The following is a 110,398-nucleotide window of genomic DNA, read 5'->3' as shown; positions in this document are numbered from 1 at the left end:
CTCGATCTGCTCCGCCGTAGATTACCACATGGTTATGGAACCGCAAGGTTATCGATCGTGAGAACTGGAACTCGTGAGAAACGGCTCGGATGATGGAACGGAAAGGCGGGCGACCGTGACACAGGATCTGCTCGATGTCACCTTCGCGGCACTCGCCGACCCCACCCGCCGCGCGATCCTCGCGCGGCTCGCGCGCGGCGAGGCCACGGTGACGGAGCTGGCCGAACCCTTCGCGATGAGCCAGCCCGCCATCTCCAAGCACCTGAAGGTGCTGGAGCGGGCGGGGCTGGTGGCAAGGGGGCGTGACGCCCAGCGCCGCCCCTGCCGGCTGGTGGCCCAGCCGCTGAAGAACGCGAACGAATGGCTCGGCGGCTACCGCCGCCACTGGGACGCGGCCTTCACGGAGCTGGATCTCGTCCTCGACGAGGAGATGCGGCACCCGGAACGCCGGCACGAGACCGATTGACCACCGCACGAGCGGAAAGGAACAGCACGATGGGACGAACTCTCAGCGTGACGAAATCCGGCGATCTCGAGATCGTCATGACGAGGTCCTTCGACGCGCCGAGGGCATTGGTGTTCGACGCGTGGACCAAACCGGAGCTGGTGCGCCGCTGGTTCGGCCCGCGCGGCTGCGAGGTCGTCGAATGCGAGATCGACCTGCGGGTCGGTGGCAGATGGCGGTATCGGCTGCGCCACGGCGGTGGAATGGAGATGCTGCTGCAGGGCGTCTACCAGGAGATCGACCGCCCGGAACGGCTCGTCTCCCTCGAGACGAACGAGGATTGTGAGGCGTCGGAAGGCCAGGCCTTGTCGACGCTGACCTTGGTCGAACATGAAGGGGTCACCGCACTGACCCAGGTGGTGCGGTACGGCTCGAAGCGGATCCGGGACGCCGTGCTCGAATCCGGGATGGAGCGGGGCGTCGGCGAGGGCTTCGACAAGCTGGCCGAGTTCCTGACAGCTCCGGTGGGGGCGTGAACACGATGACCGCCATCGCGGACCGATATCGCGTCCGGGCCGACGCTTTCGAGAGCAAGGTCGCCGCCGTCCGGGCCGGGCAGTGGGAGAGCGGATCTCCGTGTGAAGAGTGGAACGCCAGGGATGTCGTCGGGCACATCGTCGACATGCACGGCGCGATGCTGCGCCCCTTCGGGCGTGACCTCGGGCCGGCGCCGTCGCTCCTGGACGACCCGCTGGGCGCCTTCCGCGCCGCGCGGGCCGATGTCGAAGCCGTCCTCGCCGATCCCGTGCTCGCGGCCACGGAACACGAGACACCGATGGGGAAGATGACCGCGGAGCAGCACATCGACCAGGTCGTCAGTGCCGACATGGTGATCCACGGCTGGGACCTGGCCCGGGCCACCGGGCAGGACGACACGATCGATCCGGAGGAGGTCGCCCGGATGTGGCCTGCGGCGCAGGCGATCCCCGATCAGATGAGGATCCCCGGAGCGTTCGGGCCCGGCATCGTCGTCTTCGGTCCCGAAGTGAAAGTGCCCGAAGACGCGCCCCTGCAGGACAGGCTGCTCGGGCTGATGGGCCGGGACCCGAACGCCTGACATCGGTCAGACGTGGATCCCGCGGTGTCGCCGGACGGGCCGGGAAGGAACCGGGACCTCGGCGGTATCGGTTCCCTTGGCCGCTGCCAGGACACGTTCCAGAACCGACAGAGAGGTGGTGAGCAAAGAGATCTGGTTCTGGATCCGAGTCTTGGCGATCTCCAGTTCGCCGGCCATCTCCGGCGAGGGCACCAAATGCGTGTGGTCCCCGGAAACACTGGGAAGGAGTTCCGCGATTTTGCCGCTGCACAGCCCGGCCGAATAGAAGAGCTGGATCTGCAGGACCCGCGCGATGTCGTCTTCGGTGAAGGTCCGGTAGCCGTTGCCGCAGCGAGCGGGAGTCAGCAGGCCTTCCGTTTCGTAGTACCGCAACGAGCGGACACTCACCCCGGTTCGCTTCGCCAGTTCACCGATCCGCATGGGTCCACAGTAGCCGCGGGAACCGAGGTTGACCGTGACGTCGGTGTCAGGGTTTAGCTTCGCGTTCATGAGGTTGCTCGAAGCATTCAGCGGTACCGCGCTCCAGTTGCCGAACCGGATGGCGATGGCCCCGATGACCAGGGGACGCGCGGACGATGTCACCGGCGTGCCGCATCCACGGACGGCCGAGTATTACGCGCAACGCGCGAGCGCCGGTTTGATCGTGAGTGAAGGCGTCTGGGTGAACCGGACCGGCAAAAGCGGCCCGGGTATTCCAGGGTTGGCGACGGAGCAGCAGGCCGAGGCATGGCGCGCGGTGACGGCGGCCGTGCATGAGGAAGGCGGTCGCATCTTCGCGCAGCTCTGGCACGCGGGCCGGGTCTCCCATCCCGGTGTGATGGGCCGGACGCCGGTGGCGCCGTCGGCGGTCCGGCAGGCCGGTCGGATCTTCTCGGCCGCAGGCTGGACGGATACGGTCGAGCCTCGTGCGCTCGGCGAGAACGAGATCGGCGAGGTCGTCCAGGACTTCGCCGCGGCGGCCCGGCGGGCCATCGCGGCGGGGTTCGACGGTGTGGAGCTCCACGGTGCAAACGGCTATCTCATCCAGGAGTTCCTCGCCCGCAACACCAACCGGAGAGAGGACCGATACGGCGGTTCGGTCGCCGCCCGGCTCCGCTTCCCGCTCGAGGTGGTGGCGGCCGTGGTCCGGCAGATCGGTGCCGCCAGGGTCGGCTTGCGGATCTCGCCCGGAAACCCGGAGAACGACATCTCGGAAGACGATTGGAAGGAGGTGTACCCACAACTGATCGCGGAACTACGCCGGTACGAGCTCGCATACCTGCACGTCATCGACACTCCCGACGCCGAGGTGCTGTCGTACCTGCGGCCGTTGTGGCCGGGGACGCTCATCGCGAACCTGCGGTCCGAGGAGCCGACCACCCAGGACGAGGGTGAGTCCTTGATCGAGTCCGGGCTGGCCGACGTGGTCGCCTTCGGCAGGTTGTTCATCGCGAACCCGGATCTGCCCGCCCGTTTCGCTCTCGGTGCCCCGCTGGCTCGGGCGCACCGTGACGTCTACTACGGCGCCAGGCTCGACGGCTACACCGACTTCCCGGCGTTCGAAGCAGACCCGGCGAAGTTCGCCTGTTCGGCGCGCAGCTGATCTTCGCCGCCCGCTCTACAGTGCTGGGATGGTCAAGACGGCAGTGGAGATCGCGGCGGCTGTGCGTGCCAAGGAACTCGATCCGGTGCAGGTGACGCGTGAGGCACTGGCCAGGATCGCGGCGGCGGACGGGGTGGTCGGCGCGTTCCGCCGGGTGAGGACCGAGGAGGCGCTCGCCGAGGCGGCCGCCGTCGCCGAACGTCCGGACCTGGCGGACCTGCCCTTGGCCGGGGTGCCGGTCGCGGTCAAGGACGTCGCGCCGGTCCAGGGTGAGTACGCCTCGTGGGGGTCGCGTGCGGGTTCGTCGACTCTGTCCACAGAGGACGGTGAGATAGCCCGGCGGTTGCGCGCGGCCGGAGCGGTGATCGTCGGTCTGACCCGGGTGCCGGAGTTGTGCATCTGGCCGTCGAGTGACGATCCGGACGGGACAGCGCGCAACCCGCGAAATCCGTCCTATGCCGCCGGCGGTTCGTCGGGCGGGAGCGCCGCCGCGGTCGCGGCCGGGCTGGTGCCCATCGCGCACGGCACGGACGGGCTGGGGTCGATCCGGCTGCCGTCCGCGATGTGCGGGATCGTCGGTCTCAAACCGGGTAAGGGCGTGGTCCGGGTACCGGGGGAGGACGGCTGGTTCGGCCTGTCCACGCACGGTCCGATGACGACCACCGTGGCCGACGCCGCCGCGCTGATGTCGGTCCTCGCCGAGGAGCCAGGGCTGGCGGATCTCGCCGTCCCAAAGCCGTCCCGCATCGCCCTGTCGACTCAGGTCCCGTTGACGAGGGCACCGCTGCCGCGCGCGTTCAGCCGGGCCGTCACGCGAGCCGGAGAGCTGTTCCGCGCGGCTGGGCACACCGTCGCGCCGGGTACGCCCCGATACAGCGCCGGAGCGATCGGCGGGCTCCTGGCGCGCTGGGTCGCGGGCCCGGCCGAGCAGGCGGCCGAGTTCGATCTCGCCGCGCTCCAGCCCCGGACACGGACCCACGTGCGGCTTGGGCGACTGATGGCCGAACGCGTCCGGGAGAGCACCCGGGAGCGCTGGCTGGAGCGTGCCGAAGAGTTCTTCGCCGACCACGATGTCCTGGTCACGCCCATGATCGCGACACTCCCGCTCAAGGCCCGCATTTGGCATGAAAGCCGTTGGATCGCCAACGTGCTGCCGTCCGTGCGAGTGGCGGGTTTCGCGGGACTGTGGAACCTCGCGGGCTATCCGGCGATGTCCGTGCCGGTCGGCGTGCATCCTTCGGGCATTCCGGCCTGCGTCCAGCTCGTCGCCGCGCCCGGTGGGGAAGCCCTCCTCCTGGGGCTCGCCGCTCAGCTCGAAGCGGCCAACCCATGGCCGCGCACCACCGCCTCCTGACAGCTCCCGGAAGAGAGCAAGGGACCTTTGCTGTCACTCTCCAAAAGAGAGCGATAGCAAAGGTCCCTTGCTACTTCGCGCTGGTCAGGAGCCGGTTTTTGCCGGTGAAGGCTTCTGGCCGTTCGCCTTCGGGCCGTTCTGCTCGCCCTGTCCGTTCTTCGGCGCAGCGGCGGCAGGCGCCGGAGAAGCGGGCTTGGCGGGAGAAGGTTTGGCGGCGGCCGGAGCGGCGGCCTTCGAGGCGGGCGGCTCGGCGGGCTTGCCCGCGGGCTTCTTCTCCTCGGCCTTGCTGTCGCCGCCGACGAGCTTCGAAGCGTGCGGGATCACCGACTCCTCGGGCAGCGCCGCGAGCATCGCCTCGCTGCCCTTCAGGACCTCGTCGGCCTGCATGAGGCTCTTGCGGGCCTGCTCGCGGATCTCCGCCAGGCGCTCGACCTTCCGTTGGGCGGCGGTCGTGCGCTGGGCGGCGGTCGTCGTGGCCTCGTCGAGCCGGCGCTTGGCTTCGGCCGTCGCCTCGTCGATGCGGCGCTTCGCCTCGGCGGTGGCCTCGGCGATCCGGCGCTCGGCCTGGTTCTTGCTGGCCGTCTGCTGGTCGGCGATGTGCTTCTCGTGCGCGGCGCGCTGAGCCGCGATCGTCTGATCGAATTCGCGCTCGATCTTCCGGCGCTTGCGCTCGGCCTCGTTGTCCAGCAGTTCCCGGCGCTGGGCGGCCTCGACGGTCAGCCGCTGGACCTCGGCCCGCGTCTCGGCGAGCGCGGACTCGTGCTCCGAGTGCAGCGCGTCCGCCTGCTTGTCCAGCTCGGCGACGAGCCGCGTGTAGCGCTCACGGAGCTTCTTCGAGGCCTCGCTCGACGACGCCCAATGCTTCTCGGCGGCGACCTCGGCACGTTTCGTGATCTCTTCCGCACGCGCCTGCGCGAGCGTGACGGTGCGCTGCATCCGCTCGTCGAGGTCTTCGAGCCGCTCCGGCGGTTTCTTCAGCTCCTCGATCCTGGCGTTCAGCTTCGCCACCTCGTGGCGGACGGTTTCGAGTTCGCGCGTGGCCGAGGTCGCCTGCGCGATCGCGGCGTCGCGGTCGGTGATCACGCGATGCAGCTGGGCTTCGAGATGATCCAGATACTGGCGCACTTCGTTCCGGTCGAAGCCGTGCCAGGCCTGGGTGTACTCGCGCCGCAGGGGCAACAGGCCGTTGTCTCGCTCGGGAACCATGGCCACGACGGTACCTGCGTACCCGGTGTCGCCGTTGTCAGGCTTCGTGATTCACCGACGTGTGTCGGCTCTCAGCTGCGATCCCTCACCTGAACGGCCGCCACCCGTGTGCGCAGTGTCACCAATGGAAGCCGCGGCTGAGCCGGGCGAGCGCCATCGCCGCCCGGGACAGATGCTGCTCGCCCTTCCCGATCTTGAGCCCGCCTTCGCCGCCCGCGGCCGCGGAATCCGGGAACACCCGGAATCCTTGGTAGGCCACGGCATCCGTGAGTCCCGGCGTCAGCGTGTACGCGAGCCCGATCGCCTGCCCGGCGGGCGTGCCGATGTGCTTCGGGCGCTCCCGCAGCGCCTTCATCACCATGTCCGCGGCCTGATCCGGGGATTTGGTCGGAAACGCGTCGTAGATCTTCGTCGGCCGGATCATCGGCGTGCGCACGAGTGGCATGTGGATGGTCGTGAAGGTGATTCCGTCGCCGTGGGTCTCGGTCGCCGCGATCCGGGAGAAATAGTCCAAAGCGGCCTTGGACGCCGCGTATGCCGAAAAGCGCGGCGCGATTCCCTGAACGCCGATCGACGAGACGTTGACGATATGCCCGAACTTCCGCTCGGACATATGCGGCAGCACCGCGAGGATCAGCCGCACCGCGCCGAAGTAGTTGATCGCCATCGCGCGTTCGTAGTCGTGGAACCGGTCGTACGACAGTTTGATCGACCGCCGGATCGACCGGCCGGCGTTGTTCACGAGCATGTCGATCCGGCCGTGCTCGGCGAGCATCGCGTCGACGGCCTTGTGCACCGATTCCTCGTCGGTCAGGTCGGCCGGGTACACCGACGCCGTGCCGCCCGCGGCGATGATCTCGTCCCGCACCTCTTCGAGCTCGTGCTGCCGCCGCGCCACGAGCAGCGGCACCCCGCCCGCGGCCGCGACCTTGATCGCGGTCGCGCGGCCGATACCCGAGGACGCGCCGGTGATGATTACGCGGCGGCCGTCCAGTTCGCCGCGAGGCCCGTGCTTGCGGGCGCGGAACGGGTCCAGGTGCTCCCGCCAGTAGCGCCACAGGGTGGGCGCGTAGTCCTCGATCCGGGGCACCTCGACGCCCGAACCGATGAGTGCCTTGCGCGTCGACGCCGACGAGAAGACCGACGGGAAAGCCATGGTCTCCAGCAGCACCGGCGGGATCCCGAGCCGCTCCAGCACGGCGTCGCGCGCGATCGTGAAGCCGGGGATGTGCTCGCTCAGTTTCACCAGGTTGACGATGCCCTTGGACAAGCGGTCGTTGAGCTGCACGGAGATCGTCGGCGCGCCCGCCGCCTTCGCGAAGGCGTTGTAGACCGAGACGACCGGCTGCGGTTCTGGATTGACCAGGTGGAACGCGCGCCCGTCGAGCCCCTTCGTGGTGATCAGGGCGTTCAGCGACTCGGCGACGTAGTCGACCGGGACGACGTTGGTGTCGCCGAGGTCGGGGCCGACGATCGGCACGTCGGGCAGTCCGGCGAGCCTGCTGATCGCGGGGAACAGGTAGTACGGGCCGTCGATCTTGTCCATTTCGCCGGTCTCGGAGTTCCCGACGACGACCGAAGGCCGGTACACGCGCCACGGCACGTCCTGCTGTTCGCGCACGAGGCGCTCCGCTTCGAACTTCGTGCGGTGGTACGGCGTGATGAGCCGCTGGCCGACGTCGAACATCTCCTCGGTGAACATGCCCTCGTGGTCACCGGCGACGGCGACCGAGGACACATGGTGCAGGCAGCCCGCGTTCAGCTCGGCGGCGAGCGCGATCACCTGCGCGGTGCCTTCGACGTTGGCCTTGATGCTGGCTTCGTCGTCGGCGGTGAGGTCGTACAGGGCGGCGAGGTGTACGACGTGGTCGACGCCGCGAAGCCGCTCTCGGTCTTCCTGGCCGACGCCGAGCAGCGGCTCGCCGAGGTCACCGGTGACGAGGGTGACGCGTTCCGGATGCGGCCAGGCGTTCACGAGTTTCGCGAGTTTGTCCCGGGAGGACGCCCGGACGACGAGCGCGACCTTGTCGACGTCGTCCCGGGTGAGCAGCAGCCGGGTGAACTGGCGTCCGATCAGTCCGGTCGCCCCGGTCACCAGAAAAGTCGCCATCAGTCTCACCCTTCACCGTGCTCGCCCGCGTCCCCCGGCATTCTGCTGCATGAGGACGGCGAGGACCACCACGGCGCCGGTGAAGTTACTCACGGGTAACTAGGCGGGGTCGGCGATGACGACCCGGTTCTCGGCGTATCCGGTCTCCCCGCCGACCCACCGGCCGCCGCAGGTGACCAGGACTACCCGATGTGGACCGGACTGGCCGAACAGCTCGTCCGCGCGCTGTGGCAGTTCGTTCTTCTTCAGCGTGATCAGCTGGGAGACCTTGTACTGCCAGGACTTCCCGGCCTTGTCGACCACGGTGACGGTGCCGCCGATCCGCTCGGTCCACAGCTCCGCGAACGGACCCGTCGCGCCCTTCCAGTTCACGTGGCCGGCGAACACGCTGGCGCCGGTCGCCGCGCTCAGTTCGGCGCCCCACCAGGTCACCTCACCGAGGTTCTCCGGCACGGGAAGCTCCGCCCCCGGCCCGAGTTCCTTGCGCACGAGTTTCGCCGCACCGCCCGCGGGCAGCCGGATCGTCCCCGGGCCCTGTGGTTTCGGTGCTTCGGGCGCTTTCGACGACGACGGCGGCGGTGGGGCGGCCGTCGGAGTCGTGGGGACGATGTCCGGCGGGGGCGGGGTCTCCTGCTGCGCGGGAGCGGCGGGCGCGCCGCCCGCGACCGAGACGGAGACGGCCTGAGCCGTCCCCGTCACCACTGTCGTCGGCGGCCAGATGAGCAGGGCCGCGACGAGGTCCGCGCACAGGACCGTGACGGCTCCCAGCGCGAACCCGCGTCGTACTGACATTCCAGAACCTCTTAGCGTCGCGAAGACCGCCGCGCGGCCACGCCCACCATCAGCGAACCGAGCAGCGCGAGCGCGCCGACGCCGAGAATGCCGGCGGTCGACGCCGAGTTCTCGACGGTGCCCTGCATCATCGCCACCGGCCGGTCGCCGGCGGGGATGGTGCGCGGTACCTCGTTGGGCGTGTTGGCGACCTTGAGCGCCAGCGTCTCACCCGGCTTGATCTCGCCGCAGGCGGACGGCGGATTCTTCGGGTCGAACGCGTTGGTGTAGCCCGGCGGCGCGCTGACCTCGACCACACAGATCTCCTGCGGGGCACGCAGGTTCTCCACGGTGACGGTGCCGTTCTCGCCTTCGGTGGTGACGACGGCGGGTTTGCCGTCGGCGCCGTTGAGGGGTTTGCCGTCGTGGCCGACCGCGGCCGTCGTCTTGTCCTTCGCGGTGATCCGCAGCGCGGCGCCCGCGACGCCCTTGTCGGTCTTCGCGTCGACCTTGGTCACCTGGACCTTGCCCGGCTTCGAAACGACCGCGACACCCTGGGCCTTCAGTTCCTTCTCGCCACCGGTCGAGACGACCTTCTGCACACCGGTGTCGACCGGGAACTGCACGTACGGCCGATCCGCCGGGGCGGAGAGCGAACTGGACAACTTCGGCTGGTCACCGGTCGGTGTGACCTTGACCGTGACGGTGCCGTCCTCGCCGGTCTTCACCGTGGTGGCCTTCTCGGCCTTGGTGTTCGAGGTCGACGCGGGCTTGGTGCTCTCACCGCTGTCGACGGTCGCGTTCGACGGCGTGAGCTGCACGGGAACGCCCGAGATGCCCTTGCCCTTGGCGTTCTTGACGCTGATCGTCCACTCGCCCGCGGTGCCGATGTGCTGGTCTTCCTTCGGCGGGGTGATCGAGGTGGTCCACGGGCCGCGGTTGGCTTCGGCGTCCTTGGTCAGCTTCTCGACGGCCGCGGCGGCGTCGGGTTTCTTCTCCTTCAGCTTGTCGAGGTGGAACCCGATGTTGTAGCCGAGCGCCTCCGGGTCGAGCTCCGGCTTGAGGTCGGCTTCGGAACGCGGCTTCGAGGTCCACGAGTGCAGCAGGTGCGCGAGCGCGGCGGCCTCGGCGTTGTCCTTGGTGCCGCCGTAGCGGAGCAGCAGGTAGGAGATGTTGGCCGCGATGTCGTCGGGGAGCTTCTCGCCCCACTTGTCGCGGAGTTCGTCGCCAGGTTTGTATTCCTCGTCCGTGCCCGGCGCTTTGAGCTGGAACGAGACGCAGAACACGTGCTTGCCGTTGACGACATAGGAACCGAGCCAGTCTCTGCCGGTCGCGGCTTTGTGAGGCTGGCCAGGTGTGACTTCGTAGCCGACACCTTCTTGCTTCGGCGCGGCCGAAGCCGGTGTCACCGCGACGGTGGCGGACAAGGCGCCGAGCAGGCACGTCGCGATCAGGCTGGTCAAGGCGCGCGAACGCACGCTCGGGCGTGTGGTCCACCCCATGGTGTGTTGACTCCTTTGGCCGTGCTCTGCCCCGGCGCATTTACGTCGGCGCAGGTCACACGATCGATAGGTTCCCCGACACGCCTTCGGTGATTATCCGAACACGCAACGTGGAGAGTGGCGGGTGATCAGCGGTTTTGGCAATACGGCATCAGGTGGGGTATCGGTGAACGGTCGGTGATCTGCGCCGCATACGGTGTGGGGGATGGGCGTCGCGCCGATTGTGAGTAAAGTCGTCTTTACTTCGACGGGAACCGGGCGGCCCACGCGGTCGTTGAACCCGATGCAGGTGCCAGTAGATCCAGGAGGATCAGGTGCGATCCAGTAGCAACCCGGCGTTCCGGAACCTGCCGCGTGGCGCGGCGCAGTACGGACCCAACGTAGGCTTCAACCAACCCCAGGGCGGCGTGCCCGGCTACGGCCCCCCGCAGACCTCCGCCGGCGCCGACGACCGTCCGATGACCGTCGACGACGTCGTCATCAAGACGGCGCTGAGCCTCGGCACCGCGCTGGTGACCGGTGTGCTCACCGCGATCTGGGCGATCAGCCAGCTGCCCGTGGACGCCGCGGGCCGGATCACCGGTATCAGCGGCGGCGTGATCGGCGCGCTCGTCGGCGGCATGATCGTCGGCCTCGTCATCTCGCTGGTGATCATCTTCAAGCAGAAGCCGAGCGGCCCGCTCACGCTGGCGTACTCGGCCGCCGAGGGTGTCTTCCTCGGTGCGATCAGCGGTCTTTTCGAAGCGCTGTACCCCGGTATCGCGCTGCAGGCGATCATCGGCACCGCGGGTGTCTTCGTCGCGATGCTGGTCGTCTACAAGACCGGCGCGGTCAAGGTCACGCCGAAGCTGACCAAGTGGATCATCGGCGCCGTCGTCGGTGTCGCGATCCTGATGCTGGTCAACCTCATCACCAGCTTCTTCGGCTTCAACCCGCTGCGTGACGGCGGGCCGATCGCGATCATCTTCAGCCTCGTGGTGATCGGTGTCGCGGCGTTCAGCTTCCTGCTCGACTTCGACCAGGCCGACCGGATGATCCGCGAAGGCATGCCGTCGAAGTGGGCGTGGTTCGCCGCCTTCGGCCTCATGACCACCCTGGTCTGGCTGTACCTCGAGATCCTGCGGCTGCTGTCGTACTTCCAAAACGACTGACCCGGGCTTTCGCGAAAGGGCGCTCCGAGCGATCGGGGCGCCCTTTTCCGTTGCCGCGAATACGCTGACCCCATGACCGAGCACAGTGCCGAACCCGCCAGGCCGAAGCGTTCCAAGTGGTTCTGGGTCGGCCTCTTGGTACCGGTCGCGATCGTGGTGCTGAGCGCGTCGTCGTGGATCGTCGGCTACCTCTCGAACACCGACGACGTCCGGGTGGGGGACTGCTACGCGGTCACCACTTTCGGTGACGTCGGCGACGATCCGGTCAAGGCGGACTGCGGCTCGGCCGAGGCCAACGCGAAGGCCGGCGCGAAGACCGACGCGGGCGGCGCCTGCCCCACGGGTGAGTACGACCAGCTCACCGTCGACAAGACCTTCGCCTCGTACAAGCTCTGCATGATGATCAACGCCAAGCAAGGCGACTGTCTCGAGAACTTCCTGGCCGACAGCGTGGCGTATCAGAAGGTCCCCTGCTCGGATCCCGCGCGGGACGCGGAGGTCCTGAAGGTGGTCGACAGCGTCGCGACCTGCGACGACACGGACGCGACCCACCTCAAGAGCTACTCGACACCGCCGTCGACGGTCTGCGTGAAGAGCACCAGGTAGCAAGGGACCTTTGCTACCGCCGCCATCCGGCCGTGCGCGCGCCGCCGTTCGTCGCACAGTGTGGGACAGGCTGCGTCCGGGCGGTCACCGGTCATAACGTTGCTCGTCCCCCACCCCGCCGATCGACCTGGAGTCCTGGTGGCGACGACCGAAACCCAAGCCGGTGAGAAGAAACTCCTCGACTTCCCGACCTCCTGCGCCGCCCCGGTCCCGCAACCGGAAGAGCCGGTCAAGGTGGTGCCGCTGGCGGTCGCGGGCGCCCTCGCGGTCGGACTGACCTGGTACGTCTGGGCCGCGCACGGGGCGAAGTTCGGTGTCCTGCTCATCCTCGGCCTGCTGCTCGGCGTCGCGCTCTTCCACTCCCGCTTCGGGTTCACTTCGGCCTGGCGCCAGCTGATCGCGGTCGGGAACGGCCAAGGGCTTCGGGCGCACACGCTGCTGCTCGGAACGGCCGCGACGTTGATCGCGCTGATCGTGGGCACCGGATCCGGGCTCTTCGGCAGCACGCCGAATCCGACCGCGGGCGGGCTGGGGCTCGCGCTGTTCGTCGGCGCGACGATCTTCGCGATCGGCATGCAGCTGGGGGGCGCTTGCGCTTCGGGGACGCTGTTCGCGGTCGGCTCCGGGCAGTCGACGATCGTGCTGACCCTCGGCGGCTTCATCACCGGTTCGGTCCTCTACACGTGGGCGTATCCGCTGCTGTCGGGCTGGCCCGAGTTCAAGGGAATCCTGCTCGCCGACCATGTCGGCTGGTTCGGTTCGTGGGCGATCACCATCGCCGTCCTCGCCGCGATCGTGCTGGGGACCCGGTTCGTGCAGAAGCGCCGCAACCCGCCGCCGGTCGACGTCGTGCCGACCGCGCGCGGTTTCGCCCGGATCTACCGTGGCTCGTGGCCGATCCTCGTCGGCGCCGTCGTGCTCGGGGTGCTGGCGGGCGCGGTCTTCCTGGTCTCCGGCGGGATCTGGGGCGTGACGAGCGCGTTCAGCCTCTGGGGCGCCAAGATCCTGCAGGTCTTCGGCCTGCACCCCGAAACCTGGGAGTTCTGGCGGATCAAGGCGAACGCGGCGTCGCTGGCGGGGCCGATCTGGAAGGACAAGAACAGCCTCACCGACATCGGCATCATGATCGGCGCGGGGGTCGCGGCCGCGGCGGCGGGCGCGTGGAAGATCCACAGCTCGATCCCGTGGCGGACCGCCGTCGCCGCGGTGCTCGGCGGGATCCTGATGGGTGTCGGCGCGCGGATGGCGGGCGGCTGCAACATCGGCGCCTACCTCGGCGGCATCTCGGTCGGCAGCCTGCACGGCTGGCTGTGGGGCGTGTTCGCGCTCGGCGGCACCTGGATCGGGCTCAAGCTGCGACCGCTGTTCGGGCTCGGCAACCCGGCGCCGACCGACAGCGTCTGCTGACACTCCGTACACAGGTCTGCCCATTAGGTCCGTCTACGGGGAAAAAGTTGGCAGGTAAAACCTGTGTTCGGCTACCCTCGGCTACGTACTGAGCTTGCGCATTAATGCACAAGCTCGTTTGGGGAGGCCCGGCGCGAGGCCGGGCGTCGATTCCGTAGTCGCGACCACGGGGGTTGTCGCGTCCCGGGGGACACTGAGCATCAGGGACGGATTTTTCATGTCAACGCAAAGCCCGGCCGCACCGGGCGGCGACAAACTCGACGCGGGCGTGCTCAAGATCGCTGGCGTCGTCATCCTCGGCGCGATCATGGCGATCCTCGACACGACGGTCGTCAACGTCGCGCTCCAGAAACTGACCATCGAGTTCCAGACCTCGTTCGACACCATCCAGTGGATCGCGACCGGCTACATGCTCGCGCTGGCGACGGTCATCCCGATCACCGGCTGGGCTTCGGACCGGTTCGGCACCAAACGGCTCTACATGACCGCGATCGGGCTGTTCCTGATCGGGTCGATGCTCGCCGGCATGGCCTGGGACGTCGAATCGCTGATCGTCTTCCGGGTCCTGCAGGGCTTCGGCGGCGGCATGCTGATGCCCGCCGGCATGACGATCCTGACCAGGGCCGCCGGGCCGCACCGGATCGGGCGCGTGATGGGCGTGCTCGGGGTGCCGATGCTGCTCGGGCCGATCGGCGGCCCGATCCTCGGCGGCTGGCTGGTCGACGCGGTGAGCTGGCGCTGGATCTTCTACATCAACGTGCCGATCGGCCTGATCACCATGGCCATGGCCTGGCGCCTGCTGCCGAAGGACCGGCCGGAGCCCAGCGAGCGGTTCGACTTCCTCGGCATGCTGATGGTCTCGCCCGGGCTGGCGGCGCTGATCTTCGGCGTTTCGAACATCCCGGCGGCGGGCGGTGTCGGCGCGGTGGACGTCTGGCTGCCCGCACTGGCCGGGATCGCGTTGCTGGTGGCATTCGTGTTCCGGGCGAACCGGGTCACGAACCCGCTGCTCGACCTGAAACTGTTCAAGAACCGGTCGTTCTCCGTCGCCATGGTGACGATGACCTTCTTCTGCGTCGCGTTCTTCGGCGCGATGCTGCTCCTGCCGACGTATTTCGTGCTGGCGCGCGGCGAATCGGCGATGAACGCCGGTCTGCTGCTCGCCCCGCAGGGTGTCGGCGCGATGCTGACCATGCCGATCGCGGGCCGCTTCGCGGACAAGATCGGCGCGCGGAAGATCGTCCTGCCGGGTCTCGTACTGATGCTCGCCGGCCTGATCGCCTTCACCCAGATCACCGCGGCGACGCCGTACTGGCTGCTGCTTTCGGCGCTGTTCGTGATGGGGCTCGGCATGGGCGCGACGATGATGCCGATCACCTCGGCCGCCTTGCAGACGCTCAAGTCGGAGGACATGGCGAAGGCGTCGACGGCGACGAACATCCTGCAGCAGACCGCCGGGGCGATCGGTTCAGCGGTGCTGTCGATCATCCTGGCGGCGCTGCTCGCCGGGAAGTTCGGCGTGCCGACGGCGCAGGGACAGCTGGCCGCGACGGCCGCGGTGATGAACCCGGCGACACGCGAAGCAGCTTCGGGGCTGACGGCGGACGCGTTCTCGACGACGTTCCTGTGGTCGATGATCCTGCTCGCGCTGTGCCTGATCCCGGCGGCGTTCCTGCCGAAGACCAAGCCCGCGCTGCCCGAGGGCGCGGACGGTGAGGTCGCCCCGGCCCCGCCGATCATGACCCACTAGGCGCCGGAAGAGAGCAAGGGACCTTTGCTATCACTCGCTTAGCCAGGCTAAGTAAGCGGTAGCAAAGGTCCCTTGCTCTCTTTTCGCAGGTCAGCGGGTCAGGAGAGGCGCTCCAGCACCATCGCCATGCCCTGGCCCCCGCCGACGCACATCGTCTCGAGGCCGAACTGCTTGTCGTGGTGCTGAAGCGAGTTGATCAGCGTCGAGGTGATCCGCGCGCCGGTCATGCCGAACGGGTGGCCGACGGCGATCGCGCCGCCGTTGACGTTCAGCTTGTCGAGGTCGATCCCGAGGTCCTTGTACGACGGGATGACCTGCGCGGCGAACGCCTCGTTGATCTCGACGAGGTCGATGTCGCCGATCGACATCCCGGCGCGGGCGAGCGCCTGCTTCGACGCTTCGACCGGGCCGTAGCCCATGATCTCCGGCGACAGCCCGGAAACACCGGTGGAGACGACGCGGGCGAGCGGCGTCAGCCCCAGTTCGCGAGCCTTGGTGTCGGACATGACGATCACCGCGGCCGCGCCGTCGTTGAGCGGGCAGCAGTTGCCCGCAGTGATCCGGCCGTCGGGGCGGAAGACCGGCTTGAGACCGGAGACGCCTTCGAGGGTGACGCCGGCGCGCGGGCCGTCGTCCTTCGAGACCACGGTGCCGTCCGGCAGGGTGACCGGCGTGATGTCCTTCGCCCAGAAGCCGTCCGCGATGGCCTTCTCGGCGAGGTTCTGCGAGCGGACGCCGAACTCGTCCATCTCCTCCCGCGACACGTTCTTCAGCCGCGCCAGGTTCTCGGCGGTCTGGCCCATCGCGATGTAGACGTCCGGCAGGGCGCCGTTCTCGCGCGGGTCGGTCCAGCTGTCGGCGCCTTCGGCCGCCACCTGCGCCGTGCGGGCCTCGGCGTCGGCGAACAGCGGGTTGTGCGTGTTCGGCCACGAGTCCGAGCTTCCGTTGGCGAAACGCGACACCGTCTCGACACCGGCGGAGATGAACACGTCGCCTTCGCCCGCCTTGATCGCGTGCAGCGCCATGCGGGTGGTCTGGAGGCTGGAGGAGCAGTACCGCGTGATCGTGCAGCCGGGCAGGTGGTCGTAGCCGAGTTCGACGGCGACCGCGCGGCCCATGTTGAAGCCCTGCTCGCCGCCGGGGAGACCGCAGCCCAGCATGAGGTCTTCGATCTGCGTCGGGTCCAGTTCGGGGACCTTGTCGAGCGCGGCGCGGACCATCTGCGCGGCGAGGTCGTCCGGGCGGATGCTCACCAGCGATCCCTTGCCGGCGCGGCCGATCGGGGATCGGGCGGTGGAGACGATGACGGCTTCGGGCATGGAACGACACTCCCTTGTTCTCGATCCAGACACGCGCTAAGCGGTTGCTCACCTCGCATCCTCCACCGGAGTGAGGTGCGGGTCAAAGGCGAACGCGATCCACGCCACTCTTTTCCGGGGACACATCGTCGTGCGGAGTTGAGTGGGCACATCGCGACCTGCGGCGTTTAGGCTGTGGGAGTGGAATACGTCGAGCACATCGTGGACCTCGTGGGCAACACCCCTCTGGTCAAGCTGAACGCACTGGCCGAGGGGCTCCAGCCGCTCATCCTGGCCAAGGTCGAGTACGTCAACCCCGGCGGCAGCGTCAAGGACCGCATCGCGCTGCGGATGATCGAAGCCGCGGAGCGTTCCGGCGAGCTGAAGCCCGGCGGCACCATCGTCGAGCCGACCTCCGGCAACACCGGCGTCGGGCTGGCCATGGTGGCGCAGCGCAAGGGGTACAAGTGCGTGTTCGTCTGCCCGGACAAGGTCAGTGAGGACAAGCGCAACGTGCTCAAGGCCTACGGCGCCCGCGTCGTGGTCTGCCCGACCGCGGTGGCGCCGGAGCACCCGGACTCCTACTACAACGTCTCCGACCGCCTCGTGCGCGAGATCGAGGGCGCCTGGAAGCCGAACCAGTACGCCAACCCGGAGAACCCCGCCAGCCACTACCACTCGACCGGCCCGGAACTCTGGCGCCAGACCGAAGGCAAGATCACGCACTTCGTCGCGGGCGTCGGCACCGGCGGGACGATCTCGGGCACCGGCAAGTACCTCAAGGAGGTCAGCGACGGCCGTGTCCAGGTCATCGGCGCGGACCCCGAAGGCTCGGTGTACTCCGGCGGGACCGGGCGGCCGTACCTCGTCGAGGGCGTCGGCGAGGACTTCTGGCCGGACACCTACGACCGGGACATCGCCGACCGGATCATCGCGGTGTCGGACGCGGACTCGTTCGACATCACCCGCCGCCTCGCGCTCGAAGAGGGGCTGCTCGTCGGCGGTTCGTGCGGCATGGCCGTCGCCGCGGCGCTCAAGCTCGCCGAGGGCCTCGGCCCGGACGACGTCGTCGTCGTGCTCCTGCCCGACGGCGGCCGCGGCTACCTCACCAAGGTGTTCAACGACAGCTGGATGTCCTCCTACGGCTTCCTGCCGCCGGATTCCAGCGGCAGGACCGTCGGCGACGTCCTGACGAAGAAGAGCGGCTCGCTGCCCAGCCTGGTGCACAGTCACCCGAACGAGACCGTCGCCGAAGCGGTGGCGATCCTGTCCGAGTTCGGCGTCAGCCAGATGCCCGTGGTCAGCGCGGAACCGCCGGTCATGGCGGCCGAAGTCGTCGGCGCGGTCAACGAACGCGACCTCCTCGAGGCGCTCTTCACCGGCAAGGCCCAGCTGGCCGACCGGCTCGAGCAGCACATGTCGCCGCCGCTGCCGACCATCGGCGCCGGTGAACAGGTGAGTGTGGCGATGAACGCGCTCTCGGGCGCGGACGGCGCGCTGGTCCTGGTCGACGGCAAGCCGGCGGGTGTCGTCACCCGGCACGACCTGCTCGCGTTTCTCGCGGGACGGTAAAGAGGCATTTCATCGGATGGTCGGGCCGGGGCGTTACGAGCGGCCCGACCGGCTATCCGATAGCGTGTCGGGTGAGTTGAACTTTTATGTCCTCGTCAAGGGGGTTCAAGACCCAAATGAGTGCTCCGCAGCCACCGAATCAGCCTTGGGGTGGCGCCCAGCCACCGCAGGGACCCCCGAGTGGCCCCCAGCCGCAGCAAGACAACCCGTTCGGTTCCCCGGAACCGACCCAGGTGGTGCAGCCCGGCCAGCCGGCTCAGCCCGACTACGGGCAACCGCAGTACGGGCAGCAGCCCTCCTATGAGCAGCAGCCCCAGGGAGGCGGGTTCGGCGACACGCCGGAGCCCACGCAGGTCGTGCAGCCGGTCCAGCAGGGTTCCGGTGACGCGAACGCGACCCAGGTCGTGCAGCCGGTGAGCGGCGGCGGGGAAAGCCCCACCGCCGAGTCCACCCAGCTCGTGCCGCCGGGTTCGCAGCCGCCCGCCATCCCGTACGCCCCGCCGCCGAGCGCGGCCGACAACCCGGCCGCCGGTGCCTACGGCGCCCAGGGTGGCGGCTTCGGTCAGCAGCAGGGCTTCGGCCAGCCCCAGCAGGGCGGCTTCGACCCGTCGCAGGGTCAGCAGCAGCCTGGTTTCGGCCAGCCGCAGCAGGGCTTCGGCGGGCCGCCCCAGGGCGGCTTCGGCCAGCAGCCCGGTTTCGGCGGACCGCCGCAGGGCTACAGCCCCGCCGCCTCGGGCGGTGGCGGCGGGAACCCGATGTTCGGGTTCATCGCCGGTGGCGTCGTGGCGTTGCTCGGCCTGATCGCCTTGATCGTGTCGTTCGTCTACTTCGGTGACGCCAGCGACTATTCGAAGGTCTTCGACGGCGCTCCGAACCAGGAGCAGATCGAAAAGTTCCTGGACGAGGCCGGTGTGGTCGGTCCGGGGGCGACCTGGTTCTACGTGATCATGCTTCTGGTCGGGTCGCTCGTCTCCCTCGCCGGTGGCGTGGGGCTGGCCCTCGCGGGCAAGCTCCCCGGCACGGTGAAGAAGATCGCGCCGATCGTCGTCGCCGCCGGTGGTGCGCTGCTGGTGCTGTTCGGCGTCCTCCTGCTCAGCGGTTCGACCCCGTCGTCGGACTTCCTGGACAAGCTGCCGCCGTCCGCCAGGGAAGGCGCCGGTATCGGCGGTGGCCTGCTGCACCTGCTCCTCGGCATCGTGATCCTGATCGTGGGTGTGCTGGGCCTGATCCCGGCGACCGCGCAGTTCGTGGGTCTCGGTGGCGGCGGTTCGGTGCTGGGCGCCCCGCAGAGCGGCCAGCCCGGTGGTTTCGGCGGCCCGCCGCAGGGTGGCTTCGGCCAGCCGGGCCAGCCCGGTCAGTACGGCGGCCAGCCGCAGGGTGGCTTCGGTCAGCCCGGTCAGCCGTCTTCGGGTGGTTTCCCGCAGCAGGGACAGCAGCCCGGTGGATTCGGGCAGCAGCCCGGCCAGCAGGGTCCGCCCAGCGGTGGCTTCGCCCAGCCGGGCCAGCAGCAGGGTGGCTTCGGCCAGGCTCCGCAGCAGCCCGGTGGTTTCGGGCAGCAGCCGGGTCAGCAGGGTCCGCCCAGCGGCGGTTTCGGCCAGCCGGGCCAGCAGCCCGGTCAGCCCCCGCAGCAGTGGTGATTCGCCGCCACTGAACGGTTTCACTCGGAGCACCCCCGGCCCGCGGCCGGGGGTGTTTCGTTTTCGCCGGGGTATCCCCGATTCGCCTGCCACGGCAAGGTTCCGGCGGCTAGGGTGAGCGCCGTCAACCCACACCTGGCCGACGGGAGCGACGTGACCGGTCCGTACGGATATCCCGCACAGCAGCCCGGACCGGCTTACGGGTATCCCGCGCCGCAGGCCCGGCCATCCGGGGCGACGGCGATCATCGCCGCGGTGCTCGGCCTCGTCGGTGCCCTCGCGTCGGGCTTCATCCCGATCCGCTACTTCATCGAGCTCCCGTCGGGGTTCAGCCTTTCGAATCTGCCGGGCTTCGCGCTCGTCGAGCTGGTGCTGTACCTGCTCGCCGCGTTGTTCCTGCTGATGGGCGCGTTGACGACGTTCTTCCGCTCGTTGGTCGGCGCCATCCTGCTGATCCTCGGTTCGCTGCTCGCCATCGTGGCCGTCGTGCTGGAACCGATCGCCTTCCGCGTGCCGTACCGGATCCACCTCGACATCCTGCTCCGGTTCGCGACCTTCGACGGCGTCCTCCGCCTGGCAATGGTCGTGTTCGGACTGCTCGCGCTGCTGCTGGCGGTCCTCCCGCCGACTTTCCGGTATCTGCGCTGGCGGCCCGCGCCGGTGCAGCCGTACCGGCCGCAGAACCAGTCCCCCCAGCAGGGCGGATGGTGAGATCCGGAGTACTTCTCGGGCAAGGAATTCGACAGGGGGAGACATGACCTACCAGCAATACCCGCCGCAGGGATACCCGGCACCGGGTGCCTATCCGCCGGGGCCGATGCGGCAGCCGAGCGGCGCGACCGCGATCATCGCCGGGATCCTCGCGATCCTCGGCGGGCTCTGGTTCCTCGCCGGGCTGGCGTCCCACATCATCGAGCTGTCCCACTACTTCATTTCGTTCCTGCTGATCGGGGCGGTGCTGGACCTCGTCAGCGCCGCCTTGCTCTTGGGCGGCGGGATCATGTTGCTTCTGCGCAAGCGGGCCGGACGGGTGCTCACCGTGATCGGAGCCGCGTCCGCGATCGGGTTCGTGGCGCTGACCTTCCTGCTCCGGGCGTTCGACGCGCATTTCCACTTCTCGTACGGCGGGGTGACCCTGTTCTTCGGCTTCGGCTGGCTCCTCTTCGTGGTCCTCATCCCGGCGATCGCGACCCTCGTGCTGGCGCTGGTCCCGCCGACGGCGCGCTGGCTGGCGGCCAAGCCGCAGGCCGGCTCCGCGCAGCCGCCGAACTTCGGATATCCGCCGCCACAGCCCGGATACCCGCCGGCCCCCGGTGCCCAGCAGCAGGGACAGCCGCCCGGGCAGTGGTGAGTTCGATCCCAGACGATGGGATCGCGCAGGGGTGGTCGTACCCTTGACGGTATGGCCGACGATTACTCTCTGCTGGGCTTCGAGACGCGCGCGATCCACGCCGGGCAGACCCCTGATCCCCGGACCGGCGCGGTCATCGTGCCGATCTACCAGACCTCGACTTACGCGCAGGACGGCGTCGGCGGCACGCGCGAAGGCGACTACGAGTACTCCCGCACCGCGAACCCCACGCGCACCGCGCTGGAGGTCGCGCTGGCGGCGCTCGAAGGCGCTCGGCACGGTCTGGCGTACGCGTCGGGGATGGCGGCCAGTGACGTCCTGCTGCGGGCGACCCTGCGGCCCGGAGACCACCTCGTGCTCGGCAACGACGCGTACGGCGGCACGTTCCGCCTGATCGACAAGGTGCTGAGCCTGTGGGGCGTCGAGCACACGGTCGCCGACCTGGGGAACATCGACGAGGTCCGCGCGGCGATCCGGCCGGAGACGAAGTTGATCTGGTGCGAGTCGCCGACGAACCCCATGCTGGGAATCGCCGACATCGCCGCACTCGCCGAGGTCGCGCACGGCGCCGGCGCCCGCCTGGTCGTCGACAACACCTTCGCCACCCCGTACCTGCAGAACCCGCTTTCGCTGGGTGCCGACGTCGTCCTGCACTCGACGACCAAGTACCTCGGCGGGCACTCCGACGTCGTCGGCGGCGCGATCCTGACGAACGAGGACGAGCTGCGCGAGCAGCTGTTCTACCTGCGTAACGCGGCGGGCGCGGTGCCCGGCCCGTTCGACGCGTGGCTGACCCTGCGCGGGATCAAGACGCTCGCGCTGCGGATGGAGCGGCACAGCGACAACGCCGAACTGATCGCCCGGATGCTGCTGAAGCACCCGAAGGTCGAGCGCGTCTACTACCCGGGCCTGCCGGAGCACCCCGGCCACGAGGTCGCCTCGAAGCAGATGCGGCGCTTCGGCGGGATGATCTCGTTCACGCATATCGACGGAGAGCAGGCCGCGCTCGACGTCGCGTCGAAGACGAAGCTCTTCATCCTCGCCGAGTCGCTGGGCGGGATCGAATCGCTCATCGAGCACCCCGGCAAGATGACCCACGCGAGCACCGCCGGGTCCACCCTGGAGGTGCCGGACAACCTGCTGCGCCTGTCCGTCGGCATCGAGGACGGCAGCGACCTGGTCGACGATCTGGCCAAGGCCCTGGGCTGACCGCCGCCGAGCCCAGGGAGTGAGCAAGGGACCTTTGCTACCACTCGCTTAGCCGAGCTAAGTAAGTGGGAGCAAAGGTCCCTTGCTCTTTTCGCGCTGGTCAGCGCGGTGTGGTGGGAGGAAGCGCCCGGTTAGGGGCGGTAGTTGCTGGGCGTGACGCCGCTCTTCGCGTCCGCTTCGTGCGAAGTCCCCTTCGGCACGGCTGGCAGCTCGGAGCCGTCGACGCAGCCGCCGACGAGTTCGATGTGGTTGTCGTGCCGGATGTACTGGCCCGGATCCACGCAACCGGCGCGGTCGACCGTGTAGACGGCGGCGCCGGTCAGCAGCGCGGCCGAGGTGAGTGCCAGCACGACCGGGAGCATCCCGGCGGAACGGGTCGCCCGGACCCTGCCGATGTTCCCCCGTGCCATGTGCGCTCCCTGCTCGCCTTCGTCGCTGCCGTCAAGAGTACCCGGACCGTGAACTTGTCACGTGACGTATCCGTCAGGTGGCATCATCCGGCCGCGAAATCTCCCGGTCCTAAGTGGACGGTTGACCGGTGATCGCGGCGACCGCGAGTTCGCGTTCGGGCTCTCCGACGTCGGGCAGGGTGAACCGCAGCGCCCTGATGTGGCCGAGCAGTTCGGGGTCGGGCGCCACGTCGTGCTCGCGCAGGTAATAGGCGACCGCACCCGGCCAGTACCACCGGCCGTCCGTGCGGAAGTTCAACGGCACCAGCGGTTCCCTGTCGGGATCGAAGGCGTCGGCGTCGTAGCTCCGCGACGCAAGCACGACCGGCGCGGCGTCGAGATACGCCAGCACGCGTTCCCGCTCGGCCGGGGAAAGCGGCTCACGGTTCACCATCGGGCGCCCGGACTCGTCGAGACCGTCGTAGACCCGCGGCGACTTCAAGGATTCCGGCGTTTCCGCGGGCGGGGTGGCCACCGGCGCCGGCTCGGCCACCGCGGGCTCGGCCACCGGTGCGGCGTCGAGCCCGGCCCGCTGGCGCAGCCACGGCGGGATGTTCTGTTCGGCGCGAGGGAAGAACCGCAGTTCGTCCTGGAAGCCGATCGGCGGTGGCGCCTGCCGCCACGGCGGCTCCACGTCCGCGAGGAAGTCCGTGCTGAGCACGGTCGCCGAACCGTAGACCAGGATCGCGCTCAGCCAGGTCCCGCGGCCGGGCTGGTACATGCCCGCCCGCAGGTTCCCGAGCAGCTGGACGGCTTCCGGGCTCGGCTGCACCGGCCGCGGCAGACCGTCCTGACCGGTGACGAGCAGGTCGACCTCGACGTGCCTGCCCGCCGCCCGGTACTCGACGCGCATCTGCTGCCAGCCGGGCGGCAGCGGCATCGCGAGGGCATGGCCGATCTGCCAGACGAGCTGCTGTTGCTGCTGCTGGTTCAACGGCACCGGTTGCTGGGTCATCTTCCCTCTTTCAGGCTTCCGGTCGCTGGTCAGGAGCCGTCGCCGGATTCGCCGGCCCGCAGCCGCAGCCAGTCCGGGATGTTCTCGGCCGCGCGCGGGAAGCGTCGAAGTTCGTCCGAGAAGGCCTCGGGGGGCGGCGGGTTCCGGAACTCCGGCTCCGCCGTGCCGTTGAAGTTGACCCTGAACGAACCCGGATGCCGCATTTCGAACACGGCGCCAAGCCAGGTGCCCCCGACGGGGTTCGCGGCTCTTTCCCGCAGCTCGGCGAACAGGTCCGAGATCACCTCCGGCGGGGTCCACGGGGTGAGGGTTTCCGCCACCGATTGCACGATGGCGGCCGTCTCCCGGTGTTCGCCGATGGCGTTGTACTTGATCTGGACGTAGTCCCAGCCCGGAGGGAGCAGGAACTTCAGCTGATCGGCGATCTCGGTCAGGATCCGTTCCTGGTCGGCGTCACCGAACTTGGCCGGAATCGTCACGCCTGCTCAGCTCCTTCCTGCTGCTCTTCGAGCCGTGCCCGGTACCAGGCCGGAATGTTCTCCTCGTCGCGCGGGAACGCCTCGAGGTCGCGTTGGTAGACCACCGCCGGGACAGGAGGATCCCACAGCGGATCGAAGGTGAAGTTGTAATGGACGGCGAAGGAGCCGGGAGGGTCGAGAATGAGCCGCATGGCCAGCCAGGTGCCCTTCCCCGGTTCGTATAGGGCCTGACGCGATTCCTGGAGGGCCGCCCGGATGTCGGGCGGCTGCATCTGTGCGCTGCTGCCGTCCTCCATGATCACGGTGATCGCCAGCTCCTCGACCATCGTGGCCATGGTGGCTTTGAGGTCGATCCGCCGCCACCCCGCCGGCGCCTCCCGCAGCACGGCCGCGCCGATCTGCTGGACCAGCTGATCGGCCCGCTCCTGGTCAGACATTTGCCGGGGGCTCTGGCCGGAGGGGGGTGTGGGGGGCGACGGGGGCGGGGTTGGGGACATTCACGAAGCTCCTGAAGTTGTAGGTGCGGGTTCCGTCCGGTGCGATTCTCTCGGACATGGTGTGCCACCGGTCCGGGGTCTCCCCGACGGACGGTTCTTCGAGCCAGGTCCGCACCCTGCCGTGGTCACCACCGCGGGCTTCGGCCGTCCGGCGGTCGGTTTCCGAGTACGCCCAGTTGTGCTCGTCGCTCCCGCTGGTGTGGTTGTTCTGCGTATGCGCCTGGGGAGCGCCGGCCAGACGGCCGCCACCCGCGCCGGAGGCGTGGTCCCCGGTGTGGCCGCCTCGTGCGGGCAGGCCCGTGTCCGCGACGCCGATCGCGCCGATCCGGGTCATGACGCTCGTGTTCCCGCGTGGTCCCGCCTTGGTGGAGTAGTCGGGCTCGAACGAGACGGGGCTGTTGCCGTACTGGTCGGCGTGGTAGTTGAAATCGCCGATCTTGTACTTGACGCCCTTGAGCGGAAGGCCGTCGGGCCTGCCTGCCTGCGCGTCGTGCATCGTCTGCTTGTCGCCGGTCTCGGGGTTGATCCAGCGATTCTTGGGATCGTCCGGCCGGGTCTCGATATGGGTGAAGCGCGGCGGCACTTCGTTGTTGGTGTAGAAGGTCCCGTGCAGCACCTTGTTGCCGTTGGCGTCCGTCGAGAACACCTTGTACGCGGTGTTGGGATCGAGTTCCGACCGGGGCTTGTTGCTGAACGGGCCGTCGCCGTTCGCACTCGGATCCCAGCCCAGCACGGTTTCCGGCCTGGCGTTGGCGGGGGGATCGAAGTCATCCAGGTCCAGCATCGGTTTGCCGTTGCCGTCGGTACTGAACTCGAACCGGCCCTCGCCGGTGTGCACCCGGTAGTCGACGTCGGGGAGCAGGTGGTCCGTGTCCGGGTTCGCCAGCGAGTTGGTCGGATCGGACCCGATCCTGGTGTTCGGGACGTCGGCGTCGACATGCGTGATCTTGGGCGGCACGGAGTCGTCGGTGTAGATGGTCGACCGCCGGCCGGAGCTGTCGGTGACCTCGTACTTCGTGTTCGGGTCCAGCGGCCTCGGATTGCTGGGATCGTAGAACCGCTCGCCCGGCTGCAGGGTGACGTCCCGGCGAGGCGGGGTGTAGTCCGGCTCCTTCCAGCCGCCTTCGATCTCGTGCTGTGACGGGAAGTCCCGGCCGCGATCGCGGGCGCTGTCGGCGTCCACGTCCTGCTTGTCCGCGTGCGACGTGTCCGGGGTGAAGCCGTCGTCGCTCGCCCGGCGGGCGGTGCCGTCGGGGCTGTGGACGTCCCATTCGCCGTTCGGCGGGATCTTGGGCCGGGGGCGGCCGTCGGGGCCGATCTCGTAGTCGGACGAGAAGACGCGCCCGTTCGAGTCGGTCCACGCCGGCTTGCTCGGCGCCATCACCTCGGTGTCGAGCTCCCGCGACAGACGGCGCGCGAAATCGTTCGAGCCGGCGTCGCAGCCGATCAGGCGGATCGGGCGGCCGTCGTAATCCCCGTTGCGCCGCAGGATGTCCGCGAACTCTTCCGGGGTGTAGGTGCGGTTGCCGATCCGGGCGTGCCCGTCCGGCGTCACGTGCACGTCGACGGTGTAGCGGCCGTCCGGATCCGGCTGGACGCGGTGCGGCAGGTCGCCCATGTCCGAGTCGCCGCGGTGGTACGAGCTGCCCGCGGGGGTGCTCTCGGAATGCCGCTGGTTGACCTCGTCCGGTGTCAGCGGGCGATCCGGCTCGCCGTCGGGGCCGCGGTCGTGCGGCGTGCCGTCGGGGTTCCCGTTCGGGTCTTGGCGCGGTCCGTGCCCGTCGGGGCCGTGACCGTCCGGCGAACGCGGCGGCCCGGAGTGACCATCGGGGCCGCGGCCGCCCGGGCCGGTGTTGCCGGGGCCCGTGCCGCCGGGCCGGTTGCCCGGGCCGTGCGTGCCCGGTGAGCCGGTGTGCGGCTGGGCGCCGGGACCGAACTCGTTGCCCCGGGCGACCGGCTGCGGCTGATGCGGCTGGTTCGGCCGTCCGCCGGGGCCGGTCTGGCCGGGGCCGCGGCTGGGGCCGGTGTGGGTGTCCGGGGTGCGCGGGGCGTTCGTGTCCGGGGTGCGCGGCGAACCGGGCGTCCCCGTCCAGCCGCCGCCCTGCGGCCTGCCGCCGGGCGAACCGGGGGTGCCGCCGGGCGTGCCACCCGGAGCGCCTTGCGGCGGCATACCGCCGGCGATCGGCTGGCCCTGCGGCGGGACACCGTGCGAAGCGTCGCCACCGGGTCCGCTGCGCTGCGAAGGCATGTGTGACGGGCCGGCGTCGCCGAGGCGCGGTGCCGTGGGGGCGGTGCCGCTGGTCGTCGTTCCGCTGTCGGTCGGCCGGGTGGGGCTGCCGCCGTCGTTGCCGCCGTGGTGGCCGGGTGACGGGTCGGACCGAGGGGTGGGCGAGCCGCCGCCGTCGCCGCCGTGCGGCCGGGGCGAACCGCCGCCGTCGCCGGTGTGGCTCGGGGAGCCACCCGTGTCGGCGCGGGTGTGCGGAGCCGGGGAGCCGCTGTCGGGGGTGTGGCTGGGTGAGCCGCCGGTGTCGGCGCGCGTGTGCGGTGCGGGAGACCCGCTGTCCGGGGTGTGGCTCGGGGAGCCGCCGGTGTCCGCTCGTGTGTGCGGTGCGGGAGAGCCACTGTCGGGGGTGTGGCTCGGGGAGCTGCCGCTGTCGGCGCGGGTGTGTGGTGTGGGGGAGCCGGTGTCGGGGGTGTGGCTCGGGGAGCTGCCGGTGTCGGCGCGGGTGTGCGGCGTGGGAGACCCGCTGTCCGGGGTGTGGCTAGGGGAGCCGCCGGTGTCCGCTCGTGTGTGCGGCGTGGGGGAGCCGCCGGTGTCCGCGCGGTTCGGGCTGGGCGAGCCGCCATCGGACGTGCGGTTCGGGGTGGCGGAATCGCCGGGGGAACCACCGTCGGAACGGGCGGTGCTGGGGGAACCATCGCCGCCGGCGGAGTTTCCGTCCGAAGTGGACGGTCCGTCGCCGGCGCGGTTGGGGGAGCCGCCGTCGGAACGGGTGGACGAGCCGCCACCGTCACCACCGCGGGTGGTGTTGGACGGGGTGTCTCCGCTGGAACCGCCGTTCGAGCCGGAATCGGCCGAACCGCCGGTGTCGCCGGAGTTGCCGCCGGAGCCGTCGTTCGGGCCGCTGTTGGTGTCGCCGGAGTTGCCGCCGGAACCGTCGTTCGGACCGCTGTTGGTGTCGCCCGAGTTGCCCCCGGAGTTGTCACCGTTGGAGCCGCTGCCCGAACCCGAACCGTCGCCGGAGCCACTGCCGGAACCGTCGCCGGAGCCGCTACCGGAACCCGAACCGTCGCCGTCCGGCCCGTCGCCGGAGCCTGAGCCCGAGCCGCCGCCGGTCCCACCGGATCCGCCGCCGCTGCCGCCGCGCTGGATGAACCCGCCCGTTTTGATGTTCTTGGTGTTGATCACGTCCAGGCCGGTGACCTTGCCCGCGATCTTGCCGAAGATCTTGATGATCTTCTCGAAGACGTCGACCAGCTTGCCCAGCAGCGGCGAGACCCGCCGCATCGCGTCGCAGAGTTCCTTGAGCTTGTCGGCGATCTTCGCGGCCCACTTGGCGATCGCGGTGACGGCCTGCGCGACCACCACGGGCGTGCCGAAGCCGAGGGAGAACACCGTCTCCATGACCCACGCGATGAGCTTGCCGACCGCGTCCGCGATGAGCTGGCGGATGAACTCGCGGACGAACGCGACGATCTCGCCGAAGATCATCACGACGGTGCTGATCCCGCCGGCGACCGTCGCCGCCCCGCTGATCGCCTCCGCCTGCTCCGCGGCCTGCTTGCGGTACTGGTCGGCCGCGTCGCCCGTCCAGCCGGACGTGCCGTTCTTGACCGCGTTCGAGAATTCGACCTGGGTGTCTTCCAGTTTCTTGGCGACGTTGCCCCAGGTCTCGGAGTACGACTGGATGACCGGCGGATCACCGGCGACCGCGTCCAGCATGTCCTTCAGCGGCTGCATGTGTTCCATCAGGAACGACGCCACCGACGACATCAGGTAGCCGAACGGGTCGATCGCGGCGCTGGCCATCTCGCCGGCGAGGCTCAGGACGCCGAGCCCACCGCCGATCCAGTCGCCGTTCGAGATGCCGTTGAAGGCGTCCATGGCCGACTCGGCGACACCGATGCCCGCCGCGTAGCCGTACTCGCTGTTCCCGGCCGTCAGCGGTCCGGGGCCGTCGCCATCGGTCGGTGCGTTCGCGACGAGCGGGTTCCCCTCGGGCATCAGTCAGGCACCTGCACGTTCTTGAACTCGGCGGCGAAGTTCTCGTCCTGCGTCTGGTAGGCGTTCGACGCGGACCGCACGTTGTTCGCCACCGTCGTCGCGGCCTCGACGGCCTTGTTCAGCGCGTTGATGCCGAACTCCTCCACCGGGTCCAGCATCATCCGGAACGGCTGGCAGATGATGCCGTACGCGTCGGTCGGCATGCTCACCTGTTGCGCGGCGTCGACCGCCGTGCGCAGGCCGTCGGCGATGCCGTCGATCTGCTTGGCGTGCGCGTCGAGGTCGGCGCCGAGCTCATAACCCTTGCCTGCCATGGTTTCTCCCCTCTACCAGGCCGGATGGACGTCTACGAAAGGATGCTGCCGCCGAATTCGTCGTCATCGTCGTCCTGCGTGCGGCGGCGGCGCGGGATCGGCTTCGGCTGAGGTGGGTTCTGGGGTGGGTTCGCCTGCGTGGACGGCGGCGGGGGCTCTTCCTCTTCCGGGCCGAAGCGGTGGTGCCGCTCGGGTTCCGGGGGTGCGGGGTTCTCCTCCGGCGGGGCCTCCGGGAAGGTGCTCTGCGCCTCCGCGATCACCCGGTTCGCCGTCTCGTCGGTGGTCCCGACCGTCTCGGCCATCGCCGTCTGCAGCAGCTCCGGGATCCGGGACTGCGCGAGCTGGACGAGGCGCATGACCTGCGACGAGACCTCCGCCATCCGCTTGCCGCTCGCGGCTTCGGAGATGACGAGGTTCTTGAGCAGGCCCTTCGAGTCGATCGTGACCTCGATGGTGTTGTCCTTCGACCGCTCGGTGACGGTCTGGCCCTGCATGCGTGCGGCCATCGCCTGATAGCGCTCGGCGGTCTCCTGGATCTGCTTCGTCCAGTTGTCCACCATGCGTTCGCTGGCGTCGACGTTGTCCGGCATCGGGACCCTTCCAAAAGCTGCATGCTGACGTCTTCACACTGACGGTCCGAAGGAGCCTTCGGTTCCGGAGTGGTCGAAGTTTAGTTCCCGTCCGGTGTACCACCCCGCGCCGACAAAGTCGGCCCCGTCACGCAGCGAAAGGGCCCCTCACCGCACGAAGTGCGATGAAGAGCCCTTTCACGCCCTGCGAACTGCCGGGGTCAGAGGTTGCCTCGGCGCTCCTGCTCACGCTCGATGGCCTCGAACAGGGCCTTGAAGTTGCCCTTGCCGAAACCGAGCGAACCGTGCCGCTCGATGAGCTCGTAGAACACCGTCGGGCGGTCGCCGATCGGCTTGGTGAAGATCTGCAGCAGGTAGCCGTCCTCGTCGCGGTCGACCAGGATGCGGTGCTCCTTGAGCTTCTCGATCGGCACCCGGACCTCGCCGATCCGCGCACGCAGCTCCGGGTCGTCGTAGTAGGAGTCCGGGGTGTCGAGGAACTCGACGCCCGCGGCGCGCATCGCCTTCACCGTCGCGACGATGTCGTTGGTGGCCAGCGCGATGTGCTGGCAGCCCGCGCCGCCGTAGAACTCGAGGTACTCGTCGATCTGCGACTTCTTCTTCGCGATCGCCGGCTCGTTGAGCGGGAACTTGACGCGGTGGTTGCCGTTGGAGACCACCTTGCTCATCAGCGCCGAGTACTCGGTCGCGATGTCGTCGCCGACGAACTCCGCCATGTTCACGAAGCCCATGACGCGGTGGTACCAGTCGACCCAGTAGTCCATCTTGCCGAGTTCGACGTTGCCGACGCAGTGGTCGACGGCCTGGAACAGCCGCTTCGGCGCGCCTTCCGGACGGACGACGCTGCTCTCGCGCGGCTCGTAACCGGGCAGGTAGACGCCGGTGTACTTCGACCGGTCGATCAGCGTGTGGCGGGTTTCGCCGTAGGTCGCGATCGCGGCGATGCGCACGGTGCCGTGCTCGTCGGAGACGTCGTGCGGCTCCTCGAGGACGGTGGCGCCCTGCGAACGGGCGTGCTCGATGCACCGGTCGACATCGGCGACCTCGAGCGCGAGGTCGATCACGCCGTCGCCGTGACGGCGGTGGTGGTCGAGCAGCGGGGAGTCGGGCTTGACGCCGCCGGTGATCACGAAGCGGGCCGAGCCCGACTTCAGCACGAACGACTTGCGCTCGAAGTTCCCGGTCTCGGGGCCGGAGTACGCGACGAGCCGCATGCCGAAAGCGACCTGGTAGAACCACGCGGTCTGCGTGGCGTTGCCCGCGATGAACACCACCGCGTCCATCGACTTCACCGGGAAGGGGTCGGTCGAAGAGTCGTGATCGACGAGGCCGACGAGCTGACGCAGCTGGTCGTAGCTCACGTCGTCAAGAGCACCCTGGGGTTCCACTGTGTGCGTCATGCCCTGAAGCATCCGAGCGCGTGACAAAATGCGCAACGGTCAAAGATTTCACTGCGCACTATGTCCAGTCGAGGGCCGGGTGACGCAGTCAAAGTGGACAACCTGTGTAGGAGGTAGGCCCGATGTCGGAAGCGCTCGACGCGCTGGACGCGCGGCTGCTGTTGTTGCTCACCGACTCGCCCCGGCTCGGTGTGCTCGAATGCGCCCGCCGTCTCGGCGTCGCGCGGGGCACCGTGCAGGCCAGGCTGGACCGGCTGACCGAACGCGGGATCCTCGGCGGGTTCCCGCCCGAACTCGACCTCGCGGCGATGGGATACGGCCTCACCGCGTTCGCCGTCCTGGAGATCGCGCAGGGCCGCCGGGCCGAGGTGGCGGAGGCGCTGGCCGCGATCGACGAGGTGTGCGAGGTCTACGCGACGACCGGTCAGGGCGACCTCTTCGTGCGCATGGTCGCGCGCAACAACGACGACCTGCAGCGGGTGGTGGACGAGGTGGTCGGCGCGCCGTACGTGCGGCGGACGTCGACGTCGATCGCGTTGTCGACGCCGGTTCCGCCGCGCGTACGGCCGCTGCTGGAACGGCTGGCGCGGAGCTAGCCGACGGGGCGCAGGCGGCTGACGTCGCGAAAGCCACTTTCGCGACGTCAGATGTCCCGAAAGTGGCTTTCGCGACACCGACGGAGTCGGTCGTGAGCGCCCCGGCCGGCGCGGAGCTAGCCCACCTGGCTCAGGTACCGCTTCGCCGACCGCTGGACCGCCTCGTGCCCGTCGGTCCGGATGATCGCGTCCCACCAGGCGCCGTAGATCGCCTCGAACTCGTACGGGTCGAGCATCTCGGCGGCGCGGCGGACGACCTCGGGACGTTCCGGGATCAGGTTCGGGTAGCTGTACATCATGCCGACGAAGCGGCGGTCGGGGATGACCTGCAGGATGTCGCCCGAGAGCACCGCGCCGCGGCCGTTCTCCCCGCCCGGCCAGTGCAGCACGGTCCCGCCGGCGAAATGCACGCCGAGGTTGATCAGCCGCAGGCCGGGGGCGACGTCGAGGGTCGAGCCGCTCCACAGCTTGATCGCCGGATCCGGCCTGCCGATCCACTGCCGGTCGCCCTCGTGCAGGTAGATGGGCGCGTCGAAGGCGTGGGCCCACTCGACCATGGTGGTGTAGTAGTGCGGGTGGCTGATCGCGATACCGGTGATCCCGCCGAGTTCGCGGACCTTCGCGACCAGATCGTCGTCGATGAAGCCCGCGCAGTCCCACAGGAAGTTGCCGGATTCGGCCTTGACCAGCAGCGCCCGCTCGCCGATGGCGAAGTTGGGCGTGGATCCGACCCCGATGAGGCCGGGTCCCTGCTCCTCGATACGAGCCGTGTACGTCCCGCTCGCGCGGACGGTGTTCAGATCGGTCCATCGTTGCCCGGCCTGCGGGACGTACTGACGTTCGTCCTCGCAGATCGGGCAATCGGACCTGGGTTCCGCGTACTGCATGCCGCAGGCGACGCAGATCGGTAGCTCGCTCATCGTTCCCTCCAGAATTCTCCGGAGGTCACGCTAACGGCTCGTATGCGCGCCCGGCCATATCGGGGCCGGGCGCGCGGAGTGGCTCACTTGCCGGTGTACGGCACGGCCTTGACGAGGGTCACCTTCTGGATGCTGCCGTTGGGCAGCTCGTACTCGCGGGTCTCGCCCTCTTTGGCGCCGAGCAGCGCCTTGCCGAGGGGGGACTCCGGCGAGTAGACGTCGAGGTCGCCCTCGGTGCCCTCTTCGCGGGTCGCCAGGAGGAAGTTCTCGTCCTCGTCGTCACCGTCGTAACGCACGGTGAGGACCTTGCCCGGTCCGGCGCTGCCGTCGTTGGCGGGCGGCTCGCCCACCTTGGCCGAGCGGAGGAGCTCCTGGAGGTGGCGGATGCGGGCCTCGTGCTGGCCCTGCTCCTCGCGGGCGGCGTGGTAGCCGCCGTTCTCCTTGAGGTCGCCCTCTTCCCGGCTGTCGTTGATCTTCGCAGCGATGACCGGGCGGAGCTCGATGTAATGGTCGAGTTCCTGCTTGAGCCTGTCGTAGGCATCCTGGGTCAGCCAGGTCACCTTTGTGTCGCTCACGGTCACCATCTCCTAGTAGGGCCTGCCAGGCTTGGGTGTACAAGCCGGCCACCGGACCGGCATGGCGCGCCGGCCTGGCTGAGATAAAGGAAAAACACGGCCCGTCTTGGGCCGTGCCGGTAGATCAGAGTAACACGGCGCGAGGCATCGCCGCCGGTGGAATTCGGTCGCGCCTCGGCGTTGGGCGCCCGTTTCACCCCGTTGGCCGCTATGGCCTTGACAGGTACCGTGGTACGTCGTATGAGCACCCGAAGATATCAGCCGTGACCGGCCTTCCGATGCTCTTGATGGTGGTCGTCACCCTGCTGTTCTTCGAACCAGGCTGAATCAGGACCTCTTTACGGCCGCTTTCGGCCCCCGCCTTGTCCCGGACCCGGACGACGCAGACGCCGGGGCGGTTCACATCGTCCCTGGTCACGTTGATCGTGATCTCCATCGCGTCGCCCGGCTTCTCGTCGAACGAGACGCGTTCGCCCTCGATGGGCGCACTGCCGAAATTCGTGTACGCGACATAGGCGATCCCGCCGCTGACCAGCAGCGCCACCACGGCGAACACCAGGCGCCGCCAGCGGGCGGGCTTCGCGGCGCGGGTCTTGCCGTAGCGGTCCTCGGGCACGTCCGTCCGGGTGCTTTCCGCGCTGGGAGCGTCCTGTCCCGTGCTCAACCCGGGCCTCCCGGTGGGTCTCGTCGTACTCGCAGGGACAATGGGGGTCGTATGCGAGTGGTTCCCCTCGAGTATCCGCGCCCGGCCGGGCGGGCCGTCAGGCAGGGTCGCAGGGGAATAGGGAACGAGAAGGGGACGTTCGGAGCATGGTGCCAGCCAATGAACCGCCGAAGTCACGCCTCCGCCTGATGGCGGTGCACGCGCACCCCGACGACGAGTCGAGCAAGGGTGCGGCCACGATGGCCAGGTACGCCGCCGAAGGGCACGAGGTCATGGTCGTGACCTGCACCGGCGGCGAAGCGGGCAGTGTGCTGAACCCGGCCATGGACCGTCCCGAGGTCGTGGCCAACATGACCGAGATCCGCCGGGAGGAGATGGCCCGCGCGGCCAAGATCCTCGGCGTGAGCCACACCTGGCTCGGGTTCATCGACTCGGGGCTGCCCGAGGGCGATCCGCTGCCCCCGGTCCCGGAGGGCTCGTTCGCGGTCATCCCGCTGGAGGAGTCCACCGGTGCGCTGGTGAAGGTCATCCGCGAGTTCCGCCCGCACGTGATCGTCACCTACGACGAGAACGGCGGGTACCCGCACCCCGACCATATCCGCACGCACGAGATCTCGGTCGCGGCCTTCGACGCCGCTGGCGAGGCGGAGCGCTACCCGGACGCGGGCGAGCCGTGGCAGCCGATGAAGCTGTACTACGTGCACGGGTTCTCGCGCGCCAGGATGACCGTGTTCCACGAGGCCCTGCTCGAACGCGGCCTGGAGTCGCCGTACGAGGAGTGGCTCAAGTCGTGGGATCCGGAGAAGGCCGACGTCATGGAGCGGGTGACCACCCGCGTCGAATGCGGCGACTACTTCGAGCAGCGTGACGAGGCGCTCAAGGCGCACGCCACCCAGATCGACCCGAACAGCCGCTGGTTCGCCGTCCCGCGCGACCTGCAGCGCGAGGTCTGGCCGACCGAGGAGTACGAGCTGGTCCGCTCACTGGTGGACAGCACCCTGCCGGAGGATGATCTGTTCGCCGGCTTGAAGGAGGGCTAATGAGTTTCGTGGTGCCGGCGTTCGCCGTCATTCCGGTGACGGAGGCGTCGCAGTTCCTGGCGCAGCAGCCCGGCAACGGCGACAACGGCGGCCAAGGTGAGGACTTCGGCAAGTCGTCGCCGGTGGGTTTCCTGATCCTGATCCTGTTCCTGATCGCCGTCGCGCTGCTGGTGCGGTCGATGACCAAGCACCTGAAGCGAGTGCCGGAGAGCTTCGACGAGCCCGCCGCCGCTCCGGAGGCCGCTGAAGAGAAGGCGGACGCCGAGGAGCCGGTCGCGAAGACGGAGAAACCGAGCGCCAAGTCCGACTGACGCTCGTGAGTGGTAAGGACGGTTAGAACCGTCTTTGCCACTCACGAGCCGAAGCGCGTCAGAGGCGCGGGTCGACCGGATCCGACTCCAGCGCCAGCACGGCGAACACGCACTCGTGCACCCGCCACAGCGGCTCCCCGCGCGCCAGCCGCTCCAGCGCCTCCAGCCCCAGCGCGTATTCGCGCAGCGCCAGCGCCCGCTTCCGGTTGAGACCCCGCTTGCGAAGGCGCGAGAGGTTCTCCGGCAGCGTGTAGTCCGGTCCGTAGATGATCCGCAGGTACTCGCGCCCGCGCACCTTCACCCCCGGCTGCACCAGCCCGCGCGCGCCGCGCGTCAGGTTCGCCGCCGGTTTGACGACCATGCCCTCGCCGCCCGCGCCGGTCAGGTCCAGCCACCAGTCGACGCCGCGCGCCACCGACGCGGGATCCGTCGTGTCGACGGCCAGCGTCCGCGTGCGTGTGAACAGGTCACCGGTGAGCCGGTCCAGCAGCGAAAGATGCCACTCGTGCGGCCGGTCGTGGTACGCGTGTCCCTCCGACGCCAGGATCTGGAACGGCGCCAGCCGGACACCGTCGAGGCCGTCGGTCGGCCAGCAGTAACGCCGGTACGCCTGCCGGTACGCGTCCACAGTGGACTCACGAGTCCGGGTGCGGGCCAAGAGCTCCGACACGTCGACCCCGCGAGCCGCGGCCGCGTCCAGCGCGCCGGCGGCGGCGGGCAGCACGGCTTGGGCCGCCGCGCCGACGGCCGCGTACTGCCCGGAGATCAGCGACCCCGCCTTCGCGCTCCACGGCAGCAACTCCGTGTCCAGCAGCAGCCAGCCGGTGTCCAGTTCCCCGAACAGATCCGACGCCGCTTCCCGCACCCCGGCGATCAGCCGTGCGTTCTGCTCCGGAGTGAAGAACGGCCGCCCGGTGCGGGTGTACACCGCGCCCGGCCCCTGGATCCCGAACCGGGCGGGAGCGACGTCGTCGTCACGGCACACGAGCACGACGGCGCGCGAGCCCATGTGCTTCTCTTCGCACAGGACGTGGTCGACACCCGCGGCGCGGAACTCGGCGAAAGCCTCCTCGGGGTGTTCGAGGTAGCCGTCCGCCTCGGACGTCGAACACGGCGCCATCGTCGGCGGCAGGTACGGCAGCCAGCGCGGATCGACGGCGAAGCGGCTCATCACCTCGAGCGCCGCCGCCGACTGTTCGGCGGAGACACCGACCCGGCCGTGATGCCGCGTCTCGACGATCCGCTTCCCGGTGACGTCGCCCAGCTCCAGCACCGCCGGCTCGCGCCCGCCCAGCGGCCGCGCCGGTTCGAGCGGGCGTGACGGCTCGTACCAGACCTTCTTCGCCTTCACCGAGACGACTTCCCGCTCCGGGTAACGCAACGCGGTCAGCTTGCCGCCGAAGACACAGCCCGTGTCGAGGCACATGGTCCCGTTGATCCACTCCGGTTCCAGTGTCGGCGTGTGTCCATAAAGGACCATCGCCTTGCCGCGGTAGTCGCGTGCCCACGGCAGCCGCACCGGCAGGCTGTATTCGTCGGTCTCGCCGGTGGTGTCGCCGTACAGCGCGGTGCTGCGCACCCGGCCGGACGCGCGCCCGTGGAACTTCTCGGGCAGGCCGGCGTGCGCCACGACGAGCTTGCCGCCGTCGAGGACGTAGTGCGCGATGAGTCCTTCGCAGAAGGCGTGCGCCTTCGCGCGGAAGCCCTCGTCCTGCGCGGAAAGCTGCTCCAGCGACTCCGCGAGGCCGTGCGCCACCTTGACCTTGCGCCCGTTCAGCGCGCGGACCAGTTTCTGCTCGTGGTTCCCGCAGACGACCAGCGCGCTGCCCGCCTCGGCCATCGCCATCACCCGGCGCAGCACGCCCGGTGTGTCGGGGCCGCGGTCGACGAGGTCGCCGACGAACACCGCGGTCCGGCCCTCCGGGTGCACACCGTCGACGTAACCCAGTTCGGTGAGCAGTTCGTCCAGTTCCTCGCGGCAGCCGTGGACGTCGCCGATCACGTCGAACGGCCCGGTCAGCTCGCGGCGGTCGTTGCGCAGCGGCTCGACGACGATCTCCGCTTCGGCGACCTCGACCTCACTCCGCAGCACATGTACACGGCGGAAACCCTCGCGCTCCAACGACTTCAGCGAGCGGTGCAGCTCGCCGCGCTGACGCCGGACGACGTGTTCGCCGAAGTCGCGGTCGGGCCTGGCCTCGTTGCGTTCGTGGCAGACCTTCACGGGCAGATCGAGCACGATCGCCGTCGGAAGGACGTCGTACTCCTTCGCGAGCTTCAACAGGCTCGCCCGCGACGCGCGCTGCACGTTCGTCGCGTCGATCACCGTGATCCGGCCCGCTTCGAGCCGCTTCGCCGCGACGTAGTGGAGCACGTCGAACGCCGCGGCCGACGCGCTCTGGTCGTTCTCGTCGTCGGCCACCAGGCCGCGGAAGTAGTCGCTGGACAGTACTTGGGTCGGCGCGAAATGTGTCCGCGCGAAGGTCGACTTGCCGGAGCCGGAGGCTCCGACGAGCACGACGAGGGACATGTCGGGAATGGTCAGTTTCATGCCACGGCCTCCTTCCGAGACGTGAAGACCGCCATTTGGGTCGGCGGTCCTGATTCCTGGGACTCCGGTCCCACCGGCAGGTGCCGGACGTCGTAGCCCTGTCGTGCCGCGACGCCGTCGGCCCACGAGCGGAACTGCTCGCGGGTCCACTCGAAACGGTGGTCCGCGTGCCGGAACCGGCCTTCTTCGAGGAACTCGAAGTGCCGGTTGTACTCGGCGTTCGGCGTCGTGACGAGCACGGTCCGCGGCGCGGCGACACCGAAGACGGCGTGCTCCAGCGCGGGCAGGCGCTCCTCGTCGACGTGCTCGATCACCTCCATCAGCACGGCCGCGTCGTAACCGGCCAGCGACGGATCCGCGTAGGTCAGCGCGGACTGCTTCAGGGTGATCCGCGACTTGTCCTTGAGTCGCTTCTCGGCGATGTCGAGCGCGCTCGCGGACACGTCGACACCGACGATCTCGGTGAACGACGGCTCCTTCTCGAGCACGCGCAGCAGCGCGCCACCGCCACAGCCGAGGTCGAGCACGCGTCGCGCGCCCGCCGCCCGGAGCGCCGCGAGCACACTGCCCTGACGCTGGACGGCCAGCGGTTCGGGCCGGTCCGGCAGCTCGGTGACACGCGCTTCGGCCTCGGCGGGCACGTCGTCCGCCTCGGCAAGCCGGGCGAGCGCGTACGAGACGATCGGGCGGCGTCGTTCGAGATACCGGTTGGTGATCAGGTCCCGTTCCGGATGCTCCGCGAGCCAGCCCTCGCCGGCGCGCAGCAATTTGTCGGCCTCGTCCTGGCCGATCCAGTAGTGCTTGTCGCCGTCGAGGGCGGGCAGCAGGACGTACAGGTGCCGCAACGCGTCGACGACCCGCTGGGTCCCGGTCAGCCGGAGATCGACGTAGCGGGAATCACCCCACTGCGGGAACTCGGGGTCGAGCGGGATCGCCTTCGCTTCGACGTGCCAGCCGAGCGGCTCGAACAGCTTGTGGACGACCTCCGCGCCACCGCGCGCGGTCAACGACGGGACGCGGATCTCCAACGGGAACCGTTCGTCGACCAGCTCCGGCCGGTTCGCGCACCGGCCCGCGAGCGCCGTGGTGAACACCGCCCGCAGCGCCACCGCCAGATACGAGCCGCCCGCGTACGGCCGGTCGTTGACGTACTGGGTCAGCGACGTGCCACCGCCGCGCACGAGCTCGACCGGGTCGAGCTCGACCAGCAGCGCGACGGCGCAGCGCTCGCCGGACGCCTCGGGGTAGAAGACGTGCGCCGTCCCGGCCGAGAGCGTGAAGGACTGCGCCTTCTCCGGATGCTTGTGCAGGAGAAAGCCGAGGTCGGTGGCCGGGTTCCGGGTGGTCGTCATGGTCAGGAGCACCGGAGGAGTGTCGCGCAGACGGCCGTTCTGCGCGCCCGCTTTTCCGCGTGCGACCCTGGTGACATGTCGAACCGCCTGAAGGCCGCGACCAGTCCGTACCTGCTGCAGCACGCCGACAACCCGGTGGACTGGTGGCCGTGGGGTGAGGAAGCGCTGGCCGAGGCGAAACGGCGGAACGTGCCGATCCTCCTTTCGGTCGGCTACGCGGCCTGCCACTGGTGTCACGTCATGGCGCACGAGTCCTTCGAGGACGAGGCCACCGCCACGCTGATGAACGCGAATTTCGTCAGCATCAAGGTGGACCGCGAGGAGCGCCCGGACATCGACTCGGTGTACATGGCGGCCACCCAGGCGATGACGGGTCAGGGCGGCTGGCCGATGACGTGTTTCCTGACCCCGGACGGTGAACCGTTCCATTGCGGTACTTACTATCCGCCGTCACCGCGACCGGGGATGCCGTCGTTCTCCCAGCTGCTCGTCGCCGTCGCCGAAGCCTGGGGTGAGCGGCCGGACGAGTTGCGCTCCGGTGCGCGGCAGATCATCGCCCACCTCACCGAGAAGAGCGGACCGCTGCCGGAGTCCGTTGTGGACGGTGCCGCGCTGGAGTCCGCGGTCGCCACGCTGCGCAAGGAGTACGACACCGGCAACGGCGGCTTCGGGGGAGCGCCGAAGTTCCCGCCCACGATGGCGTTGAACTTCCTGCTGCGCCATCACGAGCGCACCGGCTCCGGCCTCGACCTGGTCGAGCACACGGCCGCGGCCATGGCGCTGGGCGGCCTGAACGATCAGCTCGCGGGTGGCTTCGCGCGCTACTCGGTCGACGCGCGCTGGGAAGTGCCACACTTCGAGAAGATGTTGTACGACAACGGTTTGCTGTTGCGGTTCTACGCGCAGTTCCACGGTGTGACCGGTTACGAGTACGCGCGGCGGACGGTCGAGGAGACCGCGGAGTTCCTGCTCCGCGACCTCGGCACGGCCGAAGGCGGTTTCGCCGCGTCGCTCGACGCGGACACCGAGGGCGTCGAGGGGCTGACCTACGTTTGGACTCCCGCGCAGCTGGCCGAAGTGCTCGGCGAGGAGGACGGCGCCTGGGCGGCCGGGCTGTTCCAGGTGACCAAACGGGGGAACTTCGAGCACGGCGCGTCGACCCTGCGGCTGCGTGAGCCGCATCCAGAGGACGAACCGCGTTACGAGCGCGTCCGTCGTGCGCTGCTGACGGCGCGAAACGAACGTCCGCAGCCCGCCCGTGACGACAAGGTCATCGCCGCGTGGAACGGGCTCGCCATCGGCGCGCTCGCCAAAGCGGGCGCGCGACTCGACCGTCCACAGTGGATCGAAGCGGCGGCCCGCGCGGCGGCTTTCCTGATGGACACCCATTTCGTCGGCGGACGGTTGCGCCGGACTTCACGCGGCGGCGTCGTCGGCACGACGGCCGGGGTGCTGGAGGACTACGCGTGCCTCGCCGAGGGTCTGCTCGAACTCCACCAGGCGACCGGCGAACCGCGCTGGCTCGCCGACGCGCTCACCTTGCTGGACCTCGCCTTGGCCCACTTCGGCATCCCGGAAGCGACGGGGGCCTACTACGACACCGCCGACGACGCGGAAGTCCTGGTGCAGCGGCCTTCCGACCCGACCGACAACGCGAGCCCTTCGGGGGCTTCGGCGCTGGCGAACGCGTTGCTGACGGCGTCCGTGCTGGCCGGGCACGACCGGGTCGGCCGCTATCGCGAGGCGGCCGAGCAGGCCCTGGCGCGGGCGGGACGGCTCGCCGCCCACGCGCCGCGGTTCGCCGGGCACTGGCTCACCGTCGCCGAGGCGGCCGCCGCCGGTCCGGTGCAGGTTGCGGTCGTCGGCCCGGACGCCGCTTCGCGCGCGGAGCTGCTGGCCGCCGCCCTCAGGTCGCTGCCGGACGGCGCCGTCGTCGTCAGCGGCATGCCGGACGCGGACGGAGTGCCGCTGCTGGCCGATCGGCCGCTGGTCGACGGTGCCGCCGCGGCGTACGTGTGCCGTGGGTACGTGTGCGAGCGGCCCGTCACCAGCGCGGAGGAACTGCGCGCTCAGCTCACCAGTCCCACGCCATAGGGGCGTGACCACCGCCGGTCTGCGGAGCTCCGACCGGCTTCACCGCGACCTGCGGCGCCTTCGGCTTCGGTTTGGTCGTGGTGGTCGTAGTGGTCTTGGTCGGCTTCGGCGGTTTCGTGGATGTCGGCGGCGTTCCGATGATGGTGAAGGCGCGTGAGGTCTTCGTGCCGTCCAAGCAGGTGAACGTCGCCGTGTACTTGCCCGGCGTCTTGCCTGCCTTGCCGTAGCCGGCGGACTTCCCCCAGTTGCCGCCGATCGTCCACTGGAGCGGCGCCGCGAACCCCGGCGACGTCACCGGGGTCGCCGGTCCGCAGCCGCCCATCGCGGCCTTCGTCTCGGCGTAGATCTGCCCGCCGGGTTCGACTTCGGTCGGACTCAAGAACCAGGACACGTCCTTGGCTTCCGCCGCCGCCGGCGCGACCACCGCCAGCTGGGCCGCTCCGAGCACGAGAGCGCCGATCATGGCCTTCTTCAGCATGAGGTTCCCCTTCCTCGTCGACTGCTGGTGGGAACACGTCCGCGCAGGTCATCAGGTTGCCCTGGGTTTCGCCGGGGGAGAACAAGCGTGATAAGCGGTTATTGCAGGCGTAGCGTCGGTAGCGTTGTAATCATGTAATCGCGGAGGCGAGCATGCACACCTACTTCAGGGCGGCGAGGCGGATGGGACGCGGAGGCTGGAAGGGCCGGGGCGGCTGGCAGCAGGCGGACATCCCGCCGGCGGACGACGCGGCCGCGTGGTTCGGCGGACGGCTCCCGGAGGGCTGGTTCACGGGAGATCCCGAGGTCACGGTGGATCGCGAGGAGATAGTCGTCGTCGGCGAGCTCCCGCCGCTCACCGGTGAGTACGCCGACGACGCCGCCCGTGCGGCGGCCGAGGACGGCCGGATCAGCCGGTTCCGCGAGGAGACCCGCGACGAGCGGATCGAGATCGCGCGCCAGGCGGAGCACCGGTATCAGCGCAAGGTCGCCTGGGGCGCGAGCCTCGGTGGCACGAGGCAGCTGTTCACCACGCATTCGGCGCCGGTGATGACCAGGCTGCGGCAACCCGAACGCCTGGTCCTCGACACTCTCGTCGACGCGGGCGTCGCGCGGTCGCGGTCGGAGGCGCTCGCCTGGGCGGTCCGGCTGGTCGGGGAGCACGCGGACGCCTGGCTCGCCGAGCTGCGGGAGGCGATGACGAAGGTCGACGATCTCCGCTCACAGGGACCGGACCTTTCCTGAGCCCGGGGTCCGCCCTTAGAGTCGGGATTCCGCCGTCTTCACCGAAGTCCTCTTGCGAAAGATGGCGTCATGGACGGCAGAATCTCCCGGCGTTGGCTGATCAAGGGCGGTCTCGTGGTGGCCGCGAGCCCGCTGCTCGCGCCCACCGCCTCGGCGGCCCCCGCTCTCCCCTGGCCCGCGGCCAACGGCATCGTCGCGCGGACGAAACGGCCGGTCTTCCCGGACCGGACGTTCTCGGTCCTCGGGTTCGGTGCCAAGGGTGATGGCAAGACCGACAACACCGCCGCGATCAAGAAGGCGATCGAGACGGCCAACGCGCGCGGCGGCGGGCACGTCGTCGTGCCGGAAGGCACCTTCGTCACCGGCGCCGTGTATCTCAAGAGCAACGTGGACCTGCACCTCGCGGCGGGTGCCGTGCTCGCCTTCGGTTCCGACGCCTCGAAGTTCCCGAACGTGCTCACCCGCTACGAGGGCATCGAGTGCGTCAACCGGTCGCCGATGATCTACGCGTACAAGGAATCCAACATCGCGGTGACCGGGAAGGGCACGCTCGACGCGGCGGGCACGGCGTCCTGGAACAAGGGCAAGGACCGTGAGTACCTGGAATCGCTGGTGGCGGCCGGCGTCCCGCCGGAGAAGCGGATCGTTCCCGGCTCCGGGCACGCGATGCGGTCCACGTTCGTCGAGCCGTACTCGTGCGACACCGTGCTCATCGAGGGCGTCACGCTGAAGAACCCGATGTTCTGGCAGCTGCATCCCACGCTTTGCCGGAACGTCACGATCGACGGCGTCCGCACGGACGCGAGCACCGCGCGCTCCAACACCGACGCCTGCGATCCGGAGTCCTGCGACCACGTGGTGATCGTGAACTCCCACCTCGGGGCGCACGACGACAACGTCGCGCTCAAAGCGGGCCGGGACGACGACGGGCGCCGCGTCGGCGTGCCGTGCCGGAACATCGTCGTCGCGAACTGCGTGATGGACGGCAACTGGGGCGCGATCACCTGCGGCAGCGAGCAGACCGGCGGCATCCGCGACGTCTACGCGTACGACCTCACCGTCACCGGCGAAACGAAATACGGGCTGTACGTCAAGTCGAACACCCTGCGCGGCGGGTTCACCGAGAACGTCAACCTCCACGGTGTCTCCGGCACGTTCGCCCGCTCGGTCGCGTACGTCCTGCCGGATTACAACGGACAGACCGGCGCGCACGTCCCGCGGTTCGGGCCGTTCACCATCAGCGACTCCGCGAGCACGAGCTGCGGGCAAGCGGCGTTCAACGTCCGAGGGTTGCCCAACTCACACGTTCGGGGGCTGCGGGTGAGCGATTGCCGCTTCGACGGCGTCGCGAACACGGCAAACGTCCTGAAACACGTCGATGACCTGCGGTTCGAGAACACGACGATCAACGGGCGGCCGGTCTGATTCGGGCTGCGCCCCCCGATGCGGTGCGGCAGGCTGAACGCAGACCGCACCGCATCGGAGGAATCGTGGACACACCAGGACTTCCCGCGAAGATCGACCCGGACGCGCTGACCACCGTCCTCGATGGACGGTGGGCCGAACTCCGCCGCGCGGTGCGCGCGCAGATGGCGGCGGAGGATTTCAAGGATCCCGTCGACCTCGACGTCGAAGCGCACCGTGTCCAGGTGCTCGAATGGCTGCGGCTGCTCGCCCGCACCGATCGGCCGGGGCTCGGCTTCGACCCGGCGTACGGCGGTGGCGGTGACGTCGGCGGCTCGGTGATGTCGTTCGAGATGCTGGGCTTCGGCGATCTTTCGCTGATGGTGAAGGCCGGCGTCCAATGGGGCCTGTTCGGCGGCGCGGTGCAGTTGCTCGGCACGGAACGCCACCACGAGCGCTACCTGCGCAAGATCAAGGATCTGGAACTGCTGGGCTGTTTCGCGATGACCGAGCACGGCCATGGCTCGGACGTCCAGCACCTCCGCACCACCGCGACCTACGACCCGGCGACGCGCGAGTTCGTCGTGCACACGCCGGACCGGGGCGCGATGAAGGAGTACATCGGCAACGCCGCCCGCGACGGCGAACTCGCGGTGGTGTTCGCGCAGCTGATCACCGGTGGTGAGTCGCGCGGCGTGCACGCGTTCCTGGTGCCGATCCGCGGCGACGGCGCGAGCGGCGTCGAGATCGAGGACTGCGGCCGCAAGGCGGGCCTCAACGGCGTCGACAACGGGCGGCTCACTTTCACTCAGGTGAGGGTTCCGCGGGAGGCACTGCTCAACCGGTTCGGTGACGTCGCCGAGGACGGCACGTACACGAGCCCGATCGAGAGCGACGGCCGCCGGTTCTTCACGATGCTCGGCACGCTCATCCGGGGCCGGGTCAGTGTCGCGGGCAGCGCCGGCAGCGCGACGAAACGCGCGCTCGCCCTGGCCGTCCGGTACGGCGAGCAGCGGCGGCAGTTCGCGCGGCCCGACGGCGAGGAGGTCGTGATCCTCGACTACCGCGCCCACCAGCGGAAACTGCTGCCCGCGCTGGCGACGTCGTACGCGCTGCACTTCGCGCAGGAAGCGCTCGTCTCGAAGCTGAACGACATCGCCGAGGACGCGCCGGAAGAGGAGCAGCGCGAGCTGGAATCACGCGCCGCGGGCATCAAGGCCGTCTCGACCTGGCACGCGACCGCGACCATCCAGGCCGCCCGCGAGGCGTGCGGCGGCTCCGGCTATCTCTCGGAGAACCTGCTCGCCGGGCTGAAAGCCGACACGGACGTCTTCACCACCTTCGAGGGTGACAACACCGTGCTGCTGCAACTGGTCGCGAAGGGCCTGCTGACCAGCTACAAGGATCATTTCGAGGACCTCAGCCCGCTCGCGACCGCACGGTTCGTGGCGGAGCAGTTCGTCGAGGCCGTGATCGAACGGACGTCCGCGCGCAAGGTCGTCGAGCGGCTCACCGAAGCCGACGACGGCGATGTCCTCTACTCGCGCGAATGGCACCTGAAGCTGTTCGAAGACCGCGAAGAGCACGTACTCGGCGGTGTCGCGCAGCGTCTGCGTAAGGCGGCCTCGAACCCCTTCGGCGTCTTCAACGACGCGCAGGACCACGTGCTGCGCGCCGGACGCGTACACGTCGACCGCGTCGTGCTCGAAGCGTTCATCGACGCCATCGAACGCTGCGCCGACGGCGAAGCCCGCGAGCTGCTGGAGCGGGTCTGCGACCTCTACGCGCTCGCGAACATCGAGGCGGACCGGGGCTGGTTCCTCGAACACGGGCGCCTGACCTCGGGGCGTTCGAAGGCCGTCACCGCCGCGGTGAACGCGTTGTGCGCCGACCTGCGCCCGCACGCGCGGACCCTCGTGGACGCGTTCGCCATCCCCGAGCAGTACCTGGCGGCTCCGATGCTGCGGGACTGACCGCGTCAAGCGATGTCGAGGGCCGTTCCATAGAGTCTGTCGGCTTTGAGGGTGATGTAGAGCCTTCGCTCCGCGGCGATGGTCTCCAGGAACTCGGCCTCGTCTTCCGGCTTCTGCCGCTGTGCGGCGAGATACTCGAGGCCCGCCGCGTCGCCCGGTGTTCGCGTGACTTCGGAAAGTTCGGCCTTCCCTTCCACGACGGCGAATTTCCAGTGGTCGGCGCTGGAGACGTAGAGCGATGCGGTCGGGTTGTTGCGGATCTGCTTGACCTTGAGCCGGTCTTCGGTCGTGCTCACCCGGACCTCGCGGCTCTCGGGATCCCAGGTGTAGACGACGGTGGAGAGATGCGGGCGGCCGTCGCGCTTGAGGGTCGCGAGGGCGCCGAAGGTGTGCTGCGCGAGGAAGTCGCTGAGGGCCGCGTCGTCGAGGCGGCGGGGCGGTGCGTTCTTGGCCATGGAGCGATCATGGCGCTCCGGTCGAGGCGCCGGAAGAAGGCACTTTCTTGTGCCAGAGGGAACACGCGTGTGTCCGTCCTGGTCACGCTGGTGCCGCACTCGTGATCAGAGACGTAACTCGCGTGATTGAAGACGTAACTCGCGTGTTCAGGCGCGCCACACGTGAGTTACGCATCCAATCACGCGAGTTACGCGCCTGATCACGCGAGTTACGCGTACATCGCCAGCCAGATCGCGATGTAGTGCGAGACCGCGGCGAGAACCGTGCAGGCGTGGAAGTACTCGTGGTACCCGAAGGTGTCCGGGAAGTGGTTCGGCCACTTCACCGCGTAGAACACCGCGCCCAGCGTGTAGAACAGGCCACCGACGCAGAGCAGGACGAGCGCCGCGACGCCGGCGTGCGTGGCCAGCTCCGGCAGGACGAAGACGGCGACCCAGCCCAGCGCGATGTAGATCGGCACGCCGAGCCAGCGTGGCGCGTTCGGCCACAGCATCTTCAGGGTGACGCCGCCGATCGCGCCGCCCCACACGATCGCGAGCACGATGTACCCGGTCGGCTGGGACATGGCCAGAAGGGTGAACGGCGTGTAGGTGCCGGCGATGAACAGGAAGATCATCGAATGGTCGGCGCGCTTCATCCATTCGTATGCTCGTGGGCTCCACAAGCGACGGTGGTACAGCGCGCTGACGCCGAAGACGCCGAGGACGGTCAATCCGTAGACCGAAGTGGACAAAGCGGCGATACCGGACACTGTGGACGCCGCGAGGCTGATGAGGGTCGCCGCTCCGGCGACAGCGCCGAAGAAGGACCAGAAGTGGATGTGCCCACGCAACCGAGGACGCGTGTCCACCACGGGCGTGGGGCCGGACGGCTGGGGTTCGGTCACTACGCTCACTCACCCAGGTTACGGCACCGTAGGTTTTTCGCCAGTGTCCGTGGCGCGTCCCACTGAGGCTCGCGAGGTGACTAGTCTCCACTGGCGTGAGTCTTCGGTCCTTCTTGTCAGACGTCGTGTACAGCGCCTACGGCAGGCGCCTGATCCAGCAGGCCAAGGGGCGCCATCCACGCCATATCGCCATCATGCTGGACGGCAACCGCCGCTGGGCGCGCGAAGCGGGCTTCACCGACGTCGCCGACGGGCACCGCGCGGGCGCCAAGAAGATCGCCGACTTCCTGAGCTGGTGCAACGAGGCCGACGTCGAGGTCGTCACCATGTGGCTGCTTTCGACGGACAACCTCGGCCGCGCGGCCGAGGAACTGAGCCCGCTGCTCAAGATCATCACCGACGTCACCGACGAGCTCGCGGCCCCGCACACGCCGTGGCGGCTCCGCATCGTGGGAGCGCTCGACCTGCTGCCCCCGGAGGTCGCGAAGGCGCTCAGCGCGGCCGCGGAGCGCACCGAGGGGCGCACCGGGATGGAGGTCAACGTCGCGGTCGGTTACGGAGGGCGTCAGGAGATCGCCGACGCGGTCCGCAAACTCCTGCTCCAGCACGCCGACGAAGGCACCTCGATCCGCGAGCTCGCGAAGATATTGGACGTCGACCACATATCCGAACACATGTACACCTCGGGCCAGCCGGATCCGGATCTGATTATCCGCACCTCGGGTGAGCAGCGGCTTTCCGGATTTCTGCTCTGGCAATCGGCGCATTCGGAATTCTGGTTCACCGAAGCTTATTGGCCCGCGTTCCGCCGAGTCGATTTCCTGCGGGCGATGCGCGATTACGCGTGGCGGCACCGGCGCTTCGGTTCCTGACCCCGGACATGACGAAGGCCCCGGCGTGCACTCCGGGGCCTTCGACGTCTCACACCGGGATCAGTGGTGGTGGTGCTCCAGCGAGTGGGCCAGCAGGGCCGGGGTCAGGACGACGCCCGTGTAGGCGCCGGCGACCAGGGAAGCGGCGCCGTAGCCCAGCGCGCCGCCGCCCTCGATGAACGTGTTGTAGGCGTCGCCGAACGTGGGGTCCGGGGTGCCCGAGGTCTCACCGGTGGCGGCGAACGCGGTCCCGCCGACCATCATGATGCCCGCGGCGACGGCGGAAACGAAACCAGCCTTCTTCAGCACTTCGCACTCCTAAGTAGAGATGTTCAGGGATCGGGGGCACCGAATCCGGTGGGGGTGTCCCGCAGTGAGAAAATTACTCGCTATTCAGGATTTGTGACCGTCTCGTAAGCCCATTGTGTGAGCCGGAAAAGGCGCGTTTCACTCGGTCCGGTTCTCTGTCTCGGGCACAAAATGCGTCCTGCGACGATGCGTGGTAGAACCCGCCGTCTCATCAGGTGAACGCCCTGCGTCGCGTTAATCCATCCGGGTCACGTCGTCGAGCGTCCCTGAATGGAGATCATCACTACACACCGTGATGGTGACCAGGCGTTGATGTCATGCGACCGACAGTGAGATGACGGTTTGGCGAATCACCGTGGTGGCTGCCTGCGCGATCGGCCGGACGCAGGTACCTTCCGGAAGTGAGGGTTCGCGTCCCATGCGGACTCTCGCGGGAGGCCCTGGTCGTGGCGGTTGTCGACAGGGCGGCACAGCCGCCCAGTGGATGCACGAGGGGGCCGGCACCCGGCCCTCGCGGCCGTGCCGACTGACGTCGCAAGACGTCGGAAGGAACGGTCAGCCAGGGAGGTGCCCGGCCCAGCGAGTGCGGGCGTGGTGCCACGCCCACGAGGGAGATGCCGTCGTGACTGCGCAGCGTTCACCCCGCAAGGCCTCTGGCCGTTCTTCGACCGGTGCCTCTGGCCCGGAGAAAGCCTCGATCTCGCCCGAATCCCAGCGGTCCACTTACGTGCTCGACACGTCGGTCCTGCTCTCTGACCCCTGGTCGGTGACTCGTTTCGCCGAACACGCGGTCGTGCTCCCGCTGGTCGTCATCAGTGAACTGGAGGCGAAACGTCACCATCCCGAACTGGGGTGGTTCGCGCGCGAAGCGCTCCGCATGCTCGACGACCTGCGTCGTCAGCACGGCAGGCTCGACGCGCCGATCCCGATCGGTGAGCACGGCGGCACCCTGCAGGTGGAGTTGAACCACTCCGACCCCACGGTGCTCCCGGTCGGCTTCCGCACCGACTCCAACGACCACCGCATCCTCGCCTGCGCGCTCAACCTGGCGGCGGAACGCGCGTCGGTCACGCTGGTGACCAAGGACATCCCCCTGCGCGTCAAGGCGGGCGCCGTCGGCCTCGAAGCCGACGAGTACCGCGCGCAGGAGGTGACGCCCTCGGGCTGGACGGGTATGGCGGACGTGGACGTCCCGCAGACCCTGGTCGACGCGCTGTTCAGCGGGTCTTCCGTGGATCCGGCGGAATTCGGGATGCCGGAGGTCGGGGAACTGCCCTGTCACACCGGTTTGCGGCTGCTCGCGGGCAGTTCGAGCGCACTGGGGCGGGTCACCGCGGACAAGCGGATCCGGCTCGTCCGGGGTGACAAGGAGGCGTTCGGGTTGCACGGCCGGTCGGCCGAGCAGCGGGTGGCGCTGGATCTCCTGCTGGACTCCGACGTCGGCATCGTCTCGCTGGGCGGACGAGCGGGCACGGGCAAGTCGGCGCTCGCGCTCTGCGCGGGGCTGGAGTCGGTGATGGAACGCCGCCAGCACCGCAAGGTCGTCGTGTTCCGGCCGGTGTACGCGGTCGGCGGCCAGGATCTGGGTTACCTGCCCGGTTCCGAGAGCGAGAAGATGCAGCCGTGGGCGCAGGCGGTGTTCGACACCCTCGGCGGGCTGGTCAGCCAGGACGTCCTCGACGAGGTCTTCGACCGTGGCATGCTCGAAGTGCTTCCGCTGACCCATATCCGCGGCCGCTCGCTGCACGACACGTTCGTCATCGTCGACGAGGCGCAGTCCTTGGAGCGCAACGTGCTCCTGACCGTGCTCTCACGGCTCGGCACGGCTTCGCGGGTCGTGCTCACGCATGACGTCGCGCAGCGCGACAACCTGCGGGTCGGGCGGCACGACGGCGTTTCGGCGGTGATCGAGAAACTCAAGGGTCACCCGCTGTTCGCGCATGTCACGCTGACCCGCTCCGAGCGCTCGCCGATCGCGGCGCTCGTCACGGAAATGCTGGAGGATCACGGATAACCGGGGCTGGGGAGTCCTCTTGGGACAGTCCCAAGAGGACTCCCTCCGGGTCTCACCAGCCCGAGGGCAGCGGACGTCCTTCCGCGAAACCGGCGGCGGACTGGATGCCGAGCAGCGCGCGCTCGTGGAACTCCTCCAGCGTGCGCGCGCCCGCGTACGTGCAGGCGGAGCGGACACCGGAGCCGATGGAGTCGAGCAGGTCTTCGACGCCGGGGCGAGCCGGGTCCAGCGCCATCCGCGACGCCGAGATGCCCTCTTCGAACAGGCCCTTCTTGGCGCGCTCGAAGACATTGTCCGTACGCGTGCGGGCGCCGACGGCGCGCTTCGACGCCATGCCGAACGACTCCTTGTACGGCTTGCCCTGCTCGTCGTAGCGCAGGTCGCCGGGGGATTCGTGGGTGCCGGCGAACCAGGAGCCGACCATCGCCGCCGACGCGCCCGCGGCAAGCGCGAGCGCGACGTCGCGCGGATGCCGCACGCCGCCGTCCGCCCACACGTGTTTGCCCAGCTCACGCGCCGCGGCCGCGCATTCGGCGACGGCGGAGAACTGCGGGCGCCCGACGCCGGTCATCATCCGGGTCGTGCACATGGCGCCGGGGCCGACGCCGACCTTGACGACGTCCGCGCCCGCGTGGATCAGGTCGCGCGTGCCCTCGGCGGTGACCACGTTCCCGGCGACGACCGGGACCCGCGGGTTCACCGACCGGACGGCCTTCAGCGCGGAGATCATCTTCTCCTGGTGGCCGTGCGCGGTGTCGACGACCAGCACGTCGACGCCCGCCGCGAGGACGGCCTCGGCCTTCGCCGCGACGTCGCCGTTCACGCCGATCGCCGCGGCGACGCGCAGGTTGCCGCCGTCGTCGACGGCCGGGGTGTAGATCTCCGCGCGCAGCGCCGCGATCTCGGTCAGGACGCCGGCGAGCCTGCCGTTTTCGTCGATGCCGAGCGCGAGACGGCCGCCGTGGTCGTGCAGGCGCTCGAACACCTCGCGCGGCGGCGTGTCCAGGGGAACCGTGACGACCGCGGGCTCCGCGACGTCGGCGAGGCGCGCGAAGCGGTCTACGCCGGCGCAAGCCGCTTCGTCGACGACGCCGACGGGCTTGCCGTCCTCGTCCACGACGACGACGGCGCCGTGGGCACGTTTGCCGACCAGGTTCAGCGCGTCGGCCACCGCGTCTCCGCCGGTCAGCACGAGCGGGGTGTCCCAGACGGTGTGACGGCTCTTGACCCAGGTGACGATGTCGGCGACCGCGGCCACGTCGACATCCTGGGGGAGGACGACGAGCCCACCGCGCCGGGCGACCGTTTCGGCCATCCGGCGGCCCGCGACGGCGGTCATGTTGGCCACCACGATCGGGATCGTCGCGCCGGTACCGTCCACAGTGGACAGGTCGACGTCGAAACGGGACTCCACGTCCGACCGGTTCGGCAGGAGGAACACGTCGTCGTAGGTCAGGTCGTGAGCGGGTCGGTGCCCGTCGAGAAAGCGCACGAGAGCCCAGGATACCCGCGTGGGACAATGACGGCATGACCGACCGGGACCGTGACGAAGCCGGACGAGCCCGTAACGCGCGCCCGCGGGACGGTCTCGGCAGGCCGCTCCCGTACGGCGCCGACGGTGTCGAACGGCAGCCCGAGGGCATCGAACGCAGCCCCGAGGACACCGTTTCCGAGGCGCAGCGCCTGCTCGACGCGGGCCGTCCGTTCCACGCGCACGAGGTGTTCGAGGACGCGTGGAAATCCACCGACGGCCCGGAGCGGGAGCTGTGGCGCGGGCTCGCGCAGCTCGCCGTGGGCCTGACCCACGCGGCCAGGGGGAACGGGAACGGAGCGGCGTCGCTGCTGGAGCGCGGCGCCGAGAACATCGAGCCGTTCCGCGAAGCCCGGCCGCATGGGATCGACATCCCGGGCTTGCAGGCCTGGGCGCGGAAGATGGCCGAAGAGGCGAAGGCGCGCGTGCGGGTGGAGCCGGTCGCGCCGCGCTTACTCGGCCAGTAGCGCCGAACCCGAGCGGTACAGCTCGATCAGCAGCGGCCGCAGTTCCAGGCCGGCCGGGGTGAGTCGATAGCTGGTCCGGCTCGGGAAGCCCGGCAGCTCCTCGCGGACGGCGAGGCGTCGCGCGGTCAGGTCACCGAGGCGTTCTGTCAGCACCTTCGCGGACAGGGCGGGTAATGCCGCGCGTAGGTCGCTGAAGGATCGAGGACCGCCCATCAGCTCCCGAAGGACCAGTGTCGTCCAGCGGCCCGAGATCGCGGCGAGCGCGACCTCGACGGGACAGTCCGGCTCCGGCCGCCGCGTGCGGCCGCGCGCGTCGGGGACGAGTTCGCGGTCGAAGGTTTCCGTTTGGTGACCTGCTTCGCGGTCGGTTTCGCTGTCCGCATGACGCATTCGTCCAGTGTGCCGCTGACCGCCGACGCCGCCGAACATCCCTTCGTCTTCCAAGCCGCCTTCAACACCGGATCCGCCGAAATCCTCGACACGGTCTACGAGCCCGACGCCGTGTTCGTCCGCCGGGACGGCGTGCGGGTGAGCGGCGCGGAACGCCGGGCCGCGAACGGCGGGATCCTCGCGCTCGGGCAGCCCATCAAGGTCACTCCGCGTCAGGTGCACGTGGCCGGTGACCTGGCGTTACTGATCGTCGACTGGGTCATCGAGGGCCACCTCGCCGCGACGGCCACCGACGTCGCGAGGCGTGGTGAGGACGGGCTTTGGCGCTACGTGATCGACAACCCCTTCGGTGCCGGCGCGCCTTGAGTACTCGACATACCGCGAGTATGTTACTTCGAGTAGGGATACTGCCCAGTAGGTAACGGTGGGAGGACGCGCGGATGAGCGAGCCCAAGGAACTGCTGGCCGAACCGCTGAAACTGCGGTGCGGCGCGATCCTGCCGAACCGGCTGGCCAAGGCCGCGCTCAGCGAGCAGCTCGGCGATCGCCGCAACCGGCCGACCGCCGAGCTGGCCGAGCTGTACCGGACGTGGTCGCGAGGCGGTGCCGGGACGCTGATCACCGGCAACGTCATGGTCGATCCGACCGCGCTGGGTGAACCGCGCAACGTCGCGGTGCCCCGGGAGCCGGACGCGACCGCGTTCGAGCCGTGGGCGCGGTCGGCGGACGGGACCGAGAGCCGGTTGTGGGTCCAGCTCAACCATCCCGGCAGGCAGAGCCCGCGTTTCCTGTCCCGTCAGCCGGTCGCGCCGTCGGCGGTGCCCTTCGGCGATCGCGGCATCCGCTCGGTGTTCGCGACGCCGCGGGCGCTGACCGCCGACGAGATCGAAGCGATCATCGACCGGTTCGGCGTGGCCGCGCGGACCGTCGTCGACGCCGGGTTCGCCGGGGTCCAGATCCACGGGGCGCACGGTTATCTCGTCTCGCAGTTCCTGTCGCCGCTGACCAACCGGCGTACCGACGGCTGGGGCGGTGACGCGCTCCGCCGGCGCCGGTTTCTGCTCGAAGTCGTCGCCCGCGTGCGTGCGGAGGTCGGCGACTCGGTGCCGATCACGGTCAAGCTCAACAGCGCGGACTTCCAGCGCGGCGGCTTCAGCGAGGAGGAATCGCTCGAAGTCGTCCGAGAACTGGGTGAAGCGGGGATCGACCTGCTGGAAGTCTCCGGCGGCACCTACGAGAAGGCCGCCATGATGGGGTCGGCCAAGGCGAGCACTCTCAGCCGTGAGGCCTATTTCCTCGATTACGCCGCGAAGGCGCGGCAGGTCTCCGACGTCGCGCTGATGGTCACCGGCGGCTTCACCAGCGCGCAAGGCATGGCGGAGGCGCTGCGTTCCGGCGCGCTGGACGTCATCGGCCTCGGCAGGCCGCTGATCGTCGACCCGGCACTGCCCGGGCGGCTCCTGGACGGCGAGGACGTCCACGCGCGGCGCACGGCGCCGAAGACCGGCCTCCGGCTGGCCGACAGCCTGCTCGAGATCCAGTGGCACACCCAGCAGATGCACCGGGTGGCCGCCGGCAAACCGGTGGACCCGCGGCTCGGCGCGGTGCGGACGCTAGTACGTGCCGGCGTCGCGGATCCGCTCAACGCTTTCCGGCGGGTCCGGGGCTAAGTAGTCGTCGGTGTCATCGCGGCGGCTGAAGGTGCGGTCGAAGCCGACCGCGGCCGCCGCGAGACCGATGAACAGCACCCCGATCAGCACGCAGTTGAACGCGACACCGCCGTAGCTGTTGATGCCCGGATCGACGAACGGGTACGGGTAGAACCCGATGATCGCGCCGCGCACCAGCGTGACCGCGAGCCAGACCAGCGGATACAGCAGCGACCACCACAGGACCCGCCACGACAGCTGGCCGCGCGGCCCGAACAGCAGCCAGCCCGCGACGCACATCAACGGCGACACCTTGTGCAACATCGTGTCGGCGAACACCGCCCAGCCGTGCAGTTCGTAGAGATCGGCGAGCGCGACCTGGAAGACGACACCCGTCACGGTGATGCCGACGAGACCGGTGAGCCGCAGCACGCCGAACAGCGTCGACCGGCCCGCGACACCGAGCGCGAGCAGCAGGCTGCCGGCGCCGACCAGGATGTTCGAGTCGATGGTGAAGAAGGCCAGCAGGTTGGCCACCCGCCCGGCCGGGGTGTGGAAGACGCCGCCGGTCGTGCCCGCGGAGACCGGGATCTGCGCGGCGAGCCCGGCGATCACCACCAGCGCGGTCAGGCCGAACCAGGCGCGCGCGATCTTGGAAGCCTGCATTCGCCCACTTTATGGGTGATCGGGCGGGGACGTCCCGTCACCACCGTGCGCCGCCACTCGATCGGGGGCGGGATGCCGCCGGGTCTTCCCGCCCATCGGGTCATATCGTGGGAAACGATGGACGTCGAGCGGACGCCCGGACGCCGCGGACGGGTCGCGCGGGGTCCGGCGGAGGACAGCGGACCCGTCGCCGAGTTCGCGCGGCGGCTGTGGGAGCTGAAACGGGCCGCCGGTGACCCTTCCTACGACCGCATGCGCGACGAGTACGGCGCGCTCGCGTCGAAATCCGCGCTTTCGGCCGCCGCCCGCGGTGAGCGGCTGCCCAGCTGGGAGACGACCTGGGAGTTCGTCCGCGTGCTGGCCGCCGGGGTGCTCGGGGGTGACGAGGACGAGGTCCGCCACGAATGGCGCGGTGAATGGGAACGCGCACGGGACGCGGTGACCGCCGGACCGGGACCGGTCGCCGTGAAGCCGCGCCGGACGGCGTTCCTCCTCGCCGGAGCCGTGGCGATCGTCCTGGTCGCGGCGCTGGTGTTCGTCTTCGCCGCGCCGTTCGGTGCCGAGCCCGCCGCCCCGGCCGGCGACGCGTCGGAATTCGTCGCCGACGTGACCGTGCCCGACGGCAGCGAGGTCGCGGCGGGCTCGACCTTCGTGAAGACGTGGGAATTCCGCAACGCGGGAACGGTCGGATGGATCGGCCGCTATCTGGTCCGCGCCGGATCGTTCGGGAATCCCGGCGAATGCGGCACGCCCGATCGCGTGCCCGTGCCGCAGACCGCGCCCGGCGAGCGGGTGCGCGTCTCCGTCGAGGTGCGTGCGCCCGACGCGCCCGGGCATTGCCAGGTGTACTGGAAGATGGCAGACGAACAGGGGCGAATCCTGCTGCCGAACACCCGCGCGGTGTTCTTCTCGGTCCGCGTCATTTGACCATCCGGGCCGATGGCCAAAGCGCTGACCTGCGTGGACGGTGATTCCTCGGCCATGGCCATTTCGCGGCCGTGAATCGCTTCCGGCGTCGGTCCGACGGCCTTTAACGTCTTCGGCGTCCGGGAATTCCGGATGGGGATTTTCCGAAACACTCTCACATTATTTGCGGAAAGGGAATCCATGCGTCCGTACGTCAAGGTCGCCGCATTGGCCGGGGCCGCGCTCACCGTGGCGCTCCTGCCGGCCACCGCCGCACAGGCGGCTCCGGCGCCCGCTTCGGGCAGTGATCCGATCATTACTTGCGAATCCGGTTACCACGGCTGGATGCGCCGGGCCGGGAAGGACGCGATCTGCCTCAAACCGGGCACGCGCACCTGGGACGTCAAGGTGTTCGAATGCGCCGGGGATCTGACGGTGCATTTCAAGAACGGCCAGAAGGCCTATTGCGGGGGGAACATGAAGATCGGCCTCGATCTGGCCGTCCAGTCCAATGTCGTCAAGACCGTTGTGGGGAACCGATGAAGAAGAAGCTGTTCGCCGTCGTCCCGGTCGCGCTGGCCGGCACCCTGCTGATGGCACCGTCCGCTTCGGCGGCGTCGAAGGTCTGTGAGGGCGGGCCGCTGATGGGCGGGAAGACGAAGGTCGTCGAGGTGAGCGCGGGGCAGAGCATCGACATCACCGTGCACAACCACGACTACCGGGGAATGCTCGTCCAGATCATCGACGACGTCTTCGACAAGGGCCTCTGGAGCGGGGCGATCGCGCCGGGCAAGGAGCGCACGGTCAAGCACGGCGTGCTCGGGGAGCCGCCGGTGTATCACAAGATCCGGTTCGAGGTGACGTCCAACCTGTCGAACAACTACACGTACCGGATCTCTTCGGACCGCTGCTACTGATGCGTTTCGTCCTCTGGATGCGGTAGTTGCACGCGCAAGGAGCGCATCCAGAGGACTGATTGCGGGGATTCAGGGCTTGAGGAGGCCGCGGACGGTGTCGATGGTGTCGGCGTCGGCGGCCTCCTTGTCCGGCCGGTACCGCACGACCCGCGCGAAGCGCAGCGCCAGCCCGCCCGGATACCGCGTGCTCACCTGGGCCCCGTCGAGTTCGATCTCGACGACGAGCTCCGGCCGCACGTGGACCACCCAGTCGGTGCGGTGGGTCTCGATCTCCTGGAACGTCTTCGTCTGCCAGGCCAGCAGCTCGTCGGTCATCCCCTTGAACGTCTTGCCGACCATGATCGGCGGCCCGCCGTCGGGGTCGCGGGCGCCGAGATGCAGGTTCGACAGGGTGCCGGTGCGCCTGCCGTGACCCCATTCCGCGGCGAGGACGACCAGGTCGATCGTGTGCACCGGTTTCACCTTGAGCCACGCGCGCCCGCGCCTGCCCGCCGCGTACGGCGACGCGAGGTCCTTGACCATCACGCCTTCGTGCCCGGCGGCCATCGCCGCTTCCAGCACCGCCTCGGCCGAGGCGGGCGCGATCTCGCCCGGGATGACGTGCTCGCCCGCGACCTTCCGCAGGGCGACGTTGCGCTCGGACAGGGGAGCGTCCAGCAGGTCGACGCCGTCGAGGTGCAGGCAGTCGAAGAAGTACGGCCGCAGCAACAGCGCCTTGACCTGTTCATCTCGGGTGCTGCCGAACCGGCTCATCGTCTCCTGGAACGGCCTCGGCCTGCCCTCGTCGGTCAGCGCCAGTGTCTCCCCGTCGAGCACCACCGACGTGCAGGGCAGGGAGCGCACCAGATCCACCAGCTCGCCGACGCTGCCGGTGATCTCCCGCAGCGTCCGCGTGTAGACGTGCACCTCGTCGCCTTCGCGGTGGACCTGGATCCGCGCACCGTCCATTTTGTACTCGACGAGCGCGTCGGCGTGCTCGGTGATCGCCTCGTCCAGCGACTCCGCCGGGGAGGCCAGCATCGGCCGGATCGGCCTGCCCAAGGCCAGTTTGAACTCCGCCAGCCGCTCCTGGCCGCCGGTCATCGCGGCCAGGCCCGTCACCGGGAGCTGCCCGGACAGCATGAACGCCCGCCGCACGTGCTCGGCCGGGATCCCGGACGCCGCCGCGATGGCGTCCACCATGATCCCTTCGAGCGCGCCCTGCCGCAGCTCGCCGGTGAGCAGCCGGATCAGGAAGTCCTGCTCGTCCTTGGTCATCTTGCCGAACAACGCCCGCAACGTCTCCGCGCGCAGCTTCACCGAACCCGAACCCGACGCCGCCCCCACCGTGCCGAGGGCCGTGTCGACCTCGGCCACGGTCAACGACGGCTCGGCGGCGGGGGCCGTCTTCAGCTCGGCCAGCGTCCGCCAGCCGGCGCCGATACGGCCCTGCGTCGGCTGGCCGGTGAGGAACGCGATGACCGCGGGCAGCTCCAGCTCGCCCGCGGCGCGCAGGACCGCGGCCAGGGTGGCGATCTTCGCCTTCCTGGACCTCGTGGCGGCCAGGTCGGCCGACGCGGTCACCACCTCGGTGAGCAACATGGATCCATCATGGACCCGGACACCGACAGTTTCGCGTCGACGACGTAGTGAGGGCCTCCCTTCCTACCCTCAAGGTAGGGAAGGAGGCCTTCCCGGACTCGGGCTCAGGCGTGCGCGGGATCGGCGACCCAGCTGGCGAGCAGGCGGAGCGCGCGTTCGCTGTCGGAGCCGGGCTCGGCGGTGTAGATCACCAGGGCCTGGTCCGGATCGGCGGGCAACCGCAGCGTCTCGTAGCGCAGCCGGAGTTCACCCACGATCGGGTTGACCATCACCTTCCACGCGTGCGCCTTCTCGCGCACGGTGTGCTTCGCCCACAGCTTCCGGAACTCCTCGCTGCCGAGGGAGAGCTCGCCGACCAGCTGGGCGAGGTACGGGTCGTCCGGATACCGCCCGCTCTCGGAGCGCAGGTTCGCCACGATCTCCTTCGCGACCGTTTCCCACTCTGGGTGCAGCCCGCGAGCCTCCTCGTCGAGGAAGAACATCTTCGGGACGTTGCGCTCACCCGCCGGCCGCGCGGCGAAGTCGAAGGAGAGCGAGCCGCCCAGGGAATTCCAGGCGAGTACGTCTCCGTACCGGCCGAGGACGAGCGCCGGGGACTGGATGGCGTTCAGCATCAGCTGGAGTTCGGGGCGGATCCGCTGCGCCTTCGGCCGTGCGACGCGCCTGCGTTTCGGGGCGGCGAGATTGCGCAGGTAGGCCTCCTCGTCGCGATGCAGCCGCAACGCGCGGCTCAGCGAGTCGAGGACGGAGTCGGACACGTTGCGCGCCCGGCCCTGCTCCAGCCGCGTGTAGTAGTCGACGCTGATCCCGGCCAGCTGCGCCAGCTCCTCGCGGCGCAGCCCGGCGACCCGCCGCTGGTTGAACCCCGTCGGCAGGCCGAGGTCCGCCGGGTCCAGCGCGGCCCTGCGTGCCTTGAGGAAGTCGCCCAGTCCGGCCGTCTCGGTCATGGTCCCGAGTATCCCGGATCGCCGGCGGTGCGTGCCTGGTCCTGACAGACCCAGGCTGGCCGCGAGACTCGGCCGGCGGTGGCCGAGGCGTGTCGCGAAAGCCACTTTCGCGACGTCTGATGTCCCGAAAGTGGCTTTCGCGACGAGGCCGCGGCGGCTGAGCGGGGCGGGGTCGTTGTGAGGGGTGAATCGAACGTGGCGCCGACTTCGCGATGAGACGGCCACCCTCCCCGGCGCACAGTGTCCACAAGGGACAACGCCCGTCGATCGCACGTCCGGTTGGCGGCATTATGTCCGGTTCTCGCTGGGTCGTGAGTAGCAAAGAGGGTTAGAACGATCATTGCCACTCACGACCCTCGCGCGAGAACGCCCAGATTGGACACGGTTGGTGAGCTTGACGTCCTTTATGGACAGTGGCGGGGCATTTCAGGCCTCACAGGGCGGCTTGCCGCGCTGCGGAACACGGCACTTATGGCCCTGTCCTTAAAGTGCGATTTGGCTCTTCGCTATGGACCAAAAGGCGGCCATCGTGAGGGGCATGGACAACGAACGAAGAGGCGTGACGGTCGGCGTACTGGGGGTGCTGATCGTCGGCGCGTCCGTGCCGGTGACGGGAATGCTCGACGCCTATCCGGTGATTACCGGGCAGGCGCTGCGGTACGCGCTGGCCGGGGTGCTCCTGCTGGCGTGGGCGCGGCTGAGCGGACGCCCGTTGCCGTTGCCGGGCGCGCGCGACCTCCCGTCGCTGATCGCCCTCGCGGCGACCGGGATGATCGGCTTCCAGGCGTGCCTGCTGTTCGCGCAGCGTTACGCCGAGCCGGGCCTGGTCGCCGCGTTCCTCGGCGGAACGCCGCTCGTGCTCGCGCTCGCGGGCCCGCTGGCCAAGGGGAAGAGGCCTTCACTGGCGCCGGTGACCGGGGCGGTGCTCGCCGGCCTCGGGATCGCCGTGCTCTCGGGCGGCGGTGCGGCGCGCTGGCAAGGTCTGGTGCTCGCGGCGCTGGCGATGGTGTGCGAAGCGCTCTTCACGCTGCTCGCCGTCGGCGTGCTCGAGAGGCTCGGGCCGTTGGCGACCGCGACCTGGGGTTGTTTCGCCGCGGGCGCGGGCGGCGCGGTCGTCGGGACGGTCCTCGACCCGTCCGGCGCCTGGAGGTGGCCGGACGGGCGTGAGCTGATCGCGCTCGGCTACCTGACGGTCGTCGTCACCGCGATCGCGTTCCTTCTTTGGTATTCGGCGGTTTCGGCGCTGGGCGCGGACCGGGCCGGGGTGCTGGTCGGGCTGATGCCGGTCTCCGGCCTCGCCGTCTCGCTCCTGCTCGGCATGCAGGATTTCCGCTTCTCCCAGGTGATCGGAGTCGCGCTGGTGTCTTCAGGCGTCGCGATCGGCCTGCGCCGTCGCGAGCTCGGCGAGCCTGGCGCACTTGACGTCGAAGTGCTTGACGACGTCGCCGCCGATGATCGCGACCATGACCGAGCGCAGCGGCCCGCCCATGGTGACCTTCTGGACGAATTCCGTCCCGCCGTCGACCTCGGTCAGGGTCAGCACGAGATCCATGGCGCCCAAGGGAATCGGCTGGCGAAGGGCGATCTCGCGATCCTCGGCGAAGGACGTGATCGTGAACGGCTCGGCGACCCGTGAGTGCACGCGGCCGCGGAATCCGTTCGGTACGAGGAAACCGGTCGAGCCCACTGCGGCAGGGCCGTGCAGTTCGACGCCGACGAGGTCGGGATCCCAGTCGGGCCACCGGGTGAAGTCGGCCAGCGGCGCCCAGAGCGCGGACGGAGGGCAGGGGAGGATCTCGCGGGACGTTCTGGTCCAGGTCATACCCGGACGATATACGGAACTGTCAGTCTCGTAAACTGGGGTCATGGCGAGAGGCAGGCCGAGGGAAGAAGGAATCGACGACGCGGTCCGCGAGGCCGTGCGGGCGTTGCTGACCGAAACCGGTTACCAGCGCTGCACGATCGACGCGGTCGCGGCGCGGGCCGGGGTCGGCAAAGCCGCGGTGTACCGGCGGTGGCGGTCGAAGGCGGAGCTCGTGTTCGCCGCGGTGATCCACCCCGTCGAGCTCGAACCACCGTCGGACACCGGCTCGCTGCGGGGTGACGTGGCCGCGGTCCTCACGGTGATCCAGTCCTCTTTGGACGGTGCAGGACTCCGGCAGGCGCTGCCCTCGCTGCTCGCCGACGTCCGGGCGGACCCGGCGCTGGAAACGCGGTTCGGCGAGGTGTTCCTCGGCCGTGAACGCGGCTATCTGGTCCAGATGCTGGATCGGGCCGTCGCGAGAGGGGAACTCTCGCGACGGCCCGATCCGGCTCTCGTGCACGCGCTTCTGCTCGGCCCGGTGCTGACGTGGCTGCACCTGTTCACCGAGACACCGCCTTCGGGTGGGCTGGCGGCTTCGCTCGCCTCACCGCTTCATGCGGCTGTGGTCGCCCTCGGCGCTTAGCGGCCTCCGCGCGCCATGCGGAGTACGTCGAGAGCCTCGTCCAACTGGGCTTCGGTGAGCTTCCCGTTCGCGACGTGACCGCGTTCGATCACGACCTCGCGGATCGTCTTCAGCTCCTTGAGTGCCTGCTTCGCGATCGCGGCGGCTTCTTCGTAGCCGATGTAGGAGTTCAGCGGCGTCACGATCGACGGCGAACCCTCGGCGTACTCGCGCGCGCGGTCGGCGTTCACCGTCACGCCCGCGAACACCTTGTCCGCCAGCAGCCGCGAGACGGCCGCGATCAGCCGCGCCGATTCGAGCACGTTGCGCGCGATCACCGGCAGGTTCACGTTGAGCTGGAAGTTGCCAGCCGCGCCGGCGAAGGCCACCGCCGCGTCGTTGCCGATCACCTGGGCGACCACCTGCAGCGTCGCCTCCGGGATCACCGGGTTCACCTTGCCCGGCATGATCGACGAACCCGGCTGGAGATCCGGCAGCGCCAGTTCGGCGAGGCCGGTGCGCGGGCCGGAACCCAGCCAGCGCAGGTCGTTCGCGATCTTGTTCAGCGACACCGCGACCGTGCGCAGATGCCCGGACGTCTCGACGACGCTGTCCTGCGTCGCCTGCGCCTCGAAGTGGTCACGCGCCTCGGTCAGCGGGAGACCGGTCACCGAAGCCAGTTCCTGCGAGACCGCCGCGCCGAAACCCTCGGGCGCGTTCAGCCCGGAACCGACCGCGGTCCCGCCGATCGGCAGTTCACCGAGCCGCGGCAGGCCCGACTTCAGCCGCTCGACCCCGAACCGGACCTGCGACGCCCACGCGCCCGCCTCCTGGCCGAAGGTGATCGGCACGGCGTCCATCAGGTGCGTGCGGCCGGACTTCACGATGTCCGCCCATTCGCCCGCCCGCGTCTCGATCGCGGCGGCCAGGTACTCCAGCGCCGGGATCACGTCGGACAGGACGGCTTCCGTCGCGGCGACGTGGATCGTCGTCGGGAAGGTGTCGTTCGAGGACTGCGAGGCGTTGACGTGGTCGTTCGGGTGCACGTCGCGGCCCAGCGCCTTCGACGCGAGCGTGGCGATGACCTCGTTGGCGTTCATGTTCGACGAGGTCCCGGAACCGGTCTGGAACACGTCGATCGGGAAATGCGCGTCGTGCTTGCCCTCGGCGACCTCGTCGGCGGCCTTCGCGATGGCCTCGGCGACCTCGGCGTCCAGCACGCCGAGCCGCGCGTTGACCCGCGCCGCGGCGGCCTTCAGCAGGCCGAGCGCGCGGATCTGGGCGCGCTCCAGGCCCCGGCCGGAGATCGGGAAGTTCTCGACGGCGCGCTGTGTCTGCGCGCGGTAGAGGGCGTCGACGGGGACGCGCACCTCGCCCATGGTGTCGTGTTCGATCCGGTATTCCTGTTCAGCCATACCCCAAGTCTCGCGCAGCGCCTCGCGGCGCGCTCCGTGTCTTTCGGCACGCGAGGGCTAGGATCGAATGTGTTCTCGATCACGCCGCCCACCACCGGCCGGGAGAGTGCCGAATGAGCGAGTCCGCTGGGGAAACGTCGTACGACCTCGTCATCATCGGGGCCGGTCCGACGGGTCTGTTCGCCGCCTACTACGCGGGATTCCGCGGCCTTTCGATGGCCGTCGTGGATTCACTGCCGGAAGCCGGCGGCCAGGTCACCGCGATGTACCCCGAAAAGATGATCTACGACGTCGGCGGGTTCGCCGAGGTCCGTGGCCGCGATCTGGTGCGGGGCCTGCTCGATCAGGCCGCGCCGTTCGAACCGGCGTATCTGCTCGGGCGCAAGGCCGAGAAACTCGAAAGCGTCGAAGGCGGCATCACCGTCACCCTCGACGGCGGGCAGGTCCTGCGCGCCGGCGCGGTGCTGATCACCGCCGGGATCGGCGAATTCACCCCGCGGCCGCTGCCCGCCGGCGACGGCTGGCTCGGGCGCGGCATGGTCCATTTCGTGCCCTCGCTGAAAGTGCACGAAGGGCAGCACGTGGTCGTCGTCGGCGGCGGGGACTCGGCGTTCGACTGGGTGCTCGCGCTCCACCCGGTCGCCGCGAGCGTCACCCTCGTGCACCGGCGCGCGAAGTTCCGCGCGGCCGAGTCGATCGTGCGGCAGGCGCGGGAACTGGGCGTCCGGATCGTCACCGACGCCGAGGTCACCCGGTTCCTCGACCGCGACGGCACGCTGGCGGAGGTCGAGATCCAGGTCAAGGGCGCCGAACCCGAGATCCTGCGCGCCGACACGGTCGTCGCCGCGCTCGGTTTCACCGCGGATCTCGGGCCGATCGAAAGCTGGGGACTCCAGATCGACCACCGCGCGATCGCCGTCGACTCGACCATGGCGACGCCGCGGGAGCGGGTGTACGCGGCGGGCGACGTCGCGGCGTATCCGGGGAAGGTGAAGCTGATCGCCACCGGATTCGGGGAAGCGGCGACGGCGGTGAACAACATCGCGGTCATGCTGGACCCGGACGCGCATCTGTTCCCCGGCCACTCGAGCAACGCCGAGTAGCGTCACGCCGCGGGCGGCGTGATCTTCTCCGCGATCCACTGCGCGTACGCCACCACCGAAGTCGCGATCGACGGCGAAGTCGCGCACACCGGGTCCGCGTTACCCGGACGGCTGATGGTGCCCAGCAGCACCCACTTCTCGTCGACCTTGGCGATCTCCGGCCCGCCGGAATCGCCGTAGCACGAACCCGTGTTCCCGCCGGGGTTGTCGGTGCACAACTCGACGGCACCGTCGAACTTCGCGGTGCACCGCACGCCTTCGACGATCTTCGTGTCGAGCTGCCGCAGCTTCGCCGGACCCTTGCCGCAGCCCGAAGTCGGGCACGTCTGGCCCCAGCCGAGCAGCCGCGTCGGCGTCCCGGGCGCGACGACGGCCCCGATCGTTATCGGCGCCGCCTTCACCGGTGCGGCCAGCCGCACCAGCGCGAGATCACCGCCCGCGTGCTCGGGCTCGGGGTTGTAGGACGGGTTCACGACGATCTCGGCGAGCTTCGCGATCTCACCGCCCTGGGTGTTGTCGGTGCTGCCGATCCGGGCGCTCAGGTTCGCCGGGTTCTTGCCCTCGACACAGTGCCCGGCCGTCACCAGCCAGTCCGCCGCGATCAGCGTCCCGGCGCAGAAAGCCTTGCCGGAGGCCGAATGCAGGGACGCGATGAACGGATACGGCTCATCGGCCTCTCTGCCGCCGACGAGGTCGCCCGCGCCCGTGGCCTGCCCGGCCGGCGTGAGGAGCATCGCCGCGAGCAGGACCACGAGCACGCGCTTGAGCACGGTTTCTCCTTAGGGGAGCGGGGGAACTACGTCGTCTTCCAGCGAATCGTCGAGGTGTCCGTCGAAGTTGACGGACGAGTACGAGCGGAGCTTGGTCAGCCGGTGGTAGCCGTCGATCATCCGGACCGTGCCGGACTTCGAGCGCATCACGATCGACTGGGTCGTCGCGCCGCCCGCGCGGTAGTGCACGCCGCGCAGCAGGTCGCCGTCGGTGACGCCGGTGGCGCAGAAGAACACGTTGTCACCGCGGACGAGGTCGTCGTTGCCGAGCACGCGGTCGAGGTCGTGGCCCGCGGCCAGCGCCTTCTCGCGCTCCGCGTCGTCCTTCGGCCACAGACGGCCCTGCAGTTCGCCGCCGAGGCACTTCATCGCGCAGGCCGCGATGATGCCTTCGGGGGTGCCGCCGATGCCGAGCAGCATGTCGACGCCGGTGCTCGGCCGGGCCGCGGCGATCGCGCCCGCGACGTCGCCGTCGGAGATGAAGCGGATCCGGGCGCCCGCCTCGCGGACCTCCTTGATCAGCTTTTCGTGCCGCGGCCGGTCGAGGATGCACACGGTGACGTCGGAGACGCTGGAGTTCTTGGCCTTCGCGACCCGGCGGATGTTCTCCGCGATCGGCGCGGCCAGGTCGACCTTGCCCGCGGCGTCCGGTCCGACGGCGAGCTTCTCCATGTAGAACACCGCGGACGGGTCGAACATCGCGCCGCGTTCGGCGACCGCGAGCACGGCGAGCGCGTTCGGCATGCCCTTGGCCATCAGGGTCGTGCCGTCGACCGGGTCGACCGCGACGTCGCAGTCCGGCCCGTCGCCGTTGCCGACCTCTTCCCCGTTGAACAGCATCGGGGCTTCGTCCTTCTCGCCCTCGCCGATGACGACGACACCGCGCATCGACACGGTCGAGACCAGCTGGCGCATCGCGTCCACCGCGGCACCGTCCCCGCCGATCTTGTCCCCGCGCCCGACCCAGCGGCCCGCGGCCATCGCGGCGGCTTCGGTCACGCGGACCAATTCCATCGCGAGGTTGCGGTCGGGGGCTTCGGGGCGTCGAGAAGAGCTGGCGGACGAGGTGGGGGTGGGCATGCGGCCTCCCGGGTCAGGAACTCGGCGGGGTCCCAGTCTCTCAGATACCCACGGCGGTTCGGTGGCACAGGAGCATGGTGAACGTCACTGACCGTCGCCGGTCTCGTCCTCAACGGACGAAAGCGCCGCCTCGATCCGCTCGCGCGCGCCCTCGAGGTGGTGCTCGCAGACCTTCGCCAGCTGCTCGCCCTTCTCCCAGAGGGCGAGCGACTGTTCCAGGGACAGCCCGCCCGCTTCGAGCTCGCGGACGACCTCGACGAGCCTGTCGCGGGCCTGTTCGTAGCCGAGTTCGGCGGTCTCGCTCACGCTGTGCTTCCTTCTACCGGACGTCGGTGCTTGCCGATACCCGCGCACACTACCGCGCCGGCCATGGCGTTGTCGTAACCCACGAAGGCGAGGGCGAACTCCTGGCCGTCACCCTCCGCGATCGCCGCGACCAGGTTCTCCTGGGCCCGCGCCACCCGTTTGCGGTGCACCGTGCCGTCCGCGAACCACCATCGGGTGCCGACGTGTTCGGCCGTCGCTTCGGAGAGCTTGCGCAGCTGGGCGTCGAGGCCGCGCTTGATGGCGAAGTCGCATCCGGCCAGCAGCACCGTCCAGCACTCGCCGGCCGCGCGGTCGGTCAGCAGCGCGTTGCGCAGCACCTCGGGCGCGTCGGCACGTCTCGCGGCGTCGATGGTCAAAGGCAGGAAACTCGCCGTCAACGCTCCTCCTCCGGCGTACCCGACACGACGGCGCCGAGCGCGCCGTCGACCACGCGGACGCGCAGTTTCGCGCCGTCCGCGACTTCGGAGACGGACCGGAGTACCTGGAGGTTGCCTTCCGCGTCGGTGTACTGCACCACGGCGTAGCCGCGTTCGAGGGTCGCCGCCGGGCCGAGCGCGGTCAGCCGCGCGCGGGCGCTGGCGATCTCGGCCTGGTCCTTCGCGAGCAGCGTGAGCATCGCGCGCCGCCCGCGTTCGCGGTGGATCTCGACGTCGTCCGAGCGCCGCTGGATCGGGCCGAGCGGGTCGGCGAGCACGGGACGGCTGCGCATCTGGTTCAGCAGCCTGACCTGGGTGTCCACCCAGCCGTGCAGCGCCCGGCGGCCGCGATCACGCATCTGGCGGACGCGCTGGGTCTCCTCGCGCACGTCGGGCACGATCCGCTTGCTGGCGTCGGTCGGCGTCGAGCAGCGGAGATCGGCGACGTGGTCGAGCAGCGGGGTGTCGGGCTCGTGCCCGATGGCGCTGACCACCGGCGTCCCGGCCGCGGACACGGCGCGGCACAGCGCCTCGTCGGAGAACGGCAGCAGGTCTTCCACACTGCCGCCACCGCGCGCGATCACGATGACGTCGATATCCGGATCACGGTCCAGTTTGGACAGTGCCTGGAGGATCTGCGGGACGGCGAGCGAACCCTGCACGGCGGTGTTGATCACCTTGAACGCGACATGCGGCCAGCGGGCCTGCGCGTTCACCAGCACGTCGCGTTCGGCGGCCGACGCGCGGCCGGTGATCAGCCCGATTCCCTTGGGCAGGAAGGGAATCTTGCGTTTGCGTTCGGGCGCGAACAGGCCCTCGGCGGCCAGCAGCCGCCGCAGCCGCTCGATCCGCGCCAGCAGCTCGCCGATGCCGACCGCGCGGATCTCGTTGGCGCGCAGGCTCAGCGACCCGCGGTTCATGAAGAACGTCGGCTTCGCGTGCACCACGACGCTCGCGCCCTCGCGCAGCGGCGGTTCGATCGTGCGCAGCAAACCCATCGGGCAGGTCACCGACATCGAGACGTCCGCGGACGGGTCGCGCAGCGTCAGGAACGCGGTGTTGGTGCCCTGGCGGGCCGAGATCTGCGTGACCTGGCCTTCGACCCAGACCGCGCCGAGCCGGTTGATCCACTCGCCGACCTTGCGGGCGACCGTGCGGACCGGCCACGGGTTTTCGGCGGTGGTGGACGGACCCGCCGTCGCGGAGGTGGGTTCGGCGCTCACTGGCCTTCCGCGCTGTCGCCGTCGCCGTCGGCCTTCTTCACGTTGCCGATGCGCCGCGCGAGCATGCCGACGAACGAAGCCCTGTCGGCGTTCGCCTTTTCGTAGGTCAGCAGCTCTTCCAGCTGCGCGAGGTCGAACCGGCGCAGGCGGGCGCGCAGCTGCGGCAGGGTGAGCGTGTCGTAGTCGTCCAGCCCGGCGGGGCCGGAGGTGACGGGCGCGCTCGCGTTGCCGGCCGCACTGTCGAACTCGCCGTCGGCGTGGTCCTCGGCGAGCGCGCGCTCCTCCTCGGCCCACGGGTCTTCGGTGAGGGCTTCGAGGTCGTGCAGGCGCCCGTTCGTCTCGGCGCGCGGCTCGGGGACCTCGGCGTCCTCTCGCAGCGGGATGACGCACGAGTCACGCTCGTACCGGCGTTCGCCGAGGTCCGGCGGGAGATCTTCGTCGAAGGTGGCCCAGCTGGGCGTGTCCTCGACCGGGCGGAGGCCCGACAGGACGTCGTCGCCCTTGATCGCGAGTTCGGTGACGTGCTGCTGGACGCGCATGGAGAACTGGAGCACCTGGCTGACCACCGTGACGGGGAGCCCGGTGAGCTGCTTGGGAAGTTCGCGAACCCGCTCGGCGGTGGTGACGGCGAGGCCCGCGGCGACCCGGAGGGGGAGCGGGAGAGGCTTCATGCGTCTAGCCTGCCGTATCCGGGCCATCCTGCCCAACCGAACGGGTGTGTCGGCTCACCGGACGTGACTCCACGCACATCCTTTGGAGGGGTTCCCTGGTCACCTGAACGTGAGTGCGAGGAGCCCCCGGGGCAGCCCGTACCCTGGGGGCATGAGTTCTGCGAGTCCCGGAATCACGCCCGCCGGCAGTCCGACGATCACCGAGTCCGGTGTGCCGGCAGGTGGCAAACGTGTCCTGCTCGCCAAGCCACGCGGCTACTGCGCCGGTGTCGACCGCGCGGTCATCGCCGTCGAGAAGGCACTCGAGCTCTACGGCGCACCGGTGTACGTGCGCAAGGAGATCGTGCACAACCGGCACGTCGTGGACACCCTGCGCGAACGCGGCGTCATCTTCGTCGACGAGACCTCCGAGGTGCCGGAAGGCGCGCTGGTGGTGTTCTCCGCGCACGGCGTCTCGCCCGCGGTCCACGCCGAGGCCGCCGAGCGCAACCTGCGGACCATCGACGCGACCTGCCCGCTCGTGACGAAGGTGCACAAGGAAGTCAACCGGTTCGCGAAGGACGACTACGACATCCTGCTGATCGGTCACGAAGGCCACGAAGAGGTCGAAGGCACGGCCGGCGAGGCCCCCGACAAGGTGCAGCTCGTCGACACCGCCGAAGACGTCGACAAGGTCGAGATCCGCGACCCGTCGAAGGTCATCTGGCTGTCGCAGACCACCCTTTCGGTCGACGAGACCATGGAACGCGTCGATCAGCTGCGGGACAGGTTCCCCGGCTTGGCCGACCCGCCCAGTGACGACATCTGCTACGCCACCACGAACCGCCAGGTCGCGGTCAAGGCCATGGCCGCCGAGTGCGACCTGGTGCTGGTGGTCGGTTCGCAGAACTCGTCCAACTCGAAGCGGCTGGTCGAGGTCGCGCTGAAGGCGGGGGCGCGCGCGTCGCACCTCGTCGACTTCGCGCACGAAGTCGACGAAGCGTGGCTTGAAGGTGTCGAGACCGTCGGTGTCACCAGCGGTGCTTCGGTGCCGGAGGTGCTGGTCATGGACCTGCTGGCGTGGCTGGCCGAGCGCGGCTGGGACAGCGTCGACGAGGTCACCACGGCCAACGAGAAGATCGCGTTCGCGCTGCCGCACGAGCTGCGCAAGGCCGCTAAGGCCTGACCTTCCTTACGAGAAAGGGCCGTCCGAGGAGCTCCTCGGGCGGCCCCTTCTTTTGATCGGGCTCAAGCGCTGGTCAGCGGCTCACGTGGTAGCAAAGGTCCCTTGCTTCAGCGCTCGTCTTCCCACGGCCGGCGGCGAGGCGGCTGCCCTCCGCGGCGCGGATCGTCCGCGCGCGGCGGACGGCGGCGCGGGGCACCGGGGGCGCTTTCGCCGCGGGGGTCGCGACGGCGCGGTTCGCCGTCTTCCGGCGGACGCGGCCGCCGGGGCTGACGTCCCGGTGGCGGCGGCTTGCGGGCGCCGGGCTCGGCGTCACGCCGGGGACGTCGCTCGTCGTCGACCGGCGGGCGGCGGCGGGGCGGCGCACCGTCACGCGGCGCGCTGTCTCGCGGAGCGCCGCGGCGGGACGGCGGGGGCGGGGTCTGGCCGGTGCGGGACGCGGGACGACCACGGCCCGGCGCGGCGGCCGCGGGGGGCCGGGCGGCGGGTTTGCCCTCGTCGCGACGTTCCGGTTTGGTACCCGGCTTCACCTTGACCGGAGCGTCGGGATCGCGCTCGCGGTAGATCCGGAAGACACCGATCGCCAAGGTGACGCCGGTGGTGATGGCCATCGTCGGGAAGCCGTTGATCAGCGGCGTGCCGACGTCGAAGGCTCTCGACAGCAGATCCGTGCCCTTGCTGCCGTCCGAGGTCAGGAGGATGACCCCCGGGACGGTCACGGCGAGGACCAGGGGCGGCTGCACCATCGGGCCGAACAGCCCGCGGCGCTGGACGGCCACCACGGCGGCCACCGCGCCGAGCGCGTAGCAGGCCTTGAACAGCAGGCCCAGGTCCTTCTGCATCATCATGTCGACGAAGGCGCCAAGGATGGCGAGCCCGAAACCCACCAGGACGGCCGCCCACCAGGGCAACCCGCGCCTGGCGCCGACGAGCGGACGCTCGTCCCAGGCAACGGGGACGTCGTCGGCATCAGGATCGCTCTGGCGATCGCGAATCGCGGTCACAGGTCCCACCGTATATCCAAGCTGCGGGCATACCGCCAACAGGCGGTGTGTCTATCGCCTGGTAGTGGTCATTCCGGACCACCCGGACGGACTGTCCGGATGCTTACCGGAAGTACTACGCGTGAGGGGCGGACAAGGTTGTCGGGCCCGGCGAAATGGAGCCTCCGATTCCGGAAGTCGCAGGTAGAGAGGTGCGGTCCGCATCCGGCTCGTGAGTGGTCAGGACGGTTAGAACCGTCCTGACCACTCACGAGCCTTGACCGCTCGATGCCATTCATGTACTCGGCCAGGTGTTTGGGGCCTCCATGAGCCGCCGCATCAACCGCCGCCCACGTAGGTAGCTAAGACACCGTTGGCCCTAGCCGTTCTAACCACTCACGAGGCCGGGCCGCTGCGGGACCGCACCTTTGCCCCGGCTGGCTACTCGACGTGCTTGCGGGCGCTCGAGTGTTACCGCGGGTGAGGGGTGTGTGGAATTAGGGACGTTGAACGTCCCTAATTCCACACACCCCTCTCGGACCACTCGCGGCGGGACTGTGTGGATTTCTGGTCATCCAACGCCCCAAAATCCACACAGTGGGCGTCGCATGGCCGCTGACCTGCCCTGGCGGCTCCCCGCGACGGTGTCGCGAAAGCCACTTTCGGGACACCAGACGTCGCGAAAGTGGCTTTCGCGACACGTCTTGGCCATGGGCACCCGGCGGCGCCGAACCGTCCTGGCCACTCACGAGGCCGGGAGTTCGTCCGCCTTCCTGATCAGCGGGACCGGCGCCGGGCTGCCCGCGGCGTCGGTCAGCGGCGAGACCGTGCTCCGGAAGCTTTCGAGTGCCTCCAGCTCCCGCCGCCGGGCCGAGATGAAGCGCTGCAGGTGGGTGCTCGACAGGTTCAGCGCGTCGACCGCGTTGCCCGCGGCCCGGTGCGCGGCCGCGGCACCCGCCCGGACCTGCTCGACGTCCTCGACCAGCGCCCGTTCGGTCGCGGCGAACAGCGCGGCCGAGGCCAGCACGGCGAACCCGGTCGGCCCGCAGAGGAAGACCCGCCGGTCCAGCATCCAGCGCAGCAGTTCCGGGTCGGTGTCCAGCGCGGCCACCACGGCCGCGTCGGAGGGGACGAACATGATCGTCCCGTAGATCGCGTCGGCCCAGCGCTGGTAGCCCTTGCCCGCCAGCTCGGCCGCCCGCGACCGGAGCTGCCGGACGTGGACCCGCAGCGCGTCCAGCCGTTCTTCGGGGTCGTCGGTCTCGACGGCCTCGGCCCAGCACGCCATGCTCGCCTTCGCGTCCACCGGCACGGTCCGGCCGCCGCCGACCCGCAGCACCATGTCCGGTTTCGCGGCGCCGCCGCCAGCCAGGTCCGTTTGCAGCGTGAAGTGCAGCTCCTCGCGGAGCCCGAGCGCGCGTGCGGTCTCCAAGAGCACCTGCTCGCCTAGCTCGCCCCGGCCGCTGATCGAGGCGAACGCGACCTCGTACCGGCGCAACGCGAGCTGCTGCTGATCCGCCTTCGCCCGCTCGGCCGCGACCTGTTTCGCCGCCGCGTCCGCCCGCCGCATGCCGTCGTTGTACAGCCGCCACAACAGCGCGACGGCCGCGAGCAGCAGCAACGCGAGCACGACGGCCGCGGTGGTGATCACCGTCGCCACCGGTACCTCCCCTCCGGATCCGAGTCGGGGACATCATGGCGGAACCCACCGACAAAAACGGAGCGGCGTGGTCGCGCTCCGTATCTGACCTGCGCCGTCCCCGGCGTGTCGGAAAGCGCAGTGCCATCAAGGGCGCGCCTCCCCTCTCCGGCCGGTGTGCGGCCCTACCTTGGGCTGCGTGAAGCTCCTGCACACGTCCGACTGGCATATCGGCCGTACCTTCCACGGCGCCGATCTGCTCGCCGAGCAGGAAACCGTGCTCGGCCACCTCGCCGACCTCGTGGCGGCCGAATCGGTCGACGTCGTGCTCGTGTCCGGGGACATCTACGACCGCGCGGTGCCCTCGGCGGAGGCCGTCCGCGTGGCCACGACCGCGCTGGGCAGGATCCGCCAGGCCGGGGCGGAACTGGTGATGACCCCGGGCAACCACGACTCCGCGCCGCGGCTGGGCGCGTTCGCCGAGTTCGCCGCGGCGGGCGGGCTGCACCTGCGCGCCACGATCGACGGGCTCGCCGAGCCGGTGCTGCTGTCCGACGAGCACGGCGAGGTCGCCCTCTACGGGATCCCGTACCTCGAACCGGAGCCCGCGCGACACGCCCTCGGCGTGCCCGAGTCCCGCGGTCACACCGGCGTGCTCACCGAAGCGATGCGGCGGATCCGTGAGGATCTCGCCGGACGGCCCTCCGGAATGCGGTCGGTGGTGCTCGCGCACGCCTTCGTCACCGGCGGCGAGCCGACCGACTCCGAGCGGACCATCGCGGTCGGCGGCGTCGAGCAGGTGCCGGGTTCGGTGTTCGACGGCGTCGACTACGTCGCGCTCGGCCACCTGCACGGCCCGCAGACCCTCGCCGAGCACCTGCGCTATTCGGGCAGTCCGCTGGCGTACTCGTTTTCCGAGACGCGCCAACGGAAATCGGTCTGGCTGGTGGAGCTCGGCGCCGACGGGCTCGCCGAGGTCCGGCGGCATGAACTGCCGGTGCCGCGCCACCTCGCGATGCTGCGCGGCGAGCTGGCGGATCTCCTTTCGGATCCGGAGCACGACGGCCTCACCGAACACTTCCTTTCCTTCACGGTCACCGACCGGGTCCGCCCGATCGACGCCATGCGCAAACTGCGTGAACGGTTTCCGTACGCGGTGCACATGGACTGGCAGCCGGAAGGCGGGCACGACGGTGCCGTGCTGAAGTACGCCGAAGCCGTCCGCGGGCGATCCGACGTCGAGATCACCCGGAGTTTCCTGGAGGACTGCCGCGGGTCCGCGCCGTCGGAGAGCGAGGAGCGGCTGGTGCTGGCGGCGCTGGGCGCGGCGGGCAGGGAGCGCGAGGTATGAGGCTGCACCGGTTGGAGGTCGCCGCTTTCGGTCCGTACGCGGGCCGAGAGGTGGTGGACTTCGACGCGCTCGGTGCCGACGGGCTGTTCCTTCTGCACGGTGACACCGGCGCGGGGAAGACGACCCTGCTCGACGCGATCGCGTTCGCGTTGTTCGGCACCGTTCCGGGCGCGCGCGGCGAGGTCAAACGGCTGCGCTGCGACCTCGCCGAGCCCGACCAGGTCACCGAGGTCGTCCTCGAACTGACCGTGCAGGGCCAGCGGATGCGGATCGCGCGCAACCCCGAGTACCAGCGGCCGAAGCGCCGTGGCGAGGGGATGACCCTTCAGCAGGCGAAGGCGGTGCTGAGCTGGGTCGGCACGGTCCCCGCCGGACACGTGGCCGAGGGCATCACACGGATCGACGAGGTCGCGCGCACGGTCGAGCGGCTCATCGGCATGACGCACGAGCAGTTCTTCCAGGTGGTCCTGCTGCCGCAGGGCGAATTCGCGCGGTTCCTGCGCGCGAGCACGGCCGAACGCGAGGAATTGCTGGAGCGGCTGTTCGGCACCGAGCGCTTCTCCGACGTCGAGAACTGGTTCGCGAATCTGCGTGCCGAGCGCGGCCGCGAGTTGCACGCGCGGCAGCAGACGTTGCGGGAGTGGGTCGCCCGGTTCGCGCAGGTCGCGGGGCAGGAACCGCCCGAGGAAGGGCAGGCGGAGTGGGCCGGAGAGGTGCTCGCCGAGTCGGCACGGCGCGTCGCCGAAGCACAGGAGCGCGACACGAAGGCACGTACGGCGGCCAAGAAGGCCGAAGCGGTCTGGCAGGAGAACCGGTCCATCGCCGAACGGATCCGCCGGGTGCGCACCGCCTACACGCGGCTGTCGGTGATCGCCGAGCAGGCGGGCCAGCGTGCGGAGTGGGCGGAAGAGGTCGAGGCGGCGCATCGCGCGGCGGGTGTCGTCGCGGAGGCGGACCTCCTTGAACGCAGGCTCGATCAGCTCGCGGAAGCCGAAGCCGTTGAGGCGCTCCGGGCTCAGGAAGTACCGGACGCGGCGGAGAGTCCGGCCGCCGAGCTTCGCGCTCGCGCCGGCGGGTTGCGGGAAGAAGCGGGTGCGCTCGCCGAACTCGTGGCGGAAAGTGAGCAGCAGCAACAGGACCTGATCCGCCGCGAGCAGCTGAACGCCATCGCCGAGAAGGCGAAGAAGCAGGCCGAGGACTTCGCCGCCGAGCTGGGCGCGGCGCCGGAGCAGGTCGCGGCTTTGCGGGCCGAAACGGCCGCTGCCGCCGAAGCGGAAGCGAAGCTCGACAGCGCCCGCGCTCGCGTCGACGAGCTGACCGCGCTGGCTCGCGACGCCGAAGAGATGCCCAAGACACGTCAGGCCGTCGAGCGCGCACGCGCGGCGGTCAGCGAGGCCGTGGACGGCCATCAGCAGGCCCGTCAGCACCGGCTGGACCTGCGGGAACGGCGTCTCGAAGGAATGGCGGCCGAACTCGCCGCCGGTCTTCACGACGGCGAGAACTGCCCGGTCTGCGGGTCGGCGGAGCATCCGTCGCCGGCGACGCACACCGGCGGCTTGGTCGATCCGGCGGACGAACGCCGCGCCGAAGCCGCGGAACAGCAGGCGCACGCGCGGCGCGAGAAGACGAAAGCCGCGTTGCAGGAGGCCGAAAACCGCCTGGCCGTTTTGATCGAGCGGTTGGGCGAGCACACCGCCGAGACACTGCGGTCCGGGCTCGCCGAAGCGCGCGACCTGGTCGCCACGCTGTCGGAAACGGCTCGTCGAAAGCCCGCTCTCGAGACGCGGCTCCTCGAACTGGAACGGAAGATCGAGCAGCTGACCGAACGGCGCGGGGCGGCCGAACGCCGCGCGGTCGAGGTCGCGACCGAGGTGCGCGGGCTGACCGAGCGGCTGGCCGAACGCGAGCGCCGGTTGGAGGCCGCACGCGGCGAGTTCGCCGACGTCGCCGCACGACGGCGTCATCTGCTCGGCTTCGCGACCCGCCTCGACGCCCTCGCCGAAGCGCGACTGGCTGTCGCGGGTGCCCGCGAGCGGCGCGACGAGCAAGCGAAACTGGTCAAGGAAGCGTTGCGGGCCAAGGGTTTCGCGGACCTCGACGAGATGCGCGCCGCGGCGCGGCCGGACGAGCAGATCACGAAACTGGAAGCCAGTCTCGCCGACGCCAAGGTGATGGAGCGGGCCGCCAAGGAGGAACTCGCGCAACCCGAGTTGTTCGGCATCTCGCCGGAGGACGAGATCGACGTCGGCGCTTCGGCGGACGCGGCGCAGGAGACCCGGGCCGAGGCCGAGCAGGCTTTCGCGGCGCTGCGGACGGCGAAGACGCGGCACACGGATCTGACCGCGCTGGCCGAGCGGATGACGTCCTTGATGACGGAGCTGGCGCCGGTCGAAGAGGGGTATCTCGAACTGAAGGCGCTGGCCGAGGTGGTCAACGGACGCGGGCAGAACGCGCGCAAGATGTCGCTGCGCTCGTACGTCCTCGCGGCGCGGCTTGAAGAGGTCGCGGTCGCGGCGACGGCTCGCCTGCGGACGATGAGCCAGGGCCGCTACTCCTTCGTGCATTCCGACGCGGCCGGGGCGCGGGGCACCCGCGGCGGGCTCGGCCTCGACGTGCTCGACGACTACTCCGGCACCATCCGGCCCGCGAAGACGCTTTCGGGTGGTGAGTCCTTCCTCGCGTCACTCTCGCTGGCCCTGGGGCTCGCGGACGTCGTCGCCGCCGAAACCGGCGGAGCATTGCTGGACACGCTGTTCATCGACGAGGGCTTCGGCACGCTGGACGCCGAAACGCTCGACATCGTCATGAACATCCTCGACGAGCTTCGCGCCGGCGGCCGCGTCGTCGGGCTGGTGTCGCATGTGGAGGAGCTGCGGCAGCGGATCCCGACGCGGCTGCGGATCCGGAAGTCGCGTACGGGCTCTTCGGTGGAGATCCACGCCGCCTGACCGGTTGCCTCGTGAGTGGTAAGGACGGTTCTAACCGTCCTTACCACTCACGAGGCGGTTCAGGCGGCTTCGTGCGTCAACAGCCACTGCTTCGCCGGGACACCCCACCGGAAGTTCCCCACGCCGCCGCCGGTCCGCACCACCCGGTGGCACGGCACGAACAACGCCGCCGCGTTCTTCGCGCACGCGGACGCGGCCGCCCGCACCGCCGCCGGATTCCCCGCCAGCGCCGCGTACTCCGCGTAGCTCACCGGCTCGCCCGCCGGCACCTTCCGCAGGATTTCCCAAGCGTGCTCCCGGAAAGCGCCGGACCGCTGCCGCACCTCGACGTCGGCGACCGCGTCCAGGTCGCCGTCGTGGTAGCGGCGGATCGCGGTGCTCACGGGGCCGAGGTCTCGTCGCTGCTTCACTTCGCCAGGGGCCAGCGACGGCGAGATCAGCGGCGTCAGCTCGCCGACGTCGCCGGTCCAGCCCGAGGCGAGCACGGCACCGTCACCCGCCACGACGGCGGTGAACGGGCCGATCCTGGTGTCCATCGTGGACCAATACGCGATGCTCATCATTCTCCCTTTTCGGCGCGCCACAGGTACATGCCGGCGTACGAGGACCAGGGCTGCCAGGCCCGTCCGCGTTCGGCCAGCGTCGTTTCGTCGTCCGCGATGCCCAGCGCGGCCGCTCCCCGGCGCAGCGCCGGATCACCGGTCAGCAGGACGTCCGGCGCGCCCAGCACGCGCATCAGGACGTAGTCCGCGGTCCCTGGCCCGATTCCAGGGAGGTCCAGCAGCTCCGCCCGCAGCTCCAGGGGATCGCGGCCCACGTGGACCGCCACCCCTTCCGCCAGCGCGCGGGCCACCGCGGCCACCCGTTCCGGGCCGTGTTCGGCGACCTGGGCGGCCGTCGGGAACAGCGTGGTCAGCCCGTCGAGCGCCTCGTCGCAGCTGGGCAGGCGCTCGCCGAGGCTCTCGGCTAGCTCGGCCGCCTCGGCGGGGGAGAGCATCGCGCGCAGCACGAGCTCGTCGCCGTCGACAGTGCCGGGCACCCGGATCCCGGGGATCGTCTCGACCAGCGGCGCGAGGGCGGGGTCGGCCCCGAGGACCCGCGCGACCGCCTCCGGGTCGGCGTCGAGGTCGAGCAGCCGCCGCACCCTGGCCACCGCGCTGCTCAGGTCGCGCAGGTCGGCGAGCCGCAGGTCGCAGCGGACGTGGTCGTCCTTCGCGGTCAGCCACACGACACCGGTGCCGTGCGCGAGCCGCAGCGTGCGCCCGTATCCGGTCACTCCGGAATCGTCGCGCGTCACATGCTCGACGCCGGGTACGGCCTGCTCGGCCAGGAAGTCCAGCACGCCGGCCGCGTCGAACGGCTTGCGGAACGGCAATCGCAGGCTCAACCGGGTCCCGGTCGGCAACTCCTCGGCCTTGCGACGGCGAAGGCTCGCGGCGCGAAGCTGCGAAGGCGTCGTCGCGAAGACCTCTCGGATCGTCTCGTTGAACTGGCGGACGCTGGAGAAACCCGCGGCGAACGCGACGTCGGTCAGCGGGAGCCCGGACATCTCGATCAGCAGCCGCGCCGAGTGCGCCCGATGGGCCCTGGCCAGCGCCAGCGGTCCGGCGCCGAGTTCGGCGGTGAGGACGCGGCCGAGCTGCCGTTCGGAATAGCCGAGCCGCCGCGCGAGCCCCGGGACGCCGTCGCGTTCGACGGTCCCGTCCGAGATGAGCCGCATCGCCCGCGCGGCGAGGTCGGCCCGGATATCCCAATCGGGTGAGCCGGGGACGGCGTCGGGCAGGCAGCGGCGGCAGGCGCGGAAGCCGTTCGCCTGTGCGGCCGCCGACGTCGGGTAGAAGCGGACGTTCTGCTGCTTCGGCGTCGACGCGGGGCAGGACGGACGGCAGTAGATCCCGGTGGTGGAGACGGCCATGATGAACTGGCCGTCGAACCGGGAATCACGGGCGGCGACGGCGCGGTAACACCGTTCGGTGTCGCGCCACACGGCCCGTTCGGCCAAGGTCTGCTCGGTCATGACATCGATCGTGCCACCAGGTCGGGGGCGCGGCTGGCGGAAATCCGACACGGCGATCAAGGCCTCGGCGGATGGGGCGGCGGGCGGCACGTAGACTTCTGGCCCGTGAGTCTCACCCTCGGCATCGTCGGCCTGCCCAACGTCGGCAAGTCCACCCTGTTCAACGCGCTGACCCGCAACGACGTGCTCGCGGCGAACTACCCGTTCGCGACGATCGAGCCCAACGTCGGTGTCGTTCCGCTGCCGGATCCGCGGCTGGACAAGCTCGCCGGGATCTTCGGCTCCGAGCGGATCGTGCCCGCCGTCGTGTCCTTTGTGGACATCGCGGGCATCGTGAAGGGCGCTTCCGAGGGGGCGGGTCTCGGCAACAAGTTCCTCGCGAACATCCGCGAGGCCAACGCGATCTGCCAGGTCATCCGCGTGTTCGACGACCCGGACGTGATCCACGTCGACGGCCGGATCGACCCGGGCAGCGACATCGAGACGATCAACACCGAGCTGATCCTCGCCGACCTGCAGACCCTGGAGAAGGCGCTGCCGCGGCTGGAGAAGGAAGCGCGGACGAAGAAGGAGAACAAGCCCGCGCTCGACAACGCGGTCAAGGCCAAGGAGATCCTCGACGCCGGGCGGACCCTCTTCCAGGCGCAGAAGGAGGTCGACTTCGAGGCGCTGCGCGAGCTGAGCCTGCTCACCACGAAGCCGTTCCTCTACGTCTTCAACGCCGACGAAGGCATCCTCACCGACGAGTCGCGCCGCGAGGAGCTGGCCAAGCTGGTCGCCCCGGCCGACGCGGTCTTCCTCGACGCCAAGGTCGAAGCCGAACTGCTCGAACTGGACGACGAGGAGTCCGTGCGCGAGCTGCTGGAGTCCGTCGGCCAGCACGAGCCCGGCCTGTACTCGCTGGCGCGCGCCGGCTTCCACACCCTCGGCCTCCAGACGTACCTGACCGCGGGCCCCAAGGAGTCGCGCGCCTGGACGATCCCGCAGGGCGCGACCGCCCCGCAGGCCGCGGGTGTCATCCACACCGACTTCGAGCGCGGCTTCATCAAGGCCGAGGTCGTCTCGTTCGACGACCTGGTCGAGAACGGCTCCATGGCCGCCGCCCGGTCCGCGGGCAAGGTGCGCATGGAGGGCAAGGACTACGTCATGGCCGATGGCGACGTGGTGGAGTTCCGCTTCAACGTCTAGTCACACCAAGAAGGTGTAACCGTGCAGGAAGCCCGCGAGGCTTCCTGCACGATGCCAAGCGTATTGAACAGGCCACCTCGATCTCCGAGCCAGACATTCAAATTGATACGGCCGATCCTGAACTCCAGGAGGTATTGGCTCTACTTCCGGCTCCGTACACCCGGTCTCGGTCAACGATCTCGACGCGGTTCGCGGTGCTGTTGCCGACGGCATCAGTGCCGACCTCGAACGCGCGCTCCAAGCTGTGATCAGCCAAACGTCCCGTGTGTTGCCGTGCTGGCCGCCGTCGTGGGTCCGCACACCTCCATGAAGGAGCCACCGAAGAACCGGCGATGACGATCGAATTCCCAGTGTTCTTCGAGGCGGCCGTACACCGCCTGCCTCTGTTCCAGAGTCAACGCTAACTTCCGCTGGGCCGAGGCGTACCCCGCGTGTGCGCCTCGGCCGACAGGTGACACCCAGTCTTCAGCGTGAGCATGGTGCTGGTGCCGGTCGTGGTGCCGGTTGAGGTTGAAAGCGTCAGATCCGCTCCGAAGTCATCAAGCAGGTGGAACTCGCGGAACTGGGGTTGGTTCACCTCGAAGCCCTTCTTCGTGAAGCCATGCCTGCCTGCGGCTTCGGTGAGTGCCTGCGTCGTCTTCGCCCAGCTGGCTTCAGGAATGACGTCCGGCAGGCCCCACGTGGTGTAGGCGGTGTACACATCGTGGACATCGACCGCGCGGAAAGCGTTGCAGCCGGGCGATATCTCGGCCACGGTGCCCTGTTGCCACGCGGAGAAGCCAGTGGCTTCCGTGAGCTTGGCGCGCAGGTCGGTGAGCGCTTGGTCGTACTTCGCCTGGGCCTGCTTGGCGTCCGGCCGCTTGAGAAGTTCGGTGAACTGCTGCTGGGCCGACATGCCGTCCTTGCTGTGGTCGTTGTCGAGGTAGTCCGGGCTGCTGTCGCACGCCGTGCTGGTGAGCAGGACAGCGACCGCCGTCCCGGCAATCCAGCTGATGGTTCGAGCAGCGCGCTTCATGAGTTTCACCTGAGCTTACTTCGAGATGACTGGACTTACTTCGAGATGGTCAGATCGGGGCGGCCGGCAACGATCGCCGCCATGTTGTACTTGCTGGTGCTGTCGGTGCCATCAGGCGTGGTCAGCGTGTACTCGCTGTGCCCTGAAGAAGCCGCCAGCGGCCGGCCGTCGAGTAGCGATGTCGCTCCGTGAGTCGCCAGTTGCTTCATGCCCTCCATGCTGCCGGGGTCTTCGCCGAACCGCCCGTGCGTGATGTTGCCGACGTCGGCCACTGGGTCACCGTCCGCCTCGAGCGTGTAGGCGTGGCCTTCGGGAACGTGCAGCCGGTCGATCGAGCGACCGCCGATGCCGTCTCCATAGGGCTGGTCGGAGATGCCGGGCGAGCCGAAGAACACGGCGTCGTCGACGCCGGTGTCGCTCTGCAGGGCAATGCCGGTGGTCAGCGAGCCGTAGGAGTGGCCAAGCGCAGTGAGGTGCGGGTCATCCGGTCGGGACATGTTGATCCCTTGGTCGAAGCGGGCCAGCTTTTCGGCGCCGTCTTGTGCCGCGCCACCGCTGATGACGTCGGCGTAGTCGCCGAGTTTGTCGGTCGCGGGCGGTTCGTAGCCGAGCCAGGTCACCGTCGCGACCGACTTGCCGCTGAGGTCGCCCACCATGCGGTTGGCGCTCTCGCGCACGCTCTGCATGTCATTCACGTAGCCATCGAGGTTCGTCTCAACCGCGGAGTTCATACCCGGCGTGAAGACAGCGACGTGCTTCGCCGTGTCGACATCCCCGTTGGCCACCGCGGCCTTCACCTTGTCGCCGGTCACGTCGAGCGACATGAGCTGCCGGTTCGGCAGCGGCTTACCGTCCGGCCCCACCATGATGCCTTCGACCTTGTTCAGAGCCGCAAGCCGTTCGTCGAGCTTGGTGAGCTGTTCCTGATACTTGTGCACACTCGGGACATCCCGGCTCAAGTCTGCGGGCGCGTGGCGCATGAGCTCGGTGCGCTCGTCGAGCAGCTTCTGCTTCTCGTCTGCCAGGAGCGCGATGTTCGCCTTGCTCCTGGCCCACGCCGCCACACCGTCCCGGTTGCCGACCAACCCCGGGTGATCCTTGATCAGGCGCTCTTGCTGCTGCTTTGAGAGGGAGTCCCACCAGGCGGCGTTGGCCGCCGGGCCCGCGTCGACGGCGGGCGGGGCAGGGATGGATAAGGAGCCGAGTGCCTCGCCGGCGTTTCCGGCCGCGGCCAAGCTGGTGCCCTCGCCACTGGCGTCGATGGTGTGCCCGTTGATCGCCGGGTCGAGCACGGCGCAGAAGTCGTTGTCGACGTCCTCGGCCGAGAGCAGCGTCTGCTTCACACGTTCGCCTAGTTCCGAGGCCACGGCCTTGCGCTCGCGCTCGACGTCTTCGCGTTGCTCTTCTGGAATGTCCGGCGGCAGGCCATGGTCGGTGATGGCGCCGTCGTCCCCAATCGAGAAGTTGTGCGCCTTGGCCAGGCCCTCGGCTTCCTTGAAGCCGGCCAGAACACCGGTGGCCGCATCCGCCACGTCGCCACTGGCTCGGCGGATCGCCGCGATCTCGGCCGCCCACTCCTTGCCTTCTTCGATTAAGCGCTTCGATGCTCCGGCCGCCGCGATGGCCGCGGTACCTGACCAGCCGCTCGGCATCGCGGCGTCCTCGAAGTCTTCGGAGCACGCAAGCAGCTGCAGGTACTTGCCGTTAAGCGCGGCCGACATGTCGGAAAGGACGCTCGGATTCCAGCGTCGAAGGTCTCCCCAGGACACCATCAGCTGGCCTTCGGCCCGCCGTGAGCCACCGTGGCATGCAGATCTTGCTGAGCGGCCGCCTCGTTGGCGCGGTAGTTCGCCGCGGCCTTGCCCAAGTCGCCGGAGTATGCCTCCCAGGCTCCGGCCCAGCGCCGGCCCTTGCCCGACCAGGCGGACTTCAACGCGGCCAGTTTGCCTGCCGAACGAGTGCCCGGAAGTCCGGCGTCGCCTTCCGGAACGACGCCGGCGGTGTCGAGCCCGCGGGCGTCATCGACCAACCTTCCGGCGGCCTTGCTCGCTTCGTCGATCTCTCCAAGTACAGCTTCATACCCAGCCATCTGCCACACCCTCCCAAGGTGACGCGTGTGCTGTCCCCGTGACCCTACGACAACAGTCGGTTACCTGTGAACCACATCCGCCCAGGTCGGGGAGGGCTACTCAAGGTCAGGTAAGTAGCTCTACTTATGCGCGGGCCCTGGGGCACTCGGTGAGCTGCTGCCTGGCCGCGACGCTGCGGCAAGGCTCCGCGTGCGCCTTGAATCGATCAGCCGTCGCCGTTGGCCTAACTCTTGGTGATCAGTCATCTGCGGGAGCTGCATGTTGCACAGTGTGGTGACGTGGTGGAGTTCCGCTTCAACGTCTGATGTCGACCTGCAGGAATTCCCGGAACTCCGCGGTTTCGGCCTGACCGTTCAGCGCGGCGTTCCACCGCGCGATGTCGGCTTCCGAGACGTCGGCGTCGAGCGGCAGGAAGGCCCGCACCGCGTTCGGCCACTGCTCGAAGAACCCGGCGGCGACCGAGGCCGTCAACGCCTGTGAGATCGAGTCCCACACCGTCCTCCGGAACTCGCGAAGGTCCGAATCGGTGCAGCGTCGTTTCACCCGTTCCGCCTCGGCGCGGACCGGCTCCAGCGGGTCGTCGATCCCCTCGGCGCCGCGGATGTCCATGTCCCATTCGCCGAGGTGCCATCTCGCGTCGATGGCGAACTCCGGGTCCTCGGCGATCATCTCGTCGAGGTGCCGCCGCGAGTGGGCGAAGGCGACGATCGACGTGGCGTCGGCGTCGGTCGCGATGCCGACGCCTGCCACGTCGTCCGGCGGCAGCTGTCCTGCGACCGTCGCGATGGCCTGCTCGAGCGCCGATCTGAGTCGATCGGACCAATCGCGTGCCCACGCGCGGAGTTCAAGATCCATGGCGCCATTGTCGCCGTTCGCTCCTCGGTGGTGCGGAGGCCGACATAGGATCGGCCTCCCCGCTGGGAGGGCCGCGGCGGAGCTGGATTCCCCACGGAGGCAAGGGCATGGGTGCTGATCGCGACGTCTGGTTCATCGATCGTTGGGGTGTCCAGATCGAAGACGACATCTCCGTCGAGGCCTTCGCCGCCCTGCTGGACGCGCTCAACGACGACGACGATGCCGAGCACGTCGTCGTCGACATCAACGACAGCGACGATTGGTTCGTCGAGTTCACCCGCCGCTCCGTCTGTTTCCAGCAGGCAGAACGCGGCGGAGAAGTCGTTGGCAGTCTTGACTATGCCGACCGCGACGAGGCGCTCGCGATCGCCAAGGAGTTCATCGACGGCGACTTCGAGGCTCTTCGCGCACGCTCCTGGAAGCCCGACGCCTGAGTGGACTTGATCATGATACCGAAGTGGTATCATGAGCTCATGGCGATGACGTTGAGGCTGAACGAAGAGCAGGAGCGCGCTTTGGCCTTGCTCGCCGAGGCCAACGGGGTGAGCAAGCACGAAGCGATCGTGCGCGCGATCACCGACGCCGCGGCCCGGTCCGTCCGTGACGATCGAGTGCGTGCCCTGTCGCGTGACGGGCGGGCGCGTTACGCGTCGTTGCTCGATCGCCTGGCGCAGTGAAGATCGAGTACCTGTCCCTGGACGACCTGCTCACACTCGCGGCCGACCTGGGTGTTTCCCGAATTCGGGATCTGGGCTTGCTCGACGCGGCGGCGCATCGGCCGCAGTCGTCGCTGATGGGACAGGACGCTTATCCGAGCCTGCATGAGAAAGCGGCGGTCCTGCTGGAGTCGATCGTCCGCAACCACCCGCTCATCGACGGCAACAAGCGGCTGGGCTGGATGGCGGTCTTCGTTTTTTACGGCCTCAACGGTGCTGACCTGGAAGCGCCGGAGGACGACGCGTACGAGCTCGTGATCGCGACGGCGACCGGGGCTGTCGCCTACGAGGAAGGGGCCCAGCGCCTCGCGGCGTGGGCTCGCCCCGAAGTCGTCTGATCACACGCCGTAGCGATCCTGGAACATCCTCGCCGGTGCCTTGCCGTGCCGCGCCGTGTAGGCCGCCACGATCTCGTCCGTCGTGTCCTCCCCGGACTGGAGACGGACCAGATACGGCACCACCCAGTGCAGATCCGCCTCGTCGAACTGCTCCGCCCAGTACGGATCGAATCCGGTCCGGGACTCGTCGAGCACCGCGGAGAGCGCGACCTGCCCACCCGCGTTCACCGGATGCGGTCCCACCGAGATCGAGACGCGGGAAGCGGCGCCGGCCGGGTGCACGGCCACCTCCATCGGGTGTGGGGGACGCCCGGGTGCCGTGCGGGCGATCACGAGGAACCGCAGTGGCCCGCGTTTCGTCTTCTTCATGCGGCCATTCGAGCACGCCGCCACGGACCGAGGATGAACCGCATGACGAGCCCCGCCCTCTCACCGCTCGCCCGTGTCCTGGCGCGCACGGACTTCGCGGCGGACTGGTACCGCTGGTGCGACGCCAAGCGAGACTGGGCGGCCGAGGCGACGGGTACCTACGACGAAGACTCCCTGCTCTCCACGAGCGGTGGTTTCGCCGCACTCCCCGCGAGCGAGTTCATGCGGGCGTATCGCGCGGCCGGAGCCCGTTTCGAACCCGAGGTCGCCGGAGGCCTCGGTCCCGGTATCGACTACGACCCGCGGCGCGGGTCCGAACCACTCGTCGGCCCGCTGCACTACGAGTTCGCCGGCTGGCTCGGCGACGACATCGTCACGACTAGCGGGTACTGGATCGTCACCGGCAGGCTCGCCGACGCGCTCAGGGAATCGCCGCTCACCGGCTACGAGCTCGGCGAGGTGGTGGTGACCACCGAAGAACAGTTCGACATGTTCTACAGCCACCTCGGCCTTCCCCGTGACTGGGAGCGGCTCATCCCCACCGGCACGGAGGAGGGCGGTGAGGATTTCGTGCTCGAAACGGTCGTCGACCTCCTCGTCAGCGACGCCGCCCTCGAACTGTTGCGGCGGTTCCACATCGACGACGCCGACATCTCGCCGGCGGACGAGGAACCGGAGGTCTCCGAAGTCATGCGGAAGTTCCTCGACCTGCAGCGAGCGAAGGGGGAACAGTGACGGACGACACCACCGTCGATCTCATCGGATCGTTGGTCGAAGCCGCGGACCTGCCGGGATCGGTGGACGGCTGGGAATCGCTGGCGATCATCCTGGAGTTCGGCGAAGGGTTTCGCAGTGTGTACGGGTACGCGTACTCGCCCGGCGGCGTCATCACGCCCGTGTCCTGCCAGTGGTCGGGCATCGAAGCGGCGGTGAACGCGTACCTGGGTGAGAGGCTGCCGGTGAAGATCCTCGTGCAGTACGACCGGACGGCAGGGAAGCACGAGGTCACCTTCGAGGACACCGACGAGGATCGTTGGGCCGTGAAGCCGAAGAACTTCCGGCAGATGCGCGAACAACTGCGCCCGAAGTTCGACTGAGGAGAAGCACGATGGCACGGAAGCGGAAGACCCTTCCCAAGGACTTCGAGGAGATGCTGACCTCGGCCTCGGTGGAGGAACTCAAAGCCGTCTTCGGCAAATGCGAGCTCGACGCGCGGGGCGGCTATTCCAAGGGCACCGCCATCGGCTTCCCGGCGTGCCCGGACGAGCTCATCGTCTGGCTGACCGGGCAGGGGCTCGCCGTCGACACCCCGGACAGCTACGGCAGGACACCGCTTCACGCGCGGGCTTCCCGCGGTGCTCCGAAGCAGATTCCCTTGCTGCTCTCGCTCGGCGCGGACGTCGATGCGGCCGACATCTACGGGCAAACACCGCTTGGGGCCGCCGTGGGCAGGCTGAGGGTCGAGGCGGCACGAGTACTGATCGAGCACGGGGCCTCGACCGAGGTGCTCGACAGGCGCGGCAACACCTTGCTGATGTGCTGCCTGATCAGTACGGAGAACGCCTATCTCCGGGAGTCCGCCGAGATCGCGAAGCTGCTGCTCGAACGCGGGGCGAGCATCACGCCCGAGATGCGCCGGAAGGTCGAGCGGATCGGCAGTGGGTTCGAGTTCCACCGCGAGACCTTCAACCGCGACCTTCTCGAAGAGACCGACGCCGCGCTCAGCGAGCTGTACCGGATCTTCGAGGTCGAGCCCGTAGCCCGGCGGTCGAAGCACGATGGGGTGTCACCGATCGTCGTTCCCGGCGGAACCTGGCAGGAGCGGCACAAGGCGCTTTGGGAGTTCCTCGTGCCGTCGAGAGGTGCGGGCGAGACAGTGCAGTGCGAGGTCGTCCGCGTCACCGGCCGGATCTCCGACGAGATGTTCCGGAACGGCGGGGCGAACTGGGACCGCGATTATCGTGCGATGGCCGACGCCTTCCCGGGTTTCCTGGCACAGGGCGAGCCTCTCGGGGAGGAAGAACTCCAAGAGGCCAAGGAGATCGCCAAGCAGGTCAGGTCCGGCCGCGGTGGGGACGGACAGCTCGATCGCTTGAGCGAACTCGCCGTCGCCTGGGTCGCGAGGAATCCGGCCCCGATCGCCTTGGAAGCGGTGGACTACTCACGCTGAGGACCGCCGGGTGTCCTCGATGAGCATCGAGGACACCCGGCGAGGCTCACTTCCGCAGCAGGCTGTACGCCGCCGAACCGATCAGCTCCAGCGAAACCTGAAGCCGCTCGAGGGAGACGTTGTCCTTGATGGTGTCTTCCGGCGTGTGATACGTCGGCTCCAGCAGCGCCGGACCGGTTTCGCCGCGCCAGCTGAAGTTGCCCGACGCGATCCCGCGCTCGAAGAACGGCACGTGGTCGCTCGAACCGCGGGCCACCGGGCCCTTGACCTGAGGGTCGTAGCCGAGCCGCTTGGCGGCGGCGTTGACGGCCGCGGTCGTGGCGTTGTCGGCGCCGTCGACCGAAAGCAGCCAGTAGGTCACCGCCGGGTCCCAGCTGGTGGCGACCATGTCGTTCTGGAAGCAGCCCGCGATCCGCTTCGCTTCCGGGTCGGACAGGTTCTTGACGTAGTGCCGCGAACCGATCAGCCCGTACTCCTCCGAGCCCCACAGCGCGAACCGCAGCGTCTTGTTCGTCGGCAGGTGGCGCAGGACGCGCGCCAGTTCCAGGCACAGCACGGTGCCGCTGCCGTCGTCGTTGGCGCCGGGGGAGCCGGGGACGCTGTCGTAGTGCGCGGTCACCATGACCACGCCGTCGTCCTTGCCGGGGAACGTGGCGGGCCGCTCGGCGATGACGTTGTACGACGTCAGGTTCTTGTGGTGGGTGGCCGTCGCCTTCACCGTGACCGAGCCCTTGGCGAGCCGTTCGCGCAGGCGCTCCACCTGCACCTGGGCCAGGCCGAGCACCGGGATGGTGACCGGGGTGGCCAGCGTCGGGGAGAACGCCGACAGCTTGCGGGCCGGGTCCGCGCCGATCCGGCCGAGCAGCACGGCGTCCGCTCCGCGCTGCGCGGCCGTCAGGTACGCGTCGGCCTTGTTGGTCACGGCGGCGATCAGCACGATCTTGCCGGTCAGGTCGTCGGGAAGCGTGCTGCCGTCACCGGCGTCGACGACGACGGCCTCGCGCGTGACGTCCTGCAGGCCCTGCGGCGACGAGCCGGTCTGCCAGCTGTCGCGCCCGATCGACAGGCCGCCCAGGAACTTGTCGGCGATCGGGAACGGCTGCAGCGTGACCTGGTAGCGAAGGTCCCGAAGCACCTTCGCGATGTAGTCCCTGGCTCGCAGTTCGCCTTCGGTGCCGGCGATCCGGGGGCCGATCTTGTCGCTGAGCACCCGCAGGTGCTCCAGTGCCCGCCGCGACCGCACTCGCGCGACCACCGGGTAGTCGCCGAATTCCAGCGACGGCGGGAACTGCGCGCCCGGACGTTGCTGCGTGGCCGCGGCGGCGGTGCCGGGGTTCAGCCCGATCGTCGCCGCGCCCGCCAGTGCCACCGCGCCCGCGAGCACCTCACGTCTGCGCAGACCTGCCATGGAACACCCCTCACTTCTCGAAGAAAACTCGTTCGAGTAGCTAAGAGTCACGAGGCCCGGAGAGCAACCTCCGATCGTCCCCTTTTTCCTTTCCGTGACGTTTCCTCTGTCTTAGGCGCCGAAGGCCTTCAGGAAGGTGCCGACGGCGGCCTCGGCGATGGCGCGAAGTTCGGCGTCGGGAGTGCGGCGGGTGCCGAGCCTCGCCCGCTTGTCGGCCGGACCGGACAGCAGCGCGAAGAACTGATCCGCGGCCAAGAGCGGGTCCGCGGTTCGAAGGTGCCCGGAGACGGTCAGGCGGGCGAGCCGGTCGGCCAGTGCTTCGGCCACGCGGTCCGCCGCGCGCGTGTGGATGACGTCGAGCAGGTCGGGGAACTGGCCCGTCTCGGCCGCGAGCAGCCGTCGCAGCACCCATGAGCTCGGTCCGCCGACGCGGAGACCGCCTCGCGAAAACAGGCTCTCCTTGTCGCCGTAATGGCTGTACACGGTGGCTTTGGCCGAGGTCGCTCGCCGGTTGCCGGCCGACGAACGACGGCGGAAGGGGCCGCACGGGTAACTTCGGACGGGTGAAGCCGTTGAGTCCCGACATGTTCGCGCCCGGTTGCCCGTCGAACCTGACCCCGTTCCGGATCGGCGACAAATGGGCGGGTCTGGTCGTGCAGTGCCTGGAAGAAGGGCCGCGCCGGTTCTCCGAACTGCGGGTGCCCTTGCGGGGAGTCACGCCGAAGGTCCTCACGGAGACCCTGAGGGCTCTGGAGCGCGACGGCATGATCACGCGGACGGCGTACGACGAGAAGCCGCCGCGGGTGGAGTACGAGCTCACCTCGCTCGGCCGGACGTTGTTCGAGCCGATGGAGGCATGCCGTGAATGGGCGGCGAAGCACCTTCCGGAGCTGGTCGCCGCCCGCGAAGCCTACTCGGGCTGAAGGATTAGCCGAGCAGGCCGAGCACGACGATCGTCAGCAGCGTGATGGCGGCGGCGAACGTGGTCACCCAGGCGCGCTGGGCGGCGGTGATGGAGGCGTTGTTCACGGCGGTTCCCCGGGGGAGAGAAGCGACAGGTCCGCCGGGAACAGCGCGTTGATCAGGCTCCGCGTTACCTGCCGGACGCCGGTGTGATCAACGTCACTGATCGTGCTGGTGATGCCGATCGCGCGCCGTGTACCAGAGCACTCCGGCAGCGGCCGCCACCATCGCGCCGAACGCCGAGAACCCCACCACGATCGCTTGCGTCATCACTCGTCCTTTCTCGTTGTGTCCCTACTGGGGAAGACGTCCGAGAAGCGGAGTCGTGGCGCGATCGTCGCGGACGTCACATGCCGTCGAGTACCCCGTCGATCTGCGACGCGAGGGAGAAGTCCTTCTCCGTCAGCCCTCCGGCGGAGTGCGTGCTGAGCCGGAACGTCACCGTCCGCCAGCGGATGTCGATGTCGGGATGGTGGTCGGCCGCCTCCGCCAGTTCGGCCACCTTGTCCACCGCCTCGATGGCTTTCGGGAAACTCGGCAGCTTCGCCGTCCGCTCGATCGTCACGCCGTCACGGGTCCACCCGGAGAGCTTGGTCACGGCTTCGTCGGCCTGCTGGTCGTTCAAGATTTCCGCCATGACTCCATGGTGGTACGCCGTCGGCTACGCTGCACGTTTGCCACGGGTCCCCCCTTGAAGAACGCAGGAGGCTAGATGAAACGCGCCCTCCGCACGGTCGTTGCGGCTGGCACGGTGGCCGCCCTCGTCGCGGGCTGCTCGCTCTCCGGGAACACGGGGAACGACCCGCAGGCGCCGGCGACGGTCACGCTCGTGACACACGACTCGTGGCTCGCCCCGCAGGAGGTCCTCGACGCGTTCGAGCGGCAGTCCGGGATCAAGATCTCCGTGCTCAAGCAGGGGGACGCGGGCGCGCTGACCAACAAACTGGTGCTGACCAAGGCGAACCCGATCGGGGACGTCGCGTACGGCATCGACTCGACGTTCGCCTCGCGCGCGCTCACCGAGGGCGTTTTCGAGCAGTACACCAGCCCGGAGGCCGATCGCGGCCCGCAGCGCTACTCCATCGACCCCGAGCACCGGCTCTCCGCGGTCGACCTCGGCGACGTCTGCGTCAACATCGACACCCGGTACTTCGCGGACAAGGGGATCCCGGAGCCGAAGTCGTTCGCGGACCTGGCCGACGCCAAGTACAAGGACCTGATGGTCGCCGAGAGCGCCGCGACGTCCTCGCCCGGTCTGGCGTTCCTGCTCGGCACCGTCGCCCAGTTCGGCGAGCAGGGCTGGCAGGGGTACTGGACCCAGCTGAAGGCCAACGGTCTCAAGGTGGTCAGCGGCTGGGAAGAGGCCTACTCCAAGGAATTCTCCGGTTCCTCGGGCAAGGGCCCGCGCCCGATCGTCGTCTCCTACGCCTCTTCGCCCGCCGCCGAGATCGGCGACGACGGCAAGCCGCGCACGAAGGCGCTGCTGGACACCTGCTACCGCCAGGTCGAGTACGCGGGGGTGCTGAAGGGCGGCAAGCAGGTCGAGAAGGCCCGCAAGGTCGTGGACTTCCTGCTGTCCCAGCAGTTCCAGGTGACGGTGGCGAGCAACATGTACGTGTACCCGGCCCGTCAGGGAGTCGAGCTCCCGCAGGGCTGGGCGCAGGCCGCGCCGCAGCCGCAGCAGCCGAAGACGCTCGAACCGGCCAAGATCCAGGCCGGGCGCGAGCAGTGGATCGCCCAGTGGCGCACGCTACTCGAAGGCTGAGTTCGACCAGGCCGACTTTCCGCGGAGCCGGGCTGGCGGCGCTCGCCGTGCTGCCGCTCGGTTTCCTCGTGGTGTTCTTCGCCTGGCCGGTCGCGGCGATCGTCGCGCGCGGTTTCGGCTCCGGCGGGGTCGGCGCGGCCATCGGTGACCCGCTGACCTGGGAACTCGCCGGGTTCACCGTCGCCAGTGCCGGGGTCTCGACGATCGTGGCGGTGCTGGCGGGCCTGCCGGTCGCGTTCCTGCTCGCGCGGGTGCGGCTGCCGGGGGTTTCGCTGGTCCGGACGCTCGTGCTGGTGCCGTTCGTGCTGCCGACGGTCGTGGTCGGCCTGGCGTTCCGCGCGCTCTGGCCCGACGGCGGGCTGCTGCCCCTGGTGCTGGCCAACGCCTTCTTCAACGTGGCCGTCGTCGCGCGCACGGTTTCCGGGTTGTGGAGCCATCTCGATCCGCGCACCGTGGACGCGGCGCGGGCACTCGGCGCGTCGCCGTGGCGTGCCTTCCGCTCGGTGACGCTGCCCGCGCTCGCCCCGGCCGTCGCGTCGTCGGCCGCGGTGGTGTTCCTGTTCTGCGCCACCAGTTTCGGGGTCGTGCTCATCCTCGGCGGGGCGAAGTACCGCACCCTGGAGACCGAGATCTACCTGCGCACGGTCGAACTGCTCGACCTCTCCGGCGCGGCCGCGTTGTCGCTGGTGCAGTTCGCCGCCGTCGTCGCCGCGCTGGTCGTCGGCGCGCTGGCCAGGCGGCGCCGGGAGAACGCGGTCCGCCTGCGTTCGCGGAGCGAGACGGCCCGGCGGCCGAGGGGTGGCGAGTGGTGGGCGGTGTCCGCCGGGCTCGCGGTGGTCGCGCTTCTGATGACGCCGATCGTGGCGTTGCTTGTCGAGTCCGTGTCCACTTCGGACGGTTGGAGCCTCGCGGGGTACGCCGGTCTCGCCGGGCAGGGAACCAGCGGCGCGCTCCAGGTCTCGGGCTGGGACGCGGCGTCGATGTCGCTGCGGACGGCGTTCGACGCCACGACGCTCGCGATGATCGTCGGTGTCCTGGCCTCGGTCGTGCTGGTGGCGCTACGCCGCACGCCGGGCAGGCTGGCCCGTGGCATGGGCGAGACGATGGACGCCGCGCTCATGCTTCCGCTGGGCGTGTCCGCGGTGACCGTCGGTTTCGGTTATCTCGTCACGCTCGACGCGCTGCCGGGCGACCTGCGGACGTCGCCGCTGCTGGTGCCGCTCGCGCAGGCGCTGGTGATCATCCCGCTGATCGTGCGGATGGTGCTGCCGGTGCTGCGCTCGGTCGACGTCCGGCTGCGGCAGGCCGCGTCGACGCTAGGAGCGAGCCCCGGCCGGGTGTGGCGCGAGATCGATCTCCCGCTGGCGGCGCGTTCGCTGGTCGCGGCGGCCGGCTTCGGTTACGTGGTCGCGCTCGGCGAGTTCGGCGCGACGAGCTTCCTGGCCAGGCCGGACGCGCCGACGCTGCCGGTCGCCGTGGCGACGCTGATCTCGCGGCCGGGGGAGCTGAACAACCAGATGGCCTACGCGGCCTGCGCGCTGCTCATGATCGTGACCGTGGTGGCGGTGGTGCTGATCGACCGGTTCGGCGCGGTCCGCGGGCAGAATTCGGTAGGGGAGTTCTAGTGTCGCTGTCGGTACGTGAGCTGACCGTCCACTATGGAACCTTCGCGGCGGTGAAGGACGCCCGGCTGGACATCGCCGACGGCGAGGTGCTGGCCCTGCTGGGCCCGTCCGGATCGGGGAAGTCGACGCTGCTGCGGGCGATCACCGGGCTGGAGCCGCTGACGTCGGGCACCGTGCGGTGGGACGGCGAGGACCTCTCCGGTGTCCCGGTGCACCGGCGGGAGTTCGGGCTGGTGTTCCAGGACGGGCAGCTGTTCCCGCACAAGGACGTCGCCGCCAACATCGCCTTCGGGCTGCGGATGCACGACGTCCCCCGCGCCGAGCACGCCGAACGGATCCGGGCGCTGCTCGATCTCGTCGGGCTGGCCGGTTACGAGCGGCGGAGGGTGACCGAGCTGTCCGGCGGGCAGGCACAGCGGGTGGCGCTGGCCCGCGCGCTGGCGCCGGAACCGCGGTTGCTGCTACTCGACGAGCCGCTGTCCGGTTTGGACGCCGGGCTGCGGGAACAGCTGGCGATCGACCTCGCGGCCCTGCTGCGGCGCAGCAAGATCACCGCGCTGCTGGTCACTCACGATCAGGAGGAGGCGTTCACACTCGCCGACCGGGTCGCCGTGCTCGACGACGGGGAGATCCGGCAGGAGGGCGCGGTGCGCCGCGTCTGGCGGCAGCCGGTGGACGAGGACGTCGCACGGTTCCTCGGCGTGACCACCTTCGTCGACGGCGAGGCGTCGGGCGGGACGGTGCGGACCGTGCTCGGCAACGTCACGCTGCCCGACGTCGAGGACGGCGCGGTGCGGCTGGGGCTGAGGCCGCACGGCCTGCGAGTGGCCCCGGAGGGTGCCGAGGGCGAGGTCGTCGCCGTGGTGCACCGGCGGGAGCACGTGCGGCTCGTGGTCGCCCCCGGCGGCGATCTGTCCACAGTGGACGCCGTCGCGCCGGTGACGGCCGATCTGCGCCCCGGTGACACCGTGCGGCTCGCCCTGGACCCGGACGGCGTCGCCCAACTCCGCGGTTAGTCCTCTGAACGCGGTCCTTGCGTGTGCAAGTACCGCATCCAGAGGACGAAACGCGGGAGGTCAGCCGTCCCGGGTGGTCAAACGCGCGTAGGCGATCGAGAGCCCGATGGCGATGTAGCAGGCGGCGCGCAACGCGCCTTCGCCGAGCATCGCGGTGTCCACCGGGTCCATCAGCACCGAGGCGGGTGCCTGCGTCCAGTTCTCGTTGAGCAGGAACGGATGCAGCCACGAGACCGCGTCCAGGAAACCGAGGATGGTGAACACGATCGTCCCGGCCAGCACCGAGGCGACGACCAGCATCGGATGCTCGGTGAACGCCGAGATCGCCAGCGCGACCGCGCCGACCGCCCACAGCTGCAGCACCACCCACGCGGCCACGAGCAGGACGCGGCCCAGCGCGTCCCAGACGCTCAGCGTCGAGCCGGTGAGGGTGAACATCGAGTCGGCGCCGCTGATGATCAGGCCGGTGACGAAACCGGTGAACGTCATGGCCAGTACGGCGACCGTCGAAACCGTCGCGACGCCGAACGCCTTGATCGCGAGCAGCCTGCCCCGGCCGACCGGCGCGATCAGCCAGCCGCGCAGCGTCCCGTGGGCCGCCTCGCCGGCGATCGCGTCCGCCCCCGCCATCGCCGAGGCGAGGGGGAGCAGCAGTCCGAGCGTCATGGTCAGGGCCGCGACCGGCAGGATGAAGCCGTTGCTGACCGCGGACGCGAGCAGCGCGCCGTCCCCGTTGCCGCCACCGCCGCCGCTCGTCTCCGTCGGGTCGACGAGCGTCAGCGCGACCCCGATGATCACCGGGATCAGCGCGAGCAGGCCCAGTACGGCGAGCGTGCGGGGCCGCCGGAAGATCCAGCGCAGTTCCGCCCGGTACAACCGGAGCAGCCCGACACTGTCCTGCCCGGTCCGTGCCGCGGGTGCCGCGGCTAGAGCGTGGGTCACGACTCCCCCTCACCGTCTACAGTGGACTCCGGCTGGGTCAGCCGGGCGAACAGGTCTTCGAGTCCGGTGCGCGCCCGCGCCGCCTCGTGCACGGCCACCCCGGCCGTCACCAGATGACGCAGCACGTCGGGGGCTTCGGCGGCGGTCAGGTCGACGCGGACGCCGTCCGGCGTGAGCCTGCTGCCGATCCTGTTCTCCCGCAACGTCTCCACCGCGAGTTCGGCGTCCGGCGTGCGCACCAGCAGCGCCGCGTTCCCCGACTCCAGCAGTTCCGAGAGCTCGCCCTGGGCGATCACGTTCCCGGACTGGAGCACCGCGACGTGCGTGCAGGTCGCCTCGACCTCGGCCAGCAGATGCGACGACACCAGCACGGTGACGCCGTCGGCGTGCAGTTCGGCGATGATCCGGCGGATCTCCCTGGTACCCGCCGGGTCGAGGCCGTTCGTCGGCTCGTCGAGCACGACCATCCGCCTCGGCACGAGCAGCGCGCTCGCCAGGCCCATCCGTTGCTTCATCCCCAGCGAATACCCCTTGTAGCGCCGGGTGGCGGCGCCGGTCAGGCCGACCCGTTCAAGGGCCGCGTCGACCGCGCCGGGGATCCCCGCCGAGGCCAGCCGCGGTTCGGCCGCGGCCACGCGCAGCAGGTTCTCCCGCCCGGAAAGAAAAGGGTGGAAACCCGGCCCTTCGACGAGCGCGCCGACGTCGGGCAGCGCGTGCGCCGCTTCGTCGGGCATCCGTTTGCCGAAGAGTTCGACCTCACCCTCGGTGGGCCGCACGAGCCCGAGCAGCATCCGGATGGTCGTCGTCTTGCCCGAACCGTTGGGGCCGAGCATCCCCAGCACGGCGCCTTCGGGAACGTCGAGATCGACGTGGTCCACGGCCACCGTGCGGCCGTAGACCTTGCGCAGGCCCCTGGTGCGGGCCGCCATGGGTACCGCCGGAGCGGACGCCTCCTGGGAAGCGTCCGCCCCGGCTTCGAACGTGGTGGTCACTTCGCGGCCAAGGCCTCGAAGAGGACCTGCTCCGGCACCGCGCCGGCGGCGTAGCGGCCGTCGTCGGTCAGCACGCCGCTGCCGACCTTGGTGGTCACCAGCCAGCCGCTGCCCCAGGCACCGCTGACCGGCTTGGCGAACCGCGAAAGCAGCGCCTTCGGGTCGACCTGGCGGCCCTGCTCGTCCTTGGCCTCGCCGGCCTTCGCCAGCGCGTCGGCCGGGATCTTGCCGGTGATGGCGGTGTCCCAGCCGTCGCCGACGACCTTGATCTCGGACTTCGCCCGCTCGGCCAGCTCACGGTCCTTCGGCTCGACCTCGGCGGTCTTCTCGGTCACCTTCGCGCCCTTGGGCGGGGTGAACTCGAAGTTCGACGCGGGCTGCGCCGCGAAGTTGATCTCGCTGAACGAAGCCTCGAACGCCGGGGCGGACGTGCCGTTGGCCAGCACCGTGACCCGCAGCGGCATCCGGGTCTGGTCGTCGATCGCGACACGGATCTCGCGCAGGACGGTCCGCTCGGTCGGCTTCGGGGTCAGCACCAGTTCGTACGCGGCGCGATTCGCGACCGCGGCCGTACCGTCGACGGCGATCGTGCTGCTCTCGCGCACCTTGCCGAGCAGTTCCGACGCCACCGTCGCCGGGTCGACGTCCTTGCTCTTGTCCTGGTGCTCCTTGGCCAGCCCGTCCGGGACGGTGATCTTGGTGGCCGAGTTGTCCTTGGAGTTGTACTCCCAGACGGTCTGGCCGGTGCGGACGATGGTCTGCTGGCTGGAGCCCTCGGTGAGCGAGATCTTGCTCTTGCCCGCGCCGTCGGTCGACACCTGCGCCGAGTCGACGTCGAGCGCCGAGACACCGGGCAGGGCGCCGCCGACCTGCGGCAGGCCGAGGTCGTTGCTGACCTTGACCTTCCCGTCGAACGCCGTCGGCTTCGCGTTGAGCGTCGACTGCACCAGCTCTTCGGCGCTGATCTGCGGCAAGACGGGCGCGTCGCCCGCGGTGGCCGGCATCGCGACGACGACGAGCCCGCCGACGCCGAGAGCCGTCCCCACCACCGCCGCGGTGATGGCCTTCCTCTTCGGATCCATGCTGTCTCTCCCTGTTTCCCCGAACCCCAGTGTGCTCGGGTCTTGGCGACAACGCTTCCCCGGAAACGCTGAGACACCACTCAGACTCCGCCGCCGGAGCTGAGATGGCGCTGAGAGGTCGCGCGTGAGCTGGTCGAAGCGTGAATGATGAGGGACGTGAAACCTCGAGTACTGGTGGTCGACGACGAGCCCGGCGTGCGCAAGGCGTTGCAGCGGGGGCTGCGCGCCGAGGACATGGACGTGGTCACGGCGGCCGACGGGCCCAGCGGCCTGCGGCTCGCGCAGACGGGCTCCTTCGACGTCGTCCTGCTCGACATCATGCTCCCGGGGCTTTCCGGTTACCGCGTGCTCGAACGCCTGCGCGCGCTCGGCGTCACCACACCGGTGCTGATGATCTCCGCGAAGGACGGCGAGGTCGACCAGGCGGACGGCCTCGACCTCGGCGCCGACGGCTACCTCGTCAAACCGTTCTCGTTCGTCGTCCTGGTCGCGCAGGTGCGCGCGGTATTGCGGCGCGCCTCGCCGGACGCCATCCGCGGGCCGCTGCGCATCGGCGCGCTCGAAGTCGACCGGAGCCTGCGGCAGGTCCGCTACGACGGCGTCGAAGTGGCGTTCAGTCCCCGCGAGTTCGCGCTGCTGGAGGTGCTGGCCGGCCGGGCGGGAACGGTCGTCACCAAGGACGAGCTGCTGCGCGCCGTCTGGGGTGACGAACAGGCCGCGACCCGGAACGTCGTCGAGGTCTACGTCGGTTACGTGCGCCGCAAACTCGACGCGGTCGGCGCGGGCGCCCTGGTCCGGACCGTGCGCGGACACGGTTACCTGGCCTCGGATCCGCAGCTCGACGAAGTGATCGCCCCGGCGGGACAGGGGTGATCGGCTCGCCGTCTTGGTGGCGCCGCCGATCGCTGGAGGTCCGGATCACCCTGCTCACGGCCACGGTCACGCTTGGTTTCCTGCTCGGGCTGGCGGCGGTCGCGGGGGACAACCTCCAGCCGCTTCTCATCGGCTCGGTCGACGATGAGCTGAGTGCTCGGCTGGAGACCGCGAAGTCCGACGTCGCCGCGGGACGGGTGCCGTCGGGATCGGCGGTCACCGTCCGCGTCCTCGACACCGCCGGCGGCCCGGTGGACGGCCTCCCGCCCGCGAACCTCGGCCCCGCGGACGTCCGCGCGCTGAAGGCCGGCGAATCGGTCACGACCGGTGGCGAGCACAGCTGGCGTTGGGCTGGCACCGTGGTCACCGCCCCCGACGGACAGCAACGGCTCGTCGTGACGGGTGCGGGCCTGGTCGGCTTCGCGACCGCCGTGCACTCCGGCGGACTGTGGCTGTTCGTGGTCGCGTCCGTCGGCGCGGTGGGCGCCGGGATCGCGACGTGGCTGCTGGTGCGGTTCGCCCTGCGGCCGGTGGCGCGGATGCGCGGTTCGGTGCGGGCGCTCCCGCGGGGCGCGCGGCTGCCGCTTCCGGATTCGCACGACGAGCTCCGCGCGCTGGCCGAGGAGTTCAACGCGTTGCTGGCCAGGCAGGAGGAAGGCGCCGAACGGCTTCGCCGGTTCACCGGGGACGCCGCGCACGAACTCCGGTCGCCGGTCGCGTCGATCCGCGTGCAGGCCGAGGTCGCGGTCGCCAATCCCGATCCCGAACTTTCGCAGGAGACCCTTTCGGACATCCTGGAGGAGGCGGAACGGCTCTCCGCGCTGCTCGACGGGCTGCTGGCGCTGGCGAGGTCGGACGCGGGGGAGGTGCCGCCCGCGGAACCCGTCGAGCTGGTGAGCGAGGTGCGGGCCGCGGTCGCGCGGATGCCCGCCGGCGCGCCGGAGATCCGGGTGAGCGGCACGGTCGGGGCGGCGTGGGCGCTCGCCACGCACGCCGAGGTCGAGCTGGTGCTGAGCAATCTGCTGCGCAACGCCTGCCGGTACGCGCGCGGCCAGATCGTGGTGTCGGTGCTCGCGGCGCGGTCCACCGTGCGGGTGGTGGTCGACGACGACGGGCCGGGGATCGCGCCCGAGCACCGGGAGCGGGTGTTCGACCGGTTCTACCGCGTGTCCGATTCGCGGGCGAGGTCCTCCGGCGGCACCGGGCTGGGGCTGGCGATGGTCGCGGAGGCCGTCCGGCGCCGAGGGGGCCGGGTTCGCGTCGGTGAGTCACCCGATGGCGGGGCGCGATTCCAGGTCGTGTGGCAGGCGGCGCGGCCTCAGTAGGTGCTGCTGTTCGCGCCACGCGTGACGTGCCGTCCGTCTGATCACGCGAAACCACCGTCCGCGATCTGCATGCGCGGTCGTAGGGTGAGCGCGTGGTGATCGTGGGCGCCGCCATCGTGCGGAACGGACAGCTGCTGGCGCAGCAGCGGGCTTGGCCCGCCGACCACGCCGGGCAATGGGAACTGCCGGGTGGACGGGTCGAAGACGGCGAAAGCGACGAAGCCGCCTTGGCGCGGGAATGCCTGGAGGAGCTGGACGTAACGGTGACGGTCGCGGGCCGGGTCGGCGAGGACGTGCCGCTGCCGAAGGGCAAGGTGCTGCGGATCTACGCCGCGACGCTGGTCAGCGCGGGGGACGAGCCGCGAGCTGTGGAGCACAAGGACGTCCGGTGGATCGCGCCGCACGAACTCGACGACCTCGACTGGCTGCCCGCCGACCGGATCCTCCTACCCGCCCTGCACACCCTGATCGCAAGTCCGTGAAGGCCTCCTTCCCTACCCTCAAAGTAGGGAAGGAGGCCTTCACGGACCTCTTCAGCCGGCGCCGATGAGCCGCAGCGCGGACTGGAGCCGGTGCTCACCCCGTTCCGCCGCCCGGACGGCACCCGCCTTGCGCACCCGCTCCAGCTCACCGGGATCGCTCAGCAGCGCCAAGGCGCCTTCCCGGACCGGCCGCAGCTCCTCGATCAGCGCCTCGGCGACGGCCTCCTTGACCTGGCCGTAGGAGTCGAACCGGTCCGCGAGGACCTCGGGCTTCTCCCCGGTGCACGCCGCGAGGATGTCCAGCAGGTTCGCCATCCCCGGCCTGCTCTCCGGCGCGTAGGCCGGTTTCGACCCGCCGTCGGTCTTCGCGCGCTTGACCTTCCGCCGGACCTGGTCGGGCTCGTCGAGGACGAAGACCACGCCGGCCTCCTCCTTCGTCGACTTCGACATCTTCCGCGTCGGCTCGGCGAGGTCCATGACCCGCGCGCCGGCGGGCGGCAGCACCGCCTTCGGCATGGTGAACACGTCGCCGTAGGTGGAGTTGAACCGCTTCGCCAGCGTCCGCGCCAGCTCGACGTGCTGCCGCTGGTCCTCGCCGACCGGGACCTCGTCCGCGCCCTGCAGCAGGATGTCCGCCGCCATCAGCACCGGATAGGTCAGCAGGGACAGCCGCACCCCGGCCCGGCCCTTCGACTTCTCCTTGAACTGGATCATCCTGGCGGCCTCGCCGTAGTTGCAGGTGCACTCCAGGACCCAGTTGAGGGCGCCCAGCTCGCGGGCGATGTCGGATTGCACGAACACGCGGTCCGGCTCGATCCCGGCCGCGATCAGCACGGCCAGCTGCTCCGACGCCATCGAACGCAGCTTCGCCGGATTGTGCGAGTTCGTCATGGCGTGCAGGTCGGAGACGAAGTACAGGTCGTCCGGCCCGCCCTCGTCCGCCCAGCGGGAAATGGCCCCCAGGTGATTCCCGACGTGGACGTGGCCGGACGGGGTGATCCCGGACAACCTGATCATCTGCCTTCTTCCTTCCGGATTCGGGCCGCCCCAGGGTCCGGGCACGAAAAAGGCCGCCCGGTGGGGCGGCCTGGTGGTGCGCTCGTCTGGTTCAGCGCAGGACTTCGGGGCCGCCGGAGGGCGGCCACCACTGGGCGTTCTGCGCGCGCATGCGGCTCATCCTACAGAGCGACCCGCGTTCAGTCCTCTGGATGCGGTGGTTCGACGTCGAACCACCGCATCCAGAGGACGAAACACGGGTGGTTTCACTCATTACGGGCACGTAGCGTCAACACTTCATATCAGCCGGGGCAGTACACCCGTCATATTGGCGATGCGGGTCTACCTTCATCTCATGTTTGTCGTCCTGCTGACCTACACAGCGCCCATCGAAGAAATCGACTACGTGCTCCCGGACCACGCGGACTGGCTGACCAAACAGTACGAGCACGGCAACTTCCTCGCCTCCGGCAGGCGTAACCCGCGGATCGGCGGCGTGATCATCACCAAGCCCATGGCCAGGGGAAAGCTGGACGCGATCCTCGCGACCGACCCCTTCTCGGTCAAGCACATGGCCGCCTACGAGGTGATCGAGTTCTCGCCGACCCGGACCGCGCCGGAACTGCGGGCGATCAACGAGGCGGTGGTGCATTGACGATCTTCTAAGCGGCCTTCGCGATCTTCGTCTTCGCCTTTTTCAGGGCGAGGACGGGGCATTTGCCGCACCTCGACTTCGACCGGCAGCATTTCTTCTTGACCTTGCCGGACTTCATCCATTTGCGCACGAGTTTGTGCGGGTCGTCGGGTAGTTTCTTGCCCACTCGCGCTCCTTGTCCGACTGCGTCGGCGACCTCTACACGTTAGGTGAGCCTAACCGATCCGGGGGCGTGGGGCTGCTCACATCCGGGCTACAGGTATCCTGGTGTGGTCCGCGTATGGCCAAAGTCGGCCAGGCGTGTCTCGAACGCGCGAGCGCGGGCACCACACCCGAACTTGAAACCTTTGGAGCCTTCGCGTGCCCGCAGCCAGCGCCACCGCAGTCGATGCCGGCCGCTCGTCCGGCAAGACCCGGCCCGACCTGCGCAACGTCGCCATCGTCGCACACGTCGACCACGGCAAGACGACCCTCGTCGACGCGATGCTCCGGCAGTCCGGCGCCTTCGAGGAACGCGCCGAACTCGTCGATCGCGTGATGGACTCCGGTGAGCTCGAGCGGGAAAAGGGCATCACCATCCTCGCGAAGAACACCTCCATCCGGCGCAAGACCGACGAGGGCATGGTGACGATCAACGTCATCGACACCCCCGGTCACGCCGACTTCGGTGGCGAGGTCGAACGCGGCCTGTCCATGGTGGACGGGGTCGTGCTGCTGGTCGACGCCAGTGAGGGCCCGCTCCCGCAGACCCGGTTCGTGCTGCGCAAGACCCTCGAAGCCGGCCTGCCGGTGATCCTGGTCGTCAACAAGACCGACCGGCCCGACGCCCGGATCTCCGAGGTCGTCGAAGAGACCCACGACCTCCTGCTCGACCTGGCCGGTGACATCGAGGACGCCGACCTCGACGCGATCCTCGACCTGCCGGTCGTCTTCGCCTCCGCCCGTGCGGGCAAGGCGAGCCTCGAGCAGCCCGCCGACGGCGCGGTGCCCGAGAGCGAGAACCTCGACCCGCTGTTCGAGACCCTGATGCGCCACGTGCCGCCGCCCTTCGCCGACCGCGAAGGCCCGCTGCGCGCGCTGGTCACCAACCTCGACGCCTCCAACTTCCTCGGCCGGATCGCGCTGATCCGCATCCACTCCGGCAGCCTGCGCAAGGGCCAGACGGTCGCCTGGATGCGCGAGGACGGCAGCGTCCAGAACGTCCGCATCTCCGAACTGCTGGTCACCGAGGCGCTCACCCGCGTCCCCGCGACCGAGGCGAGCGCGGGCGAGCTGGTCGCCATCGCCGGTATCCCCGAGATCACCATCGGCGACACCCTCGCCGACGTCGAGAACCCGGAGGCGCTGCCCCGGATCGCCGTCGACGAGCCCGCCATCTCGATGACCATCGGTGTCAACACCTCGCCGCTGGCCGGCCGCAGCGGTGGCGACAAGGTCACCGCCCGCCTGGTGAAGGCGCGCCTGGACCAGGAGCTCATCGGTAACGTCAGCATCAAGGTCCTGCCGACCGAACGCCCCGACACCTGGGAGGTCCAGGGCCGTGGCGAGCTGGCGCTGGCCATCCTGGTCGAGCAGATGCGCCGCGAGGGCTTCGAGCTGACCGTCGGCAAGCCGCAGGTGGTCACCAAGATGATCGACGGCAAGCTGCACGAGCCATTCGAGCGGCTGTCGATCGACTCCCCCGAGGAGCACCTCGGCGGCATCACCCAGCTGCTGGCCGCCCGCAAGGGCCGCATGGAGCACATGGGCGGGCACGGCACCGGCCGTATCAAGCTCGACTACGTCCTCCCGGCGCGCGGCCTGATCGGCTTCCGCACCGACTTCCTCACCGAGACCCGCGGCACCGGTATCGCGAACCACGTGTTCGAGGGGTACTTCCCGTGGGCGGGCGAGATCCGCACCCGCCACTCCGGTTCGCTGGTCGCCGACCGCTCCGGCCCGATCACCGCGTACGCGATGATCCAGCTGGCCGACCGCGGCACCTTCTTCGTCGAGCCGGGCGCCGAGGTGTACGAGGGCATGGTCGTCGGGGAGAACCCGCGCGCCGAAGACCTCGACATCAACATCACCAAGGAGAAGAAGCTGACCAACATGCGTCAGTCCTCCGCCGACGTGATGGAGACGCTGGCCCGCCCGCGCAAGATGGGCCTGGAAGAGGCGCTGGAGTTCTGCTCCGTCGACGAGTGCGTCGAGGTCGCCCCCGACGTCGTCCGGATCCGCAAGGTCACGCTGGACGTCAACCAGCGCGCCAAGGAGCGCAACCGCAACAAGAACCGCGGCTGACCCGCCAAGCGAACGCCGGAGGGCGCCTGCTCACTCACCGTGAGTAGGCGCCCTCCGGCGTTTTCGCCTCCCCAGGTGGTCACGCACCGTATTCGCGCGGGCGTTCTTCGTTAAAGAAAGGTCCTTTCCCGACAATTCCGAGGGGAAAGCCGAACTCCTTTTCGGACGGTGTTCACAACACCGGAACACCCCGGACCGAACGGCGCCGGAGCGGCCGCGCGCGCCGGGCGGAGAACGCGGATCAGGGTGGGCGCGAAACAAAAGACCCTAAATGCGTCCGGATAGGACTCGCGGTCGAGATCGTTTCGGTCATGAATCGTGCGGTGGCGAACATTCCGGCGGCCGTTCCGGAATGTTCCGGGTTCGCGGAACCGATTGCCGGGAGCGGCTCCGAAAAGCCCCGGCCCGGCAGGAACCCCGGGGCCCTCCCGGACGTCCACCGGAGGAGGACGGCATCCGGTCGGGCGACGGCCGGGCCGATATGGGAATCTCGCTGCCGAGGCCATGGTGCGCGTGATAGCTCTATGGCGACGAGGCGAGGGACAAACCAGGAGGATCCAGGCGTGCGGTCACCGACCACAGCGGCGTCCATGCTGGCGTGCGCGGCCGTGCTCCTCGCCGCCTGCAGCAATACCCCGCCCCCGCCCGTGGTCAGCTCTTCGGCCTCCCCGGTGAGCACGTCGACCACCAAGACGCCTTCGCAGGTGGTCGTGGGTGTCGACGACGTCCTCGGCGGCTACAACCCGCACAACCTCGCCGACGCCTCCCAGGTCACGTCGGCGCTTTCGCAGCTGCTGCTCCCGTCGGTGTTCCGCCCCAAGGACGACGGCAGCTTCGAGCTGGACAAGAACCTGATGAAGTCCGCCGAGGTCGTGTCGCAGCAGCCGTTCACGGTCGCATACACGATCCGCCCGGACGCCTCCTGGTCCGACAGCGCGCCGATCGCCGCCGAGGACTTCGCCTATCTCCGCGAGGCCATGCGCGACCAGCCGGGCGTCATCGGCGCCGCCGGCTACCGGCTGATCTCGGACATCCAGTCGCGTGAAGGCGGCAAGCGGGTCGAGGTCACCTTCGCCAAGCCGTATCCGGGCTGGCAGACGCTCTTCGGCAACCTCCTGCCCGCGCATCTGCTCAAGGACGCCCCGAACGGGTGGCAGGGCGCGCTGGCGACGACGTTCCCGGCGGTCGGCGGCCCGTACTCGATCAAGGGGCTCGACACCGCGCGCGGAGAGATCACCCTGGAGCGCAACGAGCGCTATTGGGAGAAACCCTCCGCACTCGACCGGATCGTGCTCCGTGCGGCCGATCAGGACGGCACACTGGCCGCCCTGCGCAGCGGCAACGACCAGTTCGCGATGACCAGGACCGACGGCACCGGCCTGAAACGGCTCGGGGAGCTCGGCTCCGCCGTCCAGCTGCACACGGTCGCGCGGCCGACGGTCGCGCAGATCCTCCTGCGGCCGGTGAGCTCGACGCTGTCGGATCCCAAGGTGCGCGAAGGCGTCACCGCGCTGATCGACCGCGGCAAGCTGATCACCGAGGCGACCGACGGCGGCCCGTCCGACAAGCTCCGCGCCGACGCGCAGGTCCGCGTCCCGTCGGCGCCCGGTTTCCAGCCGACGATCCCGGCCCCCGGCCCGCCGTCGGCGGCCGATCCCGTCAAGGGCGAGGAACTGCTCAAATCCGCCGGATACACCAAGGAAGCGGGCACCTGGCGGAAGAACGGGAAGAACCTTTCGCTGGTCGTGGCCTCGCCCGCCAAACAGGAGCCGTACGCGACGATCGCCAAGGAGCTGACGGCGCAACTGGTGGCCGCGGGGATCGAGGTCAACGCGATCGCCCCGCAGCCGAGGGAGCTCTTCTCGACGATGCTGGCCATGCCGGTACTCGACGGGATCCAGCAGACGACGCCGGAGGGCGCGGGCAACGTCGGCATCGACATCGCGGTGATCGGCCAGGTCACCGGTGGTGCGGACGTCGCTTCGGTACTGGCGTCCACCTTCGGCTGCCGTCCCGATCAGCTCACCGACAAGACCAAGGCCGTCGTCCCGGGGAACCCGCTGGGCTTCTGCGATCCGGCCCTGCAGGCCTCGATCGACTCCGCGCTGACCGGCGCCACCCCGGTGGCCGACACGCTTTCGGCCCTGGAACCGGAATTGTGGCGTCGGAATGTTGCCATTCCGTTGTTCCAGCTGGCCGATACCCTCGCCATCGGCTCTGGTATTTCCGGAGTAACCGCTGGTCCTCCTATGGTGGGCCCTTTCGGGTCCGCGGTGAACTGGACGCGGGGCCCGAAGTAGCCGTTTCGAGTCCGGAACGGACCCTGGCGGGTGACCTTTCCCGGCACGTTCGAGTGGCGGACTGATTCCTCAAGGTAACCACTGTATTTCCTGATGTCAGCCGCAAGTTACCCTTTGGTCACGATCGCCCCGGAACTGGTGACTGTTCGTGCATTTCCTTTCTAGCGTGCACCGGCAGTGCGCCAAATGAGTGTTGCTTGGCGTGTCATAGGCTCCGGGCCATCTCACCGGAGCGGTGTGGGGTCCTGTTCCGATCTCAGGAACCCAGTGCTAGGAGGGCACACTTCATGAGGAAGTCCAAGGCAGTCTCCGCCTGGTCGCTGGTCGCGGCCTCCGCGCTTGTGCTGAGCGCATGCAGCGGTGGCGACAGCGGCAGTACCGACCCCAACGGGTCGTCGACCGATATCAAGAGCATGGCGACCGGCAAGGCGCAGAACGGCGAAAACTTCAAGCTCGCGGACACCCCGGGGTACGAAGGCACCGTCACCGTGGGTATCGACGACGGGTACTCGGGCTACAACAACGACACGCCCGACACCAACACGTCGTACAACACCTACATCCTGACCGCCGTGCTCGCGGGCGCCGACGTGCTCGACGGCAACAACAAGGTGCTGCTGAACAACGACGTGTTCGACTCCTGGGAGGTCACCTCCAAGTCGCCGCAGACCGTCGTCTACAAGATCAAGCCGAACGTCAAGTGGTCGGACAACGAGGCGTTCGACTGCGACGACATGTACCTGTCGTGGCTGGCGCACTCCGGCAAGGCGAAGACCTCCGACGGCAAGCAGGCCTTCCTCGCCGCTTCGACGACCGGCTACCAGCTGATCGACCAGGCGACCTGTAAGGACGACCTGACCTTCGAGACCAAGTACACCGAGCCGTACCTGGACTACAAGGGTCTGTTCAACTCGACCGCGATCATGCCCGCGCACATCGTCGAGAAGAACTCGGGCGTCGCCGACATCACCAAGCTGACCCCGACCAGCGACGCGGCCCAGCTGGCGAAGGCCGGTGACTTCTGGACCAACGGCTTCAAGGGCTTCAAGGCCGAGAACATGCCGGCTTCGGGTCCGTACAAGATCACCGCGTTCGACGCCAACCAGAAGGCCGTCACGCTCGAGAAGAACCCGAACTGGATCGGTGGCAAGGGTGGCCCCTCCAAGATCGTCGTGAAGGCGATGGAGGACACCAAGGCCATGGCGACCGCGCTGCAGAACGGTGAGATCGACATCGCCGCTTCGACCCAGCCCGACGCCACCGCGGCGAACACCATGAAGGGCCTCGCCGCCCAGGGCATCACCTACGGTTCGGCCTCGCAGCTGACCTTCGAGCACATCGACCTCAACTACAAGCGCATGTTCAAGGACAAGGACCTGCGCAAGGCATTCTTCGAGGTCGTCAACCGCCAGGAGATCACCGACAAGCTGCTGAAGGAGGTCCAGGCCGACGCGACCCCGCTGAACAGCATCGTGTTCATGCCGGGCGAGCAGGGCTTCAAGGACCTGTACAGCAGCAAGGCCGGTCTGGGCGCCGAGGCCGCGGCCAAGACGCTGACCGACGCCGGCTGGGTCAAGGGTGGCGACGGCATCTTCGCCAAGAACGGCCAGCGCGCGTCGTTCAAGATCTCGCACAACCAGAACACCCGCCGTCAGCAGACCGTCGAGATCATCATCTCGCAGGCCAAGGCCGCCGGTATCGAGATCACGGACGACCAGGACGCCAACTTCCTGAAGGGTGGCCGTCTCGCGGCCAGCGACTACGACGCCGCGCTCTTCGGCTGGTCCGCCGCTCCGTTCAAGGCCGAGCAGAAGTCGATCTACATCACCCGTGTCGACGACAGCAGCCAGAACTACCAGGGCCTGTCGAACCCGACGATCGACTCGTCCTTCGAGGCGGCCGTGAAGGCCACCGACGAGGCCGTGCAGCTGGAGAACTACCAGAAGGCCGACCAGGCGATCGCGGACGAGTACGCGACGCTGCCGCTGTTCCAGACCCCGTCCATGTGGGCGTTCAAGGGCATCGACCGCACTTACATGCAGTCGTACAACGGTGTCCTGTGGAACGTCGGTGAGTGGGAGCAGAAGAAGTAGGGCCTCCGCCCCGCTTTTTCACCACTCGCTTACGCGATCCTGGTGGTACGGGGTCCGGCCAAAAGCCGGGCCCCGTACCCGCCGGAAGTAGCTGTTGACCGTAGGGTTACCGCCACTACGGTGGACAACCGGGCAGCGGTCCAGCACTTCGGCGGCCAGGCCCGGATGAGGAGCAGTTCGTTGAACCTGGTGATCTACATTCTTCGCCGTCTGGCGATATCGATTCCCGTCCTGCTGGTCGGGACCTTCCTGTGTTTCGTCATGGTCGCCGGCACCGGTGACCCGCTCGCCGAGATGAAGAGCAACCCGGCCATGAGCAAGGAAGCCATCGCGCAGATGGCCTCGCAGCTCGGCCTCGACCAGAGCATCGTGCCCCGGTACTTCACTTGGCTCGGCAACTTCGTCACCGGCGACTGGGGCGTTTCCATCGCACAGGGCAACGCGCAGGCCCCGGTGTTCCCGAAGGTCATGGACGCGTTCGAGGTCACCTTGAAGCTCGTCGTCGGCGCCGAGATCCTCGCGCTCGTCCTCGGCGTCCTCGTCGGTGTGGTCGCGGCGGTCAAGCAGTACTCGATCCTCGACTACATCGCCACCACGCTGGCCTTCCTGCTGTTTTCGATGCCGATCTTCTGTGTCGCCATCGTGCTCAAGCGGTACGCCATCGAGTTCAACGGCTGGGTCCGGGACCTGGGACTGTCCGATGTGCTCGGTAACCCGTGGATCCGTACCACGAGCCCGGAATCACTGAATTTCGACGGCCCGGGCGGTTTCCTCGCCAGTTATGTCGGCGCGTACCTGCTGCCGACGCTGTCCATCATGGCGATCAGCTTCGCCGCCTACAGCCGGTTCCAGCGCGCTTCGATGCTGGAGACGCTGAACGCGGACTACGTGCGGACCGCGCGTGCCAAGGGACTCGCCAACGGCCGGGTCATCTTCCGCCACGCCTTCCGGAACGCGCTCATCCCGGTGACCACGCTGTTCTCCGTCAACTTCGGTGCCGTGCTCTCGGGCGCGATCATCACCGAGACGGTGTTCAACTGGAATGGCATGGGCAAGCTGCTCGTCGAAGCCGTGACCAAGAGCGACACACAGGTGATGATGGGGTGGCTGGTGCTCATCGCCAGCAGCATCATCGTCGCCAACCTGATCGCCGACCTGATGTACGGCATCCTGGACCCGAGGATTCGCGTTGGCTGACTTGAACTCCCTTATCGCGGCGGAAGGTTCCAAGCCCGCCGACGGCGCGCTCCCGGCGGAGGCGCTGCCCGAGCCGCAGAGCCAGGGCAAGCTGGTCCTGCGCAAGTTCCTGCGGCACAAGCTGGCGATGATCTGCACGGCGGTCCTGCTGCTGCTCGTGCTGACCGTGCTGATCATGCCGATCTTCTGGCCGTACAGCTACGAGGACAGCTCCTTCCCGTCCTTCGCCAAGCCCAGCGCGGAGTACCCGCTCGGCACGACGCAGGTCGGCAAGGAGATGGTGTCGCAGATCCTGCGCGGCACCCAGTACTCGCTGCTGATCGCGCTCATCGTGTCGCTCGTCGCCACCACCATCGGCACCGTTTTCGGTGCCATGGCCGGGTATCTCCGCGGCTTCACCGACTCGGCGATCTCCCGCGTGACGGACCTGTTCCTGATCGTCCCGCAGATCGCCGCGGCCGCCATCCTGGCCAAGGTGTTCGGCGGCGGTACCTGGTACATCGTCGCGATGGTGCTGGCGGCCTTCGGCTGGATGCCGATCGCCCGTATCGCCAGGGCCGAGTCGATGTCGCTGTCCCAGCGCGAGTTCGTGGACGCCGCCCGCGCGTCCGGCGCCGGGACGTTCCACATCGTGTTCAAGCACCTGGTGCCGAACATGGTCGGCCTCATCACGGTCAACGCGACCCTCGCGATCGCGCAGGCCGTGCTGATCGAGGCGGCACTGTCGTTCATCGGGCTCGGGGTGCAGCTGCCGGACACTTCGCTCGGCCGCGTCATCCTCGAGAACTACGCGCAGCTGCAGGCGCGGCCGGCGCTGTTCTTCGGCCCGTTCGTGGTGCTGGTGCTGATCTCGCTGACGA

107 protein-coding genes and 1 pseudogene (1 of these 108 only partly in view) are annotated in these 110,398 nt (G+C 69.3%); 55 read left to right on the top strand and 53 right to left on the bottom strand.

The annotated features are described in order from the left end of the window. Positions 1 to 115: 115 nt before the first annotated feature. From ACZ1DY_RS37445 to ACZ1DY_RS37435, 3 genes are read left to right on the top strand one after another with little or no spacing between them, the layout of a single operon-like run. On the top strand, positions 116 to 466 hold the full coding sequence (locus ACZ1DY_RS37445) for an ArsR/SmtB family transcription factor (RefSeq protein WP_126736424.1): 351 nt from the start codon (positions 116 to 118) through the stop codon (positions 464 to 466). A gap of 29 nt (positions 467 to 495) precedes the next feature. Next, entirely contained in the window at positions 496 to 981 is a 486-nt protein-coding gene (locus tag ACZ1DY_RS37440; RefSeq protein WP_257484366.1) for an SRPBCC family protein, read from the top strand. A gap of 5 nt (positions 982 to 986) precedes the next feature. Then, on the top strand, positions 987 to 1,562 hold the full coding sequence (locus ACZ1DY_RS37435; protein WP_465485759.1) for a TIGR03086 family metal-binding protein: 576 nt from the start codon (positions 987 to 989) through the stop codon (positions 1,560 to 1,562). Positions 1,563 to 1,568: 6 nt separating this feature from the next. On the opposite strand, the gene ACZ1DY_RS37430 is transcribed toward ACZ1DY_RS37435, so the two are convergent. Continuing rightward, entirely contained in the window at positions 1,569 to 1,982 is a 414-nt protein-coding gene (locus ACZ1DY_RS37430) for a MerR family transcriptional regulator (RefSeq protein WP_257484368.1), read from the bottom strand. A 67-nt stretch (positions 1,983 to 2,049) separates the two neighbouring features. On the opposite strand from ACZ1DY_RS37430, the gene ACZ1DY_RS37425 reads away from it, so the two are divergent. Next, positions 2,050 to 3,144 carry an alkene reductase gene (locus ACZ1DY_RS37425; RefSeq protein WP_465482473.1) on the top strand — a complete coding sequence of 365 codons (1,095 nt, stop codon included), beginning with the start codon at positions 2,050 to 2,052 and terminating at the stop codon, positions 3,142 to 3,144. Between the two features lie 28 nt (positions 3,145 to 3,172). Beyond that, positions 3,173 to 4,498 (top strand): amidase, encoded by a 1,326-nt coding sequence (locus ACZ1DY_RS37420; protein ID WP_465482472.1) that lies wholly within the window; start codon positions 3,173 to 3,175, stop codon positions 4,496 to 4,498. An 84-nt stretch (positions 4,499 to 4,582) separates the two neighbouring features. Here ACZ1DY_RS37420 and ACZ1DY_RS37415 read toward each other — a convergent pair whose 3' ends face one another. The 4 genes from ACZ1DY_RS37415 to ACZ1DY_RS37400 form a co-directional block, all read right to left on the bottom strand. Next, positions 4,583 to 5,704 carry a cell division protein DivIVA gene (locus tag ACZ1DY_RS37415; protein WP_465482471.1) on the bottom strand — a complete coding sequence of 374 codons (1,122 nt, stop codon included), beginning with the start codon at positions 5,702 to 5,704 and terminating at the stop codon, positions 4,583 to 4,585. A gap of 118 nt (positions 5,705 to 5,822) precedes the next feature. Then, positions 5,823 to 7,814 (bottom strand): SDR family oxidoreductase, encoded by a 1,992-nt coding sequence (locus tag ACZ1DY_RS37410; RefSeq protein WP_257484372.1) that lies wholly within the window; start codon positions 7,812 to 7,814, stop codon positions 5,823 to 5,825. A 99-nt stretch (positions 7,815 to 7,913) separates the two neighbouring features. Continuing rightward, positions 7,914 to 8,606, bottom strand: a complete 693-nt coding sequence (locus ACZ1DY_RS37405) for a class F sortase (RefSeq protein WP_465482470.1) — start codon at positions 8,604 to 8,606, stop codon at positions 7,914 to 7,916. 11 nt (positions 8,607 to 8,617) lie between these two features. Next, a complete protein-coding gene (locus ACZ1DY_RS37400; RefSeq protein ID WP_465482469.1) occupies positions 8,618 to 10,087 on the bottom strand; it encodes a SpaA isopeptide-forming pilin-related protein in 1,470 nt (489 codons plus the stop codon). 314 nt (positions 10,088 to 10,401) lie between these two features. Here ACZ1DY_RS37400 and ACZ1DY_RS37395 point away from each other — a divergent pair, with 314 nt between their 5' ends. The 4 genes from ACZ1DY_RS37395 to ACZ1DY_RS37380 all read left to right on the top strand — a co-directional run bounded on the left by ACZ1DY_RS37395 (position 10,402) and on the right by ACZ1DY_RS37380 (position 15,001). Continuing rightward, complete coding sequence (locus ACZ1DY_RS37395) at positions 10,402 to 11,238, top strand: Bax inhibitor-1/YccA family protein (RefSeq protein WP_063277638.1); 837 nt, start codon at positions 10,402 to 10,404, stop codon at positions 11,236 to 11,238. 72 nt (positions 11,239 to 11,310) lie between these two features. After that, the gene (locus ACZ1DY_RS37390) at positions 11,311 to 11,844 is read left to right on the top strand and encodes an LppU/SCO3897 family protein (protein WP_126736415.1); all 534 of its coding nucleotides are present in this window, start codon (positions 11,311 to 11,313) and stop codon (positions 11,842 to 11,844) included. Positions 11,845 to 11,982: 138 nt separating this feature from the next. Continuing rightward, positions 11,983 to 13,251, top strand: a complete 1,269-nt coding sequence (locus tag ACZ1DY_RS37385; protein WP_126736414.1) for a YeeE/YedE family protein — start codon at positions 11,983 to 11,985, stop codon at positions 13,249 to 13,251. A 217-nt stretch (positions 13,252 to 13,468) separates the two neighbouring features. Further along, positions 13,469 to 15,001: a DHA2 family efflux MFS transporter permease subunit gene (locus tag ACZ1DY_RS37380; protein ID WP_126736413.1), complete on the top strand. Its 1,533-nt coding sequence runs from the start codon at positions 13,469 to 13,471 to the stop codon at positions 14,999 to 15,001. A gap of 98 nt (positions 15,002 to 15,099) precedes the next feature. Here the strand turns inward: ACZ1DY_RS37380 and ACZ1DY_RS37375 are convergent, their stop codons facing one another. Next, complete coding sequence (locus tag ACZ1DY_RS37375; protein WP_126736412.1) at positions 15,100 to 16,320, bottom strand: acetyl-CoA C-acetyltransferase; 1,221 nt, start codon at positions 16,318 to 16,320, stop codon at positions 15,100 to 15,102. Positions 16,321 to 16,500: 180 nt separating this feature from the next. On the opposite strand from ACZ1DY_RS37375, the gene ACZ1DY_RS37370 reads away from it, so the two are divergent. The 5 genes from ACZ1DY_RS37370 to ACZ1DY_RS37350 all read left to right on the top strand — a co-directional run bounded on the left by ACZ1DY_RS37370 (position 16,501) and on the right by ACZ1DY_RS37350 (position 22,068). Continuing rightward, the gene (locus tag ACZ1DY_RS37370) at positions 16,501 to 17,871 is read left to right on the top strand and encodes a cystathionine beta-synthase (protein WP_126736411.1); all 1,371 of its coding nucleotides are present in this window, start codon (positions 16,501 to 16,503) and stop codon (positions 17,869 to 17,871) included. A gap of 233 nt (positions 17,872 to 18,104) precedes the next feature. After that, on the top strand, positions 18,105 to 19,508 hold the full coding sequence (locus tag ACZ1DY_RS37365; protein ID WP_257484378.1) for a hypothetical protein: 1,404 nt from the start codon (positions 18,105 to 18,107) through the stop codon (positions 19,506 to 19,508). Between the two features lie 114 nt (positions 19,509 to 19,622). Next, complete coding sequence (locus tag ACZ1DY_RS37360) at positions 19,623 to 20,219, top strand: hypothetical protein (protein ID WP_465482468.1); 597 nt, start codon at positions 19,623 to 19,625, stop codon at positions 20,217 to 20,219. Between the two features lie 43 nt (positions 20,220 to 20,262). Then, the gene (locus ACZ1DY_RS37355) at positions 20,263 to 20,859 is read left to right on the top strand and encodes a hypothetical protein (protein ID WP_465482467.1); all 597 of its coding nucleotides are present in this window, start codon (positions 20,263 to 20,265) and stop codon (positions 20,857 to 20,859) included. Positions 20,860 to 20,910: 51 nt separating this feature from the next. After that, a complete protein-coding gene (locus tag ACZ1DY_RS37350; protein WP_034305458.1) occupies positions 20,911 to 22,068 on the top strand; it encodes a cystathionine gamma-synthase in 1,158 nt (385 codons plus the stop codon). 131 nt (positions 22,069 to 22,199) lie between these two features. Here the strand turns inward: ACZ1DY_RS37350 and ACZ1DY_RS37345 are convergent, their stop codons facing one another. The 8 genes from ACZ1DY_RS37345 to hppD all read right to left on the bottom strand — a co-directional run bounded on the left by ACZ1DY_RS37345 (position 22,200) and on the right by hppD (position 30,977). Continuing rightward, positions 22,200 to 22,478 (bottom strand): hypothetical protein, encoded by a 279-nt coding sequence (locus ACZ1DY_RS37345; RefSeq protein WP_126736407.1) that lies wholly within the window; start codon positions 22,476 to 22,478, stop codon positions 22,200 to 22,202. Positions 22,479 to 22,587: 109 nt separating this feature from the next. Continuing rightward, on the bottom strand, positions 22,588 to 23,472 hold the full coding sequence (locus ACZ1DY_RS37340; RefSeq protein WP_465482466.1) for a ferredoxin: 885 nt from the start codon (positions 23,470 to 23,472) through the stop codon (positions 22,588 to 22,590). A gap of 29 nt (positions 23,473 to 23,501) precedes the next feature. Continuing rightward, positions 23,502 to 23,951: a hypothetical protein gene (locus tag ACZ1DY_RS37335; RefSeq protein WP_465482465.1), complete on the bottom strand. Its 450-nt coding sequence runs from the start codon at positions 23,949 to 23,951 to the stop codon at positions 23,502 to 23,504. After that, on the bottom strand, positions 23,948 to 24,388 hold the full coding sequence (locus tag ACZ1DY_RS37330) for a hypothetical protein (RefSeq protein WP_125674055.1): 441 nt from the start codon (positions 24,386 to 24,388) through the stop codon (positions 23,948 to 23,950). The genes ACZ1DY_RS37335 and ACZ1DY_RS37330 overlap by 4 nt, the downstream gene beginning before the upstream one ends. After that, positions 24,381 to 28,673, bottom strand: coding sequence for a hypothetical protein (locus ACZ1DY_RS37325; RefSeq protein WP_465482464.1), 4,293 nt, complete (start codon positions 28,671 to 28,673; stop codon positions 24,381 to 24,383). Before ACZ1DY_RS37325 ends, ACZ1DY_RS37330 begins: the two co-directional genes overlap by 8 nt. Further along, a complete protein-coding gene (locus ACZ1DY_RS37320) occupies positions 28,673 to 28,987 on the bottom strand; it encodes a type VII secretion target (protein WP_126737519.1) in 315 nt (104 codons plus the stop codon). Before ACZ1DY_RS37320 ends, ACZ1DY_RS37325 begins: the two co-directional genes overlap by 1 nt. A gap of 32 nt (positions 28,988 to 29,019) precedes the next feature. Further along, a complete protein-coding gene (locus ACZ1DY_RS37315) occupies positions 29,020 to 29,577 on the bottom strand; it encodes a YbaB/EbfC family nucleoid-associated protein (RefSeq protein WP_465482463.1) in 558 nt (185 codons plus the stop codon). Positions 29,578 to 29,777: 200 nt separating this feature from the next. After that, complete coding sequence (gene hppD, locus ACZ1DY_RS37310) at positions 29,778 to 30,977, bottom strand: 4-hydroxyphenylpyruvate dioxygenase (protein WP_126737517.1); 1,200 nt, start codon at positions 30,975 to 30,977, stop codon at positions 29,778 to 29,780. Positions 30,978 to 31,099: 122 nt separating this feature from the next. Between hppD and ACZ1DY_RS37305 the strand changes: the two genes are divergently transcribed. Then, a complete protein-coding gene (locus ACZ1DY_RS37305; protein WP_126737516.1) occupies positions 31,100 to 31,573 on the top strand; it encodes an Lrp/AsnC family transcriptional regulator in 474 nt (157 codons plus the stop codon). A 116-nt stretch (positions 31,574 to 31,689) separates the two neighbouring features. Here ACZ1DY_RS37305 and ACZ1DY_RS37300 read toward each other — a convergent pair whose 3' ends face one another. The 3 genes from ACZ1DY_RS37300 to ACZ1DY_RS37290 all read right to left on the bottom strand — a co-directional run bounded on the left by ACZ1DY_RS37300 (position 31,690) and on the right by ACZ1DY_RS37290 (position 33,732). Then, complete coding sequence (locus tag ACZ1DY_RS37300) at positions 31,690 to 32,493, bottom strand: MBL fold metallo-hydrolase (protein WP_126737515.1); 804 nt, start codon at positions 32,491 to 32,493, stop codon at positions 31,690 to 31,692. An 83-nt stretch (positions 32,494 to 32,576) separates the two neighbouring features. Next, positions 32,577 to 33,077, bottom strand: a complete 501-nt coding sequence (gene greA, locus ACZ1DY_RS37295) for a transcription elongation factor GreA (protein ID WP_016337198.1) — start codon at positions 33,075 to 33,077, stop codon at positions 32,577 to 32,579. Positions 33,078 to 33,276: 199 nt separating this feature from the next. Next, the gene (locus ACZ1DY_RS37290; protein WP_126737514.1) at positions 33,277 to 33,732 is read right to left on the bottom strand and encodes a DUF4307 domain-containing protein; all 456 of its coding nucleotides are present in this window, start codon (positions 33,730 to 33,732) and stop codon (positions 33,277 to 33,279) included. Positions 33,733 to 33,878: 146 nt separating this feature from the next. Here ACZ1DY_RS37290 and mca point away from each other — a divergent pair, with 146 nt between their 5' ends. Both mca and ACZ1DY_RS37280 read left to right on the top strand, forming a co-directional pair. Beyond that, on the top strand, positions 33,879 to 34,772 hold the full coding sequence (gene mca / locus ACZ1DY_RS37285) for a mycothiol conjugate amidase Mca (RefSeq protein WP_126737513.1): 894 nt from the start codon (positions 33,879 to 33,881) through the stop codon (positions 34,770 to 34,772). Beyond that, positions 34,772 to 35,083, top strand: a complete 312-nt coding sequence (locus tag ACZ1DY_RS37280; RefSeq protein WP_126737512.1) for a hypothetical protein — start codon at positions 34,772 to 34,774, stop codon at positions 35,081 to 35,083. The genes mca and ACZ1DY_RS37280 overlap by 1 nt, the downstream gene beginning before the upstream one ends. Before the next feature lie 58 nt (positions 35,084 to 35,141). Here ACZ1DY_RS37280 and ACZ1DY_RS37275 read toward each other — a convergent pair whose 3' ends face one another. Together ACZ1DY_RS37275 and ACZ1DY_RS37270 are read right to left on the bottom strand one after the other, a co-directional pair. Continuing rightward, entirely contained in the window at positions 35,142 to 37,634 is a 2,493-nt protein-coding gene (locus ACZ1DY_RS37275; RefSeq protein WP_465482462.1) for a polynucleotide kinase-phosphatase, read from the bottom strand. Next, complete coding sequence (locus ACZ1DY_RS37270; protein ID WP_465482461.1) at positions 37,631 to 38,998, bottom strand: 3' terminal RNA ribose 2'-O-methyltransferase Hen1; 1,368 nt, start codon at positions 38,996 to 38,998, stop codon at positions 37,631 to 37,633. Before ACZ1DY_RS37270 ends, ACZ1DY_RS37275 begins: the two co-directional genes overlap by 4 nt. 63 nt (positions 38,999 to 39,061) lie before the next feature. Here ACZ1DY_RS37270 and ACZ1DY_RS37265 point away from each other — a divergent pair, with 63 nt between their 5' ends. Continuing rightward, positions 39,062 to 41,080, top strand: a complete 2,019-nt coding sequence (locus ACZ1DY_RS37265; protein ID WP_465482460.1) for a thioredoxin domain-containing protein — start codon at positions 39,062 to 39,064, stop codon at positions 41,078 to 41,080. Here the strand turns inward: ACZ1DY_RS37265 and ACZ1DY_RS37260 are convergent. Next, the gene (locus ACZ1DY_RS37260) at positions 41,061 to 41,558 is read right to left on the bottom strand and encodes a hypothetical protein (protein ID WP_465482459.1); all 498 of its coding nucleotides are present in this window, start codon (positions 41,556 to 41,558) and stop codon (positions 41,061 to 41,063) included. The genes ACZ1DY_RS37265 and ACZ1DY_RS37260 overlap by 20 nt on opposite strands. 182 nt (positions 41,559 to 41,740) lie before the next feature. Here ACZ1DY_RS37260 and ACZ1DY_RS37255 point away from each other — a divergent pair, with 182 nt between their 5' ends. The 3 genes from ACZ1DY_RS37255 to ACZ1DY_RS37245 all read left to right on the top strand — a co-directional run bounded on the left by ACZ1DY_RS37255 (position 41,741) and on the right by ACZ1DY_RS37245 (position 45,678). Next, positions 41,741 to 42,301: a hypothetical protein gene (locus tag ACZ1DY_RS37255; RefSeq protein ID WP_465485758.1), complete on the top strand. Its 561-nt coding sequence runs from the start codon at positions 41,741 to 41,743 to the stop codon at positions 42,299 to 42,301. A 69-nt stretch (positions 42,302 to 42,370) separates the two neighbouring features. Continuing rightward, the gene (locus ACZ1DY_RS37250; protein WP_465482458.1) at positions 42,371 to 43,726 is read left to right on the top strand and encodes a glycoside hydrolase family 28 protein; all 1,356 of its coding nucleotides are present in this window, start codon (positions 42,371 to 42,373) and stop codon (positions 43,724 to 43,726) included. A gap of 65 nt (positions 43,727 to 43,791) precedes the next feature. Beyond that, positions 43,792 to 45,678, top strand: coding sequence for an acyl-CoA dehydrogenase family protein (locus tag ACZ1DY_RS37245; protein WP_465482457.1), 1,887 nt, complete (start codon positions 43,792 to 43,794; stop codon positions 45,676 to 45,678). Between the two features lie 5 nt (positions 45,679 to 45,683). Here the strand turns inward: ACZ1DY_RS37245 and ACZ1DY_RS37240 are convergent, their stop codons facing one another. Beyond that, positions 45,684 to 46,133 carry a pyridoxamine 5'-phosphate oxidase family protein gene (locus ACZ1DY_RS37240; protein ID WP_126737505.1) on the bottom strand — a complete coding sequence of 150 codons (450 nt, stop codon included), beginning with the start codon at positions 46,131 to 46,133 and terminating at the stop codon, positions 45,684 to 45,686. Positions 46,134 to 46,342: 209 nt separating this feature from the next. Next, positions 46,343 to 46,984, bottom strand: a complete 642-nt coding sequence (gene trhA / locus ACZ1DY_RS37235; RefSeq protein ID WP_037342457.1) for a PAQR family membrane homeostasis protein TrhA — start codon at positions 46,982 to 46,984, stop codon at positions 46,343 to 46,345. Positions 46,985 to 47,115: 131 nt separating this feature from the next. Here trhA and ACZ1DY_RS37230 point away from each other — a divergent pair, with 131 nt between their 5' ends. Next, positions 47,116 to 47,892, top strand: coding sequence for an isoprenyl transferase (locus tag ACZ1DY_RS37230; protein WP_061986121.1), 777 nt, complete (start codon positions 47,116 to 47,118; stop codon positions 47,890 to 47,892). 60 nt (positions 47,893 to 47,952) lie between these two features. Here the strand turns inward: ACZ1DY_RS37230 and ACZ1DY_RS37225 are convergent, their stop codons facing one another. After that, positions 47,953 to 48,201 (bottom strand): hypothetical protein, encoded by a 249-nt coding sequence (locus tag ACZ1DY_RS37225; RefSeq protein ID WP_257484389.1) that lies wholly within the window; start codon positions 48,199 to 48,201, stop codon positions 47,953 to 47,955. 727 nt (positions 48,202 to 48,928) lie between these two features. Here ACZ1DY_RS37225 and ACZ1DY_RS37220 point away from each other — a divergent pair. Beyond that, a complete protein-coding gene (locus tag ACZ1DY_RS37220; RefSeq protein WP_126737523.1) occupies positions 48,929 to 50,215 on the top strand; it encodes a PhoH family protein in 1,287 nt (428 codons plus the stop codon). Positions 50,216 to 50,267: 52 nt separating this feature from the next. Here ACZ1DY_RS37220 and guaB1 read toward each other — a convergent pair whose 3' ends face one another. Then, complete coding sequence (gene guaB1, locus ACZ1DY_RS37215; protein ID WP_038508412.1) at positions 50,268 to 51,707, bottom strand: GMP reductase; 1,440 nt, start codon at positions 51,705 to 51,707, stop codon at positions 50,268 to 50,270. A gap of 35 nt (positions 51,708 to 51,742) precedes the next feature. Between guaB1 and ACZ1DY_RS37210 the strand changes: the two genes are divergently transcribed. Continuing rightward, the gene (locus ACZ1DY_RS37210) at positions 51,743 to 52,213 is read left to right on the top strand and encodes a DUF309 domain-containing protein (protein ID WP_257484391.1); all 471 of its coding nucleotides are present in this window, start codon (positions 51,743 to 51,745) and stop codon (positions 52,211 to 52,213) included. Here the strand turns inward: ACZ1DY_RS37210 and ACZ1DY_RS37205 are convergent. After that, entirely contained in the window at positions 52,199 to 52,603 is a 405-nt protein-coding gene (locus ACZ1DY_RS37205) for a winged helix-turn-helix transcriptional regulator (protein ID WP_257484392.1), read from the bottom strand. The genes ACZ1DY_RS37210 and ACZ1DY_RS37205 overlap by 15 nt on opposite strands. Between ACZ1DY_RS37205 and ACZ1DY_RS37200 the strand changes: the two genes are divergently transcribed. Together ACZ1DY_RS37200 and ACZ1DY_RS37195 are read left to right on the top strand one after the other, a co-directional pair. Further along, positions 52,595 to 52,969, top strand: a complete 375-nt coding sequence (locus ACZ1DY_RS37200; protein WP_465482456.1) for a YybH family protein — start codon at positions 52,595 to 52,597, stop codon at positions 52,967 to 52,969. The two genes, ACZ1DY_RS37205 and ACZ1DY_RS37200, sit on opposite strands and share 9 nt — an antisense overlap. Positions 52,970 to 53,043: 74 nt before the next feature. Further along, positions 53,044 to 54,273, top strand: a complete 1,230-nt coding sequence (locus ACZ1DY_RS37195) for an NADH:flavin oxidoreductase/NADH oxidase family protein (RefSeq protein WP_465482455.1) — start codon at positions 53,044 to 53,046, stop codon at positions 54,271 to 54,273. Here the strand turns inward: ACZ1DY_RS37195 and ACZ1DY_RS37190 are convergent. Continuing rightward, positions 54,217 to 54,918 carry a Pr6Pr family membrane protein gene (locus tag ACZ1DY_RS37190; RefSeq protein WP_126737498.1) on the bottom strand — a complete coding sequence of 234 codons (702 nt, stop codon included), beginning with the start codon at positions 54,916 to 54,918 and terminating at the stop codon, positions 54,217 to 54,219. The two genes, ACZ1DY_RS37195 and ACZ1DY_RS37190, sit on opposite strands and share 57 nt — an antisense overlap. Before the next feature lie 117 nt (positions 54,919 to 55,035). Here ACZ1DY_RS37190 and ACZ1DY_RS37185 point away from each other — a divergent pair, with 117 nt between their 5' ends. The 3 genes from ACZ1DY_RS37185 (at position 55,036) to ACZ1DY_RS37175 (ending at position 56,741) form a co-directional block, all read left to right on the top strand. Continuing rightward, positions 55,036 to 55,845 (top strand): NBR1-Ig-like domain-containing protein, encoded by an 810-nt coding sequence (locus ACZ1DY_RS37185; RefSeq protein WP_257484395.1) that lies wholly within the window; start codon positions 55,036 to 55,038, stop codon positions 55,843 to 55,845. A gap of 180 nt (positions 55,846 to 56,025) precedes the next feature. Beyond that, the gene (locus ACZ1DY_RS37180; protein ID WP_192743446.1) at positions 56,026 to 56,367 is read left to right on the top strand and encodes a hypothetical protein; all 342 of its coding nucleotides are present in this window, start codon (positions 56,026 to 56,028) and stop codon (positions 56,365 to 56,367) included. Then, positions 56,364 to 56,741, top strand: a complete 378-nt coding sequence (locus ACZ1DY_RS37175) for a hypothetical protein (RefSeq protein WP_125791894.1) — start codon at positions 56,364 to 56,366, stop codon at positions 56,739 to 56,741. Before ACZ1DY_RS37180 ends, ACZ1DY_RS37175 begins: the two co-directional genes overlap by 4 nt. A gap of 69 nt (positions 56,742 to 56,810) precedes the next feature. On the opposite strand, the gene ACZ1DY_RS37170 is transcribed toward ACZ1DY_RS37175, so the two are convergent. Together ACZ1DY_RS37170 and ACZ1DY_RS37165 are read right to left on the bottom strand one after the other, a co-directional pair. After that, entirely contained in the window at positions 56,811 to 58,322 is a 1,512-nt protein-coding gene (locus ACZ1DY_RS37170) for an ATP-dependent DNA ligase (RefSeq protein WP_465482454.1), read from the bottom strand. A gap of 104 nt (positions 58,323 to 58,426) precedes the next feature. Next, positions 58,427 to 59,269 carry a helix-turn-helix transcriptional regulator gene (locus tag ACZ1DY_RS37165; protein ID WP_465482453.1) on the bottom strand — a complete coding sequence of 281 codons (843 nt, stop codon included), beginning with the start codon at positions 59,267 to 59,269 and terminating at the stop codon, positions 58,427 to 58,429. Positions 59,270 to 59,777: 508 nt separating this feature from the next. Between ACZ1DY_RS37165 and ACZ1DY_RS37160 the strand changes: the two are divergent. Beyond that, a pseudogene (locus tag ACZ1DY_RS37160) lies at positions 59,778 to 60,638 on the top strand (DMT family transporter); the annotation flags it as partial. Here ACZ1DY_RS37160 and ACZ1DY_RS37155 read toward each other — a convergent pair. After that, a complete protein-coding gene (locus ACZ1DY_RS37155; RefSeq protein WP_371878818.1) occupies positions 60,636 to 61,091 on the bottom strand; it encodes an SRPBCC family protein in 456 nt (151 codons plus the stop codon). The pseudogene ACZ1DY_RS37160 and the gene ACZ1DY_RS37155 overlap by 3 nt on opposite strands. Positions 61,092 to 61,134: 43 nt before the next feature. Here ACZ1DY_RS37155 and ACZ1DY_RS37150 point away from each other — a divergent pair, with 43 nt between their 5' ends. Next, positions 61,135 to 61,716, top strand: coding sequence for a TetR/AcrR family transcriptional regulator (locus ACZ1DY_RS37150; RefSeq protein ID WP_465482452.1), 582 nt, complete (start codon positions 61,135 to 61,137; stop codon positions 61,714 to 61,716). Here the strand turns inward: ACZ1DY_RS37150 and ACZ1DY_RS37145 are convergent. Continuing rightward, complete coding sequence (locus tag ACZ1DY_RS37145) at positions 61,713 to 63,110, bottom strand: class II fumarate hydratase (RefSeq protein WP_465482451.1); 1,398 nt, start codon at positions 63,108 to 63,110, stop codon at positions 61,713 to 61,715. The two genes, ACZ1DY_RS37150 and ACZ1DY_RS37145, sit on opposite strands and share 4 nt — an antisense overlap. A 113-nt stretch (positions 63,111 to 63,223) precedes the next feature. Between ACZ1DY_RS37145 and ACZ1DY_RS37140 the strand changes: the two genes are divergently transcribed. Then, positions 63,224 to 64,213, top strand: coding sequence for an NAD(P)/FAD-dependent oxidoreductase (locus ACZ1DY_RS37140; RefSeq protein WP_465482450.1), 990 nt, complete (start codon positions 63,224 to 63,226; stop codon positions 64,211 to 64,213). A gap of 2 nt (positions 64,214 to 64,215) precedes the next feature. Here the strand turns inward: ACZ1DY_RS37140 and ACZ1DY_RS37135 are convergent, their stop codons facing one another. The 6 genes from ACZ1DY_RS37135 to ACZ1DY_RS37110 all read right to left on the bottom strand — a co-directional run bounded on the left by ACZ1DY_RS37135 (position 64,216) and on the right by ACZ1DY_RS37110 (position 68,700). After that, entirely contained in the window at positions 64,216 to 64,983 is a 768-nt protein-coding gene (locus ACZ1DY_RS37135; RefSeq protein WP_465482449.1) for a S1 family peptidase, read from the bottom strand. Positions 64,984 to 64,992: 9 nt separating this feature from the next. Beyond that, positions 64,993 to 66,063: a class II fructose-bisphosphatase gene (glpX, locus tag ACZ1DY_RS37130; RefSeq protein WP_034305363.1), complete on the bottom strand. Its 1,071-nt coding sequence runs from the start codon at positions 66,061 to 66,063 to the stop codon at positions 64,993 to 64,995. Between the two features lie 84 nt (positions 66,064 to 66,147). After that, entirely contained in the window at positions 66,148 to 66,369 is a 222-nt protein-coding gene (locus tag ACZ1DY_RS37125; RefSeq protein WP_126737489.1) for an exodeoxyribonuclease VII small subunit, read from the bottom strand. Beyond that, on the bottom strand, positions 66,366 to 66,767 hold the full coding sequence (locus ACZ1DY_RS37120; RefSeq protein ID WP_465482448.1) for a hypothetical protein: 402 nt from the start codon (positions 66,765 to 66,767) through the stop codon (positions 66,366 to 66,368). The genes ACZ1DY_RS37125 and ACZ1DY_RS37120 overlap by 4 nt, the downstream gene beginning before the upstream one ends. Beyond that, positions 66,764 to 68,029 carry an exodeoxyribonuclease VII large subunit gene (xseA, locus tag ACZ1DY_RS37115; protein WP_257484403.1) on the bottom strand — a complete coding sequence of 422 codons (1,266 nt, stop codon included), beginning with the start codon at positions 68,027 to 68,029 and terminating at the stop codon, positions 66,764 to 66,766. The genes ACZ1DY_RS37120 and xseA overlap by 4 nt, the downstream gene beginning before the upstream one ends. Next, positions 68,026 to 68,700: a lipid droplet-associated protein gene (locus ACZ1DY_RS37110; protein WP_257484404.1), complete on the bottom strand. Its 675-nt coding sequence runs from the start codon at positions 68,698 to 68,700 to the stop codon at positions 68,026 to 68,028. The genes xseA and ACZ1DY_RS37110 overlap by 4 nt, the downstream gene beginning before the upstream one ends. A gap of 151 nt (positions 68,701 to 68,851) precedes the next feature. Between ACZ1DY_RS37110 and ACZ1DY_RS37105 the strand changes: the two genes are divergently transcribed. Next, entirely contained in the window at positions 68,852 to 69,865 is a 1,014-nt protein-coding gene (locus ACZ1DY_RS37105) for a 4-hydroxy-3-methylbut-2-enyl diphosphate reductase (RefSeq protein ID WP_185927417.1), read from the top strand. A 107-nt stretch (positions 69,866 to 69,972) separates the two neighbouring features. On the opposite strand, the gene ACZ1DY_RS37100 is transcribed toward ACZ1DY_RS37105, so the two are convergent. Both ACZ1DY_RS37100 and rmuC read right to left on the bottom strand, forming a co-directional pair. Beyond that, complete coding sequence (locus ACZ1DY_RS37100; protein WP_465482447.1) at positions 69,973 to 70,866, bottom strand: DUF6542 domain-containing protein; 894 nt, start codon at positions 70,864 to 70,866, stop codon at positions 69,973 to 69,975. 724 nt (positions 70,867 to 71,590) lie between these two features. Further along, the gene (gene rmuC / locus ACZ1DY_RS37095) at positions 71,591 to 72,505 is read right to left on the bottom strand and encodes a DNA recombination protein RmuC (protein ID WP_016337155.1); all 915 of its coding nucleotides are present in this window, start codon (positions 72,503 to 72,505) and stop codon (positions 71,591 to 71,593) included. Positions 72,506 to 72,683: 178 nt separating this feature from the next. Here rmuC and ACZ1DY_RS37090 point away from each other — a divergent pair, with 178 nt between their 5' ends. Together ACZ1DY_RS37090 and ACZ1DY_RS37085 are read left to right on the top strand one after the other, a co-directional pair. Further along, entirely contained in the window at positions 72,684 to 73,835 is a 1,152-nt protein-coding gene (locus tag ACZ1DY_RS37090; RefSeq protein ID WP_465482446.1) for an exonuclease SbcCD subunit D, read from the top strand. After that, complete coding sequence (locus ACZ1DY_RS37085; protein WP_465482445.1) at positions 73,832 to 76,783, top strand: AAA family ATPase; 2,952 nt, start codon at positions 73,832 to 73,834, stop codon at positions 76,781 to 76,783. The genes ACZ1DY_RS37090 and ACZ1DY_RS37085 overlap by 4 nt, the downstream gene beginning before the upstream one ends. 59 nt (positions 76,784 to 76,842) lie before the next feature. Here ACZ1DY_RS37085 and ACZ1DY_RS37080 read toward each other — a convergent pair whose 3' ends face one another. Further along, a complete protein-coding gene (locus ACZ1DY_RS37080) occupies positions 76,843 to 77,343 on the bottom strand; it encodes a methylated-DNA--[protein]-cysteine S-methyltransferase (protein ID WP_126737447.1) in 501 nt (166 codons plus the stop codon). Then, the gene (locus tag ACZ1DY_RS37075; RefSeq protein WP_465482444.1) at positions 77,343 to 78,800 is read right to left on the bottom strand and encodes a DNA-3-methyladenine glycosylase 2 family protein; all 1,458 of its coding nucleotides are present in this window, start codon (positions 78,798 to 78,800) and stop codon (positions 77,343 to 77,345) included. The genes ACZ1DY_RS37080 and ACZ1DY_RS37075 overlap by 1 nt, the downstream gene beginning before the upstream one ends. Before the next feature lie 105 nt (positions 78,801 to 78,905). Here ACZ1DY_RS37075 and ychF point away from each other — a divergent pair, with 105 nt between their 5' ends. Further along, a complete protein-coding gene (ychF, locus tag ACZ1DY_RS37070; protein WP_126737449.1) occupies positions 78,906 to 79,988 on the top strand; it encodes a redox-regulated ATPase YchF in 1,083 nt (360 codons plus the stop codon). A 400-nt stretch (positions 79,989 to 80,388) separates the two neighbouring features. Here ychF and ACZ1DY_RS37065 read toward each other — a convergent pair whose 3' ends face one another. From ACZ1DY_RS37065 to ACZ1DY_RS37050, 4 genes are all read right to left on the bottom strand, one after another. After that, positions 80,389 to 81,003: an LppA family lipoprotein gene (locus ACZ1DY_RS37065; protein WP_465482443.1), complete on the bottom strand. Its 615-nt coding sequence runs from the start codon at positions 81,001 to 81,003 to the stop codon at positions 80,389 to 80,391. Positions 81,004 to 81,038: 35 nt separating this feature from the next. Continuing rightward, positions 81,039 to 82,775 (bottom strand): alpha/beta hydrolase, encoded by a 1,737-nt coding sequence (locus ACZ1DY_RS37060; RefSeq protein ID WP_465482442.1) that lies wholly within the window; start codon positions 82,773 to 82,775, stop codon positions 81,039 to 81,041. After that, complete coding sequence (locus ACZ1DY_RS37055) at positions 82,775 to 83,092, bottom strand: hypothetical protein (protein WP_465482441.1); 318 nt, start codon at positions 83,090 to 83,092, stop codon at positions 82,775 to 82,777. The genes ACZ1DY_RS37060 and ACZ1DY_RS37055 overlap by 1 nt, the downstream gene beginning before the upstream one ends. Positions 83,093 to 83,387: 295 nt before the next feature. Next, positions 83,388 to 83,948 carry a DUF4303 domain-containing protein gene (locus tag ACZ1DY_RS37050; RefSeq protein ID WP_465482440.1) on the bottom strand — a complete coding sequence of 187 codons (561 nt, stop codon included), beginning with the start codon at positions 83,946 to 83,948 and terminating at the stop codon, positions 83,388 to 83,390. Positions 83,949 to 84,055: 107 nt separating this feature from the next. Between ACZ1DY_RS37050 and ACZ1DY_RS37045 the strand changes: the two genes are divergently transcribed. The 3 genes from ACZ1DY_RS37045 to ACZ1DY_RS37035 are packed head-to-tail and all read left to right on the top strand — an operon-like array spanning position 84,056 to position 85,002. Then, positions 84,056 to 84,382, top strand: coding sequence for a hypothetical protein (locus ACZ1DY_RS37045; RefSeq protein ID WP_465482439.1), 327 nt, complete (start codon positions 84,056 to 84,058; stop codon positions 84,380 to 84,382). A gap of 39 nt (positions 84,383 to 84,421) precedes the next feature. Beyond that, positions 84,422 to 84,625 carry a ribbon-helix-helix protein, CopG family gene (locus tag ACZ1DY_RS37040; protein WP_192743424.1) on the top strand — a complete coding sequence of 68 codons (204 nt, stop codon included), beginning with the start codon at positions 84,422 to 84,424 and terminating at the stop codon, positions 84,623 to 84,625. After that, the gene (locus ACZ1DY_RS37035) at positions 84,622 to 85,002 is read left to right on the top strand and encodes a type II toxin-antitoxin system death-on-curing family toxin (protein WP_465482438.1); all 381 of its coding nucleotides are present in this window, start codon (positions 84,622 to 84,624) and stop codon (positions 85,000 to 85,002) included. The genes ACZ1DY_RS37040 and ACZ1DY_RS37035 overlap by 4 nt, the downstream gene beginning before the upstream one ends. Here the strand turns inward: ACZ1DY_RS37035 and ACZ1DY_RS37030 are convergent, their stop codons facing one another. Continuing rightward, a complete protein-coding gene (locus ACZ1DY_RS37030; protein WP_465482437.1) occupies positions 85,003 to 85,371 on the bottom strand; it encodes a hypothetical protein in 369 nt (122 codons plus the stop codon). A gap of 42 nt (positions 85,372 to 85,413) precedes the next feature. Here ACZ1DY_RS37030 and ACZ1DY_RS37025 point away from each other — a divergent pair, with 42 nt between their 5' ends. From ACZ1DY_RS37025 to ACZ1DY_RS37015, 3 genes are read left to right on the top strand one after another with little or no spacing between them, the layout of a single operon-like run. Beyond that, positions 85,414 to 86,106 carry a hypothetical protein gene (locus ACZ1DY_RS37025; RefSeq protein WP_465482436.1) on the top strand — a complete coding sequence of 231 codons (693 nt, stop codon included), beginning with the start codon at positions 85,414 to 85,416 and terminating at the stop codon, positions 86,104 to 86,106. After that, a complete protein-coding gene (locus tag ACZ1DY_RS37020; protein WP_257484414.1) occupies positions 86,103 to 86,468 on the top strand; it encodes a hypothetical protein in 366 nt (121 codons plus the stop codon). Before ACZ1DY_RS37025 ends, ACZ1DY_RS37020 begins: the two co-directional genes overlap by 4 nt. A gap of 11 nt (positions 86,469 to 86,479) precedes the next feature. After that, complete coding sequence (locus ACZ1DY_RS37015) at positions 86,480 to 87,541, top strand: ankyrin repeat domain-containing protein (protein ID WP_465482435.1); 1,062 nt, start codon at positions 86,480 to 86,482, stop codon at positions 87,539 to 87,541. Between the two features lie 46 nt (positions 87,542 to 87,587). Here ACZ1DY_RS37015 and ACZ1DY_RS37010 read toward each other — a convergent pair whose 3' ends face one another. Both ACZ1DY_RS37010 and ACZ1DY_RS37005 read right to left on the bottom strand, forming a co-directional pair. Beyond that, a complete protein-coding gene (locus tag ACZ1DY_RS37010; protein ID WP_126737460.1) occupies positions 87,588 to 88,949 on the bottom strand; it encodes a M20/M25/M40 family metallo-hydrolase in 1,362 nt (453 codons plus the stop codon). A gap of 111 nt (positions 88,950 to 89,060) precedes the next feature. After that, complete coding sequence (locus ACZ1DY_RS37005) at positions 89,061 to 89,432, bottom strand: TetR/AcrR family transcriptional regulator C-terminal domain-containing protein (protein WP_465482434.1); 372 nt, start codon at positions 89,430 to 89,432, stop codon at positions 89,061 to 89,063. A 101-nt stretch (positions 89,433 to 89,533) separates the two neighbouring features. Here ACZ1DY_RS37005 and ACZ1DY_RS37000 point away from each other — a divergent pair, with 101 nt between their 5' ends. After that, positions 89,534 to 89,872 (top strand): winged helix-turn-helix transcriptional regulator, encoded by a 339-nt coding sequence (locus ACZ1DY_RS37000; RefSeq protein ID WP_465485757.1) that lies wholly within the window; start codon positions 89,534 to 89,536, stop codon positions 89,870 to 89,872. A 386-nt stretch (positions 89,873 to 90,258) separates the two neighbouring features. Here the strand turns inward: ACZ1DY_RS37000 and ACZ1DY_RS36995 are convergent, their stop codons facing one another. After that, entirely contained in the window at positions 90,259 to 90,549 is a 291-nt protein-coding gene (locus ACZ1DY_RS36995) for a 4a-hydroxytetrahydrobiopterin dehydratase (RefSeq protein WP_257484417.1), read from the bottom strand. Between the two features lie 75 nt (positions 90,550 to 90,624). Here ACZ1DY_RS36995 and ACZ1DY_RS36990 point away from each other — a divergent pair, with 75 nt between their 5' ends. From ACZ1DY_RS36990 to ACZ1DY_RS36980, 3 genes are read left to right on the top strand one after another with little or no spacing between them, the layout of a single operon-like run. After that, on the top strand, positions 90,625 to 91,677 hold the full coding sequence (locus ACZ1DY_RS36990) for a thiamine ABC transporter substrate-binding protein (RefSeq protein WP_457959928.1): 1,053 nt from the start codon (positions 90,625 to 90,627) through the stop codon (positions 91,675 to 91,677). Next, positions 91,653 to 93,302: an ABC transporter permease gene (locus ACZ1DY_RS36985; protein WP_465482433.1), complete on the top strand. Its 1,650-nt coding sequence runs from the start codon at positions 91,653 to 91,655 to the stop codon at positions 93,300 to 93,302. The genes ACZ1DY_RS36990 and ACZ1DY_RS36985 overlap by 25 nt, the downstream gene beginning before the upstream one ends. Then, the gene (locus tag ACZ1DY_RS36980; RefSeq protein ID WP_465482432.1) at positions 93,302 to 94,318 is read left to right on the top strand and encodes an ABC transporter ATP-binding protein; all 1,017 of its coding nucleotides are present in this window, start codon (positions 93,302 to 93,304) and stop codon (positions 94,316 to 94,318) included. The genes ACZ1DY_RS36985 and ACZ1DY_RS36980 overlap by 1 nt, the downstream gene beginning before the upstream one ends. 60 nt (positions 94,319 to 94,378) lie before the next feature. Here the strand turns inward: ACZ1DY_RS36980 and ACZ1DY_RS36975 are convergent, their stop codons facing one another. Genes ACZ1DY_RS36975 through ACZ1DY_RS36965 form a run of 3 tightly spaced genes read right to left on the bottom strand, consistent with a single transcriptional unit; the run spans position 94,379 to position 97,334 of the window. Further along, positions 94,379 to 95,260, bottom strand: a complete 882-nt coding sequence (locus ACZ1DY_RS36975) for an ABC transporter permease (protein ID WP_465482431.1) — start codon at positions 95,258 to 95,260, stop codon at positions 94,379 to 94,381. Continuing rightward, complete coding sequence (locus ACZ1DY_RS36970; RefSeq protein ID WP_126737465.1) at positions 95,257 to 96,252, bottom strand: ABC transporter ATP-binding protein; 996 nt, start codon at positions 96,250 to 96,252, stop codon at positions 95,257 to 95,259. Before ACZ1DY_RS36970 ends, ACZ1DY_RS36975 begins: the two co-directional genes overlap by 4 nt. Beyond that, positions 96,249 to 97,334: a LolA family protein gene (locus tag ACZ1DY_RS36965; RefSeq protein ID WP_257484421.1), complete on the bottom strand. Its 1,086-nt coding sequence runs from the start codon at positions 97,332 to 97,334 to the stop codon at positions 96,249 to 96,251. The genes ACZ1DY_RS36970 and ACZ1DY_RS36965 overlap by 4 nt, the downstream gene beginning before the upstream one ends. A 144-nt stretch (positions 97,335 to 97,478) precedes the next feature. Between ACZ1DY_RS36965 and ACZ1DY_RS36960 the strand changes: the two genes are divergently transcribed. From ACZ1DY_RS36960 to ACZ1DY_RS36950, 3 genes are all read left to right on the top strand, one after another. Further along, positions 97,479 to 98,207, top strand: a complete 729-nt coding sequence (locus ACZ1DY_RS36960; protein ID WP_126737467.1) for a response regulator transcription factor — start codon at positions 97,479 to 97,481, stop codon at positions 98,205 to 98,207. Continuing rightward, positions 98,204 to 99,532, top strand: coding sequence for an ATP-binding protein (locus tag ACZ1DY_RS36955; protein WP_126737468.1), 1,329 nt, complete (start codon positions 98,204 to 98,206; stop codon positions 99,530 to 99,532). The genes ACZ1DY_RS36960 and ACZ1DY_RS36955 overlap by 4 nt, the downstream gene beginning before the upstream one ends. A gap of 92 nt (positions 99,533 to 99,624) precedes the next feature. After that, positions 99,625 to 100,014, top strand: a complete 390-nt coding sequence (locus ACZ1DY_RS36950; protein ID WP_257484423.1) for a (deoxy)nucleoside triphosphate pyrophosphohydrolase — start codon at positions 99,625 to 99,627, stop codon at positions 100,012 to 100,014. A gap of 51 nt (positions 100,015 to 100,065) precedes the next feature. On the opposite strand, the gene trpS is transcribed toward ACZ1DY_RS36950, so the two are convergent. Next, positions 100,066 to 101,031, bottom strand: coding sequence for a tryptophan--tRNA ligase (gene trpS, locus ACZ1DY_RS36945; protein ID WP_457959939.1), 966 nt, complete (start codon positions 101,029 to 101,031; stop codon positions 100,066 to 100,068). A 334-nt stretch (positions 101,032 to 101,365) separates the two neighbouring features. On the opposite strand from trpS, the gene ACZ1DY_RS36940 reads away from it, so the two are divergent. Continuing rightward, positions 101,366 to 101,665 (top strand): YciI family protein, encoded by a 300-nt coding sequence (locus ACZ1DY_RS36940; protein WP_126737471.1) that lies wholly within the window; start codon positions 101,366 to 101,368, stop codon positions 101,663 to 101,665. A 7-nt stretch (positions 101,666 to 101,672) separates the two neighbouring features. Here the strand turns inward: ACZ1DY_RS36940 and ACZ1DY_RS36935 are convergent, their stop codons facing one another. Then, the gene (locus tag ACZ1DY_RS36935; protein WP_007028942.1) at positions 101,673 to 101,831 is read right to left on the bottom strand and encodes a hypothetical protein; all 159 of its coding nucleotides are present in this window, start codon (positions 101,829 to 101,831) and stop codon (positions 101,673 to 101,675) included. 194 nt (positions 101,832 to 102,025) lie between these two features. On the opposite strand from ACZ1DY_RS36935, the gene typA reads away from it, so the two are divergent. The 5 genes from typA to ACZ1DY_RS36910 form a co-directional block, all read left to right on the top strand. After that, entirely contained in the window at positions 102,026 to 103,948 is a 1,923-nt protein-coding gene (typA, locus tag ACZ1DY_RS36930) for a translational GTPase TypA (protein WP_126737472.1), read from the top strand. A gap of 590 nt (positions 103,949 to 104,538) precedes the next feature. Next, the gene (locus tag ACZ1DY_RS36925; RefSeq protein ID WP_257489888.1) at positions 104,539 to 106,248 is read left to right on the top strand and encodes an ABC transporter family substrate-binding protein; all 1,710 of its coding nucleotides are present in this window, start codon (positions 104,539 to 104,541) and stop codon (positions 106,246 to 106,248) included. Positions 106,249 to 106,535: 287 nt separating this feature from the next. Further along, positions 106,536 to 108,341, top strand: a complete 1,806-nt coding sequence (locus ACZ1DY_RS36920; RefSeq protein ID WP_257484425.1) for an ABC transporter family substrate-binding protein — start codon at positions 106,536 to 106,538, stop codon at positions 108,339 to 108,341. A gap of 180 nt (positions 108,342 to 108,521) precedes the next feature. Further along, on the top strand, positions 108,522 to 109,538 hold the full coding sequence (locus tag ACZ1DY_RS36915) for an ABC transporter permease (protein ID WP_126737482.1): 1,017 nt from the start codon (positions 108,522 to 108,524) through the stop codon (positions 109,536 to 109,538). Further along, positions 109,531 to 110,398, top strand: the 5' portion of a protein-coding gene (locus ACZ1DY_RS36910; RefSeq protein ID WP_091598657.1) for an ABC transporter permease. The gene runs 65 nt beyond the window's last position; only the first 868 of its 933 coding nucleotides appear in the window; the start codon lies at positions 109,531 to 109,533; its stop codon lies beyond the right edge, outside the window. Before ACZ1DY_RS36915 ends, ACZ1DY_RS36910 begins: the two co-directional genes overlap by 8 nt.

It is taken from the genome of Amycolatopsis sp. PSD-21 (assembly GCF_055561455.1).
This window is presented reverse-complemented; position numbering and strand designations above follow the sequence as displayed.

Excerpts from the sequence above, each read along its gene's own strand:
- ACZ1DY_RS37440 (WP_257484366.1), top strand. The coding sequence starts at position 496 with ATGGGACGAACTCTCAGCGTGACGAAATCCGGCGATCTCGAGATCGTC.
- ACZ1DY_RS37435 (WP_465485759.1), top strand. The coding sequence starts at position 987 with ATGACCGCCATCGCGGACCGATATCGCGTCCGGGCCGACGCTTTCGAG.
- ACZ1DY_RS37430 (WP_257484368.1), bottom strand. The coding sequence starts at position 1,982 with ATGCGGATCGGTGAACTGGCGAAGCGAACCGGGGTGAGTGTCCGCTCG.
- ACZ1DY_RS37425 (WP_465482473.1), top strand. The coding sequence starts at position 2,050 with ATGAGGTTGCTCGAAGCATTCAGCGGTACCGCGCTCCAGTTGCCGAAC.
- ACZ1DY_RS37420 (WP_465482472.1), top strand. The coding sequence starts at position 3,173 with ATGGTCAAGACGGCAGTGGAGATCGCGGCGGCTGTGCGTGCCAAGGAA.
- ACZ1DY_RS37415 (WP_465482471.1), bottom strand. The coding sequence starts at position 5,704 with ATGGTTCCCGAGCGAGACAACGGCCTGTTGCCCCTGCGGCGCGAGTAC.
- ACZ1DY_RS37410 (WP_257484372.1), bottom strand. The coding sequence starts at position 7,814 with ATGGCGACTTTTCTGGTGACCGGGGCGACCGGACTGATCGGACGCCAG.
- ACZ1DY_RS37405 (WP_465482470.1), bottom strand. The coding sequence starts at position 8,606 with ATGTCAGTACGACGCGGGTTCGCGCTGGGAGCCGTCACGGTCCTGTGC.
- ACZ1DY_RS37400 (WP_465482469.1), bottom strand. The coding sequence starts at position 10,087 with ATGGGGTGGACCACACGCCCGAGCGTGCGTTCGCGCGCCTTGACCAGC.
- ACZ1DY_RS37390 (WP_126736415.1), top strand. The coding sequence starts at position 11,311 with ATGACCGAGCACAGTGCCGAACCCGCCAGGCCGAAGCGTTCCAAGTGG.
- ACZ1DY_RS37380 (WP_126736413.1), top strand. The coding sequence starts at position 13,469 with ATGTCAACGCAAAGCCCGGCCGCACCGGGCGGCGACAAACTCGACGCG.
- ACZ1DY_RS37375 (WP_126736412.1), bottom strand. The coding sequence starts at position 16,320 with ATGCCCGAAGCCGTCATCGTCTCCACCGCCCGATCCCCGATCGGCCGC.
- ACZ1DY_RS37355 (WP_465482467.1), top strand. The coding sequence starts at position 20,263 with ATGACCTACCAGCAATACCCGCCGCAGGGATACCCGGCACCGGGTGCC.
- ACZ1DY_RS37350 (WP_034305458.1), top strand. The coding sequence starts at position 20,911 with ATGGCCGACGATTACTCTCTGCTGGGCTTCGAGACGCGCGCGATCCAC.
- ACZ1DY_RS37345 (WP_126736407.1), bottom strand. The coding sequence starts at position 22,478 with ATGGCACGGGGGAACATCGGCAGGGTCCGGGCGACCCGTTCCGCCGGG.
- ACZ1DY_RS37340 (WP_465482466.1), bottom strand. The coding sequence starts at position 23,472 with ATGACCCAGCAACCGGTGCCGTTGAACCAGCAGCAGCAACAGCAGCTC.
- ACZ1DY_RS37330 (WP_125674055.1), bottom strand. The coding sequence starts at position 24,388 with ATGTCTGACCAGGAGCGGGCCGATCAGCTGGTCCAGCAGATCGGCGCG.
- ACZ1DY_RS37325 (WP_465482464.1), bottom strand. The coding sequence starts at position 28,673 with ATGCCCGAGGGGAACCCGCTCGTCGCGAACGCACCGACCGATGGCGAC.
- ACZ1DY_RS37320 (WP_126737519.1), bottom strand. The coding sequence starts at position 28,987 with ATGGCAGGCAAGGGTTATGAGCTCGGCGCCGACCTCGACGCGCACGCC.
- ACZ1DY_RS37315 (WP_465482463.1), bottom strand. The coding sequence starts at position 29,577 with ATGCCGGACAACGTCGACGCCAGCGAACGCATGGTGGACAACTGGACG.
- hppD (WP_126737517.1), bottom strand. The coding sequence starts at position 30,977 with ATGACGCACACAGTGGAACCCCAGGGTGCTCTTGACGACGTGAGCTAC.
- ACZ1DY_RS37305 (WP_126737516.1), top strand. The coding sequence starts at position 31,100 with ATGTCGGAAGCGCTCGACGCGCTGGACGCGCGGCTGCTGTTGTTGCTC.
- ACZ1DY_RS37300 (WP_126737515.1), bottom strand. The coding sequence starts at position 32,493 with ATGAGCGAGCTACCGATCTGCGTCGCCTGCGGCATGCAGTACGCGGAA.
- greA (WP_016337198.1), bottom strand. The coding sequence starts at position 33,077 with ATGGTGACCGTGAGCGACACAAAGGTGACCTGGCTGACCCAGGATGCC.
- mca (WP_126737513.1), top strand. The coding sequence starts at position 33,879 with ATGGTGCCAGCCAATGAACCGCCGAAGTCACGCCTCCGCCTGATGGCG.
- ACZ1DY_RS37280 (WP_126737512.1), top strand. The coding sequence starts at position 34,772 with ATGAGTTTCGTGGTGCCGGCGTTCGCCGTCATTCCGGTGACGGAGGCG.
- ACZ1DY_RS37275 (WP_465482462.1), bottom strand. The coding sequence starts at position 37,634 with ATGAAACTGACCATTCCCGACATGTCCCTCGTCGTGCTCGTCGGAGCC.
- ACZ1DY_RS37265 (WP_465482460.1), top strand. The coding sequence starts at position 39,062 with ATGTCGAACCGCCTGAAGGCCGCGACCAGTCCGTACCTGCTGCAGCAC.
- ACZ1DY_RS37260 (WP_465482459.1), bottom strand. The coding sequence starts at position 41,558 with ATGCTGAAGAAGGCCATGATCGGCGCTCTCGTGCTCGGAGCGGCCCAG.
- ACZ1DY_RS37255 (WP_465485758.1), top strand. The coding sequence starts at position 41,741 with ATGGGACGCGGAGGCTGGAAGGGCCGGGGCGGCTGGCAGCAGGCGGAC.
- ACZ1DY_RS37250 (WP_465482458.1), top strand. The coding sequence starts at position 42,371 with ATGGACGGCAGAATCTCCCGGCGTTGGCTGATCAAGGGCGGTCTCGTG.
- ACZ1DY_RS37240 (WP_126737505.1), bottom strand. The coding sequence starts at position 46,133 with ATGGCCAAGAACGCACCGCCCCGCCGCCTCGACGACGCGGCCCTCAGC.
- ACZ1DY_RS37210 (WP_257484391.1), top strand. The coding sequence starts at position 51,743 with ATGACCGACCGGGACCGTGACGAAGCCGGACGAGCCCGTAACGCGCGC.
- ACZ1DY_RS37200 (WP_465482456.1), top strand. The coding sequence starts at position 52,595 with ATGACGCATTCGTCCAGTGTGCCGCTGACCGCCGACGCCGCCGAACAT.
- ACZ1DY_RS37205 (WP_257484392.1), bottom strand. The coding sequence starts at position 52,603 with ATGCGTCATGCGGACAGCGAAACCGACCGCGAAGCAGGTCACCAAACG.
- ACZ1DY_RS37195 (WP_465482455.1), top strand. The coding sequence starts at position 53,044 with ATGAGCGAGCCCAAGGAACTGCTGGCCGAACCGCTGAAACTGCGGTGC.
- ACZ1DY_RS37190 (WP_126737498.1), bottom strand. The coding sequence starts at position 54,918 with ATGCAGGCTTCCAAGATCGCGCGCGCCTGGTTCGGCCTGACCGCGCTG.
- ACZ1DY_RS37185 (WP_257484395.1), top strand. The coding sequence starts at position 55,036 with ATGGACGTCGAGCGGACGCCCGGACGCCGCGGACGGGTCGCGCGGGGT.
- ACZ1DY_RS37180 (WP_192743446.1), top strand. The coding sequence starts at position 56,026 with ATGCGTCCGTACGTCAAGGTCGCCGCATTGGCCGGGGCCGCGCTCACC.
- ACZ1DY_RS37175 (WP_125791894.1), top strand. The coding sequence starts at position 56,364 with ATGAAGAAGAAGCTGTTCGCCGTCGTCCCGGTCGCGCTGGCCGGCACC.
- ACZ1DY_RS37170 (WP_465482454.1), bottom strand. The coding sequence starts at position 58,322 with ATGTTGCTCACCGAGGTGGTGACCGCGTCGGCCGACCTGGCCGCCACG.
- ACZ1DY_RS37165 (WP_465482453.1), bottom strand. The coding sequence starts at position 59,269 with ATGACCGAGACGGCCGGACTGGGCGACTTCCTCAAGGCACGCAGGGCC.
- ACZ1DY_RS37155 (WP_371878818.1), bottom strand. The coding sequence starts at position 61,091 with ATGACCTGGACCAGAACGTCCCGCGAGATCCTCCCCTGCCCTCCGTCC.
- ACZ1DY_RS37150 (WP_465482452.1), top strand. The coding sequence starts at position 61,135 with ATGGCGAGAGGCAGGCCGAGGGAAGAAGGAATCGACGACGCGGTCCGC.
- ACZ1DY_RS37145 (WP_465482451.1), bottom strand. The coding sequence starts at position 63,110 with ATGGCTGAACAGGAATACCGGATCGAACACGACACCATGGGCGAGGTG.
- ACZ1DY_RS37140 (WP_465482450.1), top strand. The coding sequence starts at position 63,224 with ATGAGCGAGTCCGCTGGGGAAACGTCGTACGACCTCGTCATCATCGGG.
- glpX (WP_034305363.1), bottom strand. The coding sequence starts at position 66,063 with ATGCCCACCCCCACCTCGTCCGCCAGCTCTTCTCGACGCCCCGAAGCC.
- ACZ1DY_RS37110 (WP_257484404.1), bottom strand. The coding sequence starts at position 68,700 with ATGAAGCCTCTCCCGCTCCCCCTCCGGGTCGCCGCGGGCCTCGCCGTC.
- ACZ1DY_RS37105 (WP_185927417.1), top strand. The coding sequence starts at position 68,852 with ATGAGTTCTGCGAGTCCCGGAATCACGCCCGCCGGCAGTCCGACGATC.
- ACZ1DY_RS37085 (WP_465482445.1), top strand. The coding sequence starts at position 73,832 with ATGAGGCTGCACCGGTTGGAGGTCGCCGCTTTCGGTCCGTACGCGGGC.
- ACZ1DY_RS37080 (WP_126737447.1), bottom strand. The coding sequence starts at position 77,343 with ATGAGCATCGCGTATTGGTCCACGATGGACACCAGGATCGGCCCGTTC.
- ACZ1DY_RS37075 (WP_465482444.1), bottom strand. The coding sequence starts at position 78,800 with ATGACCGAGCAGACCTTGGCCGAACGGGCCGTGTGGCGCGACACCGAA.
- ACZ1DY_RS37065 (WP_465482443.1), bottom strand. The coding sequence starts at position 81,003 with ATGAAGCGCGCTGCTCGAACCATCAGCTGGATTGCCGGGACGGCGGTC.
- ACZ1DY_RS37060 (WP_465482442.1), bottom strand. The coding sequence starts at position 82,775 with ATGGTGTCCTGGGGAGACCTTCGACGCTGGAATCCGAGCGTCCTTTCC.
- ACZ1DY_RS37055 (WP_465482441.1), bottom strand. The coding sequence starts at position 83,092 with ATGGCTGGGTATGAAGCTGTACTTGGAGAGATCGACGAAGCGAGCAAG.
- ACZ1DY_RS37050 (WP_465482440.1), bottom strand. The coding sequence starts at position 83,948 with ATGGATCTTGAACTCCGCGCGTGGGCACGCGATTGGTCCGATCGACTC.
- ACZ1DY_RS37045 (WP_465482439.1), top strand. The coding sequence starts at position 84,056 with ATGGGTGCTGATCGCGACGTCTGGTTCATCGATCGTTGGGGTGTCCAG.
- ACZ1DY_RS37040 (WP_192743424.1), top strand. The coding sequence starts at position 84,422 with ATGGCGATGACGTTGAGGCTGAACGAAGAGCAGGAGCGCGCTTTGGCC.
- ACZ1DY_RS37030 (WP_465482437.1), bottom strand. The coding sequence starts at position 85,371 with ATGAAGAAGACGAAACGCGGGCCACTGCGGTTCCTCGTGATCGCCCGC.
- ACZ1DY_RS37025 (WP_465482436.1), top strand. The coding sequence starts at position 85,414 with ATGACGAGCCCCGCCCTCTCACCGCTCGCCCGTGTCCTGGCGCGCACG.
- ACZ1DY_RS37015 (WP_465482435.1), top strand. The coding sequence starts at position 86,480 with ATGGCACGGAAGCGGAAGACCCTTCCCAAGGACTTCGAGGAGATGCTG.
- ACZ1DY_RS37010 (WP_126737460.1), bottom strand. The coding sequence starts at position 88,949 with ATGGCAGGTCTGCGCAGACGTGAGGTGCTCGCGGGCGCGGTGGCACTG.
- ACZ1DY_RS37000 (WP_465485757.1), top strand. The coding sequence starts at position 89,534 with ATGTTCGCGCCCGGTTGCCCGTCGAACCTGACCCCGTTCCGGATCGGC.
- ACZ1DY_RS36995 (WP_257484417.1), bottom strand. The coding sequence starts at position 90,549 with ATGGCGGAAATCTTGAACGACCAGCAGGCCGACGAAGCCGTGACCAAG.
- ACZ1DY_RS36990 (WP_457959928.1), top strand. The coding sequence starts at position 90,625 with ATGAAACGCGCCCTCCGCACGGTCGTTGCGGCTGGCACGGTGGCCGCC.
- ACZ1DY_RS36965 (WP_257484421.1), bottom strand. The coding sequence starts at position 97,334 with ATGGATCCGAAGAGGAAGGCCATCACCGCGGCGGTGGTGGGGACGGCT.
- ACZ1DY_RS36960 (WP_126737467.1), top strand. The coding sequence starts at position 97,479 with ATGATGAGGGACGTGAAACCTCGAGTACTGGTGGTCGACGACGAGCCC.
- trpS (WP_457959939.1), bottom strand. The coding sequence starts at position 101,031 with ATGATCAGGTTGTCCGGGATCACCCCGTCCGGCCACGTCCACGTCGGG.
- ACZ1DY_RS36940 (WP_126737471.1), top strand. The coding sequence starts at position 101,366 with ATGTTTGTCGTCCTGCTGACCTACACAGCGCCCATCGAAGAAATCGAC.
- ACZ1DY_RS36925 (WP_257489888.1), top strand. The coding sequence starts at position 104,539 with ATGCTGGCGTGCGCGGCCGTGCTCCTCGCCGCCTGCAGCAATACCCCG.
- ACZ1DY_RS36920 (WP_257484425.1), top strand. The coding sequence starts at position 106,536 with ATGAGGAAGTCCAAGGCAGTCTCCGCCTGGTCGCTGGTCGCGGCCTCC.